This window comes from Nocardia sp. NPDC004582 (assembly GCF_053602115.1).
On the sequence record NZ_JBSGCY010000001.1, the window covers coordinates 1 to 115,343 of the forward strand.

At 69.4% G+C, this 115,343-nt stretch carries 74 protein-coding genes (1 of these 74 running past the window's edge); 34 read left to right on the top strand and 40 right to left on the bottom strand.

All coding sequences use genetic code 11. The features are described 5' to 3' along the window. The 3 genes from ACWELJ_RS00005 to ACWELJ_RS00015 all read right to left on the bottom strand — a co-directional run. A partial coding sequence (locus tag ACWELJ_RS00005; RefSeq protein ID WP_452363939.1) for an N-acetylmuramoyl-L-alanine amidase occupies window positions 1-990 on the bottom strand: 990 nt, incomplete at its 3' end. Window positions 991-1,270: 280 nt separating this feature from the next. Beyond that, the gene (locus tag ACWELJ_RS00010) at window positions 1,271-1,729 is read right to left on the bottom strand and encodes a QcrA and Rieske domain-containing protein (RefSeq protein WP_452363940.1); all 459 of its coding nucleotides are present in this window, start codon (window positions 1,727-1,729) and stop codon (window positions 1,271-1,273) included. Window positions 1,730-1,814: 85 nt separating this feature from the next. Then, window positions 1,815-2,372, bottom strand: coding sequence for a sigma-70 family RNA polymerase sigma factor (locus ACWELJ_RS00015; protein ID WP_452363941.1), 558 nt, complete (start codon window positions 2,370-2,372; stop codon window positions 1,815-1,817). A 179-nt stretch (window positions 2,373-2,551) separates the two neighbouring features. On the opposite strand from ACWELJ_RS00015, the gene ACWELJ_RS00020 reads away from it, so the two are divergent. Next, window positions 2,552-2,932: a hypothetical protein gene (locus tag ACWELJ_RS00020; protein WP_452363942.1), complete on the top strand. Its 381-nt coding sequence runs from the start codon at window positions 2,552-2,554 to the stop codon at window positions 2,930-2,932. 76 nt (window positions 2,933-3,008) lie between these two features. Continuing rightward, the gene (locus tag ACWELJ_RS00025) at window positions 3,009-3,758 is read left to right on the top strand and encodes an SDR family oxidoreductase (protein ID WP_452363943.1); all 750 of its coding nucleotides are present in this window, start codon (window positions 3,009-3,011) and stop codon (window positions 3,756-3,758) included. Window positions 3,759-3,809: 51 nt separating this feature from the next. Here ACWELJ_RS00025 and ACWELJ_RS00030 read toward each other — a convergent pair whose 3' ends face one another. The 4 genes from ACWELJ_RS00030 to ACWELJ_RS00045 all read right to left on the bottom strand — a co-directional run bounded on the left by ACWELJ_RS00030 (window position 3,810) and on the right by ACWELJ_RS00045 (window position 8,041). Then, a complete protein-coding gene (locus tag ACWELJ_RS00030; protein ID WP_452363944.1) occupies window positions 3,810-5,183 on the bottom strand; it encodes a bifunctional lysylphosphatidylglycerol flippase/synthetase MprF in 1,374 nt (457 codons plus the stop codon). Between the two features lie 68 nt (window positions 5,184-5,251). Beyond that, window positions 5,252-6,214, bottom strand: coding sequence for a DUF5996 family protein (locus ACWELJ_RS00035; protein WP_452363945.1), 963 nt, complete (start codon window positions 6,212-6,214; stop codon window positions 5,252-5,254). Window positions 6,215-6,242: 28 nt separating this feature from the next. Further along, on the bottom strand, window positions 6,243-6,899 hold the full coding sequence (locus ACWELJ_RS00040; RefSeq protein ID WP_452363946.1) for a CE1759 family FMN reductase: 657 nt from the start codon (window positions 6,897-6,899) through the stop codon (window positions 6,243-6,245). An 8-nt stretch (window positions 6,900-6,907) separates the two neighbouring features. Next, entirely contained in the window at window positions 6,908-8,041 is a 1,134-nt protein-coding gene (locus ACWELJ_RS00045) for an LLM class flavin-dependent oxidoreductase (RefSeq protein WP_452363947.1), read from the bottom strand. Window positions 8,042-8,346: 305 nt separating this feature from the next. Between ACWELJ_RS00045 and ACWELJ_RS00050 the strand changes: the two genes are divergently transcribed. The 5 genes from ACWELJ_RS00050 (at window position 8,347) to ACWELJ_RS00070 (ending at window position 16,368) form a co-directional block, all read left to right on the top strand. Continuing rightward, window positions 8,347-8,709, top strand: a complete 363-nt coding sequence (locus ACWELJ_RS00050; protein ID WP_452363948.1) for a hypothetical protein — start codon at window positions 8,347-8,349, stop codon at window positions 8,707-8,709. A gap of 89 nt (window positions 8,710-8,798) precedes the next feature. Beyond that, window positions 8,799-12,299, top strand: a complete 3,501-nt coding sequence (locus tag ACWELJ_RS00055; RefSeq protein WP_452363949.1) for an AfsR/SARP family transcriptional regulator — start codon at window positions 8,799-8,801, stop codon at window positions 12,297-12,299. Between the two features lie 67 nt (window positions 12,300-12,366). Beyond that, window positions 12,367-12,747 carry a nuclear transport factor 2 family protein gene (locus tag ACWELJ_RS00060; protein WP_452363950.1) on the top strand — a complete coding sequence of 127 codons (381 nt, stop codon included), beginning with the start codon at window positions 12,367-12,369 and terminating at the stop codon, window positions 12,745-12,747. A gap of 29 nt (window positions 12,748-12,776) precedes the next feature. Beyond that, window positions 12,777-14,825: an MMPL family transporter gene (locus ACWELJ_RS00065; RefSeq protein ID WP_452363951.1), complete on the top strand. Its 2,049-nt coding sequence runs from the start codon at window positions 12,777-12,779 to the stop codon at window positions 14,823-14,825. Between the two features lie 106 nt (window positions 14,826-14,931). Then, entirely contained in the window at window positions 14,932-16,368 is a 1,437-nt protein-coding gene (locus tag ACWELJ_RS00070) for a DUF222 domain-containing protein (protein ID WP_452363952.1), read from the top strand. A 288-nt stretch (window positions 16,369-16,656) separates the two neighbouring features. Here ACWELJ_RS00070 and ACWELJ_RS00075 read toward each other — a convergent pair whose 3' ends face one another. Both ACWELJ_RS00075 and ACWELJ_RS00080 read right to left on the bottom strand, forming a co-directional pair. Next, window positions 16,657-17,736, bottom strand: coding sequence for an acyl-CoA dehydrogenase family protein (locus ACWELJ_RS00075; RefSeq protein ID WP_452363953.1), 1,080 nt, complete (start codon window positions 17,734-17,736; stop codon window positions 16,657-16,659). 9 nt (window positions 17,737-17,745) lie between these two features. Next, the gene (locus tag ACWELJ_RS00080) at window positions 17,746-18,912 is read right to left on the bottom strand and encodes an acyl-CoA dehydrogenase family protein (RefSeq protein WP_452363954.1); all 1,167 of its coding nucleotides are present in this window, start codon (window positions 18,910-18,912) and stop codon (window positions 17,746-17,748) included. 119 nt (window positions 18,913-19,031) lie between these two features. Here ACWELJ_RS00080 and ACWELJ_RS00085 point away from each other — a divergent pair, with 119 nt between their 5' ends. Both ACWELJ_RS00085 and ACWELJ_RS00090 read left to right on the top strand, forming a co-directional pair. Next, window positions 19,032-19,913 carry a patatin-like phospholipase family protein gene (locus tag ACWELJ_RS00085; RefSeq protein WP_452363955.1) on the top strand — a complete coding sequence of 294 codons (882 nt, stop codon included), beginning with the start codon at window positions 19,032-19,034 and terminating at the stop codon, window positions 19,911-19,913. A gap of 61 nt (window positions 19,914-19,974) precedes the next feature. Continuing rightward, window positions 19,975-20,559: a QsdR family transcriptional regulator gene (locus ACWELJ_RS00090; protein WP_452363956.1), complete on the top strand. Its 585-nt coding sequence runs from the start codon at window positions 19,975-19,977 to the stop codon at window positions 20,557-20,559. Window position 20,560: 1 nt separating this feature from the next. Here the strand turns inward: ACWELJ_RS00090 and ACWELJ_RS00095 are convergent, their stop codons facing one another. Both ACWELJ_RS00095 and ACWELJ_RS00100 read right to left on the bottom strand, forming a co-directional pair. After that, on the bottom strand, window positions 20,561-21,715 hold the full coding sequence (locus tag ACWELJ_RS00095; protein WP_452363957.1) for an alkaline phosphatase family protein: 1,155 nt from the start codon (window positions 21,713-21,715) through the stop codon (window positions 20,561-20,563). A gap of 115 nt (window positions 21,716-21,830) precedes the next feature. Beyond that, a complete protein-coding gene (locus tag ACWELJ_RS00100) occupies window positions 21,831-22,124 on the bottom strand; it encodes a hypothetical protein (RefSeq protein WP_452363958.1) in 294 nt (97 codons plus the stop codon). Between the two features lie 131 nt (window positions 22,125-22,255). Here ACWELJ_RS00100 and ACWELJ_RS00105 point away from each other — a divergent pair, with 131 nt between their 5' ends. Next, on the top strand, window positions 22,256-23,341 hold the full coding sequence (locus ACWELJ_RS00105; protein ID WP_452363959.1) for a helix-turn-helix transcriptional regulator: 1,086 nt from the start codon (window positions 22,256-22,258) through the stop codon (window positions 23,339-23,341). A gap of 48 nt (window positions 23,342-23,389) precedes the next feature. Here the strand turns inward: ACWELJ_RS00105 and ACWELJ_RS00110 are convergent, their stop codons facing one another. The 3 genes from ACWELJ_RS00110 to ACWELJ_RS00120 form a co-directional block, all read right to left on the bottom strand. Then, a complete protein-coding gene (locus ACWELJ_RS00110; protein WP_452363960.1) occupies window positions 23,390-23,851 on the bottom strand; it encodes a hypothetical protein in 462 nt (153 codons plus the stop codon). A gap of 82 nt (window positions 23,852-23,933) precedes the next feature. Further along, window positions 23,934-24,245, bottom strand: a complete 312-nt coding sequence (locus ACWELJ_RS00115; protein WP_357086311.1) for a hypothetical protein — start codon at window positions 24,243-24,245, stop codon at window positions 23,934-23,936. 89 nt (window positions 24,246-24,334) lie between these two features. After that, window positions 24,335-24,976: a TetR/AcrR family transcriptional regulator gene (locus ACWELJ_RS00120; protein WP_452363961.1), complete on the bottom strand. Its 642-nt coding sequence runs from the start codon at window positions 24,974-24,976 to the stop codon at window positions 24,335-24,337. Window positions 24,977-25,086: 110 nt separating this feature from the next. On the opposite strand from ACWELJ_RS00120, the gene ACWELJ_RS00125 reads away from it, so the two are divergent. Further along, a complete protein-coding gene (locus tag ACWELJ_RS00125) occupies window positions 25,087-25,803 on the top strand; it encodes an SDR family NAD(P)-dependent oxidoreductase (RefSeq protein WP_452363962.1) in 717 nt (238 codons plus the stop codon). A 16-nt stretch (window positions 25,804-25,819) separates the two neighbouring features. Here ACWELJ_RS00125 and ACWELJ_RS00130 read toward each other — a convergent pair whose 3' ends face one another. The 5 genes from ACWELJ_RS00130 to ACWELJ_RS00150 form a co-directional block, all read right to left on the bottom strand. Further along, window positions 25,820-27,142, bottom strand: a complete 1,323-nt coding sequence (locus tag ACWELJ_RS00130) for a serine hydrolase domain-containing protein (protein WP_452363963.1) — start codon at window positions 27,140-27,142, stop codon at window positions 25,820-25,822. A 111-nt stretch (window positions 27,143-27,253) separates the two neighbouring features. Continuing rightward, window positions 27,254-28,642, bottom strand: a complete 1,389-nt coding sequence (locus ACWELJ_RS00135; protein ID WP_452363964.1) for a CHAT domain-containing protein — start codon at window positions 28,640-28,642, stop codon at window positions 27,254-27,256. Next, the gene (locus ACWELJ_RS00140; protein ID WP_452363965.1) at window positions 28,639-30,153 is read right to left on the bottom strand and encodes a tetratricopeptide repeat protein; all 1,515 of its coding nucleotides are present in this window, start codon (window positions 30,151-30,153) and stop codon (window positions 28,639-28,641) included. Before ACWELJ_RS00140 ends, ACWELJ_RS00135 begins: the two co-directional genes overlap by 4 nt. A gap of 1 nt (window position 30,154) precedes the next feature. Next, entirely contained in the window at window positions 30,155-31,243 is a 1,089-nt protein-coding gene (locus ACWELJ_RS00145) for a hypothetical protein (RefSeq protein WP_452363966.1), read from the bottom strand. Further along, the gene (locus ACWELJ_RS00150) at window positions 31,240-32,658 is read right to left on the bottom strand and encodes a hypothetical protein (RefSeq protein ID WP_452364074.1); all 1,419 of its coding nucleotides are present in this window, start codon (window positions 32,656-32,658) and stop codon (window positions 31,240-31,242) included. Before ACWELJ_RS00150 ends, ACWELJ_RS00145 begins: the two co-directional genes overlap by 4 nt. A gap of 148 nt (window positions 32,659-32,806) precedes the next feature. Between ACWELJ_RS00150 and ACWELJ_RS00155 the strand changes: the two genes are divergently transcribed. Continuing rightward, window positions 32,807-33,349 (top strand): lipoprotein LpqH, encoded by a 543-nt coding sequence (locus ACWELJ_RS00155; protein WP_452363967.1) that lies wholly within the window; start codon window positions 32,807-32,809, stop codon window positions 33,347-33,349. A 92-nt stretch (window positions 33,350-33,441) separates the two neighbouring features. Then, window positions 33,442-34,230 (top strand): hypothetical protein, encoded by a 789-nt coding sequence (locus ACWELJ_RS00160; RefSeq protein WP_452363968.1) that lies wholly within the window; start codon window positions 33,442-33,444, stop codon window positions 34,228-34,230. 62 nt (window positions 34,231-34,292) lie between these two features. Here ACWELJ_RS00160 and ACWELJ_RS00165 read toward each other — a convergent pair whose 3' ends face one another. Continuing rightward, window positions 34,293-34,859, bottom strand: a complete 567-nt coding sequence (locus ACWELJ_RS00165; protein WP_452363969.1) for a YbhB/YbcL family Raf kinase inhibitor-like protein — start codon at window positions 34,857-34,859, stop codon at window positions 34,293-34,295. 215 nt (window positions 34,860-35,074) lie between these two features. Here ACWELJ_RS00165 and ACWELJ_RS00170 point away from each other — a divergent pair, with 215 nt between their 5' ends. Further along, a complete protein-coding gene (locus ACWELJ_RS00170; protein ID WP_452363970.1) occupies window positions 35,075-35,392 on the top strand; it encodes a hypothetical protein in 318 nt (105 codons plus the stop codon). A gap of 21 nt (window positions 35,393-35,413) precedes the next feature. Here ACWELJ_RS00170 and ACWELJ_RS00175 read toward each other — a convergent pair whose 3' ends face one another. Together ACWELJ_RS00175 and ACWELJ_RS00180 are read right to left on the bottom strand one after the other, a co-directional pair. Further along, on the bottom strand, window positions 35,414-36,259 hold the full coding sequence (locus tag ACWELJ_RS00175) for a helix-turn-helix domain-containing protein (protein WP_452363971.1): 846 nt from the start codon (window positions 36,257-36,259) through the stop codon (window positions 35,414-35,416). Between the two features lie 30 nt (window positions 36,260-36,289). Further along, a complete protein-coding gene (locus ACWELJ_RS00180) occupies window positions 36,290-37,273 on the bottom strand; it encodes a cyclase family protein (RefSeq protein ID WP_452363972.1) in 984 nt (327 codons plus the stop codon). A 94-nt stretch (window positions 37,274-37,367) separates the two neighbouring features. Here ACWELJ_RS00180 and ACWELJ_RS00185 point away from each other — a divergent pair, with 94 nt between their 5' ends. Further along, window positions 37,368-37,805 (top strand): T6SS immunity protein Tdi1 domain-containing protein, encoded by a 438-nt coding sequence (locus tag ACWELJ_RS00185; protein WP_452363973.1) that lies wholly within the window; start codon window positions 37,368-37,370, stop codon window positions 37,803-37,805. A gap of 21 nt (window positions 37,806-37,826) precedes the next feature. Here the strand turns inward: ACWELJ_RS00185 and hutH are convergent, their stop codons facing one another. Then, complete coding sequence (gene hutH / locus ACWELJ_RS00190) at window positions 37,827-39,371, bottom strand: histidine ammonia-lyase (protein WP_452363974.1); 1,545 nt, start codon at window positions 39,369-39,371, stop codon at window positions 37,827-37,829. A 95-nt stretch (window positions 39,372-39,466) separates the two neighbouring features. Here hutH and ACWELJ_RS00195 point away from each other — a divergent pair, with 95 nt between their 5' ends. Together ACWELJ_RS00195 and ACWELJ_RS00200 are read left to right on the top strand one after the other, a co-directional pair. Next, entirely contained in the window at window positions 39,467-40,258 is a 792-nt protein-coding gene (locus ACWELJ_RS00195; protein WP_452363975.1) for an SAM-dependent methyltransferase, read from the top strand. A gap of 39 nt (window positions 40,259-40,297) precedes the next feature. Then, complete coding sequence (locus ACWELJ_RS00200; protein WP_452363976.1) at window positions 40,298-41,311, top strand: alpha/beta hydrolase; 1,014 nt, start codon at window positions 40,298-40,300, stop codon at window positions 41,309-41,311. 72 nt (window positions 41,312-41,383) lie between these two features. Here the strand turns inward: ACWELJ_RS00200 and ACWELJ_RS00205 are convergent, their stop codons facing one another. Continuing rightward, a complete protein-coding gene (locus tag ACWELJ_RS00205) occupies window positions 41,384-42,424 on the bottom strand; it encodes a hypothetical protein (protein ID WP_452363977.1) in 1,041 nt (346 codons plus the stop codon). Between the two features lie 196 nt (window positions 42,425-42,620). Between ACWELJ_RS00205 and ACWELJ_RS00210 the strand changes: the two genes are divergently transcribed. From ACWELJ_RS00210 to ACWELJ_RS00220, 3 genes are all read left to right on the top strand, one after another. Then, entirely contained in the window at window positions 42,621-46,406 is a 3,786-nt protein-coding gene (locus tag ACWELJ_RS00210; protein WP_452363978.1) for an arabinosyltransferase domain-containing protein, read from the top strand. Between the two features lie 33 nt (window positions 46,407-46,439). Further along, window positions 46,440-47,297: an aldo/keto reductase gene (locus tag ACWELJ_RS00215; protein ID WP_452363979.1), complete on the top strand. Its 858-nt coding sequence runs from the start codon at window positions 46,440-46,442 to the stop codon at window positions 47,295-47,297. Between the two features lie 114 nt (window positions 47,298-47,411). Continuing rightward, window positions 47,412-48,527 (top strand): esterase-like activity of phytase family protein, encoded by a 1,116-nt coding sequence (locus tag ACWELJ_RS00220; protein ID WP_452363980.1) that lies wholly within the window; start codon window positions 47,412-47,414, stop codon window positions 48,525-48,527. A 63-nt stretch (window positions 48,528-48,590) separates the two neighbouring features. On the opposite strand, the gene ACWELJ_RS00225 is transcribed toward ACWELJ_RS00220, so the two are convergent. The 5 genes from ACWELJ_RS00225 to ACWELJ_RS00245 form a co-directional block, all read right to left on the bottom strand. Continuing rightward, window positions 48,591-49,712: an alpha/beta hydrolase gene (locus ACWELJ_RS00225; RefSeq protein WP_452363981.1), complete on the bottom strand. Its 1,122-nt coding sequence runs from the start codon at window positions 49,710-49,712 to the stop codon at window positions 48,591-48,593. A gap of 161 nt (window positions 49,713-49,873) precedes the next feature. Further along, a complete protein-coding gene (locus ACWELJ_RS00230) occupies window positions 49,874-50,653 on the bottom strand; it encodes an MBL fold metallo-hydrolase (RefSeq protein ID WP_452363982.1) in 780 nt (259 codons plus the stop codon). 58 nt (window positions 50,654-50,711) lie between these two features. Then, window positions 50,712-51,023 (bottom strand): hypothetical protein, encoded by a 312-nt coding sequence (locus tag ACWELJ_RS00235; RefSeq protein ID WP_452363983.1) that lies wholly within the window; start codon window positions 51,021-51,023, stop codon window positions 50,712-50,714. Window positions 51,024-51,032: 9 nt separating this feature from the next. Further along, window positions 51,033-51,380: a hypothetical protein gene (locus tag ACWELJ_RS00240; protein WP_452363984.1), complete on the bottom strand. Its 348-nt coding sequence runs from the start codon at window positions 51,378-51,380 to the stop codon at window positions 51,033-51,035. Window positions 51,381-51,452: 72 nt separating this feature from the next. Continuing rightward, on the bottom strand, window positions 51,453-52,067 hold the full coding sequence (locus ACWELJ_RS00245; protein WP_452363985.1) for a TetR/AcrR family transcriptional regulator: 615 nt from the start codon (window positions 52,065-52,067) through the stop codon (window positions 51,453-51,455). A 173-nt stretch (window positions 52,068-52,240) separates the two neighbouring features. Between ACWELJ_RS00245 and ACWELJ_RS00250 the strand changes: the two genes are divergently transcribed. From ACWELJ_RS00250 to ACWELJ_RS00265, 4 genes are all read left to right on the top strand, one after another. Then, complete coding sequence (locus ACWELJ_RS00250; protein WP_452363986.1) at window positions 52,241-53,176, top strand: metal-dependent hydrolase; 936 nt, start codon at window positions 52,241-52,243, stop codon at window positions 53,174-53,176. Continuing rightward, on the top strand, window positions 53,176-54,318 hold the full coding sequence (locus ACWELJ_RS00255) for a hypothetical protein (protein ID WP_452363987.1): 1,143 nt from the start codon (window positions 53,176-53,178) through the stop codon (window positions 54,316-54,318). The genes ACWELJ_RS00250 and ACWELJ_RS00255 overlap by 1 nt, the downstream gene beginning before the upstream one ends. A gap of 55 nt (window positions 54,319-54,373) precedes the next feature. Beyond that, window positions 54,374-55,216, top strand: coding sequence for an acyl-CoA thioesterase (locus ACWELJ_RS00260; protein ID WP_452363988.1), 843 nt, complete (start codon window positions 54,374-54,376; stop codon window positions 55,214-55,216). 361 nt (window positions 55,217-55,577) lie between these two features. Then, on the top strand, window positions 55,578-56,333 hold the full coding sequence (locus ACWELJ_RS00265; protein ID WP_452363989.1) for an alpha/beta fold hydrolase: 756 nt from the start codon (window positions 55,578-55,580) through the stop codon (window positions 56,331-56,333). A gap of 10 nt (window positions 56,334-56,343) precedes the next feature. On the opposite strand, the gene ACWELJ_RS00270 is transcribed toward ACWELJ_RS00265, so the two are convergent. The 3 genes from ACWELJ_RS00270 to ACWELJ_RS00280 are packed head-to-tail and all read right to left on the bottom strand — an operon-like array spanning window position 56,344 to window position 58,440. After that, window positions 56,344-57,492, bottom strand: a complete 1,149-nt coding sequence (locus tag ACWELJ_RS00270; RefSeq protein WP_452363990.1) for an alpha/beta fold hydrolase — start codon at window positions 57,490-57,492, stop codon at window positions 56,344-56,346. Further along, window positions 57,489-57,845, bottom strand: a complete 357-nt coding sequence (locus ACWELJ_RS00275; protein WP_452363991.1) for a hypothetical protein — start codon at window positions 57,843-57,845, stop codon at window positions 57,489-57,491. The genes ACWELJ_RS00270 and ACWELJ_RS00275 overlap by 4 nt, the downstream gene beginning before the upstream one ends. 16 nt (window positions 57,846-57,861) lie before the next feature. Further along, a complete protein-coding gene (locus ACWELJ_RS00280) occupies window positions 57,862-58,440 on the bottom strand; it encodes a hypothetical protein (protein ID WP_452363992.1) in 579 nt (192 codons plus the stop codon). Window positions 58,441-59,046: 606 nt separating this feature from the next. On the opposite strand from ACWELJ_RS00280, the gene ACWELJ_RS00285 reads away from it, so the two are divergent. Beyond that, a complete protein-coding gene (locus ACWELJ_RS00285; RefSeq protein ID WP_452363993.1) occupies window positions 59,047-60,465 on the top strand; it encodes a serine hydrolase domain-containing protein in 1,419 nt (472 codons plus the stop codon). Window positions 60,466-60,536: 71 nt separating this feature from the next. Beyond that, window positions 60,537-61,556 carry an AraC family transcriptional regulator gene (locus ACWELJ_RS00290; protein ID WP_452363994.1) on the top strand — a complete coding sequence of 340 codons (1,020 nt, stop codon included), beginning with the start codon at window positions 60,537-60,539 and terminating at the stop codon, window positions 61,554-61,556. Window positions 61,557-61,636: 80 nt separating this feature from the next. Here the strand turns inward: ACWELJ_RS00290 and ACWELJ_RS00295 are convergent, their stop codons facing one another. From ACWELJ_RS00295 to ACWELJ_RS00305, 3 genes are all read right to left on the bottom strand, one after another. Then, window positions 61,637-62,620, bottom strand: a complete 984-nt coding sequence (locus ACWELJ_RS00295; protein ID WP_452363995.1) for an NAD-dependent epimerase/dehydratase family protein — start codon at window positions 62,618-62,620, stop codon at window positions 61,637-61,639. Beyond that, window positions 62,617-63,987: a flavin-containing monooxygenase gene (locus ACWELJ_RS00300; protein ID WP_452363996.1), complete on the bottom strand. Its 1,371-nt coding sequence runs from the start codon at window positions 63,985-63,987 to the stop codon at window positions 62,617-62,619. The genes ACWELJ_RS00295 and ACWELJ_RS00300 overlap by 4 nt, the downstream gene beginning before the upstream one ends. 95 nt (window positions 63,988-64,082) lie before the next feature. Continuing rightward, window positions 64,083-64,889 (bottom strand): SAM-dependent methyltransferase, encoded by an 807-nt coding sequence (locus ACWELJ_RS00305; RefSeq protein ID WP_452363997.1) that lies wholly within the window; start codon window positions 64,887-64,889, stop codon window positions 64,083-64,085. Window positions 64,890-65,099: 210 nt separating this feature from the next. Between ACWELJ_RS00305 and ACWELJ_RS00310 the strand changes: the two genes are divergently transcribed. After that, window positions 65,100-66,419 (top strand): outer membrane protein assembly factor BamB family protein, encoded by a 1,320-nt coding sequence (locus ACWELJ_RS00310; RefSeq protein ID WP_452363998.1) that lies wholly within the window; start codon window positions 65,100-65,102, stop codon window positions 66,417-66,419. A gap of 7 nt (window positions 66,420-66,426) precedes the next feature. Here the strand turns inward: ACWELJ_RS00310 and ACWELJ_RS00315 are convergent, their stop codons facing one another. Next, window positions 66,427-67,410: a hypothetical protein gene (locus ACWELJ_RS00315; protein WP_452363999.1), complete on the bottom strand. Its 984-nt coding sequence runs from the start codon at window positions 67,408-67,410 to the stop codon at window positions 66,427-66,429. A 135-nt stretch (window positions 67,411-67,545) separates the two neighbouring features. On the opposite strand from ACWELJ_RS00315, the gene ACWELJ_RS00320 reads away from it, so the two are divergent. The 3 genes from ACWELJ_RS00320 to ACWELJ_RS00330 all read left to right on the top strand — a co-directional run bounded on the left by ACWELJ_RS00320 (window position 67,546) and on the right by ACWELJ_RS00330 (window position 70,449). Then, complete coding sequence (locus ACWELJ_RS00320) at window positions 67,546-68,028, top strand: hypothetical protein (protein ID WP_452364000.1); 483 nt, start codon at window positions 67,546-67,548, stop codon at window positions 68,026-68,028. A gap of 257 nt (window positions 68,029-68,285) precedes the next feature. Then, a complete protein-coding gene (locus tag ACWELJ_RS00325; RefSeq protein ID WP_452364001.1) occupies window positions 68,286-69,092 on the top strand; it encodes an LLM class flavin-dependent oxidoreductase in 807 nt (268 codons plus the stop codon). Between the two features lie 82 nt (window positions 69,093-69,174). Beyond that, entirely contained in the window at window positions 69,175-70,449 is a 1,275-nt protein-coding gene (locus tag ACWELJ_RS00330; RefSeq protein WP_452364002.1) for an FAD-dependent oxidoreductase, read from the top strand. Here ACWELJ_RS00330 and ACWELJ_RS00335 read toward each other — a convergent pair. Further along, window positions 70,417-71,781: a cytochrome P450 gene (locus ACWELJ_RS00335; RefSeq protein WP_452364003.1), complete on the bottom strand. Its 1,365-nt coding sequence runs from the start codon at window positions 71,779-71,781 to the stop codon at window positions 70,417-70,419. The genes ACWELJ_RS00330 and ACWELJ_RS00335 overlap by 33 nt on opposite strands. 98 nt (window positions 71,782-71,879) lie before the next feature. Continuing rightward, the gene (locus tag ACWELJ_RS00340; RefSeq protein WP_452364004.1) at window positions 71,880-72,518 is read right to left on the bottom strand and encodes a hypothetical protein; all 639 of its coding nucleotides are present in this window, start codon (window positions 72,516-72,518) and stop codon (window positions 71,880-71,882) included. A 394-nt stretch (window positions 72,519-72,912) separates the two neighbouring features. On the opposite strand from ACWELJ_RS00340, the gene ACWELJ_RS00345 reads away from it, so the two are divergent. Next, window positions 72,913-73,110 (top strand): hypothetical protein, encoded by a 198-nt coding sequence (locus ACWELJ_RS00345; protein ID WP_452364079.1) that lies wholly within the window; start codon window positions 72,913-72,915, stop codon window positions 73,108-73,110. Here the strand turns inward: ACWELJ_RS00345 and ACWELJ_RS00350 are convergent. Then, a complete protein-coding gene (locus tag ACWELJ_RS00350) occupies window positions 73,016-73,393 on the bottom strand; it encodes an NAD(P)H-binding protein (protein ID WP_452364005.1) in 378 nt (125 codons plus the stop codon). The two genes, ACWELJ_RS00345 and ACWELJ_RS00350, sit on opposite strands and share 95 nt — an antisense overlap. Window positions 73,394-73,475: 82 nt before the next feature. Next, the gene (locus ACWELJ_RS00355; RefSeq protein ID WP_452364006.1) at window positions 73,476-74,237 is read right to left on the bottom strand and encodes an SDR family NAD(P)-dependent oxidoreductase; all 762 of its coding nucleotides are present in this window, start codon (window positions 74,235-74,237) and stop codon (window positions 73,476-73,478) included. 750 nt (window positions 74,238-74,987) lie between these two features. Here ACWELJ_RS00355 and ACWELJ_RS00360 point away from each other — a divergent pair. The 3 genes in view from ACWELJ_RS00360 to ACWELJ_RS00370 are tightly spaced (at most 24 nt apart) and all read left to right on the top strand, a layout consistent with a single transcriptional unit that may run on beyond the window. Beyond that, complete coding sequence (locus ACWELJ_RS00360) at window positions 74,988-88,649, top strand: SDR family NAD(P)-dependent oxidoreductase (protein WP_452364007.1); 13,662 nt, start codon at window positions 74,988-74,990, stop codon at window positions 88,647-88,649. A gap of 24 nt (window positions 88,650-88,673) precedes the next feature. Then, a complete protein-coding gene (locus ACWELJ_RS00365) occupies window positions 88,674-99,512 on the top strand; it encodes a type I polyketide synthase (RefSeq protein ID WP_452364008.1) in 10,839 nt (3,612 codons plus the stop codon). Next, on the top strand, window positions 99,509-115,343 hold the 5' portion of the coding sequence (locus tag ACWELJ_RS00370; RefSeq protein WP_452364009.1) for an SDR family NAD(P)-dependent oxidoreductase. Its footprint extends 101 nt past the window's final position; only the first 15,835 of its 15,936 coding nucleotides appear in the window; it begins with the start codon at window positions 99,509-99,511; its stop codon lies beyond the right edge, outside the window. Before ACWELJ_RS00365 ends, ACWELJ_RS00370 begins: the two co-directional genes overlap by 4 nt.

Sequence of the window (115,343 nt, forward strand, 5' to 3'; positions counted from 1 at the left end):
ACCATGGTGTTGTCGACGTCGAAGAAGGCCGCGGCGGTCAGGTCGCGGGCGATCGCGGGCCACGGCCTCGGGGACCGGGACCGCCGCCTGCGGGACCAGTGCCGTCTCGGGCGCGGGAGCCTGTGCCGGAAGCTGTTGTCCCGGCTGGGTTCCCGGCTCGGCCGCCTTCTCCGCCGCCTTGTCCGTGGCGGCGGGCACCGGCACGCCGAGCAGGTAGGACGCGATCCCGGTGGTGATGGTGACCGCGTGCTTGAGCTGGCCTTCCGGAGTTTCCAGCTGCTGGGCGTCCTCGGTGTTGGCGCCGTTGCCCATTTCCAGGAAGACGTCGGGCACCGTGGTGAGCGCGGGACCCGCGACATCGGATCGGGTCTGGAGTCCCTCGGCGGCGCCGTTGTAGGTGGCGGCCTGGTAGCCGCTCTGCAGATAGGTGTCGCGCATGGCCTTGCTGGCGGCCAGGCCCGCACCGGATTGCACCTCGTTGACCTTGGCGTCGGGGACCGGCAGCTGCGGCACGATGAGGTGGAAGCCCTTGCCGTCGGCGGGCCCGCTGTCGGCGTGGATGCTGACCGCGACGTCCGCGCCGGAGGCGTTGGCGGCCTTGGCCCGTTCGTCGATGCAGCCGCCCCAGCCGGTGTCGTCCGGCCGGCTCATGACCACGTGCGCGCCCAGGCCCTCGAGCGAGGTGCGGACCAGCTGCGCGACGTTCCAGGTGATGGTGTGCTCGGCGATGCCGTGCAGGGTGGTCATGCCGGTGGTCTGGCACGCTTTGGTGCCGCCGCGACCGTCACTGACCTGTTTGTTGGTGTCCTGACTGTGATTGGGCCCCTGATGGCCGGGGTCCAGGAAGATGGTCTTCCCGGCCAGCTTCTGGGGCAGTTCGGGCAGCGCCGGCGCGGCCAGCGCGGCCACCGGAACTATCCCGGCCACGGTGGTGATGGCCGCCGCGGTGACGACGGTGCAGATTCCGGACTTGGTGATGCTTCGTTTCATAAGCGGCGGCGCTCGGGCGGAGCGCCCCTCCCTTCCCACTAGTAACACCAGACCCAGCAGTTCACTCTTGCAACACCAGTTACTACCTGGCAAGCGTCGTGACGGAACCGTTACCAGTGGTCAAACGACCGAAATGCCCTGATCCGGAGCACTACCGGCCGCAATGGCAAGCGACCACAACGCCAACTATCCCCCACCCCGCGTGTCCCGCCCGGACGACGCGCCTGAGCGGTTCGACGCAACCCCTCCGCGTCGAACCGCCGTGGCCGAAGAACGCCGATCAGGCCGAGACGATCTGATCCCCATCGACTCGAATGGCCCGGGAGTCCAGCGCCCGCGGCGCCGGCCCGCCCGCGACCGAACCGTCCAGATTGAAGGTGCTGCCGTGACACGGGCAGTGAATCAGCCCGCCGGACACCGAATTCACAGTGCAGCCCAGGTGGGTACAGACCGACGAGAAGCCCAGGAACGACCCCGCGGACGGCTGGGTGATGACGGTGCCGCCCGTGATCAGACCCCCGCCGACCGGCACATCGCTGGTATTGGCCAGTACGTCCAGTTTCTTCGCCGGTTTCGAATCCGGCCCGCCCGGCTCGGCCTTCGGCGCGGCGGAGGCGGGCCCATCGGAGGTGGTGGCGCAGCCCACCACGGCGAGCGCGGTGGCGGCGACGGCGGTGGTGGCCAGCGCGGTGCGGCGATCCAGGCGGAATCCGCCGGGTTCAGAGGTGCTGTCGGTCATCGGAAACTCCTCGCTCGGGGCCGGACCGATGCGATTCGGCCGCTGCTTGTTCGACGTGTGGGAAGGGTCGGCTGGTTCACCTCGATCACGCGCTCAGCGGCACGCGCCGCAGGGATCGCAACGCGTAATGCACCCGGGTCTTCACGGTTCCGACCGGAATGCCCAGGTCGGCGGCAACATCCTGGTAGGCGCGGTCACACAGGATGACCTGGACGACGGCGTCGCGCTGCGGGGCGGGCAGTTGCGCGAGCAGGTCGGCGACCAGCATGCCGTCGGTCAGGGCGTCGCTGAAGTCGGGCCGGGCGCAGCGGTTCTCGGCCTGTTCGCCGATCTCGTCCCAGCAGGTGTCGCCGGGGCGCGCGGCCCGGAAGCGGGCGATATCGGTGAGCACATTGCGTTCGATGGTGAGCAGCCAGGTGCGCACGCTGCCCCGGTCGGGGTCATAGCTCGCGCACGCCCGCCACGCCCGCAGCAGGGTTTCCTGCACGGCGTGTTCGGCCAGACCCGGATCGCCGAGGCGACTCATGGCCCGCCAGTGCAGCAGACCACGATCGGCGGCGAGGACAGCCGCCAGTCCGGTGTCGGTACACAGCCGGGCGCAATGTCCGGCGCATCCGGTCGTGACCGGGCGAAGTCTTCCCATGACTGAATATCGCGCTGGAGGCCGAAAGAGCATCGCTTGATTGTGAATTCCCAGGAATCGCCCGATTTCCCGAAAACAGACCGAAATTTCTGATAAACCCCTCCCGGGAGACGCGGGGATCGACCGACACCGTACGACGGGAACCGTGCGGTGCAGTGAACTGCTCAGGGAGGAACATCGTGCGTGCAGGCGCGCTCGTAGCCGCGGGAGCATTCGCTTCCGCGCTGACAATGGCGGCGTCCGGAATTGCGGCGGCCGAACCGGCCACCGATATCACCGTCGACGGCACCTATTTGGTCAATGTGGATATCAAGCCGGGTATCTATATCGGCGACGGGTCCATGGATCCGGCCCCCGCGGGCTGCTTCTGGCGGCGGCTGTGGAAGGTCCAGACCCCCGAGGACTATCCGGACCCGAACTACTACATCATCGCCAGCGACTTCACCCGGCTGCGGTCGATCACGGTCGAGATCAAGGCGACCGACGTGGCCTTCTCGACGCAGAACTGCGGGGCCTGGCACCTGGCGCCCGCCCGGCCCAGCACCGGGTCGTTCGGCTGATCGGCCCGCGCCCGTGCGGGGAATCGGCTCGTCCCCATACCCCGCGCGGGCTCGGCCGGGTCACTAGGGTGAGCGCATGACCAGGCAGCGGATTCTCATCACCGGCGCGAGCTCCGGATTGGGCGCGGGCATGGCACGCGAGTTCGCGAGCCGGGGGCGCGATCTGGCGTTGTGCGCCCGGCGGGTCTCGAATCTGGAAGCCCTGCGCGCCGAGCTGCTGGCCGCCCACCCGGGCATCACGGTCGCGGTGCGCGGCCTGGATGTGGACGACCACGCGGCCGTCCCGAAGGTCTTCGAGGAGCTGCGCGCGGAGCTCGGCGGACTGGACCGGATCATCGTCAATGCCGGGATCGGCAAGGGCGCGCGCCTGGGCACCGGGCGCGCCGACGCCAATCTGGCCACCGCCACCACGAATTTCGTGAGCGCCCTGGCCCAGGCCGAGGCGGCGATGAGTATCTTCCGCCGCGAGCACGCCGGGCACCTGGTGCTGGTCTCGTCGATGAGCGCGGTGCGCGGGCTGCCCGGCAAGAAGGCGGCCTACGCGGCCAGCAAGGCGGGCGTGACGGCGCTGGGCGAGGGGCTGGCCATCGAGCTGCGCGGCACTCCGATCAAGGTCACCACGGTGCAACCGGGATTCATCGCCACCGAGATGTCCGCCAAGGCCGGGGACGCGAAACTGGTTGTGCCGCTGGAGAAGGGCGTGCGGTCCATGGTCGCCGCCATCGAGCGGGAGACCGTGCGCGCCTCGGTGCCCGAATGGCCGTGGCGGGTGCTGGGACTGGTGATGCCGGTGCTGCCGCGCGCGATCATGGCCCGTATGGGCTGACGCCGAGCAGGTTCCGCCGGCCGGGGTTTCAGGGGTGCCTCTGAGAGTCGGTCAGTACTGCTTGCGGTGCGGCACGAACTCCAGGGTGAGCAGTGCCACCGCCGCGATCAGCACCTCACGCCACCGGATCAGCACATACCGCTGATCGCTGAACGAGTTGAACTTGCGCAGGAATCGGTACAGCGACTCGAGCCGGATCAGCGGATCCCCCAGTCGCACGGCCAGATACACCGCCTGCATGGTCCGCGACCGGTGCTTGTCGGCGAAGATCTCCGGAAAAGCCGCGAACGCCAGCGAGATTCGCTTGATCCCGTGTTCGCGCGCGTAGTCCACCAGGTCCACGATCATGCGCTCGTCGAGCCCGTTGGGTGCGTCGCGGCGCCGCCACGGCACGTCCAGGCTGAGGTCCTGGCCGTTGCCGGCGGTCCCGTAGCGCTGGAATCCGACCACCCGTCCGTCGGCGTCGCGGGCCATCACCACCAGCATGCCCGGGTGCCGTCCGTCGAGCAGGTGGTCGAGGATCATGGAGAAGCCGCGGGTCTGCCGCCCGGTCCCCCATTCGTCGACGATGGACAGCAGGGTTTCGCGCTGCGGTTCGGTGAGCGCGACCTCGGGCAGGATCTCGGTGGTGACGCCGAAGTTCTTGGTGCGGCTCACGGCCTGGCGCAGGTTGCGGAATTTGCGGCCCACCATGTCGAAGTGGTCGACATCGATGACCACGTCGCGGCCCACGGAGATGGCGCGCAGCCCGCGGTGGTCCACGGCCCGCCGCTGCCACAGCTCGCTCACCTCGGGACTCGCCCCGAGCACCGCGATGCGCCAGCCGTGGCTGCCCGCGAAAAGCGAGAATTCGGTGAGCAGTTCGGGGAAGCGGGCGGGGTCGCCGAGCGGGTCGCCGGACACGACGGCGATGCCGAGCCGGGCCCGGTAGGCGAGCGCCGCGGCGCCCGCGTCATCGAAGAAGTAGGTCTTCGACGAGTGCAGTGCGAACGGGGCCAGCGGGTCCCGGGAGCTGCGCCGGACCAGTTCGGCCACCCGGGGCAGCTGTTCGGGCTGGGGCTTGCTGCCCTGCGGCAGCACCAGGATCGCGCCGCTGACCGCGAGGAACACGAATCCGATCCCGGGGTGGTCGGTCCGGTAGGCGAAGTTGGACACGACCAGGGTCATGGCCGCGCCGGTGAGGTGGGGCAGCGTGATGGGCCGGCGCAGGTAGAGCCCGCGCGCCACGAACAGCCCGGCGACCGAGACCGCGACGAACCAGCCGTGGTCGTCGCCTTCGCGGGAGGCGCGTTCGGCGGCCCAGACCAGGATGACGCTGCCCAGGACCAGCGCCCCCATCAGCCCGACCCGGGTGCTGGGCCCGGCGACGAAGGTGGTTTCCCGGTATGCGGTCAGCGTCGGATTCGGTACGCGTTCCTCACGCATCTGGACCCCTTTTCTCCCGCGTCTCCCACACGACACACTATGTGTGAGAGACAGTTCGGGGCATCGGGTTATTCCGGCCAGCCCAGCCGCGGCGTGGTGAGCACCGGATCGGTGATGCCATTGTGGCAGGCCAGACCGACAGCGTCCCAGCCCGCGAGACTCGATCCGGCCTCATATGCGGATTGGAAGAAGTCCAGGGCGGTGCCGACCGGGTCGGCGGTGGCGCGGACGGTGTCGTAGGACAGGTAGGCGCTGTGCCCGGAGCCCGAGGCCACCCAGCGGGCCTGCTCGGGCCGCAGCGGTTTGTCGCTGCATCCGGTGGGTTCGGGCGCGGTGTAGGAGTAGAAGGTGGGTTCGGGGACCTTGTCGTCGCCGAACCAGAATCCGGCGCTGATCACTTCCCGCGAGTAGGCCTCGCGGGTCACCGGGTCGACGGTGTCGGGCATGCGGATCTGGCGGGCGGAGAAACGCTGCACGGCCAGATCGAAGGTGTGCCAGAAGATCTGGACCGGGCTGATCTTGCCGGAGTAGGTGGCGCTGAACTGTTCCAGAATGCGCCCGACCTGGCTCTGGACGTGGAAGGCCCGCTGCGCGGCGGCTGGGTCGTAGGTGTGGTGCTGCTCGTCCTCGTCGAAGGGCCGGCCGTGGTCGGGCAGGTCGAAGGGGGTGGGGTGGGCGAGGGTCACCTCGATGCCGAGGTTGCGCAGGGCGTTCATGGTCTCGAGGTAGAAACTGGCCACCGATTGCCCCGTGAGCGGCACTTCCTCCTCGGTGCCGCGGTCGTTGCAGACGCGCAGCACGTGGTCGAAGAAGTCGAACGCGCAGGTGAAGACGGGGCCTTCGGTGGCGGTGCCGAGCGGCACGGTGGTCCAGCCGCGGGCGGTGAGCCGGTAGGTCATGTGCCACCAGTGGTTGCGCCTGATCCCCTTGGCCAGGGCCACTTTGCCGACGATCTGGGCGTAGCGGTGCAGGGTTTCCTTGGTGGGCCGCCAGGAGTCGAGCGGGATGGCGGGCAGTATGTCCTGAGCCATCCGCTCATGCTACTCAGCTATCGATCCGTTACCGGCCGTCGCCGGCGTGCCCGGCGAGCAGTTCGGCGAACGGCCGGACCGCGCCGACACCATTGCCGGAGCTGCGGCGCCGGACCGGCTCGTCCTGCAGGAAGCCCTGCACGGCGGTGGGCGCGGCGACGATCTGCTGGGCGAGTTCGGACGCCGCCCGGTGCACGCGCTCGGCGAGTCCGGTGGAGCCGAAGTCCTCGGTGGCGGCGAACACGCCGGTGGGGACGACCACGGCCCGCAGGTAGGTGAACAGCGGCCGCAGCGCGTGGTCGAGTACCAGCGAATGCCGGGCGGTGCCCGCGGTGGCCGCGATCAGCACCGGCATGCCGTTGAGCGAGTCGGTGTCCAGGACGTCGATGAACATCTTGAACAGTCCGCTGTAGCTGGCGGTGAACACCGGGGTCACCGCGATGATCCCGTCGGCGTCGGAGACTTTCTGCCGGGCCGCGGCCACGGCGGGCGTGGGCAGCCCGCCGGTGGTCAGGGTGGTGGCGAGATCGCCTGCCAGCTCCCGCAGTTCGATGACGTCGACGTCGAGGCTCTCCCCGCGCCCGCCCACCGCCGCGGAGACCGCGGCGGCGAGTTGGTCGGCGAGCAGCCGGGTGGAGGAGGGCTGCGAGAGCCCGGCGGTCAGGACTACGAGTTTGCGACTCATGCTCGGCCTCAGTTCTTTTCGGCGAGCACGCGCTCGCGGGCGGGCTCGACCAGGTGGTGCGGGGCGTCGGGGCCGGCGGCGACCAGCGACGCGTGGGTGGGCGGATCGCTGGGCACGCCGGCGGGGCGGCGGGCCTCGAACTCCTTGCGCAGCACGGGGACCACCTCCTTGCCGAGGATCTCGATCTGCTGCAGCACCATGTCCAGCGGCAGGCCGGCGTGGTCCATCAGGAACAGCTGGCGCTGGTAGTCGCCGACATTGTCGGCGAAGCTCAGCGTGCGCTCGATGACCTGTTCGGGGGTGCCGACGGTGAGCGGGGTCAGTTCGGTGAAGTCCTCCAGCGACGGGCCGTGTCCGTAGACGGGCGCGTTGTCGAAGTAGGGCCGGAAGATCCGCTTGGCCTCGGCCTCGGTCTCGGCCATGAACGCCTGGCCGCCGAGTCCGACGATGGCCTGTTCGGCCGTGCCGTGCCCGTAGTGCTCGAAGCGGCGGCGGTACAGGGTCACCATCTGCTTGGTGTGCTGCATGTCCCAGAAGATGTTGTTGTGGAAGAAGCCGTCACCGTAATAGGCGGCCTGTTCGGCGATCTCGGGCGAGCGGATGGAGCCGTGCCACACGAACGGCGGGGTGCCGTCCAGGGGCGCGGGGGTGGAGGTGTAGCCCTGCAGCGGGGTGCGGAACTTGCCTTCCCAGTCCACGCGCTGTTCGCGCCACAGGCGGCGCAGCAGGTGGTAGTTCTCGATGGCGAGCGGCAGCCCGTCGCGGATGTCCTTGCCGAACCACGGGTAGACGGGTCCGGTGTTGCCGCGGCCCATCATGAGGTCGACGCGGCCGCCGGCCAGGTGCTGCAGCATGGCGAAGTCCTCGGCGATCTTCACCGGATCGTTGGTGGTGATCAGGGTGGTCGCGGTGGACAGCACCAGCTTGTCGGTCTTGGCGGCGACATAGCCGAGCATGGTGGTCGGCGAGGAGGGCACGAAGGGCGGGTTGTGGTGCTCGCCGGTGGCGAACACGTCGAGTCCGACCTCCTCCGCCTTGAGGGCGATGGAGACCATGGCCTGGATGCGCTCGGCCTCGCTGGGCGTCCGGCCGGTGGTGGGGTCCATCGTCACGTCGCCGACGCTGAAAATTCCGAACTGCACGGGTCCTCCTCGGGTCGCGTCCACATTTGGTGGATATGGCAACCACTTGAACATAGCGGGTGGGGAGGGTATTCCTGAGCGGAACAGGGGCGTGATTCGCGCCACTGCCACCAAGGCGCCGCCACCCCCGCCGCGGGTCCCGAATCCCGGCGGCACCTGCCCCGTTCCGGAGCCGAGGACTGACCAGTACCCGCAATCCACTTGCGGGTACAGCGAAACACTCAGTAGTGCAAGATCTTTCGAAGTATCCTGAACATTCCCCGCGCAACGCCGGAGATCTCGAGCATGGACAGGGGGTAGATCCAATGGCGGACAACTCCGTCGGTGCGGCATACGCTGTCGTCGTCACCGCGGTCGCCGATCCGATGCAGGTGGAGGGCCTGGAATGGGATCGTGCGGTGGAATTCCTGCCCAGTATCGATTCGCACGTCCTGCAGTCGTGGGTGCGAGATCAGGAGGCCGGGCCCGACCCGCGCCGCGGTGTGGTCATCCCCGGCCCGCAGCGCCGCGTCGGCCAGCGACATCCGTACCGTGAGGTGTGCGTCCCCTCGGCCGAATATCAGCTCTTCAGCGCCGCGGTTCGCAGTAACCGCCGCCGCGCCCTGGCCACCGGCTATACCGAAGAGGAAGGCCGTCAGCGAGCCCGCGTCCTGTCCAGCGCCTACTGACCACACCTGTTCCGGCGCACGCCACCGGACCCGCTCGGGGGGTCGAGCGAAGATCCGAGCCGTTCGTGCCGCCGTGCCACACTCGCGGAGTGCGCATCGCCATCCTGGGCCCGCTGGAAGTAGTGGACGACGCCCGGCCCGTCCCCATCCCGGGAACCCGCCTGCGCGCCCTGCTGATTCGCCTCGCCTTGGACCCCGGCCGCCGGGTGAGCGTCCCCACCCTGATCGACGACCTGTGGCCCGAAGCCGCCCCGAAGCGCCCCGAACACGCTCTGCACGAGCTGGTTTCCCGCCTCCGCCGCACGCTGCCCGCCGACGCCCCGATCCGCGCGAGCGCGGGTGGCTACCTCCTCGACATCGCCGCCCTGTCGGTCGACGCCTTCCGCTTCGAGCGCCTCGTCCGCGGCGGCATCCTGCGCCTCGACCGCGGCGACCGTGCCGCCGGGCACCAACTGCGCGAAGCCCTCTCCCTGTGGCGCGGCCCCGCCCTGTCCGACGTATCGGCCCTGCCCTTCGCCGCCGCGGCCGCCGCCCACCTCGACGAACTCCGCCTGACCGCGACCGAATCAGCCCTGGCCACCGAATTGTCCACCCGCCCCGGCGATCCCCTGCTCATCACCGAACTGACCGGCCTCCTCACCGCCCACCCCCTCCGAGAACGCCCCCGCCTCCTCCAGCTCCAGGCCCTCCACGCCGCAGGCCGCACCCCCGAAGCCCTGACTTCGTACCACCACTACCGAACCCTGCTCGCCACCGAACTCGGCATGGACCCCAGCCCCGAGCTCGCGGACCTGCACCTGAAACTCCTCCGACGCGACCGGGGGTCCCGCACCAGAGCGGCAGGGTCCGAACCGGCCACGAACTCCGAGGGTTCCGCTCAGCGGCCGCGGGAGTCGACACCGGCGTATCGCGATTCGGCGATCGAGCCGACCGCAGCCACGAGTCCGGCTGCGCGGCTCCGGATTCCGCTGACGAGCTTGATCGGGCGCGAAAACGACCTCGCGGAGGTGGTGCGGCGGGTCCGAGACTCGCGGCTGGTCACGTTGGTCGGGCCGGGCGGCGCGGGGAAGACACGACTGGCTGTGGCCGTGGTCGGAGAACTGCGCAGGCGAATCGCGGGCGGCGAGGGAGGGCCGGTCCCGGGCGCGGCGAGCCCTGCGGCCGCAGGCACGACGAGCGGCCGGGTCGACGGCACGGCGAGCGGCCAGGCCGACCGCACGAGAAGCGGGTTGTTCGCGGGTGGTGTGGGGTTTGCGGAATTAGCGGCGGTGAGTGATTCCTCGGATCTGCCGCAGGCCGTGGCGGGGGCGCTGGGGGTGTCGTTGTCGCGGACGGTGGAGCCTTCGGGGGCGGATCCGGTGGGTTTGCTGGCGGAGGCGTTGCCGACCGCGCCGATGCTGCTGGTGCTGGACAACTGCGAGCATCTCGTCGATGAGGTGGCCCGGTTCGTCGAGGACCTGCTCGGGCGGGTGCCGGGGCTGCGGGTGCTGGCGACGAGTCGTCGGCCGCTGGGGATCGGTGGGGAAACACTGTGGGAGACCACACCGTTGGCGGTACCGCCACTGGATTCGACTGATGTCGCGGGTTTTCCGTCCGTACGGCTGTTCCTGGATCGCGCTACGGCGGTCCGCGCGGATCTCGCGCCGACGGAGGACATGCTCGAGACCGTCGCCGAGATCTGCCGTCACCTGGACGGGTTGCCTCTGGCATTGGAGCTCGCGGCCGCCAAGCTGCGGGTCATGCCGCTGCCGGTGCTGCTGGCCCGGCTGGATGATCGGTTCAGCGTGCTGGCGGGCGGGAGCCGCACCGCGCTCCCCCGGCACCGCACGTTGCGGGCCGTATTGGATTGGGACTGGGAGCTTCTCATCGAGGAGGAGCGCACCGCCCTCGCCCGCCTGTCGGTCTTTCCCGCGCCGTTCACCCCGGCCGCCGCCGAGGGTCTCGGGGTGGCCTCCACCGAACTCGAAGCGCTGCTGGACAAATCACTGGTGCAGCTCGTCGACGTGCTGGTCGCCGATCCGGCGCTGCCCACACCGCAGCCGCGCTACCGCATGCTCGAGTCGGTCCGCGCCTACGGTCGCGAGCACCTCACGGCCCGAGGCGAACTGGCCTCGACCCGGTCCGCCCATGCGGCCTACCACCTGGCTCTCGCCGAAGCCGCCCATCCGCACCTGCGCGGCCACGCCCAACTCCCCTGGCTCCGGCTCCTCCACGCCCACCACGATCACTTGATCGCAGCTCTCCGTTTCGCCCAGGAGTCGGCGGACACCGACACCGCCACCCGCCTGGGCTCGGCCCTCGGGATGTATTGGGCCCTCCACGCCAATCACACCGACGCGGTCCGACTCCTGCGCCCGATCCTCGAACTCCCGACCCTCCACCCCCATCCCCCACTGGCCGCGGCCTTCGCCCTACATTCCATGCTCGCCGCCCAGGCCACCGAGCTGACCGCGGCCGCCGACCACATCCGCCGCTGGACAGCGGACACCGTCGCGCCACCAACTACCACCACGCCGACTCCCAGCAGTTCGACCGGGCCGGCTCGGAGTTCAACCGAATCGGCATGGGGTTCGGCCGGATCGGGTTGGGGTTCGGCCGGATCGGCGACAGCGGACGGGGCAGCGGAGTTGGCTCGGGCGTTGGTGGAGTTGGCGGCCGAACGAGTCGACGTGGGGCTCGGAGTTGTGGAGCCGTGGCTGGGACATCCGGATGCGTGGACTCGGGGGATGTTTTGGTTGGTGCGGTCGTTCCTGCACGCCAATGAGTCCGGGGTGGCGCGGCTGGATGCGGATCTGCGGATGGCGGCGGAGTGTTTCGAGGAGGCCGGGGAGCGGTGGGGCTGGTCGACCGCGTTGACGTATCTGGCGTTCACGCGGGCCGCGCTCGGGGATTTCGGCGGGGCCGAGGAAGCGATGGCGTCGGCGCTGGTCGCGGCGGAGGAGCTGGGCAGGCCGGTCGCACTGCGGGTGTGGCTGGTGCTGATCCGCTTGCATTCGGGCGAGGTGGAGGCCGCACGGACCGATCTGCGCGCGCTGGCCGGGGAGACCTTGTCCGCCGCGGACTCCGTCATGACCCAGTTGCTCGCCGCGGACGTCGCTCGGTTCGATGGGGATCTGGCTGAATCGGCGCGCCGTTTGCGGCGAGTCGAATCCGACCTCGGACCGGCCGTGAGCGAAGACCGCTCGTACCGGGCGATGTTCGGGCTGCGCATGGGCCTGCTGCGCGCGGCCGAGGGTAGGACGGCTGCCGCCGCCACCCACTGCGCCGATGCGTGGGCGAACGCTGTGGCCATCCGCGACCTGCCGTTGGCCGCCGAGGTGGCGGTCGGCGTCGCACGGGTGTGCTTCGCTGCCGGGTTCGCCGAAGCGTCGGCCGAGGCGTTGGGCGCCGGGCACGCGTTGCGTGGCGCCCCCGATGCCCGCTATCCCGACATCGTCGCACTCCGAACGGAATTGGCGGCCGCCCTCGGCAGCGATCGCGCGACGGCCGCGTACGAACGAGCCCGGGTTCTCACCCGCGACGCCGCACTCGTGGCGGTCGAATCCAGTCTTCGGACGGTGGGCGACAGCACCTCGAATCACCGCGTGTGAGTACAGAGTGAACGCGTGTGAGCGCGATGTGAACTCGTTGTGAGCGCCGCCCCGCAGTGTGGGCCGCATGCGAAACGACTCCGATCTGCACGAGTTCCTCACCACGTATCCCCACGACGTGGCGTTCGCCGCCGACGACCCGTCCACCGTGGTCGACCGCTGGTTCACCCCCGACATCGACTTCCGCAACGACGGCCTCCGCCTGAACCGTCAGTCCTTGATCGCCCACGCCCGCCCGGCCCGCAAGAACGCCGAATCGGTCCGGGTCCGCATCCATCGAGCCGTGTTGTCCGGTGACAGCATCGCCGCCCACTACACCATGTTCGCGACCCTCCGGACGACCGGCCCGACCGCCACCGAAGTGTGTATGGTCGGCCGCCTGTCCCCCGACGGGCGCATCGAGCGGATCGATCAGCTCACCCGCTCCGTGCCGGTGGAGGGCGAGTAACCGTGCGATCCCTCCCATCTACGCCGATCGTGCGGCGAATCGCCTTGGCCGCCATCGTCTTCTGGTTGGCGGCGCTCGTCGCCACCGGTGGTCTGGCGGGCAAGCTCGGCGGGGCCGAGAAGAACGACGCCACCACGTGGCTGCCGAAGAGTGCGGAGTCGACGAAGGTTTCCGAGCTGACCGGGAAGTTCATCGGGTCGGATGTGTATCCGGCGGTGGTCGTCTACGAGCGCGGCGACGCGGTGTCGAGCGCCGCCGCGCGGGCGCGAGCGGAGTCGGACTCACAACGGTTCGCGACGCTGCCGCAGGTGCACGGGCAGGTCCCGGAGCCCGTGGAGTCCGAGGACGGCAAGGCGATCCAAGTCGTGGTCCCGATCTCGGTGGGCGTCAAGGGAGTCACGGATGCGCTGCCGACGGTGCGCTCGATCCGCGATATCGTCTCCGATGCCGGGATGAGCGTGCACGTCACCGGGCCGGCGGGTTACGGAGCCGATTCGGCGGACGCGTTCTCCGCGGTGAACTCGACACTGTTATACGTGACCATCGCGATCGTCGTAGCGATCTTGCTGGTCACCTACCGAAGTCCGGTGCTGTGGCTGCTACCGCTGGTGTGCGTAGGGGTGGCCCTGACCGTCGCGCAGGGGCTGATCTACCTCCTGGCGGCACACGCGGGCCTCACCGTCAACAGCGACACGGAATTCCTGCTGACCGTCCTGGTCTTCGGCGCGGGCACCGACTACGCGCTGCTGCTCACGGCACGTTATCGAGAGGAGTTGCGGCGCACGGAGAATCGTTACGCGGCCATGGCCACGGCCATCCGCCGCGCCGGACCCGCGATCGCCGCGAGCGCGATCACCGTCGCGCTGAGCCTGTTGTGCCTGGTGGTGGCCGACCTGAACTCGACGAAGAGCCTGGGCCCGGTGATGGCGACGGGAGTTCTGGTCAGCTTCGCGGTGCTCACTACCCTCTATCCGGCTCTGCTCGTGCTGTGCGGCCGGTGGATATTCTGGCCCGCCGCACCATGTTTCGGCGATCCCGAACCGGCGGGAAGCCGCAGGGGGAATGGCCTCGAACGCTTGATCACCTCCCATCCGCGAAGGGTCTGGCAGGTCACCGCAGCGGTGCTCGCCTTCCTCTCACTGGGGTTGTTCGGATTGCACGCGTCCGGCCTCCCGGCGCAGGACAGCTTCCGTAATCGCCCCGACGCTGTGGTCGGCGAACAGGTTCTGCTCGAACATTTCCCGGGTGGATCCGGCGACCCGGTACAGATCATCGGACCGGCAGCGGACCCGGATCGCCTGCGGGAGCTGGCCTCGGGGGTTCCCGGTGTGGTGTCGGTATCGACTCCCGTTCGCGCGGACGGTCTCGCCTACTTGGAGGTGACGACGGCCGACGTGACCGGTAGCGATGCGGCGTTCACGACTGTCGAACGTCTTCGCACGGCAGTGCGTTCGGTACCGGATGCCATGGTCGGCGGTAGCAGCGCCGTCGCGCTCGACACCCTGAGATCCGCGCGCCACGACCGCAATTCGGTTGTGCCCCTGGTGCTGTCCGTCGTCCTGGTGATCATGGCGCTGCTACTCCGGGCCTTGGTCGCACCCGCGGTGGTTCTGGCCACCGTCGCCCTGTCCCTGTCCGCGGCCCTTGGCGTCAGCGCGCTGGTGTTCGACAAGGTGCTCGGGTTCGCGGGAGCCGACCCGTCATTCCCACTGTGGGCCTTCGTGTTTCTGATCAGTCTGGGAATCGACTACAGCATCTTCCTGATGGCCAGGATCCGAGAGGAGACCGCGACCCACGACACCGCCACGGCGACGGTGATCGCGGTGCGCACCACCGGTGGAACGATCACGGCGGCGGGCGTCGTGCTGGCCGGGACGTTCGCGGCATTGCTCACGCTGCCTTTGGTTTTCGCGGCGGAGATCGGGTTCGCGGTGGCATTCGGAGTGCTGTTGGATACCTTCGTGGTGCGGACGGTGCTGGTTCCCGCGCTTGCGATCGACCTGGGTGAGCGCATGTGGTGGCCGCGCCGTAGCCGATTCGGATCTCGCGAGGAAATGCGATTCCCGATTCGATTGTGACGCAAACTATTTAATACATGCGATCTGAAAATCCAAGGAACACTGCATAATTCGGGTTCCAAGGATGATCACCTAGGCGTAAAATGGAGGCATGGATTCGAATGGGGTGACACTCGACGACTGCGGTATCGCTGAACTGGCGGCCGCGGTCTCGACCCTGACCGAATCCATTCAGGGCGGAAACATGACCGGGTTCTCCGACGAAGATGTTGTGTCGTTGATGCAGCAGTTGGAAACGTACAAGCGTCAGCTCGCCGCGCTGGATACCCGTTTGATCATCGAAGCCGGAGAACGGTCGCTGCATTCACGTAGCGGGGCAGGGAAGATGGTGCCATTTCTTCGGCACACCTTGGGCCTGTCGCGGTATGACGCGTCGGTGCGGGTGAAGATCACCCACCACTGCGGCGAATTCGTCCAGCAGACGGGTCACGTCGCTCCGCCGGTGCTGCCGGTGACCGCGGAAGCGTTTGCTACCGGCGAGATCTCCCGCGATCACGTGCGTCACATCATGGACGTGATGAACCACCTGCCCGTCGACGTGCCTACCGAAGCGCGGGCGGAAGCCGAGCAGATCCTGGTCGACTACTCGCGCAACGGGTGGCCCGATGACCTGCTGAAGATCGGCCGCGACATCCTCGCCCGCCTCGACCCCGACGGGAAAGTAGTCTCCGATGCCGACCGTCGCCGCCGTCGCGGGATCACAGTGTGCCGTCCGGGCGTGGATGGGATGAGCCGCATCGAAGGCTGGATCACCCCCGAGCTGCGGGCGTGCCTGGACGCGGTGTTCGCCAAGCTGGCTCGGCCCGGCATGTGCAACGTCGAGGACCCCGAAAGCCCGTCCGCCACCGGTGGGTTCATTGCTGACAGTGTTCTCGATGCTGCTGCGTGTCGTGACCGTCGTGATGCCGGGCAGCGCACCCACGATGCGCTGCTGGCGTTGGTGCAGCCGGGTGTGAACATGCGGACCCTCGGTATGCACCGTGGGCTGCCCGTCGAGGTGGTGCTCACCATGAGCCTGACCGACCTCGAGAACGGCACCGGCGTCGCGACCACCGCGTCGGGCACTCAGATCTCCATCAGCGAAGCCCTGAAGATGGCCGAAGGAACCAAGCCGGTGATCGCGGTCCTCGATGGGGACGGGATGCCGCTGTACCTGCGGCGTTCCCGCCGCACCGCCAACCGCGCCCAACGATTGGCCCTGTTGGCCAGAGACAAGGGCTGCACCCGCCCGGGCTGTGAGCAACCGGCGAATATGTGCGCCGCGCACCACGTCACCGATTGGGCCAAGGGCGGACCCACCGACATCAACAACCTCACACTCGCGTGCGACCACTGCCACGCACTCATCAACGATGGCCCCGACGGCTGGAAAACCGTTGTCATGGGTAAAGACTCGCCGTACCCCGGTCGCACGGGGTGGATTGCGCCGAAGAGTGTTGACCCCACCGCCACCCCACGAGTGAACGATCGCCATCACGTGGGGCAGGCGATCGCTGCTGCGATCGATTCCAGTTGCCGAACGTGGCGCTCACGGGCCGCGTGAGTCCCGGCTGTTCGTGTCGCACTGGCGTGCGCAAAACAACGGGAAGTGTGGTCGCCTCGCCTGCCCTGCCGGACTGGGGCTGACGCCGGGCTGGGATCCGCTACCCGCCGATCCCAGCCCACGGACCGCACGCATCACCTTTCAGAGACCAACCGCTCCGGCGTCTTCCGCTCTTCAGCTCTTCGTTCCTTTGTCTTTTCTTCTCTTCTCCAGGCGTCTTTTATCTTTTGGTCTCTCTTATCTTTTGATCTCTTTATCTCTGGTCTTCCATCTTTCGGCCTTACACCCTCAGATCTCGACCATCTGATAGTCAGCGACATGATCACCGAGATACCGCAAATGGTCAGCGGAATCCCCGAAGCTGTGCTCGATTGCGTTCAACCGCGCGGTGTAATGCCCAACCGGATACTCATCCGTCATACCGATACCACCATGCATCTGAATCGCCTCCTGCCCAATATGCCTGGCAGAACGCCCAATCCGCAGCTTCGCCCGAGAAACAACCATCGGGTCCACCACCCCGTCGCCCAGCGACATGGACGCGTACATGCTCATCCCCCGCGCAAGTTCCAGCGACACATACATGTCAGCAGCCCGCTGAGTCAGCGTCTGGAACGTACGCAGCGCCACACCGAACTGCTTCCGAGTCTTGAGATATTCAGCCGTCAGCCGCAACGACTCCTCCATCGCCCCAACCGCTTCCGCACACAACGCGGCCTGCGCCGCAGCGATCGCCGCGCCGATGGCATCGCTGGCATCAACCGGTTCACCGAGCGATTCCGCGACCGCCCCATCGAATTCGATATCAGCACCGCACCGCCCGTCATGGGTGGTGTACGCCCGCCGGCGCACACCCGGGTCGGAAGGATCGACCAGGAACAGCCCGACGCCACCCTGGTGGACGGCGCTGACGATCAGCACATCCGCCTGGTCCCCATACGAAACCGGGTGTTTGCGTCCGGTGATGCGCCACCCGTCGCCGTCAGGGACCGCACGAGTGCCGGTGTCGGTGGCAGGCCAGCGCAGACCCGGCTCGCCATGGGCGAAAGCGAGTTTCAGTTGCCCTGCCGCGACGCGAGGCAGCAGATCCTTGCGCTGGACATCGCTGCCGACGGCCGAGATGAGCCCGCCCGGCAGTAGCGCGCAGTCCAGGATCGGTTCGGTGGCCAGCGCGCGCCCGATCTCGGTCATGACCAGCATGGCTTCGATGGGTCCGGCGCCCGTGCCGCCGTCTTCCTCATCGAAGGTCAGGCCGAGTAGCCCGATGTCAGCGAAGGTGGCCCAGCGTTCGGCCTGCGGTCCGCGGGCGAGCAGGTCCCGCACGGTGTCGCGCAGCATTTCCTGTTCAGGGGTGAGATCGAAATCCATGGTGCTGCCTCACAGTCCGAGGATCGTCGAGGCGATGATGCCGCGCTGCACCTCGTTGGATCCTCCGTAGATCGATGTCTTGCGATAGTTCAGGTAGGTGGCGGTGCTGCGGCGCGCCCAGTCGGGGGTCGATTCGTCCTCGCGGGCAATCGAATCCGGTCCGGCGATGTCGACCAGTAGTTCGGTGACGGCCTGCTGGAGCTCGGTGCCGCGCAGTTTGAGGATGGACGACACCGGGTTGGGTTTGCCGTCGGCGGATCCGGCGGCGACCCGCAGTTGCACGAGTTCCAGTGCCAGCAGCTCGTTCTCGAGTTCGGCGAGACGGGTGGCGAAGAGCGGGTCGTCGAGCAGGGTGCGCTCGCCGAGGCGGGTCTGCTTGGCGTGTTCCTTGGCCAGCCACAGCCGCACCTTGGTCTGGCCGACGGCGGCGATGCCTGTGCGTTCGTTGCCGAGCAGGAATTTGGCGTAGGTCCAGCCCTGGTTCTCCGCGCCGACGAGCTGATCGGCGGGCACCCGGACGTTCTCCAGGAACACCTCGTTGACCTCGTGGCCGCCGTCGATGAGCTTGATGGGCCGTACGGTCACGCCCGGCGTGTCGAGCGGGAACAGGAACATGGAGATGCCCGCCTGCTTCTTGGGGGCGTCGGGATCGGTGCGGGCCAGGCAGAAGATCCAGTCGGCGAACTGCGCGCCGGTGGTCCAGGTCTTCTGGCCGTTGATCACGAAGCTGTCGCCGTCGCGCACGGCGACGGTGCGCAGCGAGGCCAGATCGGATCCGGCTTCGGGCTCGGAAAAGCCCTGGCACCACCAGATGTCGAGGTTGGCGGTGGCGGGCAGGAACCGCGCCTTGAGTTCCTCGGCGCCGAAGTGCGCGATGACCGGCCCGATCATATTGGTGTTGAAGGTGAGCGGTTCGGGTACCGAGGCGAGCTGCATCTCCTCGTGCCACAGGTGCCGCTGGATCGGGGTCCAGTCCTTGCCGCCCCAGGCGACCGGCCAGTTGGGGGTGGCGAGACCGTGCGCGTTGAGGATGCGCTGGGTGGTGACGAGGTCGTCCTTGGACAGTTCCTGTCCGTGCCGATGCCGGTTGCGGATGTCGGCCGGGATTTCGCTCCGATAGAACGCGCGCAGCTCGTCGCGGAAGGCGAGCTCGTCGTCGGTGAGCGCTAGTTGCATGCGTTGACCTCCAGTTTCGTGGTTACCCACGCCATCGCCGGAAATGATACACAGAGATGCCAGTGTCTCAAATAGGGTCGTATACTCGACTCTCGCCCGGCCCCTCGAAAGGAGCACCCGTGTCCGATCACGACCTCGGCGTCGGCGAACTCATCGCGCGCCGGCACCGCGAGGACAGCGCCCCCGGTCGCCGCACCGATCGCCATCGCCTGGCCCTCGTCATCGAGGGCGGCTCCTCGCGCGGGGCCTACTCGCACGGAATGGCCATGGCCATCGAGGAATTGGGCGTGCTGTCCTGCTTCGACGCGGTGTACGGGGCGTCGGCGGGCGCGTTGAACGCGGCCTGGCTGCTGTGCGGGCGGGCGGTGGATTCGCGGCGGGCCTGGAATCCCGAGGTGATCAACCGCGTCATCAGTCCGGCGCGGGCGCTGCGCGGCGGCAAGGTGGTGGACACCGACTATCTGGTGCACACCGTGTACGAGCGGATCGTCCCCATGGATTTCCCGGCGATCCTGGCCAACGCCATCACCTTCCACCCCATCGCCACCGACGCCGACACCGGCGCGGCCGTCGACCTGCATCCGGAGCTGAGCGATGTGCGCTCGGTGCAGACGGCGCTGCGGGCCTCGACCTGCCTGCCGATCCTGGCCGGGCGGCCGGTGCGGATCGGGGCGCGGCGTTTCGTGGACGCCGGACTGTCGGAATCCGTGCCGGTGCGAACAGCCTTGGCGCAGGGCGCGACCCGGGTCCTGGTGCTGCGCACGCGCCGAAACGACGAGGCCATGCGCCCCCGTCGACGGTGGAGTCGCGGGTGGTGGCGCGCTTCCTGTCCCGGCACGCGCCCGGCACCGTCGAGCCCTGGCTCGCGCGGGTCGAGCGACATCACGGCGACGAGCGCGATTTCGCCGCCGACCCGGCCGTGCTGCAGATCCGCCCGCCGCGCGACGCACCCGATATCGGGCGTATCGATCGTGACCCCGAGGTGCTGCGGACGGCCCTGATCCTGGGACGCGCGGCGACCGCGCGCACACTGTCGGAGTTCCTGGCTCCTAAGCTGTCCGCGTGACACGAGCGGAGGGAACCAGGGCGCCGGGCCGACCGGCCTCGGCGAGCCGAGATGATGTGCTCGAGGCGTCCATCGCCGTGTTCCTGGAGGGAAAACGGCTGGACGTCAATGCCATTGCCGCGCAGCTCGGGGTGGGGCGGGCGAGTATCTACCGCTGGTTCGGCTCCCGCGACGGCCTGCTCGGCGCGGCCGTGGCGCGGCAGTTGGAGAAGGTGGTGGCCCTGGCCGACCGCCGCACCCGCGGCACCGGTGGCGAACGGCTCGCCGCCGTGCTGGACCGAACCGTCGACCTGCTGGTCGCCAATGACGCGCTGCGGGCTTACTTCGACAACGAGTCCACCGCCGCCCTGCGCCTGATCACCCGTGGTGACGGGATCGTGCACCAGACCGCGGTGAGCCTCATCGAGCGCTATATCGAGCGCGCACAAGCCGAGGGTTACCAGCCGCCGATCGAACCGGACACCCTCGCCTACGCCCTGGTCCGACTGTGGGAGGCGTTCCTCTACAACGATGCCGTGGCGGGTTTCCGCGGTGACGTGGACCGCTTGCGCAAGGTCCAGAACGCGCTGCTGCGAACCTGATTCAGCGGTTCGCGATCAGCGGCACCAGCTGTTCGGCGGAGGTGCGAGCCCCGTGGTGGCCCAGCAGAGCCGATTCCAGGGGTTCGAGGGCGGGCCGGATCAGCACGGCCCGGTTCTCGGCGACAGCGATGAGATCGCCGATGCGATGGGCGATCACGGGCGTCGGCGGGGTCGGCCCGAACCAGTGCTCGTCGAGGGCTTGTTCGCGGGAGACGACGGTAGCGTGCGGCGACAGTTCCGCGGTCCACGCCGCGCGGACATCGGCCAGCGCGTCGGGGTGTTCGAGATACACGTGACGCACCCGCGCCTCGCCCCCGATCAGGCGGACACCCCGGTGCAGGGCGGGCAGCGCGTCGAGGTCGATGGCGTTGTCCACGTGGATCATTCCGTGGTCGCCGGTGATCAGCAGCGTGCAACTGGACGGCAGATCCGCCAACAGGTCGGCCACCGCGGCGTCGATCTCCGCGAGCACCGCCAGCCACTGCGGCGATTCGGGGCCGTACAGGTGCCCGTTGGCGTCGAGGTCGGCGAAGTAGGCGTACGCGAACCGCGACGCGGTCCCGGAATGCCGTGCGACAGCGAGGATTCCGGCGCGCAGATCGTCGAGGGTCGAGGCCGGGTGCAGAATGCCGGGCGCACGGAACGCGGCCCGGGTCAGTCCCGAGGCCCGCTGGTAACCCGGAATCACGTAGTGCGGTTCGATCCCGTGAGCGGCTAGGTCCTCTAGCCGACTGGCCTGTGGCTGCACCGATTCCGGCGGGTAGGCCTCGAGGGCGGTGTCACCGGTCGCGCTGTCCAGGGTCCAGCGCAGCGAGTTCAGCAGCCGCACCCCGTCGCCGTCGGGCAGCGCGAAGCTGTAGCCGATGATGCCGTGTGTCGCGCACGGTGCGCCGAGGGCGAGGCTGGCGAGACTGGTCGCGGTGGTGGCCGGAAAGCCCGCGGTGAGGGTGGTGCGGACGTGCGCGGCCAGCGTGGGCGCGCGGTCGGCGTGACGAGCGAGAAGTTCCGCGCCGAGACCGTCGATCAACAGCACCACCACATCCCGGTTGGGCGCGAGGGCCAGCGGATTGCGCTGGTCGAGCCCGAAGGACGCGGCGACGGACGGCAGGACGTCGGCGAGCGTGGCCGGCGACGTCCCCGAGGGTGAACTGGCCATTCTCCGACTCTATTGATGTCGGCGCGATAATTCGCCGGAGCTGCGCGGGCCGGCCGGGGCGGGCACCGGGCCCAGCGGGGTGCGGGCCCGGACGTCAGGCCGATCGCCGGCCCGATCAGGCCAGAGTCTGCCGCTCGACGAGGTCGCGGACTTCCGCGGTGCGGTCACCGGCAAGCACAGCCACGGCGCGGGGACTGCGCCAAATCCCGTCCAGCACAGTGGCAAAGGCCCGCGCCTGGTCGCGGGTACCGAAGTCGAGGTCGATGTGGAGGGTGTTCCCGCCGGGTTCGCCGCGCGCGATCCGGTACGCCAGCACGCCATTGTCGCGGCGCACCTGGTCGTAAGCGTCGAATGCGGTCTTCCAGGCGTCGTAGTCGGTGACCTGGTGCGAAATGTGGAGTGTGAACACAGGAGGCTCCTTACCAATGCGGGGATTTCGGTGTGACTCTCAGCATCGCCCTCCGGTGTGTCGCGTCCCATCCCGAATTCTGGGGATATCGCCTCGGCCCGCACCCCGGTCTTCGGTCGTATTCTGTAGCCGTGTCCACGCGGACGGTTCTCGCGCGGGAGGCCATCGACCGGCTGTGCGGCGGCACCCTCACCGCGAAGGCGCTGCGCGAGCGGGTGCTCGCCGAGATCCGGCGCGTAGTCCCCTACGACGCACATGTCTGGTTGCTGACCGATCCGGTGACCCGTGTCGGCACGTCGCCACTGGCCGATATTCCCGGGCTGCGCTGGCCGGATCTGCCCCGGCTCGGGCGCGCCCGCTATCTGACCCGGATCAATCGCTGGACCGACATGATCGCCGCGGGGACACCTGTCGGCACGCTCTGGTCCGCCACCGACGGGCAGCCCGCCCGCTCCGAGCTCTGGCGTGAGTTCCAACGGCCGCTGGGCGCGATCGATGTTGCGGCCCTGGCATTCTGGGATCGATTCGGCTGCTGGGCCTGGCTGGATCTGTGGCGGTATCACCCGGCCCCGGCGTTCGACGCGGGGGAGGCCGGATTTCTCGCCACGCTCACCGGCCCGGTGACCACCGGGCTACGTCGAGCCCAGGCGAGGACGTTCGTCGCGGCTCCGGCGGCGGCTGCGAGCGGCCCGGCGGTGCTCGTCCTCGGCCCGAATCTGAATGTGCGGCTCCAGACACCGATGGCCGCCGAAACGCTGTGGCGGCTGAATCCGCCCGACGAACCGATGACCGTCATCCCGGCCGCGGCCTACAACGTGGCGGCCGCGCTCATCGCGCAGGAGAGCGGCATACCGGTGGGGCCGCCGTGGTCGCGCGTCCACTTGGGCGCGGGCCGCTGGGTGACCCTGCGCGCGGCCAGGCTCGGTCCGGCGGGCGCCGCGACCGCGGACATCACCGTCAGCATCGAGGAGAGCACCCCCGCCGAGCGCCAGGAGGTATTCGCTCTCGCACACGGCCTGACTCGCCGCGAACGCCAGGTGCTGGACGGTCTGACGGCCGGGTTGGACACGCGCGCGATGGCTCGGCGATTGTCGGTCTCCGAACATACGATCCACGACCACGTGAAGACGGTGCTGGCCAAGACCGGCTCGCCGACCCGGCAGACGCTCCTGTCGCGGATCGCCGGGACCGGCTGGTTCGAGGTCCGTGATCGATGACAGACCTGCGGGTCATCCAACAGCGCAGGCCGACAGGTGATTTCGAGGTCAGAATGCCGGCGGCGGGGGCAGGCGGCGTTCCCGGGGGACGAGTAGGAGCAGAAGCGACAGGAGCAGTCCACCGGCGACGAGGTAGAGCCCCCAGGTGCCGGAGAGCAGGTGCCGGTAGTCGCTGCGGAGTTCGTGGTCGAGGCGCTGGTCGAGTCGCCAGGTCAGGACGCCGAGTCCGGCCAGTCCGGCCAGCACGCCGATCCAGCCCACGATGCGGGACCCGGTCAGCGCGGCCAGCAGCACCACCGCCGCCGCGCCCAGCAGTCCGATGGCCAGTGAGGTGAAGAAGCTTCCCGACTGCGCCCCGATCTGACCCAGGGTCCGGCCGGGCTCGAAGCCGTTGCGCAGGTCGGTGAACTGAACATTCCGGGCGTCGACCGTGCCGACGAGCGGACCGAAGACCCCGACCGCCACCGCGATGGCGGCGGCGAACAGCAGGAGGTGAACGAAAGTGCGCATACTCCACGGTATTGCGCGGACGGTCCCCCGGCACGCGATCGAACCTTACGGTCCGAAACATACCGGGAGACCGGCTGATGAATCAGGCGCGACGATCCACCGCGGCCCACGCGGCCACGGCGACAACGCTCGACACCACGGCCACCGACGGCCAGGCGCCGATCTTCTTGGCCAGCGGGTGCGAGGCACCCATCGCGCCGATGGCCAGCCCGGTCAGCGCGGCCGCGCCGCCGGTGCCGACCGTCTTGCGCCAGCGCGGGAAGGCGGCCGCCGTGCCCGCCGCGAACACCGCGCCGCCGAGCTGACGCTTCTTGGTGGCCTGGGCGAGCGCGAAGCCGCCGGTGAGTCCACCGGCCGCGAGCAGCGACGTCGGTACCGCGGGAATCCCAGCCATTTCTACCTCCAACAGATACGAGCGAACGACTACCACCCCGACGGTAACCGGAGCCAATTCCGCCGTTTCTTCGGGTCGGCGTTCGCCGCTCAGTCGCGCTCCGGGTCGGCGAGCAGCGAGCGATTCAACTGGTCCTCGCTGATCGGCGGAACCGGCAGCGGGTGCGCGGCTTCCGCGCGCAGACCGTCCAGGATCAACGCCAGATTGCGCCGCCACGCCTCGGGGGCGATACCCGCGGTCTGCTCCACCACCCGCGTATGCGACCAGGTGATGAACGCGATGTCCTCGAGCACCCAGTCCGCGCGGAGCACTCCGGCATCCTGTGCGCGCGTGATGATTTCACGCATGACGGCATGCCCGCGATCGCGTTGGGCGGCGATCTCCGGGCTGGGCGCGGCCCGCAGCGCGAGCTCGTTGAGCAGGCGGTCGTAGGCCTGTAGCTCACAGATCTTCTCGACCAGGTACACGAACGATTCCCACGGATCATCCAGGGCCAGAGCGGCTTCCGCGATGCGACTGCCCGCCTCGATGCGGTCCTCGACCGCGGCCGCGATCAGATCGTCGCGCGCGGGGAAGCGGTTGTAGAGGGTGCCGATGGCCACGCCCGCGCGGGCGGCGATCTCCTTGAGCGGCGCGTCGAGCCCGCGTTCGGCGAACACCTCACGCGCCGCGGTCACCAGCGCGTCGCGATTGCGGCGGGCGTCGAGGCGGAGCGGTCTCTGGGCGGGCATGCGCCCGATCCTACAAATCCGGGTCGGGTTCTATGTTGAGCATAGGTTCAAGTTAATGCTAGCGTCGGCAGGGTAACTTGAACCATTGCTCAACTTAGCTAGGAGCGAGCATGAGCAAGACCATCGCGATCTTCGGTTTCGGCCCCGGTCTCGGCCTGGGCGTCGCGCGGCGCTTCGGGCGAGAGGGATTCCGCGTGGCCGTGATCGGCCGCAACCCGGACAAGGCCGCTCAGCACGTGGCGGACCTGAAAACCGAGGGCATCGAGGCCCAAGCCTTCCCGGCCGACGTCACCGCCGCGGACCAACTCGACGAGGCCATCGCATCCATTCGGCGGACCCTCGGCGACATCGATGTCGCATTGCACGGCGCGGCCGCCGGGATGACCGACCGCGCACCCTCCACCCGCGCCGTGGACCTCGCGGCCCTGCGCGTTCCCATGACCTTGAAGCTGCACTCCCCCATCCTGATGACCCGCGCCCTGCTGCCCGCCATGCTCGAGCGGGGCGCCGGTGCGCTGCTGTTCTCCTCGGGCTCGCCCGCGCACGGCGTGCTGCCCTATCTGGCCAATTTCGGTGTGGCCCTGGCCGCGCAGCGGGCCTACGTGCTGCAACTGGCCGAGGAATTGCGCGGCACCGGCGTGCACGTGGGACTGATGAACATCGGCGTGCTGATCGGCGGCAGCGAGGCCGAGCGCATGGTCGACGAGCACCCCGAAGTGGTGCCGCCGGGCGTCAGCATTCCGCGCATGACCAATAGCGAACTGGGAGAGCACTATTGGGACCTGTATGCCCGCGGGGATCGAACCGAAGTCGAGATCGGCTTCTGATCCGACACCCCACCGGTCAGCGGATGCCCGGCGTGTCCGGGTCCGTGCCGACGCAGCCGAGGATGAAGCAGCCCGGCGGCCAGTCCCCGAACGGCGGTGACAGGGGTGTGCCGAGGCAGGTCAGCACACCGCAGCCCGGATAGGCCATCGGGCCCAGGCCCAGCGCCGCCAGGGTGGCGTCCGGATTGACCATCATGGGGTCGGCCAGGCTGGTATCCGGTCGCTGGACGTACGGCCCGGGATCGGGCAGCGCGGGAACGCGGAAGGCCGCGGTGAGGCCGCGCAGCACGTCGTGCGGAAAGCTCACCGCGCCACCGGGAACCGTGACGCCGGTCCAGCTGACCAGCAGTCCGAGGCCGGGGACGATGAAGTTGTCCTGGCGCATCATCCCCGCCATCTGGATCGCGTCCTTGGGCAGGCCGGGGAACAGGTCCTCGCAGTCCGGGCCGTTGACGGTGATCAGGAACCCGTAGCACGGGTTGACGCCGTTGGGGGTGGTGGCCTCGGTCAGGTATTCCGGGGAAATGAGCTGACGCCCAGACCAATTGCCGCGATTCACGAGCAGCAGCCCGAGCTTGGCGTAGTCGTCCGGCGGCATCACCAGGTGAGCGTGCCCGTAGGTGTGGCCGCTGCGATCGCGCGCCCAGTGGTAGTCGGACCGGCGAATACCCAATGGATCGAAGAGTTTTCGCTGCGCGTACGCCTGGAAGTCCTCCCCCACGGCTTGCTGGATCACGTGGACGAGCAGGTCGACGGCGCGCTGGCTGTACTGCCAGGTTTCACCCTGCGGGTGCCTGACAGGCATGGCCAGCGCCTGCGCCACCACATTCGCGTCCAGCCGCGCCAGCCCGGTGATGCCCTCGGACGCTATGGCGATTTCCATCCCGGAGGTCTCTGTCAGCAGGCTGCGCACGGTGATCGCGCGATGCTGGGCGTCACCGAGCCCGGCGGGCAGGTAGTCGCCGATCGGATCGTCCACGCGCAGCTTGTGTTCGCCGACGGCGAGCCCCGCCACCAGCGACACCACGCTCTTGGTGCCGCTCCACAGATTCCAGGCGACACCACCGGCACGCTGATTGGTGGGCCCGCCCGCGATCAGGCAGTTGTTGCGGAACACCTGCACGGTGAAGCGGGTCGGGTCGGAGGCGAAGTCCACCGCGCGCCGCAGCGCCGCCGAATCCAGACCCACCTCGTCGGCGGTCGCCGTTTCGGGCTGCCTGCCGTCGCTGACCGCGCAGTGCCGCAGGCCGTCCGGCTCCGCCCCCGCGACAGGAGCCGCGAACGAGGTCAGGGCGGCGGCCAGCACCACCGCCAGGATGCCTGTCAGCAAGCGCGCCACTCGACCCTCCAAACTCCGATGAATCCATCTGGCGCATCGGAGAATCGGCGGTCGTGATTAGCGTCTCCCGGCCCGTGACTTTCGGGGGCGCGGGTTTTCGGGGCAGCCCGATCAGCGGGTGTCGACGGTGGCGAAGGCCGCCCAGATCAGTGGCGAATGCTCGATCGCGCCCGTCGCGCGCCACGCGGTCAGATGTGTGCGCTGCCAGGCGTTGAGCGCGAGGACCGGATCGGCTGTCTCGTGCGCGGAGTCGATGGCGCACACGGCTTCCTGGAACGGCTGCACGGTCGCGGGCATGCCCGCGAGCCGATGGAACGCCAGATCGGTGGGCAGCGGCCAGCGGCCGGCGGTGACCAGTTCGGCGCCGCCGGTGAGCATGGCCGCCACCAGGCCCAGGGGTTCGGCGAAGCGCAGGTCGCCGCCGCTCTCACAGGCGATCAGCGCGACCCGGCTCGGAATCGGCCAGATCTCGGGTCCCGTCCGGGGAACACGCACGCCACCACCATTACCCATCTCGCCGCCGGCGGTCCCGGCGCTTTCGCCGACGCTCCCAGCGCGCTTGCCCACGATGCCGGGGCCGTAGCCCAGATCATCGCCGATGGTGCCGGAGCTCGGGTCCGCCGCGAGTGCATGGGTGCCGAGCAGCAGGTCGCGCGCCGAGAGCGGGCGGTGGTCGCGGTAGGCGGGTGCGCAGCCCGGGCTGGCGGCGGTGCAGGACAGGTGCAGGGTGGCCGATTCGCTGCGACCGGATTCGGGGGCGGCGGCGGTGACATGGCCGACGTAGAGCAGGCGGGCCGCGCCCGCGTGCAGGGCGCGGCTGAGCCAGGCGCGGTCGAGATCGGTGCGGCGGAACGCCTCCACCGGGTCGGCGACGGGCGGGGTGAGGCGGCCATTGGCCGCGTGACCGGCGACCAACGCGGCCAATGGCGCTGCGGCGGAGTCCATCCGGCCGAGAACGGATCCGAGCGCGGAGTCGGCGCGGAAGCCCGGCACACGCGGGTCGAGTACAGCGACGACGGGCAGATCGCGGGTTTCCGTCCATGATCGCGCGACGCGGGCGGGCGCGTGCACGATGCCGGGCGGAGCCAGCACACTCACGTCGGCGATCTCCACCAGGCGCACATCCGGATCGGGGGCGATCAGCTCCCACGGCAGTTGCGCGGTGCGCGGTGACGGCTGGATCCGGATGTGCGGGCGAACGCCTCGCACAGCGAACTCGTGCAGCGATACCGCCAGGTTGTAAGGCAGGAACACCGACGAGAGGTACTGCGCTAAAGCGTTTTCCGACTCGACTGTCGCCAATTCTCCAGTGGTGAGCGCGGTTTCGAGCCCACCCGCCACGCCCGGCGCGGGCAAGGCGGCGGTGAACCGGCTCATGGCCGCCTCGACCTGGACTTCCGGTACGACTCCGACCCCGGCGGGGGCGCTGTCGGCGGTCCAGCGCCAGGTCAGGTAGAGGTCGCCCGCGTCCGCCATCCGGACCAGCACGGTGGGCGTCATGCGGGGATCACGCGGTCGGTGCGGACGCGGCGGCCGTAGCGTTGTTCGGCCGCATCGAGCCAGGCGGACAGGGCGATATGGCCGTCCGGCCGCACCGCGATGCGGGGCGGTGGCGCGACGGGCAGTCCCGCGCCGGCCGCCACCGCCGCGAGGGCGGTGCCGAGTTGCAGCGCGTCCTGGACCGCGGCCGCCGAGTCCGAGGGCGGATCGAAGGGTTCGAACACGTCCAGCGGCGCGGGCGGATCCGTGCCGAGCCGGTCGATGTCCAGAATCGTGCCCGCGCACTGATTTTCGATGAGGTCGGCGACGAGCCGGGCGTCCCCGGCCAGGTAGGCGTACCGGAAGGCCAGTCGCAGAGCGGGATCGACGACGCGGCGGTTCCAGGTGTCGCGTTGGGTGCCGTCGGGGAGTTCGTAACGGACCGCGTCCAAGGCCAGTGCCGCCGGAACCGCCAGATCGACCGCGCGCGCCAGCAGGCCGGGCACGTGCGCGACGAGCGGCTCCAGGAGTCCCGCGTGCCAGTAGTCGAGCTGGGCGCAGTGCAGCCCGAGGCCGCGAGCGGCGTAGGTGCCGCGCGCCGCCGCGAGCTCGGATTCCCCGTCCTCGTACCGTCCCGCGGCGAAAGCGCTGGTGGCCAGTCGAAGTCGTACGTCCGCCGCTTCGACCACCGCGTGCGACTCCTCGAACTGGCGCAGCGCCGCACGGTACGTGTCGTCCGCCGTCTCGGTCCGCCCGCGCCGTTCGGCGATGAACCCCATGACCTTGAGGCCGATGCCCGCGCGATGCGCCATCCCGGCCGCCTCGAAGTATTCCTGGGAGGCGGCCAGCAGCGGCTCGGCGTCGTCGAAAGCGCCGGTGCGCGTGTGCATCAGGGCCAAGTTCTGCTGTGTCTCGGCGACCCCACCGGAGTCGGCGACGGCTTCGAAAGCGGCCAGCGCCTGCCCCGCGAAATCCTGGGCCAGCTCCCACCGCCCGGTCTCGAAGTGCGCGGCCGCCAGGTTCATCAGCGGATGCCCGGCCTGCTCCGGCCCGAACCGCCGTGCCGCGTCCAGTGATTCGCCGGCCAGCTCCAACGCGCGCCACCACTGTTGCCGATGCAGGGCGACCGCCGTGGCGGACACCAGGCACGCCAGCCGCAGATCGCCCGGCGCGCCCTCGTACCCGAGCGCCTCCCGGGCCTGTTCGAGAGCCGACTGCGCGCCATCCAGATCCCCGAGATTCTGCAGCGCCTGCGACAACCCGATCAACGCGCCGGGATACATCCTCGGCGCGTCCTTCCGCATCTGTGCCAAGGCTTCCCGGAACCGCGCTGCCGCCCCGGCGTGATCCCCCAGCCGATCGGTCACCACCGCCACGTCCACCAGCGCACACAAACGCAGGTCCCCCTGCTCGACCTCGGTAGCCCGCTCGAATATCCGCAGCCCCTCGAGCAATTCACCGCGCGCCACGGCCTCCGCCCCGGTCCGCAACAGCGGACTCGCACCCGCGCTATCCTCGATACCCGCACTCATGTCAGAAGTCCGAATCACCTGCGGCGGCGTCGATTTCGGCGAGCAATGGCGCGAACGGACCGTCGTCACCGACCTGGGCCGCGGTCCGCAGTCGTTCGGTCGCGAAGTCGCGGATTCGCTGACGCACCGCGCCCTGCGCCGCCGCTCGCGGGTCAGCCGCGAGGTCGGGTCCGAAGCCCGGGACGCCGATGGCGATATCCACCGTGGAAGCCGGTGCGGGCAACTCGGATTCGCCGATCCAGCTGTCACCACCCGGTCGCAGTTCGGTTCGCAGCTCATCGCGCCCGGTGTCGACGCGGGCCCACGGCCGCAGGTGCTCGGGCACCTCGGCGGGCAGAGCCGGATGGGCGGCCACGGCGATGGCGACGGTGGTGGCCCCAGCCCGCCGGAGGACCTGCCAAGACACCGCGGATTCGGAGGCGTCGACCAGGCCCGGCGGGCACTGCCGCCAGTCCCAGCCGCCGGTGCCGCGCGCCAGCACCAGAGCTCCTCCGGAAGGCTCCGCGTCACCGGCCGCCAGCGCGTAATCCGAGGCACGCAAGGAACTCTCCACGGACGCGCGGGCACGCGGCGCCACGGCGTCCGCGCCGTCCACCAGGGACTCACACTCCTCGGTGAGCAACGCGATATCGCGGTCGAGCAGCGCCGGATCGAGGGCGGCGATGCCGTCGAGGACCGAGGCCGGCCACCAGCGGGACGCCCAGTGCGCGTAGGCGAGTCGGCGGGCACTCACCACCAGTGCGGGTAGCCCGGGGGCCGCGGCCGCTTCGGTCAGCCGGTACCCGGATGCGGCGGCGCCGAATTCGGCGAGATCCCCCTCCAGTTCGCGAGCTCGCGGCCGCACGGCGTCGAGCGCGCTGGCGACCGGCTCGCCGTACAGCGCCCACACCCACTCCTGGGCGGCGTCGACATCATCGATGATCGCGACGGGGAGTTCCTGTGCGGCAAGGACATTCCAGGTCAGGAGGCCGCCGAGCACTTCCAGCACCATGGTGCCGGGTCCGGCGGGCGAGACGGCCGGGGTTCCGGCCGGGACGATGGCGCGCACCGCGCCGGGCCGGCGCTCGATGGTGACGGTCGAGTTCGTCATCCCGCCCTCGATTCCTGTCCCTCGGGCTCGGCGGTCGCGGTGGCGGCCAAGGCTTTCTTCACGCGCATGCGGTGGTCCAGGATGACCGACCGGGCCACCCCGTCCAGCAGGTCCCAGAGCTCGTCGGCCGCGTACACCGGAAGTTCGCGCACATCCCGACCATGCAATCGCGGCCACAGCCTGCGCAGGTAAGGACGCCACGGCACCCGCAGATCGGCGGCGATGGCGCCCAGCGGCCCGTCGACGGCGTCCACGTGCACCTGCATCCGCCGGGCCTGCAAGACGTAGGCCTCGCGTTGCCAGCGCCCGTTGATCAGCCGCGCGGCCGCGCCCCCGACGGCGGGGTCCCCCGAATCGATTGCGGCCCTGGGGACTCCGGTGGTGATGCCGGGCGAGCCGGCCGCCGCACCTGCTCGGGCCGGGGACGGAACCGCACTCGCGCTGTTGCCGTTCGGCCCCTGTCCGCGGTGGTCGCCGAGGGGCCGCAGGGCGACCGCGAGTCTGGCTCCCGCGGCCGCCGTCACCCGCAGCGATTCATCCAGCAGCGCCCAGGGTGAGCAGGCGCGCGCGATCTCGGCGTCGACGAGTTCCGGAATCGGAGGCAGGTCGGCGCGTTCGCTGGAGGCCTGCAGGACCGTGAAGACCCGCTCGTGAATGGTGCGGTCGAGCGGCAGCCCGAGGGTGGCGGTCGCGGCCGAGGTTCCGACCTCGGGTGCTTGCGGCAGCGGGTGCAGGGTGAGCCCGAGTTCCTGTGCGGTGCTGCCGATCTCACCGCTCCAGAGCCGAATCCCGGTGTGGGTGCCCACGGAGGCTTCGACGGCGTCGTCGAGGTCGGGCGGATCGTCCGCGTCGTCGAATCGGGTCGCGGCGCAGGCGTCGACGAGTTCGCCGAGCAGATCCGCGTGGTCGGGGACGTCGGTCAGCGGCCGCCGCCGCCAGGCGGTGTCGATCAGCTCGACCAACTCCCCGCAGCGCGCCGGCTCGGACAGGTAGTCCCGCAGCGCCTGGGTGGTGCGCCCGGCGGTGACCCCGTGGAGCTCGCGCAGCGCCGCCTCGGCGACGGGCCGGTCCCGCACGGGATCCGGGCGCCCGGAGACGGTGGCCAGTTCGAAACAGCGCTGGAAGTACAGGTCCTGGGCATTGCCCTCGGTGATGCGCAATGCGCGCCGGGTCTGTTTGAGCAGTGTGAACCAGGCCGCGGTGGCGGCCAGGACATCGGCGGCGGCGTGGACGCGGGCCGCGAGCAGCACCGCGCCGTCGGCGGTCAGCATGGCCCCGGCGCAGGACGGGTGCTGAACGGGCCGGATCACCAACGGATCCAGGATCAGCTTGACGGTGCGCCGCAGCGGCCCGCCGTGGGGCCCGCTCAGGGGTTCGACACCGGCGAGGCGGTGCCAGACCTCATCCAGCACCATGGCCCGCGGTCGTCGCATTCGCCCACGTTATCGCAGTTTCGCCGACCTGCGCGCCTCGGAAGTTGGGATCGGTAGGCGGGGTGCCGATTCCTACTGTTCTGGCATCGGTTCCACCCCGGAGCCAGCATCACGAGAACGAGGAATGACCATGAACACCAAGCCGATCCGCCTCACCACCGCCGTCCTGGCCGCCACCGCCGCGGCCGCGCTGCTGGTGACCGGTTGCAGCTCCAGCGATTCCAAGCCCGCTTCCCCCACCACCGCCGCGACCTCCGCCGCGCCGGGTTCGGCGACTCCCGCGGGCGGCGCGTCGTCGGCGTCGGTGGACGGCAAGGCGATCAGCGGCAAGTTCGACACCACCTGCGTCAAGCAGGCGGGCACCCTGGCCCTGGCGCTGGCCGACCAGAGCAACGCCACCTACGGCACCCTCGCCGCCAGCGCCACCATCACCGGCGACAACACCGTGCAGGCGGTCGGCATCACCGGCACCAAGGGCGGCGCGAACGGCCAGCCGTACGCGGTGGGCTTCGGCAACGGTATGCCGGGCGGTTCGGCGAAGGTCACCAAGAGCGGCAACACCTACACGGTGTCCGGTGAGGGTGTCGGCGGCGTGGACCTGTCGAACCCGATGGCGGGCCCGAAGACGGAGAAGTTCGAGATCGTCTTCGCCTGCTCCACCATCGTCGGCTGACACCGACCGCCAGGCCCCCTGTTCTCCCCGCTCGTGCCGCCGGGCACGAGCGGGGCCCATCACCGCAACGAATTTCGATCAGGAAAGCAGTCATGAAGAACCAAATCCGTTACACCGTCCTCGCTCTCGGCGCCCTGGCCATCGGCTACTACCTGTGGCACGGCCTCACCTCCGACGACGTCTTCGGCTGGGTGGGCCCGCAGATGGCCCTGCCGATCATCGCCCTGACCATCATCCCGATCGCCTTCGCCTTCACCGGTGACGGCATCATGTCGGCCTTCACCGGCACCAACAGCTCCCAGTTCCGCGACGGCCTGGTGGGTCTGGGCACCGTCGAGAGCGTCCGCCAGACCGGCGTGTACCTCAACGAGCAGCCGCAGGTGCGCATCGACTTCCGGGTCGAGGGCGCCGACGGCAAGGTGTTCGCCTCGCACGCCAAGCTGATCGTCCCGCTCACCCAGCTGGCCCTGCTGCGGCCCGGCGTGGTGCTGCCGGTCCGCTACCTGCCCGACAACCTGGACAAGGTCGAGGTGGACCTGTCCGGCGACACCTCGGCGGCCCAGGACGCCATGAACGCGGCCATGATCCGCAAGGGTTTCACCACGCCCGCCAAGCTCGATATCGCCCGGCGCGGCATCGCGGCCCAGGCGGTGGTCCGGTCGCTGTCGGTGCCCGGCGAGATCCGCGAGGGCTACACCCGGCTGGACCTGGTCCTGGTGGTGACCCGCCCGGACGGCACCACCTTCGAGACCCGCACCGAGAAGTTCCTGCCCCCGACCGCGGTCTCGCTGGTCCAGGTCGGCCGCATCGTGGGCGTCCACTACCTGCCGGAGAACGAACGGGAGGTGGTGCTGTCCCTGCCCGTCAACGCCGCCGGATGATGAACGACCACCTCGAATCCCCCAGAGCCGCAGGCCTTGCCGCCCGCGGCTCTCGTGCTGTGTCAGGGCCGTTCGTAGCACCCGTCGATCCGGCCGCGCCCGCAGGCCCGTGCGGCGTCGAGCACCTGTTGCGGCTTGGCGGCGTCGAGCGTCCCGCCGCCGGGCAGGGTGACCGGCTCGGCCAGCGCGAACACCTGGAAGACGTAGCGGTGCGGCCCGTGTCCGCGAATCGGCGCGGGCCCCAGATATCCCCGGCCCCAACTCGACCGCAGCAGCCGCACGCCCGCGGCGGTGGTGCCGGAATCCAGTGCACCCGTGGGCAATTCGCCGACCCCCGCGTCGATCAGCGCGAGCGCGTGCACGAACGGCCCGCCGAACGGCGCGTCCTGATCCTCCACCACCACCAGCAGCCCGGCGTGCTCGGCCGGTAGCCCCGACCACGCCAGCGCGGGCGAAAGATTCTGTCCCCCGACCCTTCTCATGGTGTGCCGGATATCCAGCCGCGCCTCGTGCGCGAAGTCCGCGCTGGTCACCTCGAAGACGTCGCCGGCGGCCAGGTTCGCCCGGCCCCAGGCCAGTTCGCCGGCCGTCGCGCGCCGATTCCGAAGCATTCTCCCGATGACCGCCATCGCATTCTCCTCACCCGGCAACCGTCACGGCCCCATTGCCCGCCGATCACAATAATGTGGAAACGAACTGACTGGTGTCCTTTTCTGGTACCCATGACTCAGCGACCAGGTTGCCCAATGTGAATTCGAAATGCACTTCTACCAGCACGGAAGAAGGAGCGATGAGAATCAGGCGATTTACCGCGACCGCTGTGCTCGCAGTCGGAGCAACGGTGATGACAGTCGGCACCGCGATGGCCGACCCCGCACAGTCCGACCCCGGACCGGGTATCACGGTCCAGGTCGACGAGGTGTCCCCCACGCCCCCGGCCGCCGATACGGGCGCTCAGCCCGTGGACGACCCGGACCTGACGATGCATCAATGCAATGCCGTTATCGGCGCGCTCATCGGCGGCGTCATCGGCGGCGCCGGCAGCGCGCTGATCGGCGCCGGCATCGGCGCGGCCATCGGCGCGGCCATCGGCTGGTCCCTGCTCACCCCGCCCGGACCACCGCTGGGTTGCTGGCAGCCGGCGCCCCCGCCGCCGGCCTGACGGCCGCGGCACACCCCGGCGTCATTCGGGTGCCGCCGGGGTGAAACCCTGCCCGCCGAGTTCGAGCCGGAACCCGGTGGGCGTGGTATCGGTGTGGGTGCGGAAGAACTTGGTGAAGTTGGCCGGGTCGTCGAAACCGAGGTGACGGGCGCAGTCGGCGGTGGTGGCGGGACCCTGCGCGAGCAGGCGTTTCGCCTCCAGGGTGACGCGCGCGTTCACGTACTGCTTGGCGGTGACACCGGTCGCCGCCTGCACGGCGCGCGAGAGGGTGCGCGGCGAGTAGCCGAGTTGCGCCGCGTACCAGGACACTTCGCGCGTGTCGGCGTGACAGCGTTCGACCAGGCGCGCGAACCTGCCGAAGAGGTCAGTGGGTTCCGGCGGCGCGGGCAGGGCCGCGGACAGCCGCAGGGTGACCGCGGCGAGCAGGTGCCCGAGGATGGCCGCGTCGGGTGGTTCGGCCGCGTATTCCCCGGCCAGGTGGTCGAAGGCGCTGTCGGTCAGGGCGTTGGCGGCCACGATCGGGGGTGTGGAGGGCAGCCGGCCCAGTGCCGCGGCCGGGACCAGGTCGGAGCGCACCAGCACGAGATCGCCCTTCAGGTCGGCGATGTCGTCCCAGCGGTGCGTCCAGCCGGGGTGGATCCAGGCGATGGTGTCGGCGCTGAGCTCGTGCGCCGTGAAGTCCACGGTCAGCCGTCCGCTGCCCGCGGTGCATCGCGCCAGGACGTGGAAATCGCCGCGAATCGTCTCCCGCCCCAGGGCCACCGGCATGCCCCGGAGCCGGTCGAAGTCCAGCAGTTCGAGGCCGGTGGGGGCACCGGCCCTCGGCGCGTACCGCGGTGTTCGGCTGGGTTGTCCGCTTTCGACCATGAGCGTTGCCGAATCTACCGGCCGCCGGACCTATTTGATGGCGATCGGGCTGATCGGCGTCCCCACCGCGCCGGGAATTCGCAATGCGGGCGCACAGAGCAGGAAGTCGTAGACGCCGTCCTCGGCGCAATCGCGGGACAGGGCTTCGAGGTCCCAGATCTCGCCGAGCGGCATGCCCATGTCGCGCAGCGCGATCATGTGCAGCGGCATCATGACGCCGTCCTCGGGCCGGATCACCTCGACGGCCGGGTTGTCGGCGGCGACGGCGGCGATGTCGTGTTCGTGCAGCCATTCCGCGCAGCGCCAGCTCAGGCCCGGGCTGCCCGCGAACCATTCACCGTGCCTGCGGGTTTCGAGGAAGCGGGTCCACCAGCCGGTGCGCACCACCAGGATGTCGCCGGGCCGCAGCTCGACGTCCTGGGCCGCGGCCACCGCCGCCAGTTCCCGCGGGGCGATGACGGTCGCGGGTTCGAGCCGGTCCACGTTCCGATGCCGGGCCACGTCCAGCAGGACGCCGCGGCCGACCACGCCGCCGCTCTCGGCGATCCGCTCGATACCCAGCGTCGTCGCGCCGAAACTGGTGACCGATCCGGCCGGGTACCCGTTGTAGAGCAGCCCGTCGTAGTACACGTGCGAGATGGCGTCCCATTGCGTGGACGATTGCAGCGGCATCATCAGGTAGTCGTCGTTGAAACGCATGGGGCCGTGCCCGTACAGTCCCGCGACCTGCGCCTCGGTGGGTCCGCCCCAGTCCTGGAGGTAGCCCGCGAGCTCGGCGTCGCCGCCGTCGAGGGACATCAGGTGGATGGGGTTGCGCCGATAGCCGCTGGAACCCTGCGGGCCGTAGGCGTCGATCGGGATGCCGAGCTGGATGGCGCGGCCGCGCAGGGCCCGGGTGGCCGCGTAGGCGATGCGGTCCGGGGTGAGGTGGTTCAGCGCTCCGAGCTGGTCGTCGTCGCCCCAGCGTCCCCAGTTCCGCACGCGCTCAGCGGCTTTGCGCCATTCCTCGGTCACCGGGCACCTCCATGTCGATCGGTCGCTCGATATCTACCCGGTGCCGCGGAACCTGTCGAGTGAGAGTCCCGGTCGGTCTGGTTGGATGGGCGCGGTGACCAGCGTTCCCTTCCGCCTCATCGGCGACCTGCGCATGGACCGGGTGATGCCGGCCTGGGCCGAGCAGTATCCGCCCTACGACACGGTGGTCGGCTATTCGGATCTGGGGCACGCCTTCCTGATGAGCAGCCGCACCGGCGAGTACGGCATCTTCGACCCGTACAGCCCCGGCGTGAAGGACTACGGGGTCTTCACCGAGGTCACCGATTTCGTCAGCCAGGTCCTGTTCGACCCGAGCGTGGTCACCTACGTGCTGCAACCGGGCCACGTCGCCGAGATCCGCCGGCGGCTCGGCCCGCTCGCCGACGGCGAGGTCTACATCGCCACCCCGTACCCCTTCCTGGGCGGCTCCGAGACGCCGGACGCCTATCAGAAGGGCGGCGTCTGGGTGTTCTTCGACCTGGTGGCGCAGGCGCACGAACAGGATTCGTGACCGAACTCCCGATGTGCCCGGTCACGACGAAACCCCCTGGCCGAGCAGGTGATCCATCGCTCCCGCGTGCAGCAGCTCGGCGACGGCGCTGATATCGGGTGCGAGATGGCGATCGGGTCCGGGTCCGGGCACCCGGGTGCGGACCAGGTCCCGCAGTTCTTCCGTCACCGCGGCGGGCCGCAGCGGCGCGCGGAAGTCCAAAGCCCGTGCGGCGGTGAGCAGTTCGACGCTCAGCACGGTCGTCAGCCCGTCCACCGCGCGGCGTAGTTTGCGGGCCGCGGTCCACCCCATGGACACGTGGTCCTCCTGCATGGCGCTCGAGGGTATGGAGTCCACCGACGCCGGAACCGCGCACCGCTTCAGCTCCGTCACCACCCCGGCCTGCGTGTACTGGGCGATCATGTACCCGGAGTCGACGCCCGGATCGGCCGCCAGGAACGCGGGCAGCCCGTGTGAGCGGTGCACGTCCAGCATCCGGTCGGTGCGCCGTTCGGCGATCCCGGCCATGTCGGCCACCGCGATGGCCAGGAAGTCGAGCACATAGCCCACCGGCGCGCCGTGGAAATTGCCGTTGGACTCCACCCGGCCGTCGGCCAGCACCACGGGATTGTCGATGGCGGAGGCCAATTCGCGTTCGGCGACGGTCTCGGCGTGGGTGAGGGTGTCGCGGGCCGCGCCGTGCACCTGCGGGGCGCACCGCAGCGAATAGGCGTCCTGCACGCGCGGGCAGTCCTCGCCGCGATGGCTGGCCACGATCTCCGATCCGGCCAGCGCCGCCCGCATCCGCGCGGCCGACCGCGCCTGTCCGGGGTGTGGGCGCAGTTCCTGCAGGTCGGCGGCGAAGACGCGATCGGTGCCGAGCAGCGCCTCCACGCTCATGGCGGCGGTGAGGTCGGCCAGGTCGAACAGCCGGTGCAGGTCATCGATGGCCAGCACCAGCATGCCGAGCATGCCGTCGGTGCCGTTGGTGAGCGCCAGACCTTCCTTCTCCGCCAACGTGATCGGGGTCAGCCCGTGGGCGGCCAGGGCGGGCGCGATGGGCCGCGCGCCCTCGGGGCCGAGCACCGAGCCCTCGCCCATCAGCGCCAGCGCGACCGCGGCCAGTGGGGCCAGATCGCCCGAGCAGCCCAGCGAACCGTATTCCGGCACCACCGGAATCAGTCCGCTGTCCAGGAGCGCGGCCAGCGCGCGGGCGGTCTCGGGCCGAACCCCGGTGTGCCCGGACAGCAGCGTGCGCAGGCGCAGCAGCATCATGGCGCGCACCACCTCAGGCTCGACCGGCGCGCCGGCGCCCGCGGCGTGCGAGCGAATCAGCGAGCGCTGCAGGTCGGTTCGCCGATCCGCCGGAATGTGGCGCAGGGCCAGGGCCCCGAATCCGGTGGACACCCCGTAGACGGGCCGGTCGCTGTGCGCCAGGTCGTCGATGTCGCGGCGTCTGCGTTCCAGATCCGCCAGCGCCCGCGCGTCGACGTCCACCCACGCGTGGCGGCGGGCCACCGCCACCACCGCCGCCCGCGTCAGGGGCCCCGCTCCCACCGGTACCCGCTCGGTTCCGATTCGCGTCATGGGCACCATTCTGTCGGGTCGCGGATAAGCTGCACGTTTCCCTCTGGCGTGTGCCGCCGATTGTTACCATCGGCGTGGATGTCGAGGGAGGTGCGGTGTCTGAGAACAATCGAGCACCGGTTGGCGTGGACCCGTTCCGGCCCAACCCTGCTCGGGTGTACAACTACATGCTCGGCGGCAAGGACAATTACGACGCCGATCGCGAATACGGCGATCGGATGCTGGAAGTCGCGCCCGATACCCGGGTGACCGCCTGGCACAGCCGGCGTTTCCTGCTGCAGGCCGTCGGGCTGGCCGCCGACGCGGGCATCCGCCAGTTCGTGGATATCGGCGCGGGCATTCCGATCTCGCCGAACGTGCACGAGGTGGCGCAGGAGATCGAGCCGACCTCGATCGTGGCGTCGATCGATTTCGATCCGGTGGTATACGCGCACAGCAATGCGCTGCTGACCGGTGCGCCGGGCGTGACGCCGATCCTCGCCGACATTCGCGAACCGGACAAAGTTCTCGAATTAGCCCGTATTGAAGGCGGAATCGATTTCTCGCAGCCGGTCGCCTTCCTCATCGTCGGCGTCCTGCACTTCGTCATGGACGACGAGAAGCCGTTCGAAGCGGTGGCCCGCCTGCGCGAGGCCATGGCCCCGGGCAGCCTGCTCGTCATCCAGCACGCCTCCACCAATACCCATCCGTTCTTCAAGGACGCGGCCGCCGCCAATGCCGCGAACAGCCCCTCCCAGCCCGATTTCCGCCCGCCGGAACGCCTGCGGGACTTCTTCGACGGCCTGGAGCTATTGCCCCCGGGCCTGGTCCCCGCCAACGAATGGCTCGCGGGCAACCCGAGTCCCACCAGTCTCGTCGTCCTCTGCGGTATCGGCCGGAAGAACTGAGCCGCAGCCCATCCCGATCGCCGGAAGGGAATTCCTCACGTGCACACCAAGTTCCGGGCGCTGGCCGTCAGCGCCGCCGCGACGCTGCTGTGCTTCACCCCGAGCACGGCCCAGGCCGACAACCCGACGACCGGCCGGTGCCAGGACGTCAGCTTCCCCGTCTCGCAGGGCACGCTGTCGGGCACGCTGTGCCTGCCCGACGGGCCCGCCGACGCGGTCATGGTCCTGATGTCGGGCTCCAACTACAACCACGTCTACTGGGACTTCCCGTACGAGCCGGAGACCTACAACTTCCGGCAGGCCATGAACAAGGCCGGCTACGCGACGCTGGTCGCCGACCGGCTCGGCAACGGCGCGAGTAGCCGGCCGCCCAGTCTCACGCTGACGGCCACCGCCACCGCCGACGCCCTGCACGTCATGGTGCGATCGCTGCGCGCCGGACTGGCGGGCAACGCCCCCTTCGCGAAGGTGGTCACGGTCGGGCACTCGCTCACCTCCAGCACCTCGATCATGGAGGCCATCGGCTATCACGATGTCGACGGCGTCGTGCTCACCGGCTACTCGCACACGCTCAGCGTCCCCGACGTCCTGGGCGTGATCGGCAGCTACTACCCGGCCGTCGAGGATCCCGGATTCGCCGGGCGCGGTTACGATTCCACGTATCTGGTCACCCGGCCCGGAGCCCGCGCCGCCGACTTCTACGGCCTGAACCCGGATCCGAAAGTGGTCGCCCTCGACGAGGCCACCAAGGAGACCTTCTCGCTCACCGAGTATCCCGACGGCCTGCTCGCCACCCTCCCCGGCGAGTCCAGCCTGATGACCGTCCCCGTGCTGCTGGTGGACGGTAGTCGCGACCGCATGGTCTGCGGCCCGGGTTTCAGCGTCTGCGCCGACAGCGCCACCCTCCAGGCCGCCGAGAGCCCCTACTTCTCACCGGCCGCGAAGCTGCGCACCTACGTGGTGCCCGACAGCGGCCACGCCATCAATCTGGCCCCGAACACCCGCGACTACCAGGCGGCCGTCGTCGACTGGATGCGGTCCGCCGTCGGCTGAGGTCGAATCGGCCCGCGGCTGGAACGAATCAGCCTGCGGCTGTGGTCGATTCAGCCTGCGGTTGTGGTCGAATCAGCCTGCGGCGGCGAGGAAGTCGGCGCGGGCCACCAGGGCGTCGGCGATCGGACGGGGGCGCCGGCCCAGGCCGCACGCGCTGGCGACCCCGTCCACCGGACGGCCGAGCGCGTTCTCGACCATCCGCAGCGTGTCGATTTGCCCTGCCTCGGTGGGGCTCTCGTGCACCAGCCCCGCATAGAAGCGGGTGCCGACGGGCAGGTCCAGACCGGCGAGGGGCGCATAGAAGGACGGAGCGGCCGAGGGCGGAATGTCACCGGCCGCCAGCGGACCGTGGATGAACTCCAGCGTCCGCCCCGACGGCCACTGCCGGGCGATGGAATTCGCCAGCGCCACCAGCGGTCCGGTGTCCCGCAAGGTGGTCCGCGCCTTGTTGTGCATGCTGCCCAGGCACAGGTGGACGCCGATGCGGGTCCCCGGCGGGGTCGCCGCGGCCATCTCGGCGATGCCGCGGCCCAGACCGGCGGCCGCGTCCACCCGCCGGTGCAGGGGCTGGGCGGTGGCCATCAGCACCATCTCGGCGGTCGCCTCGAACTGCACGACCACCTCGTCACCGGCCAGTGCGCGAACGGCCTCGATATCGCGAATGCTGGCGTCCTGGAACGCTTTCCGGTGCCGTCGCACCCCGCACCGGCCCATGGCGATGAACGCCAGGGTGAAGGCGGTGGGCATGCCGATCTGCAGCGATAGTTCGGGCAGATCCCGTTCCGCGCGCAGGGACCGGAAGATCGGCAGCGCCTCCGTCGCCTCGGCCAGGTACCCCAGTTCCATCATGTCGCCGGTCAGCTCGACACCGCGGGCCGCGCGGTGGATGGTGCGTTCGTGGCTGGACAGCCAGGTGCCGGTCTTCTTCACCTCCAGCGCGCCCTGGGCGACCAGGTCGTCGACGATCGGCTGGATGTACCACTCGTAGCGGCGGGTCTCCCCGGTGGGCAGCGCGCGTAGCCGCGAGCCCGCACCATCCAGCATCGCCCGCATCGCATCGCCGGTGCTCTCGGCCGGAAAGCTCCCGACGAAGTGCACATTTCGCGCGCTCATCCGTGCATCGTAGATCTTCGATCACGCTACTCGAGGGGTACGTCGCGGATCCTGGTGTGGAGTATCGCCATTCGCCCGAAGCCGGCCGGATTCGGAACCGCTCCTGGACCGGATGCGCTCGATCACCGGCCGCTGAACCGGGGGCCGTGGGAATCCGCGATGAGATTCGCGGAGACGATGGCTAGCATCGGCGTTCGTGCGTTCAGTTTCCGGGGGAAGTTTTCACATTCGACTGATCGCCCTCGTGGCGGGGGTGCTCGGTGTCGTGCTGGCGGTGCTGGTGCCGCTGCTGCCGGTGCGGCAGGATCGGGCGAGTATCGATTGGCGACCGGCGCAGGCCGTTCAGCTGACCGCGCCACTGGTGGACTATGTGCCGCTGACGCTGGACGTCCGGGTGCCGTGCGCGGCGCTGCGGGAGCTGGCCACCGGCACGGTGCTGTCGACGGTGCCGGCCCAGGCGTCGGACGCGGCGGGCAAAGGCTTGATCGCGCGGATCGAGGAACTGCCGGGCAGCGGGCGCGCACTGTCGGTGACAGTGCGCAACAAACCGCTGATCACGGCGTCGGTGTTCCAGATGACGGGCGTCGGAACGGCTTCCGAGGCCGCGATCACCACGCCCTCCGGCGTCACGCCGCAAGCCGTGCCGCCGACACCCGGAGCGACCCCGGCCGCGACCCCGCCGTCCCCGGGACCCACTCCGCCCGCCGGTGCCAAGCTGCCCCAGGGCGGAACGACTCCCACCGGTCCCACCCCGGCCGACGGCCCAACACCGGCCGCGGGCCCGACGCCGCCTGCCGGGTCGACACCGCCGACGGGACCCACACCACCGGCGGGCCCGACACCGCCGACGGGACCCACACCACCGGCGGGCCCGACACCGCCGACGGGACCCACACCACCGGCGGGACCGACACCACCGGGCGGCCCGACACCGCCTGCGGGACCCACACCGCCAACCGGGCCGACGCCGGCCGCGGGCCCCACTCCCCCGGCCGGATCCACACCGGCCGCCGACGCACCGCTGCCACCTGCCGGTTCGGGCAACGGCACCGCGCCCGGGGCCGGGGCCGGGGCCGGATCGACTCCGAATATCGTGCCGCACAACGGCTGCGACGCTCTCGTGGTGCATTCGACCGCGAACGGGACGACCGCCGAGCTGACCGGACTCGGCACGCCGGACGGTAAGCCGTTCCGGTCCACGGTGACCGAGGATGTGCGGCCGCAGCTCGTCGGCGTGTACACCGATCTGGATGCAGCGCGCCTGGGTGATGCCACCTTGCATGCCGAGGTGGACGCGCGGTTCTCGGCGCGGCCGAGTGCGTGGAAGCTCGCGGCCATGGCCGGTGCGGGATTCTGCACGCTGGTGGCCCTGATGTGCCTGTACCTCATCGACGCCGCCGACGGGCGGCGCAGGCGGCGGTTCCTGCCCGCGCGCTGGTGGCGGATCACCGTCACCGACGCCGTGGTGCTCGCGACGCTGGGCGTTTGGCATGTGATCGGGGCCAACACCTCCGATGACGGCTACATCCTCACCATGGCCCGGGTATCGAAGCACGCGGGCTACACCGCGAACTACTACCGCTGGTACGGGGTGGCGGAGGCCCCGTTCGGGTGGCCGTACGAACTGCTGGCGCAGATGACCCGGGTCGGTGACGCGAGCGTCTGGCTGCGACTGCCCGCACTGCTGGCGGGGGTGTTGTGCTGGTGGGTGATCAGCCGGGAAGTGCTGCCGCGCTTGGGTTCGCGGGTGCGGTCGGCGGCGGGACCGCGCTGGGCGGCGGCGCTGGTGTTCCTCGCCCTGTGGCTGCCCTACGACAACGGCCTGCGGCCCGAACCGTTGATCGCCCTGGGCGCCCTGCTGACCTGGTGCTCGGTCGAGCGCGCCATCGCGACGCGCCGCCTGCTGCCCGCCGCGGTGGCGGTCGCGATCGCGGCGTTCTCGCTGGCGGCCGGTCCGTCCGGGTTGATCTGTCTGGCAGCGCTGTTCGCCGGTTCACGGCGCGTGCTGTGGGTACTGGCCGCCCAGGTGCGGGCCACGTCCGGCGGGATGCTCGGCTATCTCGCGCGTATCGCCCCGGTGCTCACGGCGGGCACCCTGGTGCTGACCGTCGTCTTCGCCGATCAGACGCTGGCGTCGGTCGCCGAGGCCACCCGGGTGCGGCAGCTGGTGGGCCCGAATTTCTCCTGGCCCGATGAGCCGGCCCGCTGGATCTCGCTGCTCTCGCTCACCCCCGACGGTTCCCTGTCCCGCCGCTTCGGCGTGCTCGCCATGCTGCTGTGCGTGGCCGTCTGCCTGGCGGTGGCGCTGCGCAAGGGCGGACGGATTCCGGATACCGCGCGCGGGCCGGTGGCCCGGGTGCTGGGCATCGCGGTGATGTCGCCGTTGCTCATGGCCTTCACCCCGACGAAATGGACCCACCACTTCGGCGTCTACGCCGGACTGGCCGGGGCGCTGGCCGCGGTGACCGCGGTCGCGGTGGGCGGCAACGGCATTCGACTGCCGTATCTGCGCACCGCGTTCGCGGCGGCGGTCCTGTTCCTGGTGGCGTTCAGCTTCACCGGCTCCAACGGCTGGTGGTACGTCTCCGGATACGGCGTGCGCTGGCCCGATCGCGAACCGCTGGCGGGCGGCGTCGGCGTCGCCTCGGTGATCTTCGGGCTGGGTGCGCTGTGCCTGGCCGTGGCCGCCTGGCAGTACTATCGCGAACCCTATCGATCGACCATGAATGGCAGGGCCGCAACAGCTTTCGACCGGATCGCCATCCGGCCGCTGACCATCGCCGCCGCCGTGCTCGTGGCCTTCGAGGTGGCGACCTTGGCCTCCGCGGCCTGGTCGCAATACCCGGGGTACTCCGTCGCGCTGTCGAATATCCGTGCGCTGGCGGGCAAACCGTGTGCGATGGCCGACGACGTCCTGGTGGAGACCGCGACGGCGGACTCGGTCCTCCAGCCGTACACGGGTGCACCGGCCGACGGACTCGCGGCCGACAACAACGGATTCACCGCCAATGGCGTCGGCGACCTCGCGCCGGAAGGTGGCCCCGGCGGCGGAAACGGAAACGGCGGCGGCAACGGCAACGGCGGTAAGCCGTCCACTCCCCCGCCCGGCGGCGGCCCCGCGGACAAACCCAAGTCCGATCCCGGCATCAATGGCAGCACCGTCGCCCTGCCCTTCGGTCTGGACCCCGAACGCACACCGGTGCTGGGCAACTACACCACCGACCACCCCCGGCCGAGCCGGCTCACGACCCAGTGGTATCGCCTGGATCTGGATGCGGCGCACCAGGACTCCGCCTTCCAGGCGCTGATCCTGACCGTCGCGGGTCACATCGCGGGCGAGCAGCAGGGGCACCCGGTCGACGGCGCCGCGCTCCGGGTGGAGTTCGCCTACCGCGCCGACGACGGCACCGTCCAGTCCCGCGGCGAGCTGACCCCGCCCACGGTCGGCGGCGCACCCGGCTGGCGCAACCTGCCCATTCCCTTGGATCGAATCCCGGCTCACACCAACGCCATTCGCCTGGTCGCCACCGCGGACGACCCCGCCGGCAAGCAATGGCTGGCCCTCACCCCGCCCCGCCTCCCGCGCCTGGCCACCCTGGACGCGGTCGTCGGCCACGACGCCCCCGTTCTGACGGATTTCCATGTCGGCCTGGCCTTCCCGTGCCAGCACCCGTTCGACCACCGCGACGGCGTCGCCCAGCTCCCGGCCTGGCGCATCCTGCCCGACAAGCTCAATGCCCAGGTCGCCACCACCTGGCAGGGCGATGCCGGCGGCGGCCCGCTGGGCTGGTCGGATCTGCTGGTGCGTTCCGAACCGGTCCCCGCGTACCTGGACCACGACTGGACCCGGGACTGGGGCGAGCTCCAGCGCCTCACCCCGTATGTCGACGCCCCCGCCGCCCCGGTCACCGTGCGGGTGGAGAGCCGCTGGGGCTGGGCCGGGGACGACCCCATCCGGACCGGCCCGCCCCGGACCCCGTAGCCCGGCGGCGCGGGGAGCCTATAGTCGATCGATATGACCTTTCGCAGCGAGAACAGCACGGTGCCGTCGAGCGTCCTGAACGACGGACAGGTGATTCCGACGCTTGGTTTCGGGGTGTTCCAGGTCGCCGACGCGGAGGCGTTCGACGTCGTCACCGCCGCGCTCGGCGCGGGGTACCGCAGTATCGACACGGCCGCCATCTACGGCAACGAGGTCGAGGTAGGCCGCGCGATCCGCGAGTCCGGTCTGCCGCGCGACGAGGTCTACGTGACCACGAAGCTGTGGAACTCCGAGCAGGGCTACGACTCGACCCTGCGCGCCTTCGACGAGAGCATGGCCCGCCTCGGCCTGGACTACCTGGACCTGTACCTCATCCACTGGCCGGTCGCCCAGGCGGACCGGTTCGTCGACACCTTCCGGGCCTTCCAGACGCTGAAGTCGCAGGGCCGGATCGGCTCGATCGGCGTCTCCAACTTCACCCGCGACCACCTGTCCCGGCTCATTGCCGAGACCGGCGAGATCCCGGCGGTGAACCAGATCGAACTGCATCCGCACCTGGGCCAGACCGACCTGCGCGCCTTCCACGCCGAGAACGGCATCGCGACCGAGGCGTGGAGTCCGCTCGGGCAGGGCGCGGATCTGAAGGATCCGGTCGTGGTGGAGATCGCGGAGGAGATCGGCCGCACCCCGGCGCAGGTGATCATCCGCTGGCATCTGCAGCTGGGCAATGTGGTGATCCCGAAGTCGGTGACGCCGGCCCGGATCCGGGAGAACTTCGACGTCTTCGGTTTCGAGCTGTCCGCGGACCAGATGCATCGCATCACCGCCCTGGATCAGGGCACCCGGATCGGCCCCGATCCGGACGTCTTCACCTACGGATTGGACGTTTAGACGAAATCTCCGGCCGGAATCCGCTGAGCGGGACCATCTCTGGCCGACCGGCGTGAGGGTTCGGACGCTTACCGGGAAGCAGCGCTTCCCCGTACCGAAAGGGCCTTCACGCCAATGAAGTTCGCACGCCTGAGCACCGTCGCCTGCGCCGCGACCGTGGGCCTCACCGCACCGCTGCTACCACTGGATTCGACGGCCGCGGGCCGCGCGGACACCGCGATCGCCATCCGCTACGTCAACTCGGTGACGCTGTCGGACGACACCCAGTTCGGCGGCTTCACGGTGGGCGGCCTGTCGGGCATCGACTACGACAACGCCAAGAAGACCTACCTCGCGATCAGCGACAACCGCGGCGAGCAGGGACCGGTGCGGGCCTACACGCTGCGGCTGCCGATCGGCGCCGACGGCCGGCTGGGCGATCCTGAGTTCGACTCGCTCATCCAGCTGCGCGACACCGACGGCAATCCGTACGCCCCGCGCGCCTCCGACACCGAATCCATCCGCTGGACCCCGAATCACCAGGGCTTCTACTACACCAGCGAGGGCGAGGCGAAGGTCGGACGCCCCGGCTTCATCCGCGAGGCGAACCTGGACGGCTCCTACGTCCGCGACATTCCGATCCCCGAAGCCTTCACACCGGTCCTCGACGCCCAGGGCGTCCCGCGGTCCGGCATTCGCGACAATCTCGGCTTCGAGGGCATGGACGCGGCCGGTTCGTCCATCGTCGCCCTCAGCGAGAACGCCCTGACCCAGGACGGCCCCGCGGCCGGACCGGACGTGGAGAGCCGCGCCCGCCTGGTCCGGATCCACCACACCACCGGCGCGGACCTGGGCGAGTACATCTACCCGGTCGACAAGGTGGCCCCCGGCGCGCTCCCGGTCGCCACCGGTGTCTCCGAGATCCTCTCGATCGACGCCGACCGCTACCTGACCCTGGAACGCAGCCTGATCCCCAACCAGGGATTCACCGCCCGCATCTACGAAACCTCCACCGCCGGTGCGGATCCGGTGACCGGCACGGCCACGGCTCCGGCGTCGGCCAAGCCGATGTCCAAGCGACTGCTGTTCGACTTCACCGCCAACGGCATCGACCCCCAGTGCGCCGAGGGCATGACCTGGGGCCCGGAGCTGCCCGGCGGCGGCCGCTCGCTGATCCTGGTCTCGGACAACAACTTCGGCCAGGCGGGCAAGACTGCCTTCCACCTGCTGGCCGTCGACAACGCCCACTGACCCGCGCGAAAAAGATCCGCTGCCGACCGGGAAACCGATCGGGCAGCGGATCTTCGGGACCTGCTAGTTCTGCGGCGGCGGACCGGCGGGACCGTTCGGCGGCTGCGCGCCACCCGGACCGTCACCGGGCGGCGGGCCCGGTTGCGTGCCCGGCGGCAGCGGTTTGCCGATGTGCTGGGCCAGGTCCGGCAGCATGCGCGTGGCGACCTGCTCCCAGTTGCCCCAGTTGTGGACGCCGATGCTCGGGTAGTCGTAGCTGACATTGTCATAACCGAGCGCCTGCAGGCGGGACTGGAACGCCTTGGTATTGGCCAGGGCGATGCCCTCCAGGGGCATGCCCTGGATGATCGCGTCCGGCGAGGACAGATCCTGCTGTGCCGGGGTCCCGCTGCCCGCGGCGATGTAGAGCCGCGTGTTGTTCTCGATCAGCTTGGGCGCGAAACCGTACGGGTCCATGCGCTGCCATTTGGCACTGCCCGCGGCCGCCATGGAATCGATGTTGTAGCCGCCCGCGGCGAGCAGCGCCAGCCGCAGCGCCTCCCGCATGCCCGGCGCCGCCAGCGACAGATAGCCCGACATCGAACCGGCGTAGACGAATTGGTCCGGATGGTAGGCGGCCATCAGCAGCGCCGCGCTGCCGCCGCTGGACAGTCCGAAGATGCCGTTGCGAGAGTCGCTGAACCCCAGGCGATCCCGCAGCGCGTCCCGCAGATCGTGGGTGAGGAAGGTCTCCCACTGATAGGTGTAGGTCTTGCCGGAGCTCTCGTCCCAGCCCGCGATCGCCGACCCGGAGTCGCGGCTGGGGAACAGCCCGGCGTCCGGGTTCACGCCGCCGAAGCTGCTCGGGGCGTCCCAGTCCTGATAGAAGCTGGACTCGCCGCCGACCGGCAGCACCACGTTGATATTGAATTTGGCCAGCGCGGCGGGGATCTCGGTATGCAGCTCCCAGCCGTTGTAGTCGTTCTGGGCGCGCTCACCGTCGAGCAGGTACACCACCCGATCGGTATTGCCGTCCGCCGCCCGCACGATCCGCGTCTTGATCGACCCCATGCCCGAGTCGACGAAGAAGTCGAAAGCCTTGGGATTCGGCTCCGCCGCGGCCGGTCCGGCCGTCACCACCGCCCACGGCACCACGGTCGCCAGCGCGGCCCCCACCAGGCCCCGCTTGGCCCATCCACCCCGCATATCCTGTTGTCGCCTTTCCGTTCCCACGACCGATGCCGGTCGTTCTCCTCCCCCGCCGCCCGGTTCCCGGTGCGACGGTCCACCAGGCAGCATATCCGGTGCGCCGCAGCGGGTCTCCCGAATAGTGCCGCGGCCCACCCGAGATCAGGCGGCCGGCCGGATCAGGCGGTGGCCACCGCGTGCTCGAACATGCCGGGATCGTGCGCGCACACCATCAGCAGGTCCGGGCCACTCGAGCGGTACAGCTGCGCCAGGCGCGCCTGGTTGGCGCGGACCAGGCCGCGATCGTGGGCGAGCAGGCTCTCCGCCACGCTGACCGCGACCGGAACCCGCGACCCGTCCACCCTGGCCGGGTGCAGAAAAGCGTCGCCGCAGTGCATGACCCAGCGGTGTCCCGCGTCGACGGCGACCGCGGTGTGCCCGCGGGTATGGCCGGGCACGGGGATCAATACGATGCCGGGGCTGATATCGGTCAGCTCCTGCGCGGTGAACCCGCGCCAGCTCTCCCCTTCCGCCGCGTACTCGACGACCTTCGGCCCGTGCGCCCACTGCGCCGGGCTGAACCGGACGCGCTCGCGCCGGCTCGGCGCGTGCATGGCGGCCATCGCCTCCAGGGCCGTGACATGCAGTGTGGCGTGCGGGAAATCGGCGAGCCCACCGGCATGATCGGCATCGAGGTGGGTGGCGATGATGTGCCGGACATCGGTGGGCGCGAACCCGAGGCCCTCGATCTGGCGCACCGCGGTCTCGGCGGGATCGAGCACCGGGCGATTGACCTTGCGCGAGAACCCGAGCCGGCCCGCGGGATCGGCGATATCTGCCAGTCCGAAACCGCTGTCCACCAGCACCAGGCCCGCGGCGGTCTCGATCAGCAGCACGTGGCAGACGAACGTCCCGAACGGGAGACGCATGGTGCCGCAGTTCAGGTGGTGAACCTTCATCGCCCGATCGTGCCCCAAAGTTCTCGTCGAGCAAACCGGAAGATCACTCGCGAAATGGTCAGACCGGTTCGAGGCTGAACTCGGGGCTGCGCCCGCGCGCGTCCAGCCGCCCGTCACCCCAGCTTGCGCTGCCGTAGGCGTCGACCTCGATCGCGTACGTGCCCGCGGGCAGGGATTCGGGCAGCTGGACCGCGGCGCGGTCCTGCCGATCGACCAGGCCCAGATAGGTTCGGGGTGACGGGGATTCGAGCGCCACCAGAAATACGCGCGCGGACTCGAAGCGCGGCGAGTCCGCGTCCGAGGACCAGTGCACCCGCAGCGACCGATGCGCCCCATCGGCGAATTCCACGGTCACGCGCAATACCGGCACCTCTCCAGGCTAGACCGCGTCGTCGAGAGTCACTCGCACGCTGACCCGCGCGTTGTCGCGCTCGGTGACCGCGTGCCCGCTGCGATCCACGCCGTTCAGGTGCAGCGAGATCGGCCCGCCCTCGCCCAGGAAGTTCCGCCACCAGGTCTTCTTCTCCGGCATGGCGACCCCGATGATGATGTCCTCGCCCGACCGCACATATCCGACCGGGATGGAGAACGTCTTTCCCGACCGCCGCCCGGTATAGGTGATGACCACCAGCCCGCGGCCCACGAACGGCCCGATGACCGGAAGCTTGGTCAGCGCCACCATGCCCGCGTTGAACCCGCCCGCCAGCTGTGCCACAACATTTTTCACAGTTCCGCCCTCCTTTGTGGGGGCACGGTAGCACTCGGGAGTTTCGCCAACGATCACCGGTGAGCGGAGCGCCTAGTTCATGACCGTGGACTGGGCGATGATGGCCGACCCCATCCAGCGGCGGAGGTAGCGGCGCAGTTCGGCGTCGGAGCGGGGCGGGTTGCCCGGGGAGATGAAGAACGACTGCATGGTGCGGAGCAGGAATTCGACGAGTTCGGGCAGCGATTCGTCGTCGTAGCCGTAGTGCCGCCAGTCGACATCGAAACGCTTGATCATGGTGAGGCCGAACGCCTGCGCCTCCTCGGAGGTGATCCCGGCCGGGTCGGCGCTGGTGGAGGTGGCGGCCAGCAGCAGGCCCAGGTGCGGGGTGCGGCGAACCTCGGTGAGGGTGTAGGCGATGCCGTGGGTCATCGCCTCGACGGGATCTGTCATGCCGCTGACCTGCGCTTCGAGGCGATCCAGGAAGCCGGCGACCGAGGCGATGGCGGAGGCCCGCATGAGGGCGTCGGCGCTGGGGAAGTAGCGGTACACGGTCTGCCGGATCACGCCGAGGGATTCCGCGACGTCGGCGATGCTGATCGCCGCGCCGGTGCGCGCGATCAATTCGACTGCGGCGGCGACGATTCGAGCCGCCGCCTCCTCGTCGTTCTCCGGTGGGCTCCCGCCCCACCCGCGCCTGCGTGCCATGGCCAGACCGTAACACTCACGAGCGTCGCGTCCGGCGCGCGATCCGGCTGAGCAGGGATTTCATATCATACACTTGTACGTGGCTGTGTATGTTTGTATGTTCACAGCGGCATCGGAGCGCGCGACCGGGCCACCGGACCCCAGCCCTTCCGGAAGACGAGGAATCGCCCGATATGACTGACCTGATTGTGCGGAAGCTGACTTTCGCGTTCGAACAGCACGATGTGCCGTTCCTCTGGAATCCGGAGAACCCGGCGTTCTCCAGCATGGCCAACGCGGTGTCGTTCCTGGCCATCGGTTTCGAGAAGATGATCGTGCAGATGATCACCCAGGCGAAGTCGCAGTTCACCGACCCCGAGGTGGCCGAGGAGGCCGACGCCTTCATGCGGCAGGAGGGCCAGCATTCGACCGCGCACCGCCAGCACGTGCGCGGCCTGATCCGCGCCTACCCGGGCCTGCAGGAGACCCTCGACGAGGTGGTCGGCGAATTCGACAAGCTCACCGCCGAGAAGCCGCTGAAGTATCGACTGGCCTACACCGCCGACCTGGAGGCCACCTTCACCTCGGTGTTCAAGCTGATGCTCGACAATGAGGCCTCGCTCTTCCGCCCCGGCGACGACCGGGTCGCGTCGCTGTTCATCTGGCATTTCGTCGAGGAGGTCGAGCACCGCAGTTCCGCGTTGATCATCTTCGATTCGCTGGTGGGCAGCGACCTCTACCGGATGCGGGTGGCGCCGTCGATCTTCCGGCACGTGCTGCGCATGGTGCGGATCGCGTGCGCCGGATTCAACAAGCATGTGCCGCTGGAGGAGCGCAAGATCGACGCCATGTCGATGTTCGCGACCTACCGCTGTCAGCAGCTGCTGGGCAAGGTGGTGCCCAGCCTCGCGCTGCCCTACGCGGGTCCGGGCCCGCGCGCCTTCGACGATCTGCCGCTGGGTGAGCAGCTCGCGGCGCTGCGCGGCGTGATCAGAAGCCAGCTGCCCAAACACAAACCCGAGCACGAGGCCACGCCCGCGCTGGCCGACGTGTGGTTCCAGCGCTACAACGAGGGCTACGACGTGACCCGCTGGTACACCGCCGAGACGTCCGGGGCGGGAGCGAACTGATGGCCGAGCATTGCGCACCCACCTTCGCCGGGCTGGCGAAATCCCTCGGCTTCTCCTGTGAGGAGGCCGGCGGGCTGTTCGAGCTGAGAAGCCCGCTGGCACTGGAGAACTGGACCCTGCCGGTCCTGGAAACCACGATCATCCTGGGCTCGATCCTGGCGCTGGTGTGGGCCGTCATCCGGCTGCGCCGCCACGGCGACCCGACCAATCTGGTGCTGTGGTTCGGCGCCACCGCCTACCTGTTCATCATCGAGCCGCCGCTGTATTTCCCTGCCGCGTTCGGCATTTCGGAACACGTGGACACCATGTTCGCGCACAACGTGTTCACCGTGGACTTCCTGTGGGGCCGCCTGCCGCTCTACATCGTGGCGATCTACCCGTTCATGGCCACCATCGCCTACGAGATCGTGCGCATGCTGGGCGTTTTCCGCTACGGCGCGCTCGCGGGCGCGACCTGCGTCGGCTTCGTGCACCACGCGTTCTACGAGATCTTCGACCAGATCGGCCCGCAGCTGCGCTGGTGGGAGTGGACCACCGACAACCCGCTCAACCAGCCCATGTTCGATTCGGTGCCGCTGCCCAGCGTGGTGGTCTTCGCCGCCCTGTGGCCGATGTCGCTGGCGTTCTGCGTGTACCGGTTCGTGGGTCGCCGCGTGGACGCCGGTGAGCACTTCACCGGTCTCCAATTGGTGTGGCGCACGCTGGTGATCGGCCTCGCGGCCTCCGCGGGCACCTTCATCCTCCCGCTCCCCGCCACGGTCCTCGGCGCGGGCAGCACCACCGTGCGCGGCGTCATCTACGCGCTCGAACTGATCGTGCTCTCGGTGGCGGCCGTCTGGCTCATGTACCGCCAGTGGTCGCGCCTGCGGCAGCCGGGCAACACCGAACCGCGCTACGACAACGCCTTCGTCCGCGGCTACGCCACCCTCTACCTCGTCGTCTTCGCGGTCCTGTGGGCGACGGCCCTGCCGGACTTCTTCGACGCGAAGAACGGCGTCACCGCGAACGGCGACCCCGTCGGCAACCTCTGGTACACCCTCGCCTGCTTCGCCGTCGGAATCCTGTCCGTCGCCGCGGTTTCCTTCCGGGGCGCGGCCCGGGCCGGGGACGCGACCCCCGCGCTGAGCGCCGAGCGGAGCTGATCCGGCGAGCGGGACCCGTGCGGATTTCCGGCACCGGGTGTGCAAACATTCGGCCATGGCTGGTGGTACCCACATGTGGCCGGTCGTCGACCTGACGGACCTGCTCGATGTTCTCGATCTGACCGATGCCGGGCCCGGCCGGTTCCGGGCCCGCAACGTCACCTCGACGCTGCCGACGACACTGGGCAGCCAAACACTGGCCCAGGCGGTCATCGCGGCCGAGCGCACGGTGCCGCACATGGCCGTCCAGTCCCTGCACGGCGTCTTCCCGCGCGGCGGGTACGCGGACCGCGACGTCGATATCGAGGTCGAGACCGTCCAGTCCGGCCGCGCCCTGGCCACCGTCCAGGTGTCCTTCCGCCAGGAGGGCCGCGAACACGCGCGTGTGCTGGCCATGCTCAGCGTCGAGGAGCCCGACTTCCTCGCCCACGGCACCCGCCTGCCCGAGGACGTGCCGGGTCCTGATGAATGCGACGAACTGCCCTGCGCCCTGCTGCCCTGGGAGGTTCGCACGCTCGGCGGGGCCGACGCCCTCGCCCTCGAACTGGCCGGACCGCCGACCCTGGACGTGTGGATGCGCTGCGACAAGGCGCCCGACGAGCCCGGCCTCGCCCGCGCCCTGCTGGCCCACGGCAGCGAAGGCTTCCTGGGCCCGGTCGCCATGCGGCCCTATCCGCAGTCCGAGATCGCTCGCCGCGGCGGCCGCGGCGCGGCCGCCATGCTCGCCCAGACGGTCACCTTCCACCGCCCGTTCAGCCTGCACGACTGGCTGCTCCTGCGATGCGAGAGCAACTTCGCGGGCAGCGGGCGCATGCACGGCCGGATCCAGATCTTCACGCGGGCGGGCGATCTCATCGCCTCGGCGGACACCCAGGGCCTGATGCGCAGCGCCACATGAGCGGCGCGCCCGATCGTCTCCCGGACCGCTGCTTCCGGCCGACAAATGGTTAACGGAGCCGGGGCGACCACCGAACAATAAGTATGCATATGCATGGCCCGGCCGGGCCGCGCGAATCCGACCAGCAAATCTCTACACCACTAGTACCGAGGGAATTTGACCGGTTCGACCGGCCGCCTCGGGTCAGTTGTTGTCATATCACGGTCCGAAACCCTACCGAGTAGGACCGGAAGTGATGAAATACCGACCGGTACAAATATTGTCGATGACACATCTTCGTGACTACATTGACATCAATCACCAGGCTGGCTTACCATCCCAGCACATGACACCGTCCGGTAGTCCACAAATTGTTAACGATATGTCCGCACGGATCAGAATTAGACGTGCCTCTGACAATCTGATTGTCTTCATGCATGGCTTGGGTTGTTCCAAAGAGGCGTTCGATGATGCCTTCGAACGTCCAGAGCTGGACAGATACTCCATTCTAACCTTCGATTTTCCCGGGCACGGCAGTTCAGTCGGATTACCCGAATCCTCCTACTCTCTGGAAAAATATGCGGCGTTCGCCGCAAACGCCATTGATCAAGTAAGGCCGAAGAAGCTCACTATCGTCGGCCACAGCATGGGAGGCGCGGTTGCCGTACTCCTGTGTGATGGAAACAAGTTCGATAATCGACTGAGAGCACTTATAAACGTAGAGGGCAACCTGATCAGCGAGGACTGTGGAATTGTAAGCCGGGGAATTGCCGGACAGACCTGGACTGAATTTCACTCCCGCGGGCACAACGGATTCCTCGAGCGCCTCTCCGTCGACTCCTCGCCGGCCGGAAAGGCATGGTACGAGTGGTCCCGGAGGTGCCATCCGGTTGCCCTGCACGCCATGTCCCGCGAGCTCGTCCAGTGGTCCGACAGCGGAAAGTTGATCGAGATCTACCATAAGATCCCGAATTCGTACTATCTCTGCGGAGATATCACAAATCCACTGTCATACCTCGCTCCGTGCCTGCCTCGTGACAGGAATTTGGTGGTCCACGGTTCCGGACATTTTCCGATGATCGACAATGCTGATCAATTCTACGGCTTCATTGGAGACATTCTGAAACGTAGAGACTGATCAGCGTGATTCAGGCCGGCCGCGGCGAGAGCAGGCCCTCCAAGCGGTCGGTCAGGAAATTTGGACTGATCAATTCGAAGTGGTCGCTGGTAGAGCATTCGAGGCCAGTCACATCCAGCCCTCGTTCGGCAGCGCCTCTGGCCAGACCATTGAACAGGCGTTCGTAGTTGAAAGACAATACGACGTGCACCTTGTCGACGGAACTCGCGAGCTTGCCCAGGAGATCCAGGAACCTGTCGAATTCTACATCTTTCCACATTTCGACGACGTCAGCTGCATGCTCACGAATTCGGTCGAAGTTCTTTCCTGTTATCTTGTAGAGGTATTCACACAGGTATCGAAACTCCGCAATATCCGACGCGGAGGACAGCAATCGCACGAGCTGATCGAGCGGCCTGGTTTGATCGACGTTTGCTATACGCGAAGAGATCGTCGTGGTCGAATTGTTGACGTTTGGGTCGAGCAGTACGACGTTGCTGACACCGAGCTCCTTGAAACGATCGGTAGCAAGATGTGCCAAGAACATTATTACGTCGGCTCCGAATGAAAATCCAACCAATGTCATGCGCTTTTTTGGGTACTGATGCCGCAGTTGCTCGAGCGCGTAAATTACCAACTGTATGTGCGCCTGCAAGGAAATAGGCTTGTAATGCGGGTCATCTCGCTCACCTGGGTTGAACCCGAACAACGTCAGTGCGACACAGTGGAAGCTGCACTCGAAGATGTACGGGCGAAAATCTGAAGCGTCCAGACCGAGACCGTGCAAGAACACCACCAGTTCGTCGGATTCACGTTTAGATTCCAGGTAGTGAAGGTCACGACCGACAACCGAATCATGCTCACTCGCCATCCGGGGAATGACTTCGGAGTCGATCCGCATCTTCCGCTCCACGATATCGTCGGGGCTCTTCCTCCGGGCGAGGATCTTGGACACGACAGCGGTGGAGGCGCTCGCAACAATCGCAGTGACAACTACCGACCAAAAGGCCGAGTCGAATGTCAAATCCTGAGCAATGGATTCGAGGGCGCGGCGGAACTCGGTTGAATACAGATTGGTCGCGATTCCGAACAGCGACCCGAGCACACCACTGGTGACGGAGAGCCAGACAGGTATCCGGAAGCGGCCGGCAGCATCATTTGTGTTCCTCCTCGTAGTCATCGGACCGCTGTCCTTCCTGGGCGACTGTGGTAAGAAATCGGATAGTTGTCGACGAACCACGCATAATCACGAGCGGCGGTGGCGTTTCCCACGAAGTGACCGTCTGATATTTCGAGTATCTTCCGTGCGCGTGGGCGCTCGTGGTCATACAGTTCTACGACACACCCGGACCGTGTCAATTCACCGTGCGGCTCTATGACAAGAATGAGCCCCGGAGGCTTGAGTGCGGAACGAAGGGCATTCAGAACCTGTTCACGCAGACTCGGCTTCATTTCATACAGCGCATAACACAGGTTGACCGCATTGATCGAATTGCCGACGACAAAATCGACCAATGCATCGAAGTCCAACATGTCCAGTTGGCGATATTCAACCTGCGACAAGTCGATTCGGCAGTCCGCCAGCTCCGAATACAATGTCGAGTAGTAGCTCGACGAGCCGTAACACGCTCGTACCCACGACGAATCCGCAGGCGGTTCCTTGTCGATACCAAATCTGGCCTGGATAGGCACGGACCGGAAGGCGGGAATCCCGCCCGGCCACATGAGATCGGACGCGAACCGCGTAATACGCCCCCGGGTCATTCAGCTGCTTCGGCATGATTCCCAAGCCGGTCCCCAGGTCGGCAAACCTGATGGGGTAGACATAGTCGTTCAATTTGGTGTCAGCGGCGAAGTATGCCGCCATCACAACTTGCGGGACGAGAAAACGCCGAGCATTCGTAAACGAATTATGCCGCACGGCCACTATTTCCGAGATCTCGGCGGCGAACCGCTTCACCTCTTCATCGAGTAGCTCGCACCTCTCCCACAGCGGTGCAGCGCTCGTCAGAATCTCGAAATGAGTGGGTGAAAGTATCGACTTGATCGCTATTCCTATGAGCGTCACAAGGTGCACATCACTCGATTCAGGACGCCGATGACAAGACATTTCAGCGATGGAGTTCATAGCCCCGGATGCACCACTCAGACTGTGTGCAATCAGTCGATACAACTCCCGCCAGCCGTGATCTTGTGGGTGCGAAGCGAGTCGGTCCGCAGCGATGCGGATACGTCCAGATGGGTCGGCCACTTTACTCTTCGATCGGTCGACGACGGCGGGCTCACGTCCATGACGTACCGCCAAATTGTACGCTTCCGGCCGAAATCGGGCAGCTGGTTGATACGACAACACAAAAGGCGGGCGGTCGGTTTTCGTGAATAGTTACGTTCTCATATCGGAAACGTCGAGAATAAATCGAGAACCGCCCTATCCGAACAATCAAGATTTTTCTGGAAGCGGTCGATATCCGTCGACGTAACGCCATTGGCGCGACTTCACCGCGATGCGCGGAAATCCAGGGGACCTCACTCCTGCCGTCGATCGGAGTGACCGGCGCGCGCTCACCGCCGATGGGGGGCAAACCGGACGAGGACGGGTGTTCGGACGGTCAGGGGGGCGGCGTGCCGTAGCCGGGCGGCTACCTGTGGGTATGTTCTTGCGAAACCAGCCGGACACTCGCCGTTCCAGGCCTCCTCGGCCGGGACGGCGGGCTTCAGAGGAGCCTCTATTCGCATGCTCGGATCCCTTCGCCGCCAAGGCAATCGCTGTTGTTCGGTGCGGTTCTCCGCCACGGCGGCCGCTGTCGCGGTGATCGCGCTGGGAGCGCAACTCCCGCCCGCGTCGGCTGATGAACCCGCGGCTGGATCGCCCGTGATCTCCGGTGCGCCGGAATTCCTGGCGGCGATCCAGGGCGGTCGCCTGCTGGGCGTTCCGCCGCTCGAAGCGGTGATCGCGGGCAGTGGCGCCGCCCTGTCCTCCCCCGAGTTCTGGTCGAACTACGTGCGCGAGGTGCTGACCAATAACAAGGTGCTGCTGCCGATTCCGATCGACGTGGTCAAACCGGACGTGGTGCTCCCCCACGCGCGGGTCGAGTCCGGGGGCGTCGCATCGGCGCTGCCGTCCGCGCCCGTCGATCTGCTGGGCGTGACCTACGAGTGGGCGGGGACGACCAAGACGGTCGCGGACTTCCTCAACGACACCGGCACCGACGTGGTCGAATTCGCGCACGACGGCACCCTGGTCGCCCAGTACTTCGCGAACGGCTGGTCGCCCGACACCGCGCATCAGGCGTGGTCGACCACCAAGTCCTTCGTGTCGACCCTGGTCGGCATCGCCGTCGACCAGCGCCTGATCGCCTCGGTCGACGACCCGATCGAGACCTACATCCCCGAACTGGCCGGGACGGCCTGGCAAGGCGTCACCATCCGGAACATCCTCGAAATGCGTTCCGGCGTCCAATGGGACGAGCACACCGAGGAGCTGGCGCAGAACACCCAGGTCACCGAGTGGATCGACCTGGCCCTGGACTACTACACCGAGGGCCGTTCGGGGAAGACCCGCAACGAGTTCCTGAAGTCGCTGCCCGCGATCGAACCGCAGGGCGCGCACTTCAACTACAACAGCGCCAACACGCAGATCCTGGCCTGGATGCTGGAGAGCGTCTACCACCGGCCGTTCGACGAGGTGCTCTCCGAGCAGCTGTGGCAGCCCGCGGGGATGGAAGCGCCCGCGGACATCATGACCGACCGGACCGGGGCGGCCATCGCGTCGGAGGCCCTCTTCGCCCGGCCCCGCGACTTCGTGCGCCTGGGCGAGCTCATGCGCAATCACGGCCGCACCCCGGAAGGCCGTCGCATCGTGTCCGAGGACTGGATCGCGGCCGCGACCACCGGGATGAAGCCGGCCGCCGACGCCGGCGACAGCGCCGAGGGCGGCTACGGCTATCAGTGGTGGAGCGGAGCCACCCCGGATGGCTTCCAGGCCAACGGTTTCCAGGGCCAGTACATCACCGTCGCGCCGTCCGGCTGCCTGACCGGTGTCCGCTTGGCGCACACCCTCCAGCTGAGCACGGCGGGCGAGTTCGCCGGGCAGGGCAATGCCGAGTGGCACGCCCTCTACCGGGCGGTGCTGGACCGCCTCGGAGGGTGTTGACAGACCCCGGCGCCGACCTAGATTGGACGGGTGACCAAGTACTGCGCCGGTCGGAGCGAGGCCCGTCGGAGATGAGCACCAGGCTGGACCTGCCCACCATCCCGCCGGCACTGCTGAGCGGGATCGTCGAGATCGGCGCCCGGGAAGCCCGCGACGTCGGGCAGTGGTTCACGGGCACCGGTCTCACCGCGACCGAGGTGCTGACCGGGGACTCCACCAAGGTGTCCTTCCGGCAAGCCGTCACGGTGCTGCGGCGCGCGGTGGCCGATATGCCGGACCGGCCGCTGGGAATGCAGGTCGGCGGCCGGGACGTCCTGCTCTCGATGGGCATGCTCGGGGTGGCGATGCGGTCGGCCGCGACCCTGGGCGAGGCCATGACGATCGGCCTCGAACTGCACCAGGCGGCCGGGACCCTGATGGACATCGCCTTCGAGCGCCACGGCGACGAAGCGGCCCTGCGCCTGTACGAGCGGTCACCCGAACCATCGCTGCTCAGCTTCCTCTGCGAGGAAGTACTGTGCAGCACAACGCTTTTCGTCCGATCGGAAATCGGCGCGGACTGGTCTCCGACACGGTTGGAGCTGAGCTACCCCAAGCCGTCCTACGCCGCGCGCTACGAGCGGTTCTTCCGCTGCCCGGTCCATTTCGACGCCGAGGCCAACCGGGCGATCGTGCCCGCGGCCGCGTTGAGCCTGCCGTTCGCCACCCGCAACGAGCCGACCCGCGCGATCGCGGTGGACGCGTGCCGGCGCCTGCTCGATATCGGCCGACGCGAGCCCGACGTGGTGGTGATCGTCGAGACCCTGCTGGAGCAGAACCTGCGCAGCCCCCTGACCATGACCGAGGTCGCCGCGCGACTGCACATCACCGAACGCACCCTGCGCCGTCAACTCGGCTCCGCGGGGACGAGTTTCAGCACGGTGCGGGACATGGTCCGCGAACGGCGCGCCACCTACCTGCTGCGCGAATCGGCCCTGCCGGTCTCCGCGGTCGCCCACCAGGTCGGCTACAGCGATATCCGCGAGTTCCGCCGGGCCTACGTCCGCTGGACCGGCCGGGCCCCGAGCGCGGCGCGCGGCGTCTCCGCCTAGACGAACGCGGCGTCTCCGCCACGACGAAGACCGGCCCGCATCCGGTGACTATGGATGCGGACCGGCTCCCGGTCGCCCGATCAGAGCGGCATGTGTTCCTCGTACCAGTGCGCGGCATCGAGGATCGCGGTGTCGAGATCGCCCGGGTGGTAACCGAGTTCGGCGATGGCACGGGCACTGCTCGTGGCCTGCGGCAGTGACAGGTACCGGGCCAGACCCGGATCGAGGTCCGGCGCCTTCCCGGTGACCAGCGCGGTCGCCTCCCCGAGCGCACCGGCGACCCGCATGAGCGGGCGCGGGATCGGCAGTGGCCGCTTGGCCGCCCCGGCCAATTCGGCCATGCGCGTGAAGACCTCGTGGTAGCTGAGGTTCGGCCCGGCGAGAATGTAGCCGCTGCCGGTGCGGCCGTCGTCGAGCGCGGAGATCATTCCGCGGGCGACGGCGCGCACATCGCACCAGGAGGTGCTACCCGGCGGGGACGGGTAGCGGCGTCCCTGTTGCAGCGCCCGGATGACCCGCCCGATCTGCAGCGTGTAGTCGTAGGGCCCGATCATGAAACCCGGGTAGACGATGACCGCGTCCAAGCCCCGGTCGACCCGCTGCCGGACGGCGAGCTCCCCGGCGAGTTTGGTGTCGGCGTAGTGATAGCCGATACCCGTGAACAGGTGCTCGCCACCGAATTCGTCGACGGGTGCGCCATCGCGGAAATACCCCAGGACGTCGGTCGTGCTGGTGTGCAGGAACCGCTTCACACCGGTTTCGAGCGCGGCGTCGGCGAGCCGCGCCGGGACCACGGCATTGACCAGGCGTCGCCGCTCGGCCAGCCCCGACCAGGTCGAGGTGTCCCCGGCGACGTGGAACACCCAGTCGTGACCGTCGACCAGCTGCCGGGCGGCCCCGGCGGCGGTGAGGTCGGCGAGCCGGACGGTGATCGGAAGCTGTTCGAGCCAACGGGTTTCCGAGCCGGGCATACCGGACGCGGTGACCTCGTGCCCCGCCGCGAGCAGCTCGCGGACCAGGTTGGCGCCGACGAAACCGGTGGCCCCCGTCACCAGGCACTTCATGACCGCACCCTCGCGGCGCCGGGCTCGACGCGAATCGCGTCGAACAGGCCGGGCGTCAGGTTCTGCCAGCCGAATCGCTCACGCACATCGCCGAGGTAGCGGTGGTAGGCCCGGGCGTCGACGTAGGCGCGGTGGCGCGCGGAGGCGAGGAAGTTGATGCCGCCGTCGAGTTTCGGCCGATCGCCGCCGATGAGCCCCTCGAACGCGGCCGCTCGCGACGGATCGTGGTCCTGATCGTGCAGGTACTGGGCGACGATATTGCTGATGTGATCGAACAGCGTGTACGCGCTGGAGTTGATCTCGATGTAGCCGAGCCCGAACAGGTTCCGGTGCTCACGATTGAAAGCCGACAGGTACAGGTCGGGCCGGCCCTCGCTCCAATCGAAGTACTTCTCCGCGTAGGGAATCGACCAGTCGTAGCCGGTCGCGTACAGAATCAGGTCGATATCCTCGCTGCTGCCGTCCGCGAACCTCACCCGCGCACCGTCCAGCGCCGCGATATCGGGCCGGATGGCGACGTCCCCGTGCTGCAGATAATGGACCAGCTGACTATTGAGCAGCGGATGCGATTCGAACAGTTTGTGATCCGGTTTCGGCAGCCCGTACTTGCGCAGGTCGCCTTGGATCAGGCGCAACAAGGCCTGGAAGAACGGGCGCTCCAGCCACAACGGCACCTGCGGCCCGCCCTCGGCGAGTTCATCGCTGGGAATACCGAAGATATGTTTGGGAATCACGTGATAACCGCGCCGGACGCTGACGAACGCGGCCTCGGCATTCGCGGCGGCGTCGCAGGCGATATCGGCTCCCGAGTTCCCCAACCCGACGATCAGCACCCGCCGCCCGCGGAATTCGAGGGCGCTGCGAAAGGTCGACGAGTGCCGGACCTCGCCGTCGAACGCGCCCGGATGCACCGGCAGGCGCGGCGACCAGGTGACCCCCGTCGCGCAGATGACGGCCCGGTACCGGTGCACGGTGCCGTCGTCCAGGGTCACCAGCCAGTCGCCGCCGTCCTGCTCGACACCGGTGACCGCGCAGTCGAACCGAATCGCCTCCCGCAGCCCGTAGGCCGCGGCGAAGGATCGCGTGTACTCCAAAATCTGCCGATTGCCCGGGTAGTCCGGGTAGTCCTCCGGCATCGGGAAATCGAAGAATCCCGATGTCTTGCGCGACGAAATGAAATGCGCGGACTCGTACATCGGTGTCCCCGGATTGTTCAGGTCCCAGATCCCACCGACATCGGAATGCCGTTCGAACTGCTCGTAGGGAATCCCGAGCCGCTTCAACGCCCGCGCCGCCGACAACCCCGCCGGGCCCGCGCCGATGATACAAATCTTCCGCGGTTCCGCGGCCGTGGTGTTTCCGGTCATGAACCCTCCGTTCGAATGCGAATGGCGACATCAAACCGGGACACGACCTGGTGCGATAAGGGGTAAGGCGGAAAATCAGGGGGGCCGAACCGGACTCAGAGCTTCCTGGCCACCCCTCCGTACAGCGACACGTTCTTGTCGTGGCCGGGCGGGAACTCGTCGGTCTCGGCGCGCCAGCGGTGGATCACTTCCACCCCCGGCTCCACCAGTTCCAGGCCGTCGAACAGTCCCTCGACCTCCCGGCGGGTGCGGGGCTGGACCGGGATCCCGCGGTCGATGTAGACCTGCAGCAGCCGGGCCATGCCGTCGGGATCGGCCGGACCGTCGTCGAAGTCCGTCGTCACATGCGAGATCGCCAGATACGACCCCGGGGCCAGCGGCTCCATCAGCGTCTTGACGATGGCGTGGACATCGCCGGGCACGAAATGCAGCAACGCCATCAGCGACACCGCCACGGGCTGCGAAAGATCCAGTGTTTCCAGCACTTCCGGCGCCTCGAGAATCTCCGCGGGCCGCCCGGCATCGGCGAGCACGAACGCGGTGCGCCCGGCGGGCGCGCTCACCAGCAGCGCCCTGGCGTGGGAGAACACCAGCGGGTCATTGTCGACGTACACCACCCGCGACTCCGGTGCCACGCCCTGCGCGATCTGATGCAGGTTCGGCTCGGTCGGAATCCCGGTCCCGATATCCAGGTATTGCCGAATCCCCTGCCCGGCGAGGTATCCGGTGGCGTGCCTCATGAACTCCCGATTGGTGCGCGCCGTCACCCGCACGGCCGGAAACTCCTGGAGCGCTTTCTCCGCGGCGTCCCGGTCGGCTTGATAGTTGTCCTTGCCCCCGAGGAAGTAGTCGTACATCCGGGCGGAGTGCGGAACATCGGTATGCAGTTCATGCGGCGACACAGCAACCCCCAGTGACCCGTGATGTGAAAACCCGTCCGACGCAGGTATACCGCAGCCGGACAAACCGCACCCCCGATTCGGTCATCAACGAGGTCAGGAAGCACAGGGGGCCGCATGTCCGGTTTGCCCACACACTGGGCTGAAAGGACCCTCCCGCCATCGCCTTCCATCGGCTTGAATACCCGGGACCAAGTCCCTGAGGAGATGTCGATGCGTGTTCTACCCCGTACCCCACGACGCGGCCGGCTGCGCCGCGGTTCAGCAGCGGCCCTGGCGACGACGCTGGTCACCGCTTCGTTCACCACGGGTCTCGCCCACGCGGTCGCCGATCCGGGGTTGCGGGAGGTCATGCTGGTCGGCAACAACTGGGAGGGGACCGCCGACATCATCTCCTCGCGTGGCGATTTCGCCAAGGTCGGCCGGATCGGTCTCATTCCCGACAAGGACGAGCGGCTGCGCGAGATCTATCTGAACCCCGTCAAGCTGGCCTACTTCCTGGGTATCCGGCAGACCGTCGGCGAAGGTCACGACCAGTACGTCGACGACATGTACACCACGCCCGACGGTTCCGCGATCGTGGTGTCACGCCCCAGCTTCGCCGATGTCGCCTCGATCGACACCGCCACCGGAAAGCTGCGTTGGCGTTTCGCGGTCGCGGGCAACCGCGCCGACCACATGGCGGTGTCGCCGGACGGCAAGCGGGTCGCCGTGTCGGCTTCGACCGGCAATACCGTCCATGTGCTCGACATCGACACCGGCGCCGAACTCGGCAGGTTCCCCACCGGCGACAAGCCGCACGAGAACGTCTTCACCAGCGACGGCCTGATCTGGAACATGGCGATCGGCGATGTGAACACCAATCTCGACGATCCCGGCCAGGATTGGACGAAGGGCGATCGCAAGATCACCATCGCGGACGCGGCCACCTATCAGGTCGTCAAGACCATCGACATGCGCGATCGGCTGGACGCGTTCGGCCGCCAGGATCTCTCCGACGCCATCCGCCCGGTGGCGTTCCTGCCGGACGAATCCACGATGTACTTCCAGGTGTCGTTCTTCAACGGCTTCCTCGAATACGACGTGCGCGCCGACAAGATCCTGCGGGTGAAGGAACTTCCGAAGAACCCTCGGACCAGCGACGACCGCACCACCTACGTCAATGACTCACGGCACCACGGCATGTCGATGGATCCCTCGGGCAAGAAGCTGTGCATCGCCGGGACGATGGACGACTACGCCACCGTCGTGACGCTCGCCGATCTGTCGGAGGGTCCCCTGGTCCCCGCGGCCAAGCCGTACTGGGCCACCGTCAGCGGCGACGGCAAGGCCTGCCTGATCTCCGAGAGCGCCGCCGACCAGGTCACCGCGATCGACTTCGCCACCGGTGCCAAGATCACCTCGGTTCCCGTGGGCGATCATCCCCAGCGGGTTCGCCTGGGGCACTTGCCGACGCAGTGGCAGCCGCCCGCTCCGAGCGCTCCCGCGAACTCCGGTTCCGGCTCCGGTTCCGGCTCCGGCTCCGGCTCCTAGCAGCCCATTACTGGCATGAGCCGGTGGCGGCCCGGTCGAAGGCTTCGGACCAATCGGCCGGGGAGCTGATGATCGGCGCCGGAATCTGGGCGCGCATCGCCGGCAGGCCGCCGGGGTATTTGTCGACCTGGTTGAGCAGGCCCTGGCAGTAGCCGCGGACCATGGCGTCATGGGTGTCCTTCGGCGGCGGGGGCTTCTGGGTGGTGGTGGGCTTCGCCGGCTCGGGCTCACTGGGTTTCGTTGCGGCCGGGGCGGTCTGCGTGGGCGGCGGCGGCTCGGGGCTGGGCGTGCTGGGCTCCGGCGGGGGCGGGGTCTCGGCGGCGGGCGCGGGATTCGCCGTGGTGGCCGGTGCGGCGGTGGCCGGCTGGGTTGTCGTGGACAGCGTCGTGGTGGTGCCCGCGGCGGCGGTCGTGTCGTCGCGGCTGAGCAGGACGGCGGCCGTCGCCGCACCGCCCCCGAAGACCACCACGAGGGCGAAGACGGCCGCCCAGATCCAGGTCGGCCGCTGGGCTGGTGGCGCCGTACCAGTCGGCGGCGGACTCCACGGCGGAGCCGGCGGGAGCGGGGCCGGTGCGGCGGCGAGCGGGCCGGTCGCGGCGAGCAGTGCGCCGCGCGCGACCGCCGAGGCCGGGTTGTCCTCGGGGTAGATCTCCCGATTGAGCTGTGCGGCGGTCGAAATCGGCATCAGGCGGACCAGATTGGCCGGGTATCCCACGACCGCCGCCGCGTGCTGGACCATCCCGGCCTGGTGTGCCCACTCGTCCGGGTAGGCCAGCGCCAGGCCCGACGGCGGCTGCCCGTTCCGGGTGAACTGCGCGGCGTGCAGCACCGTCCGCAGCGCCGACATCACGGCTTCCGGGTCCGGCGGGACGGCGGTTGCCGCGCCGGGCAGCCCGATCGGGGTCACTTGCCCCACCGACAGGTCCAGACTCGCCGCGGCTGTCGCCGTCGTGCCGAACGCGACACCCAGCAGCCACTCGCCCCCCACCACATTCCTCCTGGACGGTCGTAAAACTCGCGCCCAGTATAGGGAGCCGGCCGTCACCCGCGCCGGAGCAAGAGTGCCCGAGTAGCCCTCCGCGTCGAATACACAGACGTACACACGAATCAACCACGAGGAGGGTTAGTGACGAACGACGTGACTCGCCGGGCTGCCGGTGCCGCCGGCAAACTGGGCTTAGCGGGTGCGATGGCGGGTGCGCTGCTGCTGGAGCAGCAGGCCGTCGCGCACGCCGCGGAGACGACCACGTTCCAGCTCCCATTGATGGAAGTCTCCCAATCCTGGGGCGTCCCGGCGTATTTCACGATCTTCATGACGGCCACCGTCGGCGACGAGCCCGGAGTCACCACCTTCGGTGTCGCCACGCCGCCACCGTACGACGGTAATCACGTGCTCGACTCGGCCGTCCGAATCCGGTGGGTGAACCTGTCGACCGGAGCCACGGGCATGATCGACATGCCGGTGCGGGAAACCGCGCCGCAGCCCTGCGTCTGCGCCCCGGCATCGGTGCCGGTGCTCACCGGAGCCGGCCGGATCGTCGCACTGGCGACCGCCGACGGCGTAGCGGCCAACGTGTCCTCGGGGCTCGGCACCTTCACGACTCCCTGAGTCTGCCGGCCGACGATCGACGGCCCCGGAGGCGTGCCCATCGGCTCCGGGAACCGTCGGCCTCGACCGCCGCCGTGCGGGCGACGCCGGCCGCGACATGCGGGGCGACGCCGACGGCGATCGAGCGGGCGCGGGCCGGAGGCAATGCGCTCCGCGCGCTTCGGACATAGACCTGAGTGAATCACGCATGTGAACGCCGGCCGCAGCGCCATAACGTGGATCGCGTACCAACCGCTCAGGGAAATTGGAGGCCTTCGGTGGCTATTCGGATCGGCGTATTTCTGCCCACGTCGGGACCGCACAACACGGGCGCCGGGCCACGCGAGGTCCGCGACAGCGCGCGGGCGGCCGAGGCCGCGGGGCTCGAATCACTGTGGGCCACCGACCACCTCGTCGCCAGTCAGCCGATGCTCGACAGTACGGTCGCGCTCAGCACCGCGGCGGCGGTGACCGATCGGATCCGGGTCGGATTCGGCGCGATGCTGGTGGCGCTGCGGCCGGTTGCCTGGGCCGCCAAGGAGATCGGCACGCTGCAGCAGGTGTCCGATGGGCGTCTACTGCTGGGGATCGGGACCGGCAACCCGGCGCACGGGGATATCGGGTGGCGAGCGGCGGGTGCGCCGTTCGCGGAACGGGGAGTGCGCACCGATCGGGCGCTCGCGGTGCTGCCGGGGTTGATCAGTGGCGAGCCGACGACACTGGATGACGACCTCGCCGTCACGCTGTCGCCGGGTGCTCCGGTACCGCCGATTCTGATCGCGGGCAACAGCGCTCGGGCTCGTCGCCGGGCCGCCGAGCACGGTGATGCCTGGATGCCGATCAACCCGGGCCTCGACCGCCTGCCCGGCTTGCTGACCGAGTTGAAGGACCTCGCCGAGCAGCATGGACGGCGGACTCCCACGGTGACGGTCGTCGCCCCCGCACTCTCCACGGATCCCCGTCAGGCCGTGGACGAATTGGCCGCCTACGAGACCGTCGGCGTCGAGCGGGTGGTACTGGCTCCGACCGGCGCGGACTGGCGGAGCGACTTCGCCTTCGCCGCCGACGTGCGCGCCCTCCAGTAGCGCCGCCCGCGGGAACATTCGTCCTATACCCGGGGCGGGTGGGCGATGGATAGTTGGAACCTCGTCCACCAGGAGGTGTTTCGTGCGGATTCTTGTCTCAGGGGCCGGCGTCGCGGGTCCGGCATCGGCGTATTGGCTGACCAGGCACGGCTTTTCGGTCACGGTGGTCGAGCGGGCGGCGTCGTTGCGCAAGACCGGTGGGCATGCGGTGGATCTGTTTCGGCCCGCCATGGACATCTCCGAGCGGATGGGAGTGCTGGATCGGATCGAGGAGTGCGCTACCGGGACCGCACGGTTGACGTTGCGGGCGGAGGGGGCGCGGCGGCCGGTGCGGGTGGATCTCGGCAAGATCTTCAGCGCCGCCTCCGATCGGCATGTCGAGATCATGCGGGATGATCTGAGCGAGATCTATTACGACGCGACATGTGGCGACGTCGAGTACCTGTTCGGGGATTCGATCACCGCGCTCTCCCCCGACGGCGAGGTTCGGTTCGAGAAGGCCGCCGCGCGCCGGTTCGACCTGGTTATCGGCGCGGATGGTTTGCATTCCACGGTCCGGCGGCTGGCCTTCGGCGACCGGCCCGGTTCCAGCACGTTCATCGGCGCCTACCTGGGTGTGCTGACCCTGCGCGAGCCCGCCCCGGTCGCGGGTGAGCTGCTCATTCATGTCGGCGTCGGCCGGACCGCGGGAATGTACGGCACCCGGCATCCCGGCGAGGCGCGAGCGCTGTTCCTGTTCCGTAGTGAGCGGGAACTCGACTACCACTACCGCGATATCGCCCGGCAGAAAGATCTGCTGCGCAACGCCTTCGAGGGCATGCACCCGGACGTGGATCACTGGCTGACCGAGCTCGACACCACCCCGGCCTTCTACTTCGACTCGATCACTCAAATCCACCCGGACACCTGGTCCCGTGGCCGGGTGACCCTCGTCGGCGACGCGGGCTACTGCCCCGGCCCGGCCGTGGGCGGCAGCACCACCCTGGCCGTCGTCGGCGCCTACGTCCTAGCCGGCGAACTGGCGCGAGCGGGCGGCGACCACGAACGCGCCTTCGCCGCATACGAACGCGTGATGGCACCTCATATCCAGCGCGGCCGGGCCGCCGCCCGCAGCGCCGCGAAAACTCTTGTCCCAACCTCCCGTCTCGGAATCACCGGACTGACTCGAGGCGCCCGCCTGCTCTCAGCCCTGCCCGCCCGCCCCCGCCGAGCGCTGCTGCGCCGCGCCGGCAAGACCGGCCGCCTCTACAGCTCCATGACCGTCGACGACTACGGGTCGTCGACTCCCGTGCGGACGTTCCAGCCGCTCGGCGATGTCGCCGGGTCAGCCCCGGCGCCGAAGGGTCACCGGCAGTGAGTCCTTCGGCAGCGGGGTGGCGCTCATGTCGAGGGGCATGATGTAGTCCTGCGGGACTTCCCATTCGAAGCCGCGCAGCAGCTGGTGCAGGACCATCTTGATCTCGAGGCTCGCGAAGTGCTGGCCGAGGCATTTGTGCGGGCCGCCGCCGAAGGGAGCCCAGGCCATGCGATGCGCCTTGTGCTCGGCGCGGTCGTCGCTGAAGCGTTCCGGGTCGAATTCCTCCGGCCGCGACCAGATGTCGGGGAGATGATGGTTGACCAGCGTCGGGACGATCACCAGCGCACCCTCGGGAACGAAGTAGCCGCACACGTCGGTGTCGCGCACCGCTACGCGCGGCTCGATCTGGATCGGCGTGCACAGGCGGGTCGTCTCCTTGACGATCCAGTCCAGTTCGGTCAGATCGGCGAGCTCGTCGTAGCCGAGTTCGTGCGGTAGCTCGAGTGAGCGGACCCGGGCGCGTTTCTGCCAGTCGGAGTGCTTGGCCAGGTTGTAGACGATGTTGGCCAGGGTGCCGGTGGTGGTGTCGTGCGCGGCGGCCAGCAGGAAGACCATGTGGTTCACGACGTCCTCGTCGGTGAAGCGCTCACCGTCCTCGCCGGTGGTGTGGCACAGCACCGACAGCAGGTCGGTGCCCTGCTGCGCGCGGGCGGCCGTGATCCGTTCGGCGAGGAACACTTCGAGGGTGCGGCGGCCCCGCAGGCCCTTCTTCCACCGGCTGCCGGGCAGCGGCACCCGCACCATCGCCCCGCCCGCGTGCAGGAGCTCCGTGATGGCGCGGCTGATCCGGTCGGCCTCCGCGCGCGGCAGCCGCGCACCCATGAAGACCTCCAGGGCCACGTCGAGGGTCAGCTGCTCCAACCGCTTGTGCATCAGCACCGGGTTGCGGTCGGCCACACTGCCTTCCGGCAGCTCCGCGATGTGGCGCTCCACGACGCGGTGCAGGGCTTCCAGGTAGGAGGTGAGCGCCGAGCGCCCGAAGGCCTGCTGCATGATCGCGCGGTGGGCCTTGTGCTCGTCGAAGTCGAGCATCAACAGGCCGCGGTCGAAGAACGGCCCGTTGAGCGGCTTCCACGCCGGCCCATTGGCGAACACCCGGTCCCGGTTCATCAGGACCTGCTGGGCCGCGTCGAGACCGGAGGCGATGATCCACCGGCTGCCGAACATGTTCAGCACATGCACCGGGCCGTAGGTGTCGCGGTCCTCCCGGGCGGCGGCGTGCGGGTCGCGGCGCTGGCGCCGCAGCTGCGAGATCCAGTTCGTTGCCGGCCCGCTGATCCGCTGGAGCTCGCTGCCCGTCGGTGGTGCTGCGACGAATTGTGTTCTGGGCAAAGCAAACCCCTCCTGCGTAACAAACGACAATGCCGAAAGTTACCTGCAGAGCAGGGGCCACACTACTCTTCGGGCGATATCGCCGAATCCACCTGCGCTTACCGCAGATTGGCCACGACGTCGGCGGCGATCGCCTTCGCCGCCTCCTCCGACGCGGCCGCGCTGGTCCAGTCGTTGAACACGACGTCCACGACGGCGTTCCCCGAACGCAGGATGAGCCGCGCGTCGGACCGGCCCGGAATCGCCTTCGGGCTGCCGCTGACCAGGACGGCCGACTGCACCTTCGCCCCGAGTTCGGTGGGGCTGATCTCGGTGGACTTCGAGTCGTTGAGCTGCGCCAGATACGCGTCGGCGAGCGAGCCGTGGGCCCGGGCGTACATCGCCGGCGCGTTGGCGGCCATGCGCAGGACCACCTGGATGCCGACCGGATGGGTCATGGAATCGACCGTCGTCCAGCTCGGCGTGTGGGTGACCTCGTCGGGGTTGAGCGTCATCGTCGGGGTGCGTTTACAGGGCGCCCCGGGGGTGTATCGGCTCAGCAGCGCGGCCGATACCAGCGTGCACTCATCGCTGGTGTCATGGTAGGTCGGCCCGCCGGCCGCGTCGTCGGAGGAGCCGGACTTCACCAGGAATACCGCACCGGCCGCGATCGCCACTCCCAGCACCACCGCCGCGACAATCCACACCCGCTTGGACCGAGGCTGTCCCTGCCGCACCGGGGACGTCACCGCACTCACCAACCCGCTCCGATCTAGAGAACTCAGCTGGTCAGAGACCATACCCCACCGCAACCCACCCGCTACACGCGGCAACCCGCACGTCGCGGATGAAAGCGCCTGACGGCCAAGCGAATTGATCGACATCGGCAACCCATCGCGGCCGCGACTCCGAGCCATCGGCACCCGGCCGCGGCTACGGGCAGGTGCAGTCGCCCTGGAGCAAGAGCCCGGAGAACGAGCCGGCGCCGGCGGCGCGGAGCGGAACGAGCGGTCACGCGAGTTCCCCGCGACATAGCACTCGACATCCCGGCTGGTCAAGGGCATATAAATCGGAATTCGCAGCGACTGGACCAGCGCCCGGAGTAGCGTCCGGTCAATGAGCGCATGCGAGGTTTGCGGTAATGATTACGCGATGCCGATCGTCGTCGAAGCTCAGGGAGTGCGGCACACCTTCGACTGCTTCGAATGTGCGATCCACCGGATGGCACCCATCTGCGAGCACTGCAACTGCAAGATCATCGGTCACGGCGTGGAGTCGGAAGGCCGGTTCTTCTGCTGCGTGCACTGCGCGGTATCCGAGGGCGCGATAGGTCTGGTCGACCACATCTGAAAGGTTGATAACCACAACGGTGGGCGGTTCCCGCGGAATAGACGGTGGTGGGTCCGCGCCCGGCAGCGCCGAGCGTGGAGATCACCGCATCCTGCTCGCCGAACCGTCCGGCGAGCGAGCCGGGCAAGGTCGGATCGGCGACGATCACGGTCGATCCCGGTGCGGGAGTGAAACTTCCGGCCCGCCGGACGATCGCGGTGACGCGGTGCCCCCGGGCCAGGGCGCGATCGACAACAACCCGGCCGGTGCGCCCGGCGGCGCCGATGACGGCGATCGCGGCCATCAGTGTGCGGCCGGTCGAGTGGTGGGGTCGATGGCGTCCATGAAGTTCTCCTTCGGAATCGCTGGTGTGGATCGGATTTCGGTCAGGCGAGCAGCGCCAGTGCGGCGCGCCGAGGCAGCAGCCGCAAGGCGAGGGTGAAGAGCCGATTGGCGCGACTGGTGAGCACCACTGGTCCGGTGTTGCCGGACAGGGCTTTCCGGGCGCTGTCCACCACCTGCCGTGGTGACTGGACCAGCCAGGCCGGAACATCGGTGGCAGTCTGCGCAGCGGTGGTGGTGACGCCCGGGCACAGGGCCATGACATGCACCCCGCGTGATTTCTGTTCGTGCCACAGGGTTTCGGAGAATGCGATGACGAAGGATTTCGACGCGCTGTAGACGCCCGTGCCGGGTTTCGGGGTGCGCCCCAGGGTGGAAGCCACATTCACCAGCGCACTGCCCGGGGCGGCACTACCGAGAAAGGCATGCGCCAGAACGAGAACGGCCTTGCAGTTGAGATCCATGGTGGTGAGCGCCGATTCGAGTGACTGCTCGGCGAAATCGCCGTGCGAGGCGGTTCCGGCATTATTGATCAGCAGGGTGTATCCGCCGCCCCTGAGCAGTTCCGCGGTCACCCGCAATCCTTCCTCGGTGGCGAGATCGGCGATGAGATAGTCATGCCCCGCACCGAGTTCGGCCATCAAGGCCTCGAGACCTTCGGCTCCACGAGCCACCGCGGTCACCGAATACCCTTCCGCCGCCAGCGATACCGCGAAGGCGCGCCCGATTCCGGCGCTAGCCCCGGTGACCAGCGCTCTCATCGCCCGGCCGGCGGGCCGAGCAGGGTCGGTGGTGGTCACAGACATGGCGGAAGCCCCTCACACTATTCTCTGCTCAGAAGATTTATCTTCTTTTATGCGTTCTCTTCGTTACGGCAGAGACTACGAGCGAGGGCGACGCCTTGTCAACACCCGGACACCAAAGGATCCCGGGCGACGATCGGCCGAGATTCTCCGAGTCAATTACCTTGAGCGGCAACGGCTGCCGCGGCGGCACCATAGGTGATGAACTGTCACGAATCAATGGCAAGCCGAAATGCGATACGGCACAGAACTAGCCAAGCGTCCGGTTCTACTCTCAGGTAAGCTACCGACCGGTAGTCGATTCAGGTTACGATCCAGCGTGGGCTCGATGGACGGTCCGACAGGCAGGTCGGGCGCAGCAAGGCAGGGTAGGGTGCAGGTGTTGATCAGCCGGTCGTGGTTGCCATTCGCTGTGGGGAGCGGCGTGATATCGATGGGCCGCGCCGGACTGAATTCGAATACCGTTGCGCGCGAATCGATGTGGGGCATCGCATCGTAGCCAACTCGCGGGGTGCGCTCCCGCACATCGCTTCTCGGGGGGATTCGAGTTGCCGAGGAGGCTCTGTGTCCGACATTGCCACTGCTGTGAATATCCCAGCGGAACGCTGGAGCCATCGCCGTCACCTCTTCGGCGTCCCGCCCGGTCTGGCAGCCTCGAAAAATCTCTAAAGCTCTTGGTGTAGTACACATTTCACACACGCGCGGTGCTGAGGCGCGCAGGTGCGTGCTCGTCGTGAGGAAGGTTCTCGAGTGGTGACCCGATCAGATTTCCCCGTAGCTGTCGTAGGAATGGCGTGCCGGCTGCCGGGAGTTGCTGATCTCGACGGTTTCTGGCGGCTGCTCGGCGAGGGACGCGCCACCGTCGGCGCCGCCCCGGCGGCGCGCGCGCATCTCGGCGAACGCGCGAGTTTCCTCGATTCGGTGAGCGATTTCGACGCGGAGTTCTTCGGCATCGCCCCCACCGAGGCCCGATCGATCGATCCACAGCAATTGCTCGCCTTGGAGCTGAGCTGGGAGGCCCTCGAAGACGCGGGGCTGGCCGCGGTGGCCCGCGAATCGCGCCGGGGCGGGGTATTTCTCGGTTGCACCGCCGGTGACTTCGCGGAACTCGTCACGGCCGCCGAGGGTCCCGGCATCACGCGCCACTCCCTGTGGGGCGCGACGCGCGGAATCATCGCCAACCGGGTTTCCAACTATTTCGGTTTCACCGGTCCCAGCCTCTTGGTCGACAGCGCTCAGGCCTCCTCACTCGTCGCGGTGCACCTGGCGTGCGAGAGCCTGCGGGCGGGCGAGACCGATATCGCGTTGGCCGGTGGCGTCAATCTGATCCTCTCCCCGACCAGTGGCGAACGGATCGAACACTTCGGTGCGCACTCGGCACAGGGGCGGTGCTACACCTTCGACTCGCGCGCGGACGGATTCGTGCGCGGCGAAGGCGGTGGCGTGGTCGTGCTGAAGCCGCTGGCACAGGCGATCGAGGACGGCGACCGGATTCACGCCGTCATCCGTGGCAGCGCGGTCACTACCGGCAATGAGCGGCGGGTGTTGAGCGCGCCGAGTCGCGAATCGCAGGTCGCCGCGATTCGCGCCGCGCTCGAGGCGGCCGATGTGCCCGCCGATTCCGTGCAGTACGTCGAATTGCACGGCACGGGAACGCCGGCGGGCGACCCGGTCGAGGCCGCCGCGCTCGGCGCGGCCTACGGCTCCGATCGCGAGCCGAATTCGCCGCTGGCGGTGGGGTCGGTCAAGACGAATGTCGGCCATCTGGAGGGCGCTGCCGGGATCATCGGCCTCATCAAGACCGCGCTGTGCCTGCGGCACCACGAACTCGTGGCCAGCCTCAACTTCGAGCGGCCCAATCCGGCGATTCCCCTGGATGATCTGCGCTTGCGTGTGGTCAGCGCACCGGAGCGGTGGGCCGCGACCACCATCCGGCGGGCGGGCGTCTCCGCGTTCGGTATGGGCGGTTCGAACGTGCACGTGATCCTCGACGAGGCTCCGATCGCGGACATCGCGACCACCATCGAGCCCGAAGACGCCGGCGAGGTGCCGATCGTGCTCTCCGCGCGCGATGCGGCCGGGCTGCGCGCGCAAGCGAGCCGCCTGCGTGACTGGCTGGTGCGCCACCCGGAATTCGCCCTTGCCGATGTGGCGTATTCACTGCTCACCGCCCGCGCCCAGATGCCTTGGCGGGCAGACTTTTCCGTGTCGAGCCGCGAGGAACTGCTGGTCGAGCTGGGAGCGCTCGCCGAGCACGGCGGCGGTTCGGACCGCACCGGACTGCCGGTGGATTCGACGGCCCGGGCGACGGGTGTGCGGGTAGACCTGCCGCCGTACGCATTTCGCCGCCAAGAGCCCTCGACGGATCCCGAGTCCGTCGTGTCGCCGCCGGTAGCGCCCGCCCGGGTGGAACGGACTCGCGATGCCGGTGACGACACCGGCCATCATGTGCCCGCCGACAGCGTCCTGGCGCACCAACTGCGAGCGATGCCCGAATATCAGCACCGCGCCGCGGTTCTCGCGGTGGTCCGCGAGCAGGCCGCCGCGGTCCTCGGGTACGAATCGGCCGAGTCGATCCGCGGCGACCTGCCGTTCACCGATCTCGGGTTCGACTCGCTCAGTGGCGTGGAACTGCAGAAACGCCTGACCCGGGCGACGGGTGTGGAATTGCCGCCCTCGCTCATCTTCGATCACCCCACCGCCACCGCGGTGGCCGACCTGCTGAGGTCACGCGCCACCGCGGCCGGTGAGCGGCGCGGCCGGGCCACGCGGCGAACCTCCTCGGAGGAGCCGATCGCGATCGTCGGCATGGGTGCGCGGTTCCCGGGCGGCATCTCCTCCGCCGAGGAGCTGTGGGACCTGGTCGCGGCGGGACGCGACGTGATCGGTGACTTCCCCGCCGATCGCGGCTGGGATCTCGATCGCCTCTACGATCCCGACGCCGACAAGGCGGGCACCGTCTACACGCGCCGGGGTGGATTCCTCAGCGGCGCAGGTGATTTCGATCCCGGATTCTTCGGGATCAGCCCGCGTGAGGCGCTGGCGATGGACCCGCAGCAGCGGGTGTTCCTCGAAACCGCGTGGGAAGCCCTCGAAGACGCCGGAATCGACCCGACCACCTTGCGCGGCAGTGATACCGGCGTCTTCGTCGGAGCCTGCGCGTCCGGGTATTCCGGTCTCGTCACCGGTGAGCTGGAGGGTTTCCGGCTGACCGGCACCTCGCACAGCGTCATCTCGGGGCGGCTCGCCTACGTCCTCGGTCTGGAGGGACCGGCGGTGACGGTGGACACCGCGTGCTCCTCCTCGCTGGTGGCGCTGCACTCGGCGTGCCAGGCCCTGCGCCGGGGCGAGAGCTCGCTGGTTCTCGCCGGCGGCGTGACCATCGCCGCGACTCCCGAGCTGTATGTGGACTTCTCCCGGCAGCGCGGGCTGTCGCGCGACGGCCGCTGCAAGGCCTTCTCCGCCGCCGCCGACGGTGTCGGCTGGTCCGAGGGATCGGGGGTGCTCGTCCTGGAGCGACTCTCCGATGCTCGCCGACTCGGGCACCACGTACTGGCCGTGGTGCGGGGCAGCGCGGTCAATCAGGACGGTGCGAGCAATGGGCTCACCGCACCCAATGGGCCGTCGCAGCAACGCGTGATCGAACAGGCCCTCGCCGACGCCGGAATCTCGGCGGCCGAGGTGGACGCCGTCGAGGCGCACGGCACCGGTACCAGGCTGGGCGATCCGATCGAGGCACAGGCGCTGATCGCCGTCTACGGTCAGGATCGCGGCGACCGGGAACCCCTGCGCATCGGTTCGCTCAAATCGAATATCGGCCATACCGTCGCCGCCGCCGGTGTCGCCGGCGTGATCAAGACCGTCCAATCGATGCGGCATGGACAACTGCCGCGCACGTTGCACGCGGAAACGCCTTCCCCGCATGTGGATTGGAACGCGGGTGCGGTACGGCTCCTCACCGAGGCCGAACCGTGGGAGCGCGGGGATCGGCCGCGCCGGGCGGGGGTGTCGTCGTTCGGGATCAGCGGAACGAACGCCCATGTGATCCTCGAGGAAGCGCCCGTCGACACGGCGACCTCGGACACCGCGCGCGGCGGCTCGGATGTCCCGAACCGGAGCGCTGTGCCGCTGGTCGTCTCGGGTAAGAGCGAGGCGGCGCTGCGCGCACAGGCCGACCGCTTGCGAACCTGGTTGTCGGAACGTCCGCGGCTGGATGTCGCCGAGGTCGCCGGTGCGCTGACTTCGACACGGGCACACCTGGATTCGCGCGCGGTGGTGTTCGGACGCGACCGGGACGAGCTGCTCGAACGGTTGCGCGCCCTCGCCGAGGCGGGCGGTGGCGCCCACATCGTCACCGGAAACCCCGTCGCGGGCCAGACCGCGTTTCTGTTCACCGGACAGGGTGCCCAGCGGGTCGGCATGGGTGGCGACCTCTACCGTGCCTTCCCGGCCTTCGCGACCGCGCTGGATGAGGTGTGCGCACACCTCGATCCGCTCCTCGGAGCGTCCTTGCGCGAGGTGATGTTCACCGATGCCACCGGCGTGCTCGATCGCACCGAATGGACGCAGCCCGCGCTCTTCGCCTTCGAAGTCGCGCTGTACCGGCTGCTGGAATCGTTCGGAACGACGCCGGATGTCCTCGTCGGCCACTCCATCGGTGAGCTGTCGGCCGCCCACGTGGCCGGAGTGCTGTCGCTGCCCGACGCCTGCGCACTCGTGGCGGCCCGCGGCCGGTTGATGGGCGGCCTTCCCGAGGGCGGGGCGATGCTCGCCGTCGCCGTCGACGAGGCCCGAGCGAACGACATCATCGCCGGACTCGATATCACTGCCGGATTCGAGGGCCGCCTCTCGCTCGCCGCGGTCAATGCCCCGGCCGCGACGGTGCTCTCCGGTGACTCCGACGCGATCGACGCCGTCGAACGAGACTTGGCCGCCGAGGGAACTCAGACCACCCGACTGCGCGTCAGCCACGCTTTCCATTCGGCGCGAATGGATCCGATGCTGGCGGAATTCCGCGCGATCGCGGAGCGCCTCACCTACCACCCGCCCCGCGTGCCCATCGTTTCCACCGTCGCCGGAGACCTGACGGGCGAGACCATCGCCACCCCCGAATACTGGGTGCGGCAGGTGCGGGACACCGTTCGATTCGCTCCCGCGATCGCCACCCTGCTCGCGAGCGGAGTGCGGCGATTCGTCGAAGTCGGACCGGATGCCATTCTCAGCGCGGCGACCGACCGGTGCCTGGCGACCGACCCGGCCATCGAGTCGTCCACCTCGGTCGTGGCCACCTCGCGACGGTCGAATGATCCAGTGCCGCAGCTGCTCGCTGCCCTGGGGCAGCTCCATGTCACCGGCGGCCCGATCGACTGGCGGCCCCTGCTGCCCACCGCTGATCAACGAATCCCGTTGCCGACCTATGCGTTCCAGCATCAGCGATTCTGGCTGCGCCCGAGTCCCGCCGCGGGCACGTCCGGTGATCACCCGATCCTGACCGGTGTCGTCGGTGTCGCGGGCACCGACGAATGGCTGTTCACCGGTCGACTGTCCCTGCGCGAACACCCGTGGATCGCCGACCACGCGGCATACGGCGTCGTGGTCGTCCCGAGCGCGGTCCTGGTGGAATTCCTGCTCGTCGCGGGGACGCGGATCGATTGCGGTGTGCTCGACGAGCTCACGTTGCAGGTTCCGATCGTGCCCGCCGACGACGATGTGATCGAACTCCAGGTCGCTGTCCGGGCTCCCGAGTCCGGGCGTCGGCCTTTCGACTTCTACTTCCGCGAGTCCGCGGACGCTCCGTGGGTGCTGAACGCGACCGGCGCACTCACACAACAGCATTCGGGTGATCCGGAGGCTGTGCGGTTGCTCGACCGGCCTTGGCCGCCCGCCGCCGAAGCGCTGGACGCGGCACGGATTCCAAGCCTGATGACCCGGGGCTCCGGGCTCGAGTACGGCCCGGCGTTCGACGGCGTCCGTGCCGTATGGCGGCAGGCGGACGCTGTCTTCTCCGAGATCACCCTGCGCACCGAGGCGAGTGCCGCGGCTTTCGGTCTGCACCCCACGCTGCTGGATATGACGGTGCACGCCGGACTCGCCGAATTGCTGTGGCGCGAACTGGATCCCGAGCCGGGCTCGGGGAGGCTGTTGTTCCGCTGGGGCGGTGCGCGGTTCCACCGGCCGATGGCCGACCGATCGGCGCGGCTGACATCGCTTCGAGTCGCCGCCGTCACGACGGGACCGGAGACCATCTCCGTCGCCGCGGTCGATTCCGCCGGCCGGCCGATCGTTTCGGTGGATGCCGTCGTCATGCGCCCGTATGACGTGCGACGTTTCTTCGAAGGGCTGTCCGAGAAGACGGCCGATCTGTATCGGGTGCGCTGGGAGCGCGCGGGCGGCGAGGTCAGCGGCGACCCGGTAACGCCCGCGGTGCTGGCCGGCACCGCGGTGCCGGGAATCGACGAGTCGTACGCCTCGGTGGAGGCGATCGCCGAGGCGGAGCGGATTCCGACCGCGGTGGCCTACCGGGTGACGCTCGGCGAACCGGCCGATATCCCTGCGACGACCCGGCGGGCCGTGCACGAGACGCTCGCCCTGCTGAATTCGTGGCTGCGCGACGAACGGCTGTCGGACGCACGGCTGGTCGTCATCACCAGCGGCGGAGTCGGAGTCGCCGACGAAACCCCCGACCTCGTCGCGGCGGCGGTGTGGGGTGTGGTGCGCACCGCGCAGTCGGAGAATCCGCAGCGCTTCGTCCTCGTCGACGAGGACCCGGCGGCACCGTTGGATGCCGAAACGCTGGTCGCCGTGGTGCGTACGGATCAACCACAGGTCGCGATTCGCGGTTCCGAGGTGCTCGTGCCGCGATTGGTTCGCGCCGAGACCGCCGACGCCGATGTCGACGCCACCCCGTTCGGAACCGGAACGGTGCTGATCACCGGCGGGACAGGCGGATTGGGCGCGTTGTTCGCCCGGCGGCTGGTGACCGAATACGGCGTCCGGAGTCTGGCGCTGACCTCCCGCCGCGGCCCCGACGCTCCCGGTGCGACGGCCCTGGCCGAGGAATTGGCGGCCCTGGGCGCCCAGGCTCGGATCATCGCCTGCGACATCGCCGACCGTGCATCGGTACGACAGCTGGTGAGCGGTCTGACCGGCGCCGAGGGAACCCCCGAGCTGAGTGCGGTGATACACGCCGCGGGTGTCCTCGACGACGGCACCATCGGTTCCCTGACGACCGAGCAGGTCGACCGGGTCTTGGCGCCGAAGGTCGCGGGCGCGTGGAATCTGCACGAAGCGACCGAGGGCATCGACCTCTCCGCCTTCGTGCTGTTCTCCTCGGTCGCGGGCGTGATCGGTTCGGCCGGGCAGGGCAATTACGCCGCCGCGAACAGCTTCCTGGACGCGCTGGCCGAGCGGCGACGCGCCGCCGGACTGGCCGCGACCTCCTTGGCGTGGGGACCCTGGGGCGAGGCGGGCGGCATGACCGGCGACCTGGACCAGGTCGCCGTCGCGCGGTGGGATCGCCTCGGACTCGGGCAGATCGAACGCGCCGAGGGCGTGCGCCTGTTCGGCGCCGCGCTCGCGCATCGGGACGCGCGGCTGGTTCCGCTTCGTTTCGATCCCACCGCACCGCGTCGCGAATCCGATCCGCGCGCACTGCCGGCGGTTCTACGCGGGTATGGCCGCCGCCCCGCCGATGTCGCCAAATCCAGTGGCGTGGCAGCGTTGGCCGCGCGGCTGGCCGAGGCGGGTTCGGACCGCAGTGCCGACCTGACCCTCGAGACGGTGCTCGCCCAGGTCGCCGCGGTACTCGGACACGATTCCGGTGCCTCGATCGATGCCGAGAAGCCGTTCCGGGAACTGGGTTTCGATTCGCTGGGCGGAGTCGATCTCCGTAATCGGCTCGGCAAGGCCACCGGTCTCTCGCTGCCCTCGACACTGGTCTTCGACTATCCGACGCCCGCGGCGGTGGCGAAGCTGGTTCAGTCCAGAATCGCGCCTACGCCGACACGAGCGGCGAAGCCGGTGACGTCGAGCCCCGCACGCACCGATGAGCCGATCGCGATCGTCGGCATGGCCTGCCGCTACCCGGGCGGCGTCGACTCCCCCGACGCACTCTGGGATCTGGTGTTCACGGGAACGGACGCCACCGGCGACTTCCCCTCCGACCGCGGCTGGGAGCTGGACCGGCTGATCGACCCGGACCCCGACCACCCGGGCACCACCTATTCGGGCCGCGGCGGATTCGTCACCGGCGCCGCCGATTTCGACGCGGGCTTCTTCGGAATCGGTCCCCGCGAGGCGGTCGCCATGGATCCGCAGCAGCGGTTGCTGCTCGAAGTGTCCTGGGAGGCGCTCGAGCACGCGGGCATCGACCCGACCTCGTTGCGCGGCAGCGACACCGGTGTCTATTCGGGCGTGATGTACCAGGACTACGAGTCGTTGACCCGCAACGCGGGTCCGGAGGTCGAGGGTTACGCGCTCACCGGATCGCTGGGCAGCGTGGTCTCGGGACGTATCGGCTACGCCCTGGGACTGGAGGGCCCCGCGCTGACGGTGGACACCGCGTGCTCGTCCTCGCTGGTGGCGCTGCATCTGGCGTGCCGTGCGCTGCGGCAGGGGGAAAGCTCGCTGGCCCTGGTCGGCGGGGCGACGGTCATGGCCACGCCCGCGGTCTTCCTCGACTTCTCCCGGCAGCGTGGTCTCGCCTCGGACGGGCGCTGCAAATCGTTCTCCGCGGCCGCCGACGGCGTGGCGTGGTCGGAGGGTGCGGCCGTGCTGGTCGTCGAACGGCTCTCGGACGCACAGCGACTCGGCCACACCGTGCTCGCGGTGGTCCGGGGCAGCGCGGTCAATCAGGACGGTGCCAGCAATGGCCTGACCGCGCCCAACGGACCGGCTCAGGAGCGGGTGATCGCCGAGGCGCTGGCCGACGCCGGCGTGACACCCGCGGAGGTGGACGCCGTCGAGGCGCACGGCACCGGAACCACCCTGGGCGACCCGATCGAGGCGCAAGCGCTGATCGCCGCCTATGGGCAGGCGCGCGGCGACCGGGATCCCCTGCGGATCGGCTCGCTCAAATCCAATATCGGGCACGCGCAGGCGGCCGCGGGCGTCGGCGGAATCATCAAGATGGTGCAGGCCATGCACCATCGCGTGCTGCCGCGCACCCTGCACGCGGAAGAGCTTTCACCGCATGTCGATTGGTCATCGGGAGCCGTGCGGGTGCTCACCGACGCGGAGCCGTGGCCCAGCGGTGACCGGCCGCGCCGCGCCGGTGTCTCGTCCTTCGGCATCAGCGGGACGAACGCGCACATCATCCTCGAGGAGCCGCCCGCGACTGTCGCCGAACCCGCTGTCGCCCCGGCGAATCCGAACGTCACCGCCCTGATGATCTCGGGGCGTTCCGAGACGGCTCTGCGTGATCAGGCCGATCGGTTGCGGCGGTGGATGGTCGAACGCCCGGCACTCGCCACGCGGGATGTCGCCGCCGCGTTGGTCGGCACCCGGGCGCGACTGGACTGGCGCGGCGGGGTCATCGGCCGCGACCGTGACGAACTACTCGCCGGATTGGCGGCCCTCGCCGACGGGCAGGCCACCACGACCGCCGTCGCGGGCACGGCGACACCGGGGCGAGTGGCGTTCCTCTTCACCGGACAGGGTGCGCAGCGCCGCGGCATGGGCGCCGGGCTGTACCGCGACTACCCGGCATTCGCCGGCGCCCTCGACGAAGTGTGCGCCGAATTCGACGGCCTGCTCGGCGGATCGCTGCGCGCGGTGATGTTCGACGCGCCCGAAAGCGGGCTGAACCGAACGGAATTCACCCAGCCCGCGCTGTTCGCCTTCGAAGTGGCCCTGTTCCGGCTGCTGGAGTCCTTCGGCGTCGTCCCGGACGTGGTCGCCGGACATTCCATCGGCGAGCTGGCCGCGGCGTATGTCGCGGGCGTGTGGTCACTGCCGGATGCGTGCGCCCTGGTAGCGGCACGCGGACGGTTGATGGGCGCTCTGCCCGAAGGCGGCGCCATGCTCGCGGTGGCCGTCGCCGAGGAGGAAGCGGTCGCGGTGGTGGCCGACTATGCCGATCGCCTGTCGGTGGCGGCGGTCAATGGGCCTGCCGCCGTGGTGCTCTCGGGCGACGAGGACGCCGTCGCCGAGGTCGACCGGCTGTTCGAGCAGCGCGGCGTCCGGACCAGTCGGCTGCGGGTCAGCCATGCGTTCCATTCGGCGCGTATGGACCCGATGCTGGCCGAATTCCGCACTGTCGCCGAAGGATTGCGCTACCGGCGGCCGCTGCTGCCGATCGTTTCGAACGTCACCGGCACCGAAGCGGGCGACGCCGTCCTCGACCCGGAATATTGGGTGGCGCAGGTGCGTGGCTGTGTACGTTTCGCACCGGGAGTGGACACCCTGATCGAGCGCGGTGTGCGCACGTTCATCGAGGTCGGCCCGGATGCGGTGCTCACCGCCATGACGGCGGCCTGTGTGGCGCGGCACCCCGAGGTGGAGTCGAAATCCATCGCGGTGGCGGCATCGCGGCGGTCGATGGACGAGCCGACCGGGTTCGTCACCGCCCTGGCGCGGGCGGACGCCGCCGGTATCCCCGTCGACTGGTCGCAGGCTCACGACCAGCCCCCTGTGCGTGTCGCCCTGCCCACCTACGCCTTCCAGCGCCAGCGCTATTGGGCCCGGCCCGTCGTGGCGAACGATGTCCGGCGTTCGGGATTGGAGGACGCCGGCCATCCGCTGCTCGGCGCGATCGTCCGGCTCCCGGGTGCGGAGCAGGTGGTGTTCACCGGACGGCTGTCGCGCAGCTCGCAGCCCTGGCTCGAAGACCACGCGGTCGCGGGCACGGTGCTGTTGCCCGGCGCGGCCCTGGCGGAGCTCGCGCTCCATGCCGGTGCGGTCACCGGGCGGCCGCGTCTGGCCGAACTGGTGATCGAGGCGCCGCTGCCGATACCGGCGGACGCGGGTGTCCAGCTGCGCCTGGTGGCGGGTGCGCCTGACGACTCGAACAGCGTTACGGCACAGATCTATTCGCGAATCGAGAACGCCGGACCGGACGACGAATCGCCGTGGGTGCGGCACGCCTCCGCGACCCTCACCGATGACACGTTCGCACCGCTGAACCCGGGTGGCGCAGATTGGCCGCCCGCGGACGCCACGGCGATCGCCGTCGAAGACGGCTACGCGGCACTGGAGGAACGCGGCTACCGATACGGACCCGCCTTCCGGGGTGTGCGGTCGTTGTGGGCGCGTACCGGTGCGGCGTTCGCCGAGATCGCACTGCCGGATTCGGTACGCGACCAGGCCGGGGAGTTCGGGATGCACCCCGCCCTCCTGGATTCGGCGCTGCACACGATCCTGCTCGGCGGCCTGATTCCAGCGCCGCCGAATGGGTCGGTCGCCGTGCCGTTCTCCTGGGAACACGTCGACCTGCGCGGCGCCGGATCGAACGCGCTTCGGGTGCATGCGAGGGTCTCGGACTCCGGCGCCGAGCGCATCACCGTGACCTTCACCGACCAGGCCGGGACGCCGCTGGGTGCGGTGGGGGCACTGAGCCTGCGTGCGATCGCGGCGGGCGCGCTCACCGAATCCCCGCGCGACAGCCTCGGTTATCACGTCGATTGGGTGGCCCGGCCGCGACCGGACGGCGGCGCCGTGGATGTCGTCTGGGACGACACCGCACCCGGCGCGGACTACGAAGTCGCCACCATCGGCGGTCGCAGACACGTGGTCGCCGCCATCGAACCGGTGACCGGGCCGAGTCTCCCGGAATCGGTGCGCCGGACGGTCATCGACTTCGCCGCGCGAGTGCGGCGACTGCTGGATGGTGATGATCCCGTCGTGGTCGTCACCCGCCGGGCGGTCGCGGCCGAGGCCGGTGACCACGTCGATCCGGCGAGCGCCGCGGTGTGGGGCCTGCTCCGCACCGCGCAGAGCGAGCACCCGGACCGGATCAGGCTCGTGGACGTCGGCGGGAACCATGCCCATCGCGCCGTCGTGGAGTACGCGGCGGCGATCGCCGACGAAACCCAGCTGGCTGTGCGGGGTGCGGCGGTGTACGTCCCGCGAGTCACCCGTGACTCCGGCGCCCTGACCGCCCCCGACGGCGAGGCCTGGGCGCTGACCCTCCGCGACCAGGGAACCCTGGCCCCGGAGAACTTCGGGCTCGACGAAACCACGGGCGCGACAGCCACTCTCGAACCGGGCCAGGTCCGGGTGAGTATGCGAGCGGTGGGCCTGAACTTCCGCGATGTGCTCATGGCGTTGGGCACCTATCCGGATCCGCTCGGCCGGATCGGCGGCGAGGGCGCGGGCGTCGTGCTCGAAGTCGCGGCCGATGTCACCGAATTCGCCGTCGGTGACCGCGTTTTCGGATTCACGCCCGGTATGGGTTCGGTTGTGGTGGTGGACCGGCGACTGCTCGCACCGATGCCTCGGGGCTGGTCGTTCGCACAGGCCGCCGCCGTTCCGATCGTGTACGCGACCGCCTACTACGGTCTGGTCGACCTCGCCGGCGCCCGGTCCGGTGAGACGCTGCTGCTGCACGCGGCGACCGGCGGCGTCGGCATGGCGGCGGTGCAACTCGCCCGCCACCTGGGGCTGCGCGTCCTGGCGACGGCGAGCACACCCAAATGGAACGTCCTGCGCGACATGGGTTTCGACGATTCGGATATCGCCGACTCCCGGACCTTGGAGTTCGAACAGAAGTTCCTGGAGCGCACCGACGGCGCCGGCGTGGACATCGTGCTCGATTCGCTGGCGGGCGAATTCGTGGACGCCTCACTGCGCCTGCTCCCCCGCGGCGGCCGATTCGTCGAGATGGGCATGATCGACCGCCGCGACCCGGTCGAGGTCGGCGCGACACACCCCGGCGTGCGCTACGCCAGCTTCTTGCTGATGGAAGCGGGACCCGAGCGACTGCGGGAGATTCTGGCAGCCCTCGTGGAACTGTTCGACCGCGGCGAGCTGACGCCGTATCCGATCACCGCGTGGGATCTGCGGCGCGCGCCCGAGGCCTTCCGCCACCTCAGCCAGGCTCGGGGTGTCGGCAAGAACGTGCTGACCGTCCCGACACCGCCGCGCACCGACGGAACCGTGCTGATCACCGGCGGCACCGGCGGTTTGGGCGTGGTGGCCGCACGCCACCTCATCACCGCCCACGGTGCGCGCAGGCTCGTGCTCGCGAGTCGACGCGGCCCGGAGACGCCCGGTGCGGCGGAGACGGTCGCCGAACTCACCGCACTCGGCGCGCACGTGGAGGTCGTCGCGTGCGACGCGGCCGATCGGGCGGCGCTCGACCGGCTGCTCGCCACCATCCCCGCACAACACCCGTTGACCATGGTCGTGCACGCGGCCGGTGTGCTGGCCGACGGTCTGCTCGCCACCATGACCGACGAGCGGATCGCACAGGTCCTGCGTCCCAAGGTCGACGCCGCCTGGAATCTGCACGAGGCCACCGCGGGCACCGACCTCTCGGCCTTCGTGCTCTACTCCTCGATCGCGGGGGTGCTCGGTACGGCGGGCCAGGCCAACTACGCGGCCGCCAACACCTTCCTCGACGCCCTGGCGCACCAGCGGCGCGCCGAGGGGCTCCCCGCGACCTCCATCGCCTGGGGGCCGTGGCAGCAGAGCAGCGGTATGACCGGCGACCTGACCGAAGCCGATCTGGCTCGGCTGCGACGAGAGGGCCTGCTCCCGCTGAACGCGGACGAGGGCATGGACCTTTTCGACGCGGCGACGACCGCCGGCCGTCCCACCTCCGTGGCGGTCCGCATAGACCGCGACGCGCTGGGCGATCCGGCCGGAGTCCGCCCGATCATGCGAGCACTGTCCAAGCCCGTGGTCCGGCGCGGCCCGGCCACCGAACCGGCGACGACGGAGATCGCCGCCGATTCGGGACAGCTGGTCACTCGTCTGCTCGGTCGTTCGGCCGAGGAGCAGAAGCGGGTCCTGCTCGGGGTGATCGGCGTGCACGCCGCGGCCGTGCTCGGGCACACCGGCGCCGAGACGATGGAGCCGGACAAGCCGTTCAGCGCGATCGGGTTCGACTCGCTCGGTGTGATGGAATTCCGCAACAGGTTGAAATCGGCCGCGGGAGTGCGGTTGTCGGCCACCGCGATGTTCGATCACCCGACCCCGGCGGCCCTGGCCGAGTTCCTCCGTCAGGAGTTGGTGCCCGCCGACGCGGCCGCGCGAGCGCTCGCCGCCGACGTCGACTCACTCACCAGAAGTTTCGCCGCGGCGGAACTGACCTCGTCGGAACGTTCCGACCTGGCCAAGAAGTTGTCCGCGCTACTACGCAAGCTCGAGGACGTAGCGGCCGATCGCGGCCCACTCCACCCACCGGGAGTGGACGATGCCGGCGATCTCGAATCCGCCGACGACGACGAGCTTTTCGAATTCATCGACAGCCTCTGAGCTGATGGACCAGGAGTTTCACTGATGGCTGACGACGACGAACTGCGCCGGTACCTCAAGAAGACCGCCAAGGAGCTGTACGACACCAAGCAGCGGCTGCGCACGCTCACCGATCGAATGCACGAACCGATCGCCATTGTCGGTATGGCGTGCCGGTACCCGGGCGGCGTGCGATCCCCCGAACAGCTGTGGCAGCTGACCGCGGACGGCGTCGACGCCATCGGCGGCTATCCGGCCGATCGAGGCTGGGACCTCGCGCGACTGTTCGACCCGGACCCCGACGCGGCGGGCGCCATCTATACGCGCGACGGTGGATTCCTCGACGACATCGGTGATTTCGATGCCGCCTTCTTCGGCATCGGCCCCCGCGAGGCGGCGGCGATGGATCCGCAGCAGCGGCTCATGCTGGAGGCTGCCTGGGAGGCCCTCGAGGACGCGGGAATCGACCCGACGTCGCTGCGGGGCAGCGAGACCGGGGTGTTCGCCGGTGTCATCCATCAGCACTACGGCCCGCGCATCGGTTCGGCCGCTATCGGCGCGGAGACCGAAGGCCATGCCTACCTGGGTGTTTCGAACAGCGTCCTGGCGGGACGCATCGCCTACACCTTCGGGTTCACCGGCCCGGCGATCGCGGTCGACACCGCGTGCTCGTCCTCGCTGGTCGCCATCCATCTGGCCTGCCAGGCCTTGCGTTCCGGCGATACGGATGTGGCGCTGGCCGGTGGCGTCACCGTGATGTCGGACCCGTCGCTCCTGATCGCTTTCGCCCGGCAGCGGGCGTTGTCCAGCGACGCCCGATGCAAGGCGTTCGCGGCCGCCGCCGATGGCACCGGTTTCTCCGAGGGACTCGGAATGCTGGTGCTGGAACGACTCTCGGACGCCCAGCGCGCGGGCCACCACGTGCTGGCGGTGATTCGCGGCAGCGCGGTCAACCAGGACGGTGCGAGCAACGGCCTCACCGCGCCGAACGGCCCGTCCCAGGAGCGGGTCATCGCCCAGGCGCTGGCCAATGCCGGACTGGATCCCGCCGACGTCGACGCGGTCGAGGCGCACGGAACCGGCACGATGCTCGGCGACCCGATCGAGGCGCAGGCGCTCATCGGCGTCTACGGCGCGGGCCGCCAGGGTGAGCCGTTGCGGCTGGGCTCGCTGAAATCCAATATCGGCCACACCTCGGCCGCCGCGGGTGTCGGCGGCGTGATCAAGATGGTGCAGGCCATGCGCCACGGTGTGCTGCCGAAGACGCTGCACGTGGACGAGCCCACGCCGCACGTGGATTGGTCCGCCGGTACGGTCCGCCTGCTGCGGGACAGCCACCCGTGGCCGCACGGGGAACGCGTACGCCGGGCAGGTGTGTCCTCCTTCGGCGCCAGCGGCACCAACGCGCACCTCATTCTCGAGGAAGCTCCGGCCCCGGCGGAGGTCGCGGCCGAGGCGGAAATCTTGCCGCGCGACTCGGCCGACACCGTCGCGCTCGTCGTCTCGGCCAAGTCCGAAGCCGCGCTGCGCGCCCAAGCGGATCGACTGCGGCAATGGCTGACCGAGCGCCCCGACGTGGACTTGCGCGAAGTGGCACACGCGGTGGCGGGCTCACGCGCCCTGCTCGATTGGCGCGGCGCGGTTACCGGGCGCGACCACGCCGAAGTGCTGGCCGGTTTGGCGGATCTGGCCGCTGGCGAGCCGAATTCGGTCGCGGAGAAGGCTGATTCCGGCACCACCGCTTTCCTGTTCACCGGTCAGGGTGCGCAACGCGTCGGGATGGGCGCGGGCCTCTACAGCGCGTACCCGGCCTTCGCCACCGCGTTGGACGAGGTATGCGCGGTATTCGATCGGGTACTCGGACGGTCGCTGCGGGAGGTGATGTTCACCGACTCCGAGGGAGTGCTGGACCGCACCGAATGGACTCAGCCCGCGCTGTTCGCCTTCGAAGTGGCACTGTTCCGGCTGCTGGAATCCTTCGGTGTCACACCCGATGTGCTGGTCGGTCACTCGATCGGCGAGCTGGCGGCGGCGCATGTCGCCGGAGTGCTGTCGCTGCCGCACGCCTGCGCGCTGGTGGCGGCTCGCGGCCGCCTGATGGGCGCGCTGCCCGCGGGCGGCGCGATGCTCGCCGTGGCGGTGGACGCGGCGCGTGCCTCCGAGATCATGGCGGCAGTGTCGGATCGGGTCTCGACAGCCGCGGAGAACGGTCCCGCCTCGACGGTCCTGTCCGGCGATGCCGAGGCGATCGAGACCCTCGAGCGCGAACTCGCCGCCCAGGGCATCCGGACCAAGCGGCTACGGGTGAGCCATGCCTTCCATTCGGCGCGCATGGCGCCGATGCTCGACAAGTTCCGCTCGGTCGCACAGAAACTCACGTACCACGCACCCGCTCTGCCGATCGTCTCGACCGTCACCGGAGAGCCGGCCGGTGCTTCCCTGACCGATCCCGAGTACTGGGTGGAGCAAGTCCGCGCCACCGTCCGCTTCGCGCCCGCCATCGACACCCTGCGCGGCGACGGGGTCAGCCGCTTCGTCGAAGTCGGACCCGACGCGGTACTGACCGCCATGACCCGCGAATGCCTGGGCGACAACACCGACCTCGCGGCTGCCCCGGCGACCGTGGCCCTGGCGCGACGATCGTCCGAAGAAGTCGGGCAGTTCGTCGCGGCCGTGGCGCGGATCCAGGTCACCGGCGCGCGCGTCGACTGGCGCTCGACCTTCGCCGGGCGCGGCACGGCTCCTATCGCCCTGCCCACGTATGCTTTTCAACGTCGCCGCTACTGGCTGAATCCCGACCACGCCGCGGCCGCGGATCTGTCGGACCATCCGATCCTCACCGGCGTACTCGGATTGGCCGGTTCGGACGAGTGGCTCTTCACCGGCCGGCTATCGGCGGCGACCCATCCGTGGATCGCCGACCACATGTCGTACGGCGTGCTGGTCCTGCCGAGCGCCACGCTGATCGAGTTCCTGCTCGTCGCGGGCGGCCGAATCGGTTGCGAGGCAGTCGAGGAACTCACCCTGCAAGCGCCGATCGTGCCGTCCGACGGCGATGAGATCGAACTGCAGGTTCTGGTGCAGGCCCCCGATGCGACCGGGCATCGACCGTTCGAATTCTATTTCCGCACATCGGCTTCCGACGAATGGATCCACAACGCGACGGGTTCGCTCGCGACGTCGGCCGGGCGCGAACCCGAAGTGCTCTCCCGGCTGCGGGCGGAATCGTGGCCGCCCGCCGACGCCCAACACCTCGACAGTGCCGGTCTCCCCGCGCAGATCGCCGCGGACGCGGGACTCGAATACGGTCCGGCGTTCCTCGGGGTCCAGCAGGTGTGGCAGCGCGATGACGCCGTCTTCTCCGAGATCGCCCTGAACTCGGACCTCAGCGCCACCGCGGCAGCGCCTTCGGGACGCCACACCCTGCATCCCGCGCTGCTCGACATGGTGATGCACGCCGCCTTCTCCCGGCTGATCTGGCGTGACGGCAACCCCGATCCGAACATCGGCAAACTGCTCTTCCGCTGGGCCGGCGCTCGGTTCCACCATGCGCCGACCGCGGGCACCCGGCCCGCCGAGGTGTCCGCACTGCGGGTCATCGCGGTCGCCCAGGGGCCGGAAGCCGTGGCGGTCGCGGCCGTCGATCCGGAGGGCAATCCCGTTGTCTCGGTGGACGCCGTGGTGATGCGGCCGTACGACGTCAAGGAATTCCGCGGTGCGCTGTCGGCCGACGACGCCGCGCTGTTCGAGGTGCGCTGGGAGGAGGATCCGAACCCGAGCGCCGCGGTCGCCGGGTCGGCGCCCACCCTCGTTCTGCTCACCGATGCGGAATCAACCGGCACGGCAACAGATTTCGATACGCGATACTCATCGGTCGCCGATCTCGCCGCCGCCGATCTTCCTCGAGCAGTGGTGTGGCGTGCCGCTTCATCCTCAACCGCACAGGATTCCGGCGAACCACACGCGATCCGCGCACGGGTGCACTCGACCTTGGCCCTGCTGCGCTCGTGGCTCGCGCAGCAACGATTGACCGACACCCGGCTGGTAGTGGTGACTTCGGGTGGGGCCGGCCTCCCGGGGGAAACCCTCGATCCGGAGGCGGCCGCGGTATGGGGACTACTGCGCAGCGCGCAGTCGGAGCATCCCGGTCGATTCGTCCTGATCGACGAGCATCCCGCCGCACCTGCGTCGACTCCCGATCGGATCGCCGCCGCGCTGGCCACGGGCGCACCACAGGTCGCGGTGCGTGACACTCGCGTGCTGGTTCCCCGGCTCCGACGTGCGGCCGAGACTTACAGTGCCGCAACCGAACCCGTGGACCGCACAGCGGCGTTCGACGGAGCGACGGTACTGATCACCGGCGGCACCGGCGGTCTCGGTTCGCTGTTCGCTCGGCACCTGGTCGCCGAATACGGTGTGCACGATCTGGTTCTGACCTCACGCGGTGGCCCGGATGCCGCGGGCGCCACCGACCTGGTAGCGGAATTGGCCCGGCTGGGGGCGCACGCCCGGGTAGTCGCGTGCGATGTCGCCGATCGCGACGCGGTGCGCGCCCTGCTCGACGACATCGGCTCCGGCGACACTCCGATCGCGGTGGTGCACACCGCCGGCGTGCTCGAGGACGGAACCGTCTCCGCACTGACCGACGCACAGATCGACCGCGTCCTCGCGCCGAAGGTCGACGGCGCCTGGCATCTGGACGAACTGACCCGGGGCAGGGAGGTCCGGGCATTCGTGGTGTTCTCCTCGATCGCGGCCGTCCTCGGCACCTCGGGCCAGGCGAACTACGCCGCGGCCAATGCCGCGCTGGACGCCCTGGCCCAGCGCCGCCGCGACGCCGGTCTCGCGGCGACCTCGCTGGCGTGGGGTCCGTGGAATCAGTCCAGCGGTATGACCGGCGGGCTGGACCGTGGTGCGCTGGCGCGCTGGGAACGGCTGGGGCTGAGCCCACTCGCCGACGCCGACGGTGTGCGCCTCTTCGACGAGGCACTCGGGCACGGCTCGGCGCGACTGGCGCCGATCCGGTTCGATGCCGCCGCCCTGCGCACCGGTGACGAGTCCGAGGTGCCCGAGGTCCTGCGCGGATTCCTCCCCCGCCGGGCGCGGGCCGCCACCCCGACCGCGGTCGCGGCGGCCGGCACGCTCGGTGCTCAGCTGGCCGAAATACCCGCGGCACGGCGCGGCGATGTGGTGCTGGAGGCCGTGCTGTCCGCGGCCGCGGCGGTACTGGGTCACGACTCCGCGGCCGACATCCGGCCGGATCAGCGTTTCGACGAGATCGGTTTCGATTCGCTCGGCGGCGTGGAGTTCCGCAACCGGCTGGGCAAGGCCACCGGTCTGCAACTGCCGTCGACGCTGGTGTTCGATCATCCGACCCCGGCGGCGGTGGCGAAGCTGGTGCTGTCCCGCATCGAACCGACGGCGGGCGAACCCGTCAAGAAGGCGGTGCGCCGGGTTCGAGCCGACGAACCGATCGCCATCGTCGGCATGGCGTGCCGGTTTCCCGGCGGCGTCGAATCACCCGACGAGCTCTGGGATCTCGTGTCCGCCGGGATCGACGCGACCGGCGACTTCCCCACCGACCGGGGATGGGATCTGGAGCGACTGTTCGACGCGAATCCGGACAAGCCCGGGACCGTCTACTCGCGGCGCGCCGGATTCCTCGACGGGGCGGGTGATTTCGATCCGGGATTCTTCGGGATCGGTCCCCGGGAGGCGTCCGCGATGGACCCGCAGCAGCGCCTGCTCCTCGAAACGTCCTGGGAGGCGCTCGAAGACGCCGGAATCGACCCCCACTCGTTGCGGGGCAGCGATACCGGGGTGTTCGTCGGCGCGGGCGCATCCGGTTACGTCGACCTGGTGGGCGGTGAGCTGGAGGGCTATCGGCTCACCGGCACCACGAGCAGCGTGATGTCGGGGCGGGTGGCCTACGCGCTGGGGTTGGAGGGTCCGGCGTTCACCGTGGACACCGCCTGCTCCTCCTCGCTGGTCGCGCTGCACCTGGCCGCTCAGGCGCTGCGCAATGGGGAGAGCTCCCTCGTGCTGGCCAGCGGCGTGACGGTCGCGGCCAGCCCGTATCTGTCCGTCGATTTCGCACGGCAGCGCGGACTGTCCCCGGACGGCCGGTGCAAGGCGTTCTCCGCGGCGGCCGACGGCGTCGCCTTCTCCGAGGGCGCCGGGGTGCTGGTGCTCGAGCGGCTCTCCGACGCGAAACGCCTGGGGCACACCATTCTCGCCCTCGTGCGTGGCACCGCGATCAACTCCGATGGGGCGAGCAATGGCCTGACCGCGCCGAACGGTCCGTCCCAGGAACGCGTGATCACCGCGGCGCTGGCGAACGCTGGGCTGTCGCCGTCGGACATCGACGCGGTCGAAGCGCACGGCACCGGCACCACGCTGGGTGATCCGATCGAGGCGCAGGCGCTGATGGCGGTCTACGGGCGCGATCGCGCGCGGAACCCGCTGCGGATCGGCTCGCTCAAGTCGAATATCGGCCACACCGTCGCCGCCGCGGGTGTCGGCGGCGTCATCAAGATGGTGCAGGCGCTGCGGCACGAAACCCTGCCCAAGACACTGCATGTCGACGAACCCAGCCCGCACGTGGACTGGTCCGCCGCCGACGTCGCGCTGCTCACCGAGGCGCACCCGTGGCCGGCCGGTGACCGGCCGCGTCGCGCCGGGGTGTCGTCGTTCGGTGTCAGCGGCACCAACGCGCACGCCATCATCGAAGAGGCACCCGCGCCCGCCCTTTCGGCGGAATCCGGCGGCCACCCACTCGGTACGGTGCCCTGGCTGGTGTCGGCCAAGAACGACACCGCGCTTCGGGCGCAGGCGGCGAAGCTCCAGCGGTGGCTGATCGACCACCCCGGCACCGATCCGGCGCGGGTCGCGCACGCGCTCGCCACCACCCGCGCCCAGCACGAGGTGCGGGCGGCGGTGCTGGGCGCCGATCGTGGCGAACTGCTCGCCGGACTGGCGCACTTGGCTGCCGGGACCGCGACCGCCGGAGTGGCTTCCGGCACCGTGGGCGCCGGGAAAACCGCGTTCCTCTGCACCGGCCAGGGCGCGCAACGGGCCGGGATGGGCGCGGAACTCGCCGCGGCCTTCCCGGTATTCGCCGCGGCGCTCGACGAGGTGTGCGCGCGGTTCGATCCGCTGCTCGAAAGTTCGCTGCGGCGAGTGATGTTCACCGGAGAGCTGATCGATCGCACCCGCTTCACCCAGCCCGCGCTGTTCGCGTTCGAGGTGGCGCTGTATCGGCTGCTGGAGTCCTTCGGCGTGACACCCGATGTCCTGGTGGGCCATTCGATCGGCGAGCTGACCGCGGCGTACCTGGCCGGCGTCTGGTCGCTGGCGGATGCCTGCGCGCTGGTCGCGGCCCGCGGCCGCCTGATGGAGGCACTGCCCGAGGGCGGTGCGATGCTCGCGGTCGCCGCACCCGAGGCCGAGGTCGCCGCCGCGATCGCCGAATACCGTGATCGGATCTCGATCGCGGCGGTGAACGCGCCTGCCGCCGTGGTCGTCTCCGGTGACGCCGACGCCGTCGACGCCCTCGACCGGCTGTTCACCGAACGGGGCCACCGGACGAACCGGCTGCGGGTGTCGCACGCCTTCCATTCGCACCTGATGGAGCCCATGCTGGGCGAGTTCGAGACCGTCGCCGCCGCGGCCACCTTCCACGCCCCACGGATTCCTCTGGTATCCAATGTCTCCGGCGAGATCGCCGGTGACGAGATCCTGAAACCGGACTACTGGGTGGCGCAGGTGCGCGCCGCGGTGCGTTACGCGCCCGGCGTGCAGACGCTGGTGGCCTCGGGCGTGCGCCGCTTCCTCGAGATCGGGCCGGACGCCGTCCTGGCGGCGATGACCCGGCAGAGCCTGCCCGCCGATATCGAGTCGCGCGCGGTGGTCGCGGCGGCGGCCCGCCGGGACCACGACGAGGTCGAGCAGTTCGTGACGATGCTCGCCCAGGCGCACACCGCGGGTGTGATCGTCGACTGGACGCCGTTGTTCGGCGACCGCCCGTCGCCACGAATCGCCCTGCCCACCTATGCCTTCCAACACCAGCGCTATTGGCTCGAACCGGGCCTCGCGCAGCGGCGGTCCGACGCCGCCGAGCACCCCCTGCTCACCGATGTGGTGCGGGTGGCCGATCGGGACGAGTGGATGTTCACGGGTCGATTCTCGCTGCGCACGCACCCGTGGATCACCGACCACACCACCTACGGTGTGGTGGTCGTCCCCAGCGCCGCGCTCATGGAGATGCTGCTGGTCGCCGGACGGCGCATCGACTGCGAGGTCGTCGACGAACTCATCCTCGAGCGGCCGATCCTGCCGCCCGCGGACGGCGAGGTCGAACTCCAAGTGCTGGTGCGGGAACCGGATACCGCGGGACGCCGGTCCTTCACATTCCACTATCGCCTCCCCGACGGCGAGTGGGCGCGCAATGCCAGCGGCGTACTGAGTGGGCGCGAGCTGATCGACCTCGGCCTGATGGAGATGCTGCGCAGTACGCCATGGCCGCCGGTCGGCGCCGAACCCGTTGATACCGAGTGGATTCCGGAGCATGCGACGCGGGTCGCCGGGCTGGCGTACGGTCCTTCGTTCCGCGGCATCGACGCCGCCTGGCACGGCGGTGACACGTCGTTCTCCCAGATCACCCTGAACCCGGAGGTGCCCGGCGACGGGTTCCAGCTGCATCCGGGCCTGTTCGACATGGTGATGCACGCCGGGCTCGTCAGTTTGATCTGGTCGGATCTCGACAGCAACCCCGCCGAGGGCAAACTCCTGTTCCGCTGGGGTGCGACGCAATTCCACACGGCATCCCCGGTCACCTCGATGCGCGTGATGGCCGTACGGCGCAACAGCGAGGCGATCGCCGTGGTGGCGGTGGACCAGGACGGCAACCCGGTGGTGTCCATCGACGAAGTCGTCATGCGTTCCTACGACCTCGACCAGTTCCGCGCCACGCTGTCGGGCGGAGGCGCGGGCCGGTACGGGTTACGGTGGGCGCCGGTCGAAATACCGGACACTCCCGCCCCGATCGGGAGCGCGGCCGTGCTCGGAGCGGCGGTCGTGACCGGCATCGAGGAGCGGTATCCGGATCTGGCGGCGCTGGCCGCCGCCCCGGCCGTTCCGGACGTCGTGGTCTGGTCCGAAGCCGCCGGACTACCGGGCGCGTCGCAACAGTCCGCGCGTGCTCGTGTCCATGCCGCATGGGATCTGGTCCGGGGCTGGCTGGCCGACGCACGGTTCGGACGGTCGCGGTTGGTTGTCGTGACCGAGGGCGCGGCGACCGTGCCCGATTCCGGTCCGGATCCCGCGGCGGCCGCCGTCTCGGGGCTGATCCGCAGCGCTCAGGCCGAGTATCCGGATCGAATCGCGCTGCTCGACGTGGATAGATCCGTTGGTACGCACCAACTTTCGGCCGACGCGATCCGAGCCGCCATCGCGACCGGCGAGCCACAGGTGGCGGTGCGGGGCGGCAGCGTCCTGGCGCCCCGGCTGGAGCCGGTGACGTCTGCTGCGGGTGAACCGATTTCCTTCGGCACCGGGACCGTGCTGATCACGGGCGGCACCGGCGGATTGGGGGCGCTGCTGGCCCGGCACCTGGTCACCGCGCACGGTGTCGATCGGCTGCTGCTGGTCTCGCGGCGCGGTGAAGGTGCCGACGGCGCAGCGGAACTCGCGGCGGAGCTCTCCGGATACGGCGCACACGTGCGCATCGCCGCCTGCGATGTCACCGACCGCGACGCCCTGCGGGAACTGCTGGCGGACCTGCCGGACGAGCACCCGCTCACCGGCGTCGTACACGCCGCCGGCGTGCTCGCGGACGGCACCTTCGACGGCCTCACGACCGACCGGATCGACCAGGTGTTCGCTCCGAAGGCCGAGGCGGCGTGGCACCTGCACGAGCTCACCCGGGAGCTGAACCTGTCGGCGTTCGTCATGTTCTCCTCGATCGCGGGCATGATCGGCTCGGCCGGACAGGCGAATTACGTTGCCGCCAACGGCTTCCTGGACGCACTCGCGCTGCGCCGCCGGGCCGACGGGCTGCCGGGGCTCGCCCTGGCCTGGGGTCCGTGGCGACAGGACCTCGGCATGACCGGCACCCTGGATCGCACCGCCATGAGCCGATTGGACCGGCTGGGCCTGGCGCCGCTGGACCACGACGCGGGCCTGCGGCTGTTCGACGCATCGCTGACCACGGCGGAGCCGGTGCCGGCGCTGCTGCATCTCGACACCGACAAGCTGCGCGTCGAAGCACACACCGGGTCGGTTCCGGCGGTGCTGCGCGGATTCGTGCGCGCGGGCGGCCGGACGGCGGCGAGGGTGAGTGACGGACCCTCGCTCGGGGAGCGGCTGCACGGGGTGGCGGAAGCCAAGCGGCACGGCGTCGTCCTCGACCTGGTGCGCGAACACGCGGCCACGGTGCTGGGTTACGAGTCGCTCGACGACATCGGTCCCGATCGCGGCTTCGACGAACTCGGCTTCGATTCCCTCGGCGGCGTGGAGTTCCGCAACCGGCTGTCGAGGGTGGCGGGGCTGTCGCTGCCTTCGACCTTGGTTTTCGACTACCCCACCGCGCGAGAGCTGGCGGGCTATCTGCTCGAGCAGGCGCTGGCGGAGGCACCCGCACCGGCGGCCGCACCCACGCCGTCGGCGGCGGTGCCGCCCGAGGTCGCGCAGCTCGAGGCCATGGTCGAGCGGATCATCGCCGACAGCGGCAATTCCGACGAGACCATCGCGGCCTTGCGTGGCATCACCGACCGTCTGCACGCCCATTTGGGTGACGCGTGGTCCGACAGTGTCTACGACGACCTCGAATCCCATTCCGACGATGAACTGTTTGATCTGATCGACGAGGAGTTCGGCCCAGCATGACCAATCCGAGCAGCAGCAACGAGGAACGCCTCAGCCGGTATCTGCGCAAGGTCACCGGGGATCTGCGCACCGCCAACAAGCGCATCCAGCAGCTGGAGGAGCAGGCCGGGGAACCGCTCGCGATCGTCGGCATGAGCTGCCGGTACCCGGGCGGCGTCGACACTCCGGACCGGCTGTGGGACTTGGTGGCCTCCGGCACCGACGCGATCGGCCCGTTCCCCACCGACCGCGGCTGGGATCTCGAGCGGCTGTTCGACACCGACCCGGACGTGCCCGGGACCGTGTACGCCCGGGAGGGCGGATTCCTCGACGCGGCGGGCGATTTCGATGCCGGATTCTTCGGCCTCGGACCGCGCACGGCGGAGGCGATGGATCCGCAGCAGCGGCTGTTCCTCGAAGCGTCCTGGGAGGCTTTGGAGAACGCCGGCATCGATCCGGTGTCGCTGCGCGACAGCGACACCGGTGTCTACGCGGGCGTGATCCACTTCGACTACGGCCGCCGGGTCGGCGCGCCTGGTCACAGCGCCGAATCCGAAGGCAATGCCCACCCGGGTGTTTCGGCCAGCATCCTGTCCGGGCGGGTGTCGTTCAGCCTCGGTTTCAAGGGTCCGGCGCTGTCGGTGGACACCGCGTGCTCGTCGTCGCTGGTCGCCCTGCATCTCGCGGGCCAGGCGCTGCGCCGGGGCGAGATATCGCTGGCCCTGGTCGGCGGTGTCACCGTGATGTCGGATCCCGCCCAGCTCATCAGCTTCGCCCGGCAGCGCGCGCTGTCCCCGGACGGCCGGTGCCGGGCGTTCGGCGCGGGGGCCAACGGGACCGGATTCTCCGATGGTCTCGGCATGCTCGTGGTCGAGCGGCTGTCGGACGCGCGCCGCAATGGCCACCCCGTTCTCGCGCTGGTGCGCGGCACCGCGGTGAACCAGGACGGGACCAGCAGCCGGCTGACCGCACCGAACGGCCCGTCCCAGGAGAAGGTGATCGCGCAGGCGCTCGCCGATGCCGGTCTGACGCCCGCCGATATCGACGCGGTCGAGGCGCACGGCACCGGTACCCAGCTCGGCGACCCGATCGAGGCGCGGGCGTTGATCGCCACCTACGGTCGCGATCGCGTCGGCGAGCCGTTGCGGATCGGATCGCTCAAATCGAACATCGGACACACCTCCGCCGCGGCCGGCGTCGGTGGCGTGATCAAGATGGTGCAGGCGATGCGGCACGAAACACTGCCCGCGACACTGCATGTCGATACCCCGACATCACATGTGGACTGGTCCGGGGGCACTGTTCGGCTGCTGGCCGAGGCCGAGCCGTGGGCCGCGGGCGAGCGGGTGCGGCGGGCCGGTGTGTCGTCCTTCGGCGCCAGCGGCACCAATGCGCACGTGATCCTGGAAGAGGCGCCCGCCCCGGTGGAGCCCACGGCCGATTCGGCGAATGAGGCCGGTGCGGGGGCTGTTTCCGGGATCGCCCCGGTTGTCTCCGAGATCGCCCCTGTTGTCTCCGAGATCGCCGCGCTGCCGCTCTCCGCGAAGACCGAGGACGGGGTGCGCGCGCAGGCGGCCAAACTGCTGGAGTGGGTGCGCGAACGTCCCGACCTGACGGTCGGCGATATCGCCTATTCACTGGTCACCGGCCGCGCCCGATTGGAGTGGCGGGCCGCGGTGGTGGCCGGCGACCGCGAGGCCATGCTCGCCGGACTGGCCGAGCTCGCGGAGCACGGATCGGCGAGCGATGTCGTCACGGGCCGAGCCGTGACGCGCAAGACCGCCTTCCTGTGCACCGGACAGGGCGCCCAGCGCGTCGGCATGGGTCGCGAACTGTACGAGGCGTTTCCGGTGTTCGCGGCCGCGCTGGACGAGATCTGCGCGCGGTTCGACCCGCTGCTGGGCACGTCGCTGCGGCAGCTGATGTTCACCGGCCGGGCGGTCGGCGACGGTCCCGAGGATGCGGAGGCGCTGCATCGGACCGAGTTCACCCAGCCCGCGCTGTTCGCCTACGAAGTCGCGCTCTACCGGCTCCTCGAATCCTTCGGCGTGACGCCGGACGCGCTGATCGGGCATTCGATCGGTGAGCTGGCCGCCGCGCACCTCGCCGGTCTGTGGTCGCTGCCGGACGCGTGCCGCCTGGTCGCGGCACGCGGAAGGCTCATGGGGCGGCTGCCGGCCGGGGGCGCGATGCTCGCGATCGCCGCGAGCGAGGGCGAGGTCGCCCCGCTGCTCGCCGACGAGGCCCGGCGGCTGGCGATCGCCGCCGTGAATTCGCCGGTGGCCGTGGTTGTCTCGGGCGACGAGGAGGCGGTGACGACGATCGCGCAGCGGTGCGCCGAGCGCGGCCGGCAGACCTCGCGGCTGCGGGTGTCGCATGCTTTCCATTCCCACCGAATGGACCCGATGCTGGCCGAATTCGCCGCCGTCGCAGGGGCATTGACTTACAGCCGACCGAGCATTCCACTGGTTTCGAACCTTTCCGGCGGGATTGCCGGTGACGAGGTGCTCGACCCCGCCTACTGGGTCCGGCAGGTACGCGAGGCCGTCCGGTTCGCGCACGGCGTGGATACCCTGGTGGCGTCGGGCATCCGCCGATTCCTCGAGATCGGCCCCGATGCGGTACTGACCGCGATGACCAGGCAGTGTCTGCCGGAGAAGGTCGAAGCACAGGCGGCGGTGATGGCCGGAGCCCGCCGTGGGCGGGCCGAGGTCGAGCAGTTCGTGACCTGCCTCGCGCAGGCGCACGCCGTCGGCACCGATGTCACCTGGACGGCGCTGTTCACCGGACGGCCGGTCGCGCGAGTCCCGTTGCCCACCTATGCGTTCCAGCGTCGCCGCTACTGGATCGACCCGGTCGGCGGCAATGCCGGGGTCGAAGCCGCGGGTTTGGGTGCGGTCCAGCATCCGCTGCTGGGCGCGGTGCTCTCGGCGCCGGAGTCGGGCGCGGTCCTGGTGACCGGGCGGCTGTCGCTCACGGCCCAGCCGTGGCTCGCCGATCATGTGATCGGCGGCGCGGCGCTGTTGCCGGGAACCGGTTTCGCGGAGCTGGTCCTGCGGGCCGGAATCGAGGTCGGCTGCCCGGTGATCGAGGAGCTCACCTTGCAGGCTCCGCTGCTGCTGCCCGCGGCGGGCGGTGTGCAGATCCAGGTCGTCGTCGGCGGGCACGAGCAGGGGCGGCGACCGGTCGCCGTCTACTCCCGTGGGGAACACGACCACGACGACGAGTGGGTGTTGCATGCGCGAGGCGCGCTGACCGTCGCCGACGGTGCGGCCGAGCCCGCGAACGAGGCGTGGCCACCCACAGCCGCGACCGAAATCGAGGTCGCCGCGGCGTACTCGAGCTTGTTCGCCCGTGGCTACGAGTACGGTCCGGCCTTTCAGGGTGTGCGGGCGCTGTGGCGGCGCGGCGATGAGGTGTTCGCCGAGATCGCCGCCGACGCGGACACCGGAGTGCGGGTCGAAGGTTTCGGAATCCATCCGGCGCTGCTGGACGCCGCCTTGCACGCCGGGTACCTGGCGAGTGCGTCCGAAGGCGATGCGGGACAACACGAGTCGCCGTTCACGGTCACGGCCGGACAGGTCGCGCTGCCGTTCGCGTGGGACTCGGTGCGACTGCACGCCGCGGAAGCCGCCGTGCTGCGGGTGCGCCTGACCCCGAGCGGATCATCGGTGTCGGTGCGGGTGGCCGACGAATACGGGCAGCCGGTCCTGTCGGGATCGGTCGCGGCACGGCCGATGCCGCTCGAGCGGCTCGTCGCGTCCGCGTCGGGCGGCGTGGCCGACCCCGTCCTCGCACTCGTATGGTCACCGGCCGCGACCGCGCAACCCGCGATCGACACCGAGGTTCCGCGCTGGGACGGGCTGGATGACGCGGCACACATGCCTCCGGTGGTGCTCGTCGAAGCCGGTTCCGGGTGGCACGCCACCGACGCCACCGGTGTCGTGGCCGCCACCCATGACGAAATCGCGCGGATCCTCGCGATATTGCAGGAATGGCCGGCTACGGAACGGTTCGCGGCGAGCACGCTGCTGATCGCCACCCGCGGCGCGATCGCCCTGCCCGAAGAGGAGCTCACCGACCTCCCCGGCGCGGCGGTGTGGGGTTTGGTGCGCGCCGCGCAGGCCGAGGAGCCGGGCCGAATCATCTTGGTGGACAGCGACACCGGCATCGACGCGCACACCGCGTCCGCCATCGCGGCGGTGGGCGAACCGCAGGTGGTGGTGCGCGGCGGCATCATCCATACCGCTCGCCTGGTGCGGCCCGCATATGAACGCGCGGACAGCGGTGACGAGGTCGCCGCGTTCGGCGCGGGGACCGTGTTGATCACCGGCGGCACCGGCGGTCTGGGCGCGGTGATGGCCCGGCACGTGGTGGTCGAACATGGCGTGCGGTCGTTGCTGCTGGCCAGCCGCAGCGGCCCGCAGGCCGAGGGAGCGGCGGCCCTGCGCGCCGAACTGGAGCAGCTCGGCGCCCGGGTGGCGGTCGTGGCCTGTGATGTCGCGGACGCCGCGGCGGTCGCCGAGCTGATCGCCGAGGTGCCGGCGGAGTGGCCCCTGACCGGTGTCATCCATGCCGCGGGTGTGCTCGACGACGGGACCATCGCGTCCTTGACCCCGCAGCGGATGAATGCCGTGCTGGCGCCGAAGGCCGACGCCGCCTGGTATCTGCACGAAGCGACCGCAGACTCGAATCTGGCCGCGTTCGTGGTGTTCTCGTCGGTCTCGGGCACCCTCGGTGGCCCCGGGCAGGGCAATTACGCGGCCGCGAACACCTTCCTCGACGCGCTGGTGGCCCACCGCCGGGCCCGTGGGCTCCCCGGTCAATCGCTGGCCTGGGGTCCGTGGGCCCGCTCGCGCGGCATGACCGCGCACCTCCAGGAGTCCGACGTGGCTCGGATGAGCCGGGGCGGATTCACCGCGCTCACCGACGAGCAGGCGCTGCGCGGCTGGGCCGCGGCACTGCGACGGAACGCGCCGCACACGGTGATCGCGACCCTCGACACCGCCGCGCTGCGCGATCGAGCCGAAACCGGGCTGCTGCCCGCCGTGCTCCGGGACCTGGCCCCGGCCGCCCGCCGGCGCGCGGTGACATCGTCGCCGGTTTCCGGTCTACAGCAACGGCTTTCGGGCCTGGACCTCGAACGGCAGCGCCAGCTGGTCTTCGATACCCTGCGCACCCAGATCGCGGCCGTGCGCGGCGACGACGGCGTGTCCGCGATCGAGCCCGGTCGCACGTTCCAGGACCTGGGTTTCGACTCCCTGAGCGCCGTCGAGCTGCGCAACCGTCTCAAAACCGCCACCGGACTGTCGCTTCCCGCCGCCGTCATCTTCGACTACCCCACACCACAGGCGCTCGCCGAGCACCTGGCCGACAAGCTGACCGGCACCGCGCTGGACACCGCGGTCACCGCGAAAGTCGTCGCCGACGAGCCGATCGCGATCGTCGGCATGGCGTGCCGGTACCCGGGTGGCGTCACTTCGCCCGAAGACCTGTGGTCATTGGTCTTCGACGGCGTCGACGCGACCTCGGAGTTCCCCGGTAATCGCGGCTGGGATACCGAGCGGATCTACGATCCCACCGGCGAGCGGCCGAACACCACCTACACCCGTGCGGGTGGATTCCTGCACTCCGCGGGCGAATTCGATCCGGCGTTCTTCGGGATCAGCCCCAATGAAGCAGCGACGATGGATCCGCAGCAGTTCCTGCTGTTGGAGACCTCGTGGGAGGCCCTCGAACGGGCCGGCATCGATCCGGCCGCGCTGCGGGGCAGTGCCACCGGAGTATTCGCGGGCATGATGTATCACGACTACCCGGCCAACGCGAACTCGGGATCCATTGCCTCCGGCAGGGTTTCGTATGTCCTCGGGTTGGAAGGGCCGTCGGTCACCGTGGACACGGCCTGCTCGTCATCGCTGGTGGCCATGCACCTGGCCGGGCAGTCCCTGCGGTCGGGCGAGTCCGATCTGGCCCTGGCGGGCGGTGTGGCCGTGATGGCGACACCGGAGGTCTTCGTCGAGTTCAGTCGCCAGCGCGGGTTGGCCCCGGACGGGCGGAGCAAGTCGTTCGCCGACGCCGCCGATGGTGTGGCGTGGTCCGAGGGCGCCGGTGTGCTGGTGCTGGAGCGGTTGTCCGACGCCCGGCGCAACGGGCACGAAGTCCTTGCTGTGATCGCCGGTTCCGCGGTGAATCAGGATGGCGCGTCGAATGGTTTGACCGCGCCGAACGGTCCCTCGCAGCGGCGGGTGATCCGGCAGGCGCTCGCGAATGCGAGGATCGCGCCGGGCGACGTCGACGTGGTGGAGGCGCACGGCACCGGCACCACGCTGGGTGATCCGATCGAGGCCCAAGCACTGCTGGACACCTACGGTCAGGAGCGCGCCGCGGACCGGCCATTGTGGCTGGGGTCGTTGAAATCCAATATCGGGCACGCGCAGGCCGCGGCGGGTGTGGGCGGCGTCATCAAGATGGTGATGGCGATGCGGCACGGGGTACTGCCGCGGACGCTGCATGTGGATCGGCCGTCGAGCAAGGTGGATTGGTCCGCGGGGCGGGTCGAATTGCTGACCGAGCCGGTGGCGTGGCCGGACGTGGATCGGCCGCGGCGCGCCGGGGTGTCGTCCTTCGGTATCAGCGGCACCAATGCGCACGTCGTCATCGAACAGGCTGCGGCGGAACCGGCTCGGACCCCTGGCCGCGTCGAGGCCGTTCCGGTGGGCGAAGCCGATCCGGTAGCCGGGGTGCTGCCGTGGGTGGTCTCGGCACGAAGCGGTGCGGCGCTCGCCGGTCAGGCCGGACGGCTGGTCTCGGCTGTGGTCGAGCACGATCGGGATCCGGCGGATGTCGGTTTCTCGCTGGCCTCCACACGCGGCGTCTTCGAGCATCGGGCTGTCGTCTTCGGGGACGACCGAGGCGCTCTGCTGTCGGGGACGCGGGCGCTCGCCGAGGGCGCGCAGTCCGCGGGTGTGGTGTCCGGTCGCGTGGTTCCGGGTTCGACCGGGCTGGTGTTCTCCGGTCAGGGTGCGCAGTGGGCCGGGATGGCGAGCGCGTTGCGTCGGGCGTATCCGGTGTTCGCCGAGCGTTTCGATGCCATCGTCGCCGAGATCGATCCGCTGCTGGGGCAGCCGGAGTCGCTGAGTGTCGCGCTGGCGTCCGAGGACCTCGTCGATCGGACGGTGTACGCGCAGGCCGGTTTGTTCGCCTTCGAGGTCGCGCTCTACCGATTGCTCGAATCGTGGGGCGTGCGGCCCGATATGGTCGCGGGCCACTCGATCGGTGAGGTGGCCGCCGCACATGTGGCGGGGGTGCTGTCGCTGACCGACGCGTGTGTGCTGGTGGCCGCGCGCGGCCGGTTGATGCAGGACCTGCCCGGCGGCGGCGCGATGGTCGCCGTCGGTGCGTCGCGGGCCGAGGTGGCGCCCCTGCTGACCGCAGGGGTCGCGATCGCGGCGGTGAACGGACCGTCGTCGGTGGTGCTGTCCGGAATCGAGCACGAGGTTCTCGCCGTGGTCGAGACGTGCGCCGACCGTGGTTGGCGCACCCATCGTCTGCGGGTCTCGCACGCCTTCCACTCGGCGCTGATGCAGCCCATGCTGGCCGAATTCGCCTCGGCGATCGAGGGTTTGACCTTCACCGAGCCGACGATTCCGCTGGTGTCGACCGTGACCGGCGCGATCGTGACCGGCGAGATGAGCGATCCGCGGTACTGGGTGGGTCAGGTCCGCGATACCGTGCGATTCGCCGATGCCGTTGCCGCGATGCTGGATTCAGGTGTGTCGAGGTTCGCCGAGATCGGTCCCGACGCGGTACTGACCCCGATGGTCGCGCAGATCGCGGAGGGCGCGGTGGTGCTGGCACGGCGAGACCGCGCCGACGCCGCCACCCTGCTGACCGGGGTGGCCGGATTGTTCGTGTCCGGCGCCGAGGTGGACTGGGCCGGGTTCTATGCCGGTACCTCCGCGCGGCGAATCGACCTGCCCACCTATGCCTTCCAGCGCGAGAGGTATTGGCTCGATGCCCGGAAGCTGCTCGCGCAGTCGTGGATGGGTACCGAGCTGGGCGGCGTGACCGACGCCGGGCTCGAGACGGTGGACCATCCGCTGCTGGGCGCTGTGGTGCCGCATCCGGATTCGGGTCAGGTGAGCTTCACCGGCCGGTGGTCGCTGGACTCGGTGGAATGGCTGGCCGACCACAGCGTGCACGGCACGGTGCTGCTGCCGGGTACCGGATTCGTCGAGCTGGCCGCCCACGTCGGTGGCCTGCTGGGCTGTGACGTCGTCGAGGAACTCGTCCTGCACACCCCGCTGACCCTGCCCGCCGAGGGCAGCGTCGCGGTGCAGGTCGTGGTGGCCGACGCGGACGACGCCGGTCGTCGACGGCTGCGCGTGCATTCGCGGCAGGCGGGCGAGGGTCCGTGGCTGCTGCACGCCGAGGGTGCCCTCACCCCGAACACTGGATCTCAGGACGTGGCCGCCGATTTCGACCTGGTCACCTGGCCTCCGGTCGGCGCGCAGCCCCTGGATGTCGACGGCGCGTATGACGATCTGCTCGCACTCGGATACGGGTACGGTCCGTTCTTCCAGGGCCTGCGGGCGGCGTGGCGACGCGGCGAGGAATTGTTCGCCGAGGTCGCGCTGCCGGATCCCCAGGACGCCGACGGTTTCGGGATCCATCCCGCGCTGTTCGACGCGGCCCTGCACGCCGGGATCCTGCACGGCCGCAAGGCCGGTGAGGCGGTCTTGCCGTTCGCATGGAACCGGGTGGTACTGCACTCGCCCGGCGCCGCCACCGTGCGGGTGCGCAGTGTTCCCGTGGGCGATGACTTCGCCGTGCGGATCGCCGATGAGCAGGGCCGGCCCGTCGTGTCGGTGGGCGCGTTGGCATCTCGGCCGGTGCCGGTCGAACGCCTGAACGCCGGCCGGACGCCGGACGCCTTGTTCACCGTGGAATGGGTCGCGGCGCAGCGATCGTCGGAGACCATCGACCCGGACAGCATCGCGATTCTCGGTGCCGGGCGCGGCGATACCGGTTCGCTGCGCCGGTACCGCGACCTCGCGGCCTTGATCACCGATCTGGACGAGGCCACGAATCCGGTCGTTCCCGATCTCGTGCTGCTCGAATGCCCGCGCCACGACGGCTCGCCGACGGACGCGGCACGGCAGGTGCTGCGCGGTGTGCTCGACACGGTTCAGCGGTGGATCACCGAAACCCGATTCGCCACTTCACGTTTGGTGGTGCTCACCGAACACGCCGTGACCGTGGACGGTTCCGAGCAGGTCGGCCTGGACCAAGCGCCGGTATGGGGTCTGCTGCGTGCCGCGCAGGCCGAACATCCGGGTCGATTCCAGCTACTGGATGTGGAGCAGGGCGGCGGCGCGGTCGCCGCGGACACCTTGGCGGCCATGGCCGGGGAACCCGAGGCCGCGTTGCGCGGATCGACCGTGCTCGTACCGCGGTTGACCCGCCGGATACCGGGCACAGATGCCGCGCCGGTCGCGCCCGGCACGGTGCTGGTGACCGGCGGCACCGGCGGCCTCGGTGCGGTGATCGCCCGCCATCTGGTGACCGAATACGGTGTGCGCCACCTTCTTTTGACGTCCCGGCGCGGCTTGGACGCCCCCGGCGCCGCCGCAGTGCGTGACGAACTGGCCGAGCTCGGCGCCGAGGTCACCGTGGCGGCGTGCGACGTGTCGGATCGGTCGGCGCTGACGGCTCTGCTGGCGGGTATCCCCGCGGAGCATCCGCTGGTGGGCGTGGTGCACGCGGCCGGAATCGCCGATAACGGTGTGATCGAATCGATGTCGGCGGATCGCATCGACGCCGTGTTCCGCCCCAAGGTGGATGCCGCGTGGCATCTGCACGAGCTCACGCGCGACAAGTCGCTGTCGTTGTTCGTGCTGTTGTCCTCCGCGGGCGGGCTGGTGCTGGCCGCGGGTCAGGCGAATTACGCCGCGGCGAACGTCTTCCTGGACGCCCTCGCCGTGCATCGGCACGCCCGGGGATTGCCCGCGACCGCCCTCGACTACGGCATGTGGGAGCGGTCGAGCGGGCTCGGTGCGGAGCTGTCCGAGGACGACTTCGATCGGATGCGCAGGCAGGGCTTCCCCCCGCTGTCCGAGCCCGAGGGGCTGGCGCTGTTCGACGCGGCGGTGGCCGCGAAGAGTCCGCAGACGGTGGCGTTGCGGATCGATCCGGCGGTGCTGCGCACCCGGGGCGAGCAGCTTCCGCCGCTGGTGCGGGGACTGGTCCCGGCACCGGCGCGCCGGGTCGACCGGACCCCGGCCGGTCAGGCGCTACTGCGACGGCTGGCGGGCCGCTCGGACGCCGATCGGGACAGTGCGCTGGTCGATTTCGTCCGCACCGTGGCGGCCGGGATCCTCGGCCATGCCTCCAGCGAGGCTGTCGCACCGCAGCAGGCCTTCCAGCAGCTCGGGTTCGACTCGTTGAGCGCCATCGAGTTCCGCAACCAGCTCAACACCGCGACCGGGCTGCAGCTCCCGGCCACGCTGATCTTCGACTACCCGACCCCGCGGGCCGTGGCCGACTTCATCGGTGCGCAGCTCACCGGCACCGCCGCCGTCGAGGAGCGCGCGGTGAGCCGGGTCCGCGCCGATGACGAGCCGATCGCCGTGGTGGCGATGGCCTGCCGCTATCCGGGCGGGGTCGCCTCGCCGGAAGACCTGTGGCGACTGGTCGTCGAGGGCGGCGACACCACCGGGGCCATGCCGGTGGATCGCGGCTGGGACCTCGAGGGCATCTACGATCCCGAACCCGGCAAGGCGGGTAAGACCTACACGCGCAGCGGTGGATTCCTGTACTCCGCGGCGGAATTCGATGCCGACTTCTTCGGGATCAGCCCGAACGAGGCCACGATGATGGACCCCCAGCAGCGATTGCTGCTGGAGGTCTCCTGGGAGGCCTTCGAACGCGCCGGTCTGGATCCGGCGGCGCTGCGGGGCAGCTCGACCGGCGTGTTCACCGGTCTGATGTATCACGACTACGCCCAGGCCACCGGTACCGGCAGCGGCGCCGCGGGCAGTCTGGTCTCGGGCCGGGTGTCGTATGTATTCGGCCTGGAGGGGCCGTCGGTCACCGTGGATACGGCGTGTTCGTCATCGCTGGTGGCCATGCACCTGGCCGGGCAGTCGCTGCGCTCGGGCGAGTGCGATCTGGCCCTGGCGGGTGGCGCCGCGGTCATGGGGACGCCGGATATGTTCCTCGAGTTCGGCCGCCAGCGCGGATTGTCGCCGGACGGGCGCTGTAAGTCGTTCTCCGACAAGGCCGATGGGGTGGGCTGGGCCGAAGGCGTCGGCGTCCTGGTGCTGGAGCGATTGTCCGATGCCCGCCGCAATGGGCACGACATCCTCGCGGTCATCGCCGGTTCGGCGGTGAACCAGGATGGCGCGTCGAATGGGCTGGCCGCACCGAACGGTCCGTCGCAGCGGCGGGTGATCCGCCAGGCCCTGGCCAATGCCGGTCTCACGCCCCTCGACGTCGACGCGGTGGAGGCGCACGGCACCGGAACGACACTGGGCGATCCGATCGAGGCCCAAGCGCTGCTCGCCACCTACGGGCAGGAGCGCGCGACGGACCGTCCGCTGTGGCTGGGGTCGCTGAAGTCGAATATCGGGCACGCGCAGGCCGCGGCGGGTGTGGGTGGTGTGATCAAGATGGTGATGGCGATGCGGCACGGGCTGCTGCCCCGATCGCTGCACGCGGAGCACCCCAGCACCAAGGTCGATTGGACCGAGGGCCATGTGCGGTTGCTGACCGAGGCGGTGCCGTGGCCGGAGGTCGGCCGGGCGCGGCGTGCGGGCGTGTCGTCGTTCGGCATCAGCGGTACCAATGCGCACGTCATCATCGAGCAGGCCCCGCTGCCCGAACCTGCGGTGGCACAGCCCCCGGCGCGAGCGATTCCGGCAGGAGCACCGCTGCCGTGGGTGCTCTCGGCGCGAAGTGGCGCGGCACTGGCCGGCCAGGCGGCCCGGCTGTCCGCGCAGCTGGATGTTGCGACAGCGCCGGAGGCAGACCACGGATCGCCTGTGGCAGCGCATGATCCGATCGATATCGGCTTCTCGCTGGCATCGACGCGCAGCGTGTTCACCCATCGGGCCGTCGTGCTGGCCGACGGCCGGGCGGACCTGATCGCGGGCGTGCACGCGGTGGCCTCGGGCACGGACGCACCCGGCGTGGTGTCGGGTCGCGCGGTGGCGGGCTCGACCGCGGTGGTGTTCTCGGGGCAGGGCGCGCAGTGGGCCGGGATGGCGACCGAGTTGCGCAAGGCGTATCCAGTGTTCGCCGACCATTTCGACGCGATCGTGGACGAGCTGAATCCCTTGCTGGCACAGCAGGTTCCGCTGGATGCGGCGTTGACGTCCGACGAGCTCGTCGACCGGACGGTGTTCGCGCAGGCGGGGTTGTTCGCGTTCGAGGTGGCTTTGTTCCGGCTGCTCGAATCCTGGGGTCTGCGTGCCGATATGGTGGCCGGTCACTCCATCGGCGAGGTCGCCGCGGCACATGTGGCCGGAGTGTTGTCGCTGCCCGACGCGTGTGTGCTGGTGGCCGCGCGCGGCCGGTTGATGCAAGCCCTGCCCGCCGGTGGGGCGATGGTCGCGATCGGCGCCGCCGAAAGCGATGTGCTGCCGTTGCTGCCGGGCGAGGTGTCGGTGGCGGCGGTGAACGGTCCGTCGTCGGTTGTGATCGCCGGTGCCGAGGACGCGGTCGTGGCCGTTGCCGAGGTGTGCGCTGAGAAAGGTTGGCGGACCGCACGTTTGCGGGTTTCGCATGCGTTCCATTCGGCGTTGATGGAACCGATGCTGGCCGAATTCACCACGGCGATCGAGGATGTGACGTTCGAGCGGCCGACTATCGCCTTGGTGTCGACGGTGACCGGTGCGCGGATCGGCGACGGGATGTGTGATCCGTCGTACTGGGCCGGTCAGGTTCGGCAGACGGTGCGGTTCGCGGATGCCGTTGCCGCGATGGCGGATTCGGGTGCGTCCAGGTTCGCCGAGATCGGCCCCGACGCGGTATTGACCCCGATGATCGTCCAGACCCTCGACGGCGGGCACCCGGCCGCCACGGTGGTGCCGATGGCGCGCCGCGGCAAAGCCGACGCCGTGTCGGTGTCGAACGGTGCGGCCGGTTTGTTCGTCTCCGGCGCCGACCTCGACTGGGCCGCGTGGTACGACGGCACCGGAGCCCGGCGGATCCCCCTGCCCACCTACGCCTTCCAGCGTCACCGGTATTGGGTGCCCGAGGGATCCACCGGCAAGGGTGATGCCCGATCGATGGGCCTGGCCACCACCGGACATCCGCTGGTTCCCACGGAGATCACACAACCGGACACCGGCGGTGTGATCCTGACCGGCCGCCTGTCGGTCCAGACGCAGCCCTGGCTGGCCGATCACGGCGTGCTCGGCACGGTGCTGTTCCCGGGAGCAGGTCTGGTCGAACTCGCCCTGCGGGCGGGCAGCCGGCTGGGCCTCTCGACACTGGCGGACTTCGTCCTGCACGCGCCGCTGGTGCTGCCGGAGACGGGTGGGGTCGCGGTGCGCGGTGTCGTCGGCGCCGCGGACGAGACGGGTCAGCGCACGGTGCGGATCTATTCCTGCGCCGACAGCGAGAGCGACCCGGCAGCGTCATGGACGCCGCATGCCGAGGGCGCGCTCACCGCCGGTGACGCGGCCGAGGTCGCCGATCTCACCGCGTGGCCGCCGATCGGAGCACAGCCGCTGCCGGTCGGCGGTGTCTATGACGGACTCCGCGCCGACGGGTACGAGTACGGACCCACCTTCCAGGGTCTGCGGGCGGCATGGCAGCGCGGCGACGAAGTGTTCGCCGAGGTCGCGCTGCCCGACCCACGGGACGCCGCGGAATACGGACTCCATCCCGCACTGCTCGACTCTGCGCTGCATGCCCTGCTCATCGGCGGCTCGGGACGCACCGGCGAGGCCGGACCGGCGTTGCCGTTCGAATGGTCCGGGGTCACCGTGCACGCGACGGGAGCCGACGCCTTGCGCGTGCGCGCGACCCGCATCGGCGACCGCACTGTGCGAGTGGATCTCGCGGATCCGACCGGCGCTCCGGTGGCGACGGTGCGCCGACTGGCCGCCCGGCCGATCGATACCGCACAGCTCGCGGCAGGTACAGCCAAGGTCGACAATGCGCTGTACCAGGTCGAATGGACGCCGCTGTCGGTGTCCGACAGCGAGGTACGCACCGTGTCGTGGGCGGATCTCGGTGCCGAGGTCCCGGCCGCGGTGGTCCTGGATGTCCCGGCGGGGAATGATCCCGACGCCGTTCGCGCCGCGACTCACGCTGTGCTGCACGTGCTTCAGAACTGGATCACCGACGGCCGATCCGCCCAGGCGGCGTTGGTGATTCGAACCAGCGGCGCGGTGTCCGTTGCCGGGGAGGATATTACGAATCTCGCCGGCGCCGCCGTGGCCGGCCTGGTTCGCTCGGCCCAGGCGGAGAGTGCGGGTCGAATCGTCTTGGTCGACACCGATTCCGACGTCGCCAGGCCGTTGGGCGGGATTCTGGCCTCCGGGGAACCGCAGGTGGCCGTGCGCGGCGGGCAAGTGCACGGCGCGCGACTCGCCCGAGCGACGACCACATCGGCCCCGAGCATCGCTTTCGGCCCGGACGAGACCGTGCTCATCACCGGCGCCAGTGGCTTCCTGGGCGGATTGTTCGCCCGGCACCTGGTGACCACCCGCGGTGCCCGGCACCTGCTGCTGCTGAGCCGGCGTGGCGAATCGGCGCCCGGCGCCGCCGAACTGGCGGCCGAACTACGCGGCGGCGGCGCCGACCTCGACTTCGTCGCCTGCGACGTCACCGATCGTGCCGCGCTCGCCGAGGTACTGTCCGCCATCCCCGCGAGCCGTCCGCTCACCGGCGTGTTCCACACCGCCGGTGTGCTCGACGATGGCGCCATCGCCTCGCTGACCCCGGATCGGATGGATGCGGTGCTGCGACCCAAGGTCGATGCGGCCCTGCACCTGCACGAGCTGACCGCCGAGCTACCGCTGAAGGCGTTCGTGCTGTTCAGCTCGGCGGCCGGAGCGCTCGGCAATCCGGGGCAGGGCAACTATGCCGCGGCCAATGCCTGCCTGGACGCGGTGGCGACGCACCGCCGGGCATCCGGGCGCGCCGGGCAGTCCCTCGCGTGGGGGCTGTGGAGCGGCGACGGCGGCATGGGCGACGAGCTCGGTGACGTCGACCGGCGGCGCATGGCCCGTTCGGGAATGCTGCCGCTGTCGGCGGAGCAGGGTCTGGCGCTGTTCGACGCCGCCGCCGAAATCGCCGCGGCGGCACCGGTTCTCGCCAGACTCAACCGGGAGGGACTCCGCGCAGCGGGGTTCGCGACGGCCCTGCTGTCCGGGCTCGTCCCCGCTCGCCCGGTATCGGCCGCCCCGGCCGCACTGCGCGCCCGGCTGGTCGACACACCCGAGGGCGAACGCCTCGGTGTGCTCATCGACCTGGTTCGAGACCAGGTGGCCGCGGTCCTGGGGCATTCGAACGCGAAGGCCATCGCGGCCGACCGGGCGTTCAACGAGCTGGGCTTCGATTCGATCACCGCTATCGAATTCCGCAACGCCCTCGAGGCCGCTACCGGCCTGTCCTTGCCCGCGACGCTGGTCTTCGACTACCCGTCACCGGAGGCGCTGGCCGGATACCTGGCCGAAGAATTCACCGACGACCACCAACCCGACGCGTCGGCGGATGCGTCCGAGGACGAGATTCGCAGTGCGCTCCAAACGATTTCGCTGAGCCAGCTCCGCGACTCCGGATTGCTGGAGGCGCTCATGCGACTCGCTCACGGGCAGGAACGCCCCGGCGAGACAGCTG

Excerpts from the sequence above, each read along its gene's own strand:
- ACWELJ_RS00010 (WP_452363940.1), bottom strand. The coding sequence starts at position 1,729 with ATGACCGACAGCACCTCTGAACCCGGCGGATTCCGCCTGGATCGCCGC.
- ACWELJ_RS00015 (WP_452363941.1), bottom strand. The coding sequence starts at position 2,372 with ATGGGAAGACTTCGCCCGGTCACGACCGGATGCGCCGGACATTGCGCC.
- ACWELJ_RS00025 (WP_452363943.1), top strand. The coding sequence starts at position 3,009 with ATGACCAGGCAGCGGATTCTCATCACCGGCGCGAGCTCCGGATTGGGC.
- ACWELJ_RS00030 (WP_452363944.1), bottom strand. The coding sequence starts at position 5,183 with ATGCGTGAGGAACGCGTACCGAATCCGACGCTGACCGCATACCGGGAA.
- ACWELJ_RS00035 (WP_452363945.1), bottom strand. The coding sequence starts at position 6,214 with ATGGCTCAGGACATACTGCCCGCCATCCCGCTCGACTCCTGGCGGCCC.
- ACWELJ_RS00040 (WP_452363946.1), bottom strand. The coding sequence starts at position 6,899 with ATGAGTCGCAAACTCGTAGTCCTGACCGCCGGGCTCTCGCAGCCCTCC.
- ACWELJ_RS00050 (WP_452363948.1), top strand. The coding sequence starts at position 8,347 with ATGGCGGACAACTCCGTCGGTGCGGCATACGCTGTCGTCGTCACCGCG.
- ACWELJ_RS00060 (WP_452363950.1), top strand. The coding sequence starts at position 12,367 with ATGCGAAACGACTCCGATCTGCACGAGTTCCTCACCACGTATCCCCAC.
- ACWELJ_RS00075 (WP_452363953.1), bottom strand. The coding sequence starts at position 17,736 with ATGGATTTCGATCTCACCCCTGAACAGGAAATGCTGCGCGACACCGTG.
- ACWELJ_RS00080 (WP_452363954.1), bottom strand. The coding sequence starts at position 18,912 with ATGCAACTAGCGCTCACCGACGACGAGCTCGCCTTCCGCGACGAGCTG.
- ACWELJ_RS00095 (WP_452363957.1), bottom strand. The coding sequence starts at position 21,715 with ATGGCCAGTTCACCCTCGGGGACGTCGCCGGCCACGCTCGCCGACGTC.
- ACWELJ_RS00110 (WP_452363960.1), bottom strand. The coding sequence starts at position 23,851 with ATGCGCACTTTCGTTCACCTCCTGCTGTTCGCCGCCGCCATCGCGGTG.
- ACWELJ_RS00115 (WP_357086311.1), bottom strand. The coding sequence starts at position 24,245 with ATGGCTGGGATTCCCGCGGTACCGACGTCGCTGCTCGCGGCCGGTGGA.
- ACWELJ_RS00120 (WP_452363961.1), bottom strand. The coding sequence starts at position 24,976 with ATGCCCGCCCAGAGACCGCTCCGCCTCGACGCCCGCCGCAATCGCGAC.
- ACWELJ_RS00125 (WP_452363962.1), top strand. The coding sequence starts at position 25,087 with ATGAGCAAGACCATCGCGATCTTCGGTTTCGGCCCCGGTCTCGGCCTG.
- ACWELJ_RS00135 (WP_452363964.1), bottom strand. The coding sequence starts at position 28,642 with ATGACGCCCACCGTGCTGGTCCGGATGGCGGACGCGGGCGACCTCTAC.
- ACWELJ_RS00140 (WP_452363965.1), bottom strand. The coding sequence starts at position 30,153 with ATGAGTGCGGGTATCGAGGATAGCGCGGGTGCGAGTCCGCTGTTGCGG.
- ACWELJ_RS00145 (WP_452363966.1), bottom strand. The coding sequence starts at position 31,243 with ATGACGAACTCGACCGTCACCATCGAGCGCCGGCCCGGCGCGGTGCGC.
- ACWELJ_RS00150 (WP_452364074.1), bottom strand. The coding sequence starts at position 32,658 with ATGGTGCTGGATGAGGTCTGGCACCGCCTCGCCGGTGTCGAACCCCTG.
- ACWELJ_RS00155 (WP_452363967.1), top strand. The coding sequence starts at position 32,807 with ATGAACACCAAGCCGATCCGCCTCACCACCGCCGTCCTGGCCGCCACC.
- ACWELJ_RS00160 (WP_452363968.1), top strand. The coding sequence starts at position 33,442 with ATGAAGAACCAAATCCGTTACACCGTCCTCGCTCTCGGCGCCCTGGCC.
- ACWELJ_RS00165 (WP_452363969.1), bottom strand. The coding sequence starts at position 34,859 with ATGGCGGTCATCGGGAGAATGCTTCGGAATCGGCGCGCGACGGCCGGC.
- ACWELJ_RS00170 (WP_452363970.1), top strand. The coding sequence starts at position 35,075 with ATGACAGTCGGCACCGCGATGGCCGACCCCGCACAGTCCGACCCCGGA.
- ACWELJ_RS00175 (WP_452363971.1), bottom strand. The coding sequence starts at position 36,259 with ATGGTCGAAAGCGGACAACCCAGCCGAACACCGCGGTACGCGCCGAGG.
- hutH (WP_452363974.1), bottom strand. The coding sequence starts at position 39,371 with ATGACGCGAATCGGAACCGAGCGGGTACCGGTGGGAGCGGGGCCCCTG.
- ACWELJ_RS00205 (WP_452363977.1), bottom strand. The coding sequence starts at position 42,424 with ATGAGCGCGCGAAATGTGCACTTCGTCGGGAGCTTTCCGGCCGAGAGC.
- ACWELJ_RS00215 (WP_452363979.1), top strand. The coding sequence starts at position 46,440 with ATGACCTTTCGCAGCGAGAACAGCACGGTGCCGTCGAGCGTCCTGAAC.
- ACWELJ_RS00220 (WP_452363980.1), top strand. The coding sequence starts at position 47,412 with ATGAAGTTCGCACGCCTGAGCACCGTCGCCTGCGCCGCGACCGTGGGC.
- ACWELJ_RS00225 (WP_452363981.1), bottom strand. The coding sequence starts at position 49,712 with ATGCGGGGTGGATGGGCCAAGCGGGGCCTGGTGGGGGCCGCGCTGGCG.
- ACWELJ_RS00230 (WP_452363982.1), bottom strand. The coding sequence starts at position 50,653 with ATGAAGGTTCACCACCTGAACTGCGGCACCATGCGTCTCCCGTTCGGG.
- ACWELJ_RS00245 (WP_452363985.1), bottom strand. The coding sequence starts at position 52,067 with ATGGCACGCAGGCGCGGGTGGGGCGGGAGCCCACCGGAGAACGACGAG.
- ACWELJ_RS00250 (WP_452363986.1), top strand. The coding sequence starts at position 52,241 with ATGACTGACCTGATTGTGCGGAAGCTGACTTTCGCGTTCGAACAGCAC.
- ACWELJ_RS00255 (WP_452363987.1), top strand. The coding sequence starts at position 53,176 with ATGGCCGAGCATTGCGCACCCACCTTCGCCGGGCTGGCGAAATCCCTC.
- ACWELJ_RS00260 (WP_452363988.1), top strand. The coding sequence starts at position 54,374 with ATGGCTGGTGGTACCCACATGTGGCCGGTCGTCGACCTGACGGACCTG.
- ACWELJ_RS00265 (WP_452363989.1), top strand. The coding sequence starts at position 55,578 with ATGTCCGCACGGATCAGAATTAGACGTGCCTCTGACAATCTGATTGTC.
- ACWELJ_RS00270 (WP_452363990.1), bottom strand. The coding sequence starts at position 57,492 with ATGACTACGAGGAGGAACACAAATGATGCTGCCGGCCGCTTCCGGATA.
- ACWELJ_RS00275 (WP_452363991.1), bottom strand. The coding sequence starts at position 57,845 with ATGTTGGACTTCGATGCATTGGTCGATTTTGTCGTCGGCAATTCGATC.
- ACWELJ_RS00280 (WP_452363992.1), bottom strand. The coding sequence starts at position 58,440 with ATGAACTCCATCGCTGAAATGTCTTGTCATCGGCGTCCTGAATCGAGT.
- ACWELJ_RS00285 (WP_452363993.1), top strand. The coding sequence starts at position 59,047 with ATGCTCGGATCCCTTCGCCGCCAAGGCAATCGCTGTTGTTCGGTGCGG.
- ACWELJ_RS00290 (WP_452363994.1), top strand. The coding sequence starts at position 60,537 with ATGAGCACCAGGCTGGACCTGCCCACCATCCCGCCGGCACTGCTGAGC.
- ACWELJ_RS00295 (WP_452363995.1), bottom strand. The coding sequence starts at position 62,620 with ATGAAGTGCCTGGTGACGGGGGCCACCGGTTTCGTCGGCGCCAACCTG.
- ACWELJ_RS00300 (WP_452363996.1), bottom strand. The coding sequence starts at position 63,987 with ATGACCGGAAACACCACGGCCGCGGAACCGCGGAAGATTTGTATCATC.
- ACWELJ_RS00310 (WP_452363998.1), top strand. The coding sequence starts at position 65,100 with ATGCGTGTTCTACCCCGTACCCCACGACGCGGCCGGCTGCGCCGCGGT.
- ACWELJ_RS00345 (WP_452364079.1), top strand. The coding sequence starts at position 72,913 with ATGCCGATCGTCGTCGAAGCTCAGGGAGTGCGGCACACCTTCGACTGC.
- ACWELJ_RS00350 (WP_452364005.1), bottom strand. The coding sequence starts at position 73,393 with ATGGCCGCGATCGCCGTCATCGGCGCCGCCGGGCGCACCGGCCGGGTT.
- ACWELJ_RS00355 (WP_452364006.1), bottom strand. The coding sequence starts at position 74,237 with ATGTCTGTGACCACCACCGACCCTGCTCGGCCCGCCGGCCGGGCGATG.
- ACWELJ_RS00365 (WP_452364008.1), top strand. The coding sequence starts at position 88,674 with ATGGCTGACGACGACGAACTGCGCCGGTACCTCAAGAAGACCGCCAAG.